Source organism: Epibacterium sp. MM17-32 (assembly GCF_022348205.1).
Lineage (GTDB): Bacteria > Pseudomonadota > Alphaproteobacteria > Rhodobacterales > Rhodobacteraceae > Epibacterium.
In genome coordinates, this window is the sequence record NZ_JAKRFC010000004.1 from 225953 (window position 1) to 339865 (window position 113913).

General features: G+C 62.9%; 110 protein-coding genes and 1 tRNA gene (1 of these 111 running past the window's edge). 42 read left to right on the top strand and 69 right to left on the bottom strand.

Annotated elements, in window-relative coordinates; genetic code table 11:
- Nucleotides 1–6 precede the first annotated feature (6 nt).
- The 7 genes from MHM88_RS09000 to MHM88_RS09030 form a co-directional block, all read right to left on the bottom strand.
- Nucleotides 7–810, bottom strand: coding sequence for an enoyl-CoA hydratase family protein (locus tag MHM88_RS09000; protein ID WP_239363287.1), 804 nt, complete (start codon nucleotides 808–810; stop codon nucleotides 7–9).
- Entirely contained in the window at nucleotides 807–1301 is a 495-nt protein-coding gene (locus MHM88_RS09005) for a MarR family winged helix-turn-helix transcriptional regulator (RefSeq protein ID WP_239363291.1), read from the bottom strand. The genes MHM88_RS09000 and MHM88_RS09005 overlap by 4 nt, the downstream gene beginning before the upstream one ends.
- Nucleotides 1298–2047, bottom strand: coding sequence for an SDR family NAD(P)-dependent oxidoreductase (locus MHM88_RS09010; protein WP_239363292.1), 750 nt, complete (start codon nucleotides 2045–2047; stop codon nucleotides 1298–1300). The genes MHM88_RS09005 and MHM88_RS09010 overlap by 4 nt, the downstream gene beginning before the upstream one ends.
- The gene (locus tag MHM88_RS09015) at nucleotides 2044–4338 is read right to left on the bottom strand and encodes a bifunctional salicylyl-CoA 5-hydroxylase/oxidoreductase (protein ID WP_239363293.1); all 2295 of its coding nucleotides are present in this window, start codon (nucleotides 4336–4338) and stop codon (nucleotides 2044–2046) included. The genes MHM88_RS09010 and MHM88_RS09015 overlap by 4 nt, the downstream gene beginning before the upstream one ends.
- 309 nt (nucleotides 4339–4647) lie before the next feature.
- On the bottom strand, nucleotides 4648–5589 hold the full coding sequence (locus MHM88_RS09020) for a pyridoxamine 5'-phosphate oxidase family protein (protein WP_239363294.1): 942 nt from the start codon (nucleotides 5587–5589) through the stop codon (nucleotides 4648–4650).
- Between the two features lie 11 nt (nucleotides 5590–5600).
- Complete coding sequence (locus tag MHM88_RS09025; RefSeq protein WP_239363296.1) at nucleotides 5601–6254, bottom strand: glutathione S-transferase family protein; 654 nt, start codon at nucleotides 6252–6254, stop codon at nucleotides 5601–5603.
- Nucleotides 6255–6274: 20 nt separating this feature from the next.
- A complete protein-coding gene (locus MHM88_RS09030) occupies nucleotides 6275–6748 on the bottom strand; it encodes a nuclear transport factor 2 family protein (protein WP_239363298.1) in 474 nt (157 codons plus the stop codon).
- A gap of 129 nt (nucleotides 6749–6877) precedes the next feature.
- Here MHM88_RS09030 and MHM88_RS09035 point away from each other — a divergent pair, with 129 nt between their 5' ends.
- Nucleotides 6878–7810 (top strand): LysR family transcriptional regulator, encoded by a 933-nt coding sequence (locus tag MHM88_RS09035; protein ID WP_239363301.1) that lies wholly within the window; start codon nucleotides 6878–6880, stop codon nucleotides 7808–7810.
- Here MHM88_RS09035 and nadC read toward each other — a convergent pair.
- From nadC to nadA, 3 genes are read right to left on the bottom strand one after another with little or no spacing between them, the layout of a single operon-like run.
- Nucleotides 7807–8655: a carboxylating nicotinate-nucleotide diphosphorylase gene (gene nadC, locus MHM88_RS09040; protein ID WP_239363305.1), complete on the bottom strand. Its 849-nt coding sequence runs from the start codon at nucleotides 8653–8655 to the stop codon at nucleotides 7807–7809. The two genes, MHM88_RS09035 and nadC, sit on opposite strands and share 4 nt — an antisense overlap.
- Nucleotides 8652–10247 carry an L-aspartate oxidase gene (locus tag MHM88_RS09045; RefSeq protein WP_239363306.1) on the bottom strand — a complete coding sequence of 532 codons (1596 nt, stop codon included), beginning with the start codon at nucleotides 10245–10247 and terminating at the stop codon, nucleotides 8652–8654. The genes nadC and MHM88_RS09045 overlap by 4 nt, the downstream gene beginning before the upstream one ends.
- 7 nt (nucleotides 10248–10254) lie before the next feature.
- Nucleotides 10255–11310 carry a quinolinate synthase NadA gene (nadA, locus tag MHM88_RS09050; RefSeq protein WP_239363309.1) on the bottom strand — a complete coding sequence of 352 codons (1056 nt, stop codon included), beginning with the start codon at nucleotides 11308–11310 and terminating at the stop codon, nucleotides 10255–10257.
- A 313-nt stretch (nucleotides 11311–11623) separates the two neighbouring features.
- On the opposite strand from nadA, the gene MHM88_RS09055 reads away from it, so the two are divergent.
- The 5 genes from MHM88_RS09055 to MHM88_RS09075 all read left to right on the top strand — a co-directional run bounded on the left by MHM88_RS09055 (nucleotide 11624) and on the right by MHM88_RS09075 (nucleotide 19063).
- The gene (locus tag MHM88_RS09055) at nucleotides 11624–12823 is read left to right on the top strand and encodes an ABC transporter substrate-binding protein (RefSeq protein ID WP_239363311.1); all 1200 of its coding nucleotides are present in this window, start codon (nucleotides 11624–11626) and stop codon (nucleotides 12821–12823) included.
- 23 nt (nucleotides 12824–12846) lie between these two features.
- A complete protein-coding gene (locus MHM88_RS09060) occupies nucleotides 12847–14532 on the top strand; it encodes an ABC transporter permease (protein ID WP_239363313.1) in 1686 nt (561 codons plus the stop codon).
- Nucleotides 14525–15166, top strand: a complete 642-nt coding sequence (locus MHM88_RS09065; RefSeq protein ID WP_239363319.1) for an ATP-binding cassette domain-containing protein — start codon at nucleotides 14525–14527, stop codon at nucleotides 15164–15166. The genes MHM88_RS09060 and MHM88_RS09065 overlap by 8 nt, the downstream gene beginning before the upstream one ends.
- Nucleotides 15167–15283: 117 nt before the next feature.
- Nucleotides 15284–16495 carry an ABC transporter substrate-binding protein gene (locus MHM88_RS09070; RefSeq protein WP_239363325.1) on the top strand — a complete coding sequence of 404 codons (1212 nt, stop codon included), beginning with the start codon at nucleotides 15284–15286 and terminating at the stop codon, nucleotides 16493–16495.
- Nucleotides 16496–19063, top strand: a complete 2568-nt coding sequence (locus tag MHM88_RS09075; protein WP_239363326.1) for a bifunctional diguanylate cyclase/phosphodiesterase — start codon at nucleotides 16496–16498, stop codon at nucleotides 19061–19063.
- A 161-nt stretch (nucleotides 19064–19224) separates the two neighbouring features.
- On the opposite strand, the gene MHM88_RS09080 is transcribed toward MHM88_RS09075, so the two are convergent.
- Together MHM88_RS09080 and MHM88_RS09085 are read right to left on the bottom strand one after the other, a co-directional pair.
- A tRNA-Leu gene (locus MHM88_RS09080) sits at nucleotides 19225–19311 on the bottom strand.
- 153 nt (nucleotides 19312–19464) lie between these two features.
- A complete protein-coding gene (locus tag MHM88_RS09085; RefSeq protein WP_239324696.1) occupies nucleotides 19465–21090 on the bottom strand; it encodes a peptidoglycan-binding domain-containing protein in 1626 nt (541 codons plus the stop codon).
- Nucleotides 21091–21213: 123 nt separating this feature from the next.
- On the opposite strand from MHM88_RS09085, the gene lipB reads away from it, so the two are divergent.
- Complete coding sequence (gene lipB, locus MHM88_RS09090; RefSeq protein WP_239363336.1) at nucleotides 21214–21888, top strand: lipoyl(octanoyl) transferase LipB; 675 nt, start codon at nucleotides 21214–21216, stop codon at nucleotides 21886–21888.
- Nucleotides 21889–21907: 19 nt separating this feature from the next.
- On the opposite strand, the gene MHM88_RS09095 is transcribed toward lipB, so the two are convergent.
- On the bottom strand, nucleotides 21908–22408 hold the full coding sequence (locus MHM88_RS09095) for a DUF2306 domain-containing protein (RefSeq protein WP_239363341.1): 501 nt from the start codon (nucleotides 22406–22408) through the stop codon (nucleotides 21908–21910).
- 141 nt (nucleotides 22409–22549) lie between these two features.
- Between MHM88_RS09095 and MHM88_RS23195 the strand changes: the two genes are divergently transcribed.
- Nucleotides 22550–23338: a LytTR family DNA-binding domain-containing protein gene (locus MHM88_RS23195; RefSeq protein WP_239363345.1), complete on the top strand. Its 789-nt coding sequence runs from the start codon at nucleotides 22550–22552 to the stop codon at nucleotides 23336–23338.
- 98 nt (nucleotides 23339–23436) lie between these two features.
- On the opposite strand, the gene MHM88_RS09105 is transcribed toward MHM88_RS23195, so the two are convergent.
- Nucleotides 23437–23853 (bottom strand): HIT family protein, encoded by a 417-nt coding sequence (locus MHM88_RS09105; RefSeq protein WP_239363348.1) that lies wholly within the window; start codon nucleotides 23851–23853, stop codon nucleotides 23437–23439.
- A gap of 286 nt (nucleotides 23854–24139) precedes the next feature.
- On the opposite strand from MHM88_RS09105, the gene MHM88_RS09110 reads away from it, so the two are divergent.
- Both MHM88_RS09110 and MHM88_RS09115 read left to right on the top strand, forming a co-directional pair.
- Entirely contained in the window at nucleotides 24140–25798 is a 1659-nt protein-coding gene (locus MHM88_RS09110; protein WP_239324706.1) for a cytochrome c oxidase subunit 1, read from the top strand.
- Between the two features lie 144 nt (nucleotides 25799–25942).
- Nucleotides 25943–26452: a DUF2244 domain-containing protein gene (locus tag MHM88_RS09115; protein WP_239363350.1), complete on the top strand. Its 510-nt coding sequence runs from the start codon at nucleotides 25943–25945 to the stop codon at nucleotides 26450–26452.
- 80 nt (nucleotides 26453–26532) lie between these two features.
- Here the strand turns inward: MHM88_RS09115 and MHM88_RS09120 are convergent, their stop codons facing one another.
- Nucleotides 26533–27006 carry a GatB/YqeY domain-containing protein gene (locus MHM88_RS09120; protein ID WP_239324710.1) on the bottom strand — a complete coding sequence of 158 codons (474 nt, stop codon included), beginning with the start codon at nucleotides 27004–27006 and terminating at the stop codon, nucleotides 26533–26535.
- Between the two features lie 186 nt (nucleotides 27007–27192).
- Between MHM88_RS09120 and carA the strand changes: the two genes are divergently transcribed.
- Together carA and MHM88_RS09130 are read left to right on the top strand one after the other, a co-directional pair.
- Nucleotides 27193–28353, top strand: coding sequence for a glutamine-hydrolyzing carbamoyl-phosphate synthase small subunit (gene carA / locus MHM88_RS09125; protein ID WP_239363354.1), 1161 nt, complete (start codon nucleotides 27193–27195; stop codon nucleotides 28351–28353).
- Between the two features lie 152 nt (nucleotides 28354–28505).
- On the top strand, nucleotides 28506–30302 hold the full coding sequence (locus tag MHM88_RS09130; protein WP_239363359.1) for a glycosyltransferase: 1797 nt from the start codon (nucleotides 28506–28508) through the stop codon (nucleotides 30300–30302).
- A gap of 3 nt (nucleotides 30303–30305) precedes the next feature.
- On the opposite strand, the gene MHM88_RS09135 is transcribed toward MHM88_RS09130, so the two are convergent.
- Nucleotides 30306–30956: a GntR family transcriptional regulator gene (locus tag MHM88_RS09135; protein ID WP_239324716.1), complete on the bottom strand. Its 651-nt coding sequence runs from the start codon at nucleotides 30954–30956 to the stop codon at nucleotides 30306–30308.
- A 121-nt stretch (nucleotides 30957–31077) separates the two neighbouring features.
- On the opposite strand from MHM88_RS09135, the gene MHM88_RS09140 reads away from it, so the two are divergent.
- From MHM88_RS09140 to MHM88_RS09150, 3 genes are all read left to right on the top strand, one after another.
- A complete protein-coding gene (locus MHM88_RS09140) occupies nucleotides 31078–31722 on the top strand; it encodes a pyrimidine 5'-nucleotidase (protein WP_239363366.1) in 645 nt (214 codons plus the stop codon).
- 84 nt (nucleotides 31723–31806) lie between these two features.
- Nucleotides 31807–32055 carry a hypothetical protein gene (locus MHM88_RS09145; protein WP_239363369.1) on the top strand — a complete coding sequence of 83 codons (249 nt, stop codon included), beginning with the start codon at nucleotides 31807–31809 and terminating at the stop codon, nucleotides 32053–32055.
- A gap of 83 nt (nucleotides 32056–32138) precedes the next feature.
- Nucleotides 32139–33335: a UbiH/UbiF family hydroxylase gene (locus MHM88_RS09150; RefSeq protein WP_239363372.1), complete on the top strand. Its 1197-nt coding sequence runs from the start codon at nucleotides 32139–32141 to the stop codon at nucleotides 33333–33335.
- 68 nt (nucleotides 33336–33403) lie between these two features.
- On the opposite strand, the gene MHM88_RS09155 is transcribed toward MHM88_RS09150, so the two are convergent.
- From MHM88_RS09155 to MHM88_RS09165, 3 genes are all read right to left on the bottom strand, one after another.
- The gene (locus MHM88_RS09155) at nucleotides 33404–34528 is read right to left on the bottom strand and encodes an aminotransferase class V-fold PLP-dependent enzyme (RefSeq protein WP_239363375.1); all 1125 of its coding nucleotides are present in this window, start codon (nucleotides 34526–34528) and stop codon (nucleotides 33404–33406) included.
- Between the two features lie 121 nt (nucleotides 34529–34649).
- Nucleotides 34650–35108 (bottom strand): Lrp/AsnC family transcriptional regulator, encoded by a 459-nt coding sequence (locus tag MHM88_RS09160; RefSeq protein ID WP_239363377.1) that lies wholly within the window; start codon nucleotides 35106–35108, stop codon nucleotides 34650–34652.
- Entirely contained in the window at nucleotides 35105–35560 is a 456-nt protein-coding gene (locus MHM88_RS09165) for an Lrp/AsnC family transcriptional regulator (protein WP_009176894.1), read from the bottom strand. Before MHM88_RS09165 ends, MHM88_RS09160 begins: the two co-directional genes overlap by 4 nt.
- Nucleotides 35561–35697: 137 nt before the next feature.
- On the opposite strand from MHM88_RS09165, the gene ilvC reads away from it, so the two are divergent.
- Nucleotides 35698–36720 carry a ketol-acid reductoisomerase gene (gene ilvC / locus MHM88_RS09170; RefSeq protein WP_239324727.1) on the top strand — a complete coding sequence of 341 codons (1023 nt, stop codon included), beginning with the start codon at nucleotides 35698–35700 and terminating at the stop codon, nucleotides 36718–36720.
- A gap of 194 nt (nucleotides 36721–36914) precedes the next feature.
- Nucleotides 36915–37814: a DMT family transporter gene (locus MHM88_RS09175; RefSeq protein ID WP_239363379.1), complete on the top strand. Its 900-nt coding sequence runs from the start codon at nucleotides 36915–36917 to the stop codon at nucleotides 37812–37814.
- A gap of 151 nt (nucleotides 37815–37965) precedes the next feature.
- Here MHM88_RS09175 and glmM read toward each other — a convergent pair whose 3' ends face one another.
- The 8 genes from glmM to MHM88_RS09215 all read right to left on the bottom strand — a co-directional run bounded on the left by glmM (nucleotide 37966) and on the right by MHM88_RS09215 (nucleotide 48786).
- Nucleotides 37966–39309, bottom strand: coding sequence for a phosphoglucosamine mutase (gene glmM, locus MHM88_RS09180; RefSeq protein ID WP_239363393.1), 1344 nt, complete (start codon nucleotides 39307–39309; stop codon nucleotides 37966–37968).
- 58 nt (nucleotides 39310–39367) lie between these two features.
- Nucleotides 39368–40363 carry a dihydropteroate synthase gene (folP, locus tag MHM88_RS09185; protein ID WP_239363395.1) on the bottom strand — a complete coding sequence of 332 codons (996 nt, stop codon included), beginning with the start codon at nucleotides 40361–40363 and terminating at the stop codon, nucleotides 39368–39370.
- Nucleotides 40360–41280, bottom strand: coding sequence for a dihydroneopterin aldolase (locus MHM88_RS09190; protein ID WP_239324733.1), 921 nt, complete (start codon nucleotides 41278–41280; stop codon nucleotides 40360–40362). The genes folP and MHM88_RS09190 overlap by 4 nt, the downstream gene beginning before the upstream one ends.
- Nucleotides 41281–41432: 152 nt before the next feature.
- Nucleotides 41433–42077 carry a cell wall hydrolase gene (locus MHM88_RS09195; protein WP_239324735.1) on the bottom strand — a complete coding sequence of 215 codons (645 nt, stop codon included), beginning with the start codon at nucleotides 42075–42077 and terminating at the stop codon, nucleotides 41433–41435.
- A gap of 171 nt (nucleotides 42078–42248) precedes the next feature.
- Nucleotides 42249–44813, bottom strand: a complete 2565-nt coding sequence (locus tag MHM88_RS09200) for a putative PEP-binding protein (protein WP_239363397.1) — start codon at nucleotides 44811–44813, stop codon at nucleotides 42249–42251.
- Between the two features lie 161 nt (nucleotides 44814–44974).
- A complete protein-coding gene (gene glyS, locus MHM88_RS09205) occupies nucleotides 44975–47209 on the bottom strand; it encodes a glycine--tRNA ligase subunit beta (RefSeq protein WP_239363404.1) in 2235 nt (744 codons plus the stop codon).
- A gap of 76 nt (nucleotides 47210–47285) precedes the next feature.
- Nucleotides 47286–47813: a DUF6446 family protein gene (locus tag MHM88_RS09210; RefSeq protein WP_239363407.1), complete on the bottom strand. Its 528-nt coding sequence runs from the start codon at nucleotides 47811–47813 to the stop codon at nucleotides 47286–47288.
- Nucleotides 47814–47835: 22 nt separating this feature from the next.
- Entirely contained in the window at nucleotides 47836–48786 is a 951-nt protein-coding gene (locus tag MHM88_RS09215) for a glycine--tRNA ligase subunit alpha (RefSeq protein ID WP_239363410.1), read from the bottom strand.
- A 297-nt stretch (nucleotides 48787–49083) separates the two neighbouring features.
- On the opposite strand from MHM88_RS09215, the gene MHM88_RS09220 reads away from it, so the two are divergent.
- Complete coding sequence (locus tag MHM88_RS09220; RefSeq protein WP_239363413.1) at nucleotides 49084–50856, top strand: trypsin-like peptidase domain-containing protein; 1773 nt, start codon at nucleotides 49084–49086, stop codon at nucleotides 50854–50856.
- A gap of 110 nt (nucleotides 50857–50966) precedes the next feature.
- Here MHM88_RS09220 and rpiB read toward each other — a convergent pair whose 3' ends face one another.
- The 6 genes from rpiB to MHM88_RS09250 form a co-directional block, all read right to left on the bottom strand.
- Nucleotides 50967–51416: a ribose 5-phosphate isomerase B gene (rpiB, locus tag MHM88_RS09225; RefSeq protein WP_239363416.1), complete on the bottom strand. Its 450-nt coding sequence runs from the start codon at nucleotides 51414–51416 to the stop codon at nucleotides 50967–50969.
- A 126-nt stretch (nucleotides 51417–51542) separates the two neighbouring features.
- Nucleotides 51543–52184 carry an SDR family NAD(P)-dependent oxidoreductase gene (locus MHM88_RS09230; protein ID WP_239324749.1) on the bottom strand — a complete coding sequence of 214 codons (642 nt, stop codon included), beginning with the start codon at nucleotides 52182–52184 and terminating at the stop codon, nucleotides 51543–51545.
- A gap of 79 nt (nucleotides 52185–52263) precedes the next feature.
- A complete protein-coding gene (locus MHM88_RS09235) occupies nucleotides 52264–52752 on the bottom strand; it encodes a DUF1178 family protein (protein WP_239363418.1) in 489 nt (162 codons plus the stop codon).
- 97 nt (nucleotides 52753–52849) lie between these two features.
- Nucleotides 52850–53308 (bottom strand): NUDIX hydrolase, encoded by a 459-nt coding sequence (locus MHM88_RS09240; protein WP_239363421.1) that lies wholly within the window; start codon nucleotides 53306–53308, stop codon nucleotides 52850–52852.
- Between the two features lie 220 nt (nucleotides 53309–53528).
- A complete protein-coding gene (locus tag MHM88_RS09245; RefSeq protein ID WP_239363423.1) occupies nucleotides 53529–54305 on the bottom strand; it encodes an EcsC family protein in 777 nt (258 codons plus the stop codon).
- Between the two features lie 90 nt (nucleotides 54306–54395).
- Complete coding sequence (locus MHM88_RS09250) at nucleotides 54396–54896, bottom strand: GNAT family N-acetyltransferase (RefSeq protein WP_239363425.1); 501 nt, start codon at nucleotides 54894–54896, stop codon at nucleotides 54396–54398.
- Between the two features lie 111 nt (nucleotides 54897–55007).
- Here MHM88_RS09250 and MHM88_RS09255 point away from each other — a divergent pair, with 111 nt between their 5' ends.
- The gene (locus MHM88_RS09255; RefSeq protein WP_239363438.1) at nucleotides 55008–55613 is read left to right on the top strand and encodes a flavin reductase family protein; all 606 of its coding nucleotides are present in this window, start codon (nucleotides 55008–55010) and stop codon (nucleotides 55611–55613) included.
- 1 nt (nucleotide 55614) lies between these two features.
- A complete protein-coding gene (locus MHM88_RS09260; RefSeq protein WP_239363440.1) occupies nucleotides 55615–56256 on the top strand; it encodes a CatB-related O-acetyltransferase in 642 nt (213 codons plus the stop codon).
- A gap of 268 nt (nucleotides 56257–56524) precedes the next feature.
- On the opposite strand, the gene MHM88_RS09265 is transcribed toward MHM88_RS09260, so the two are convergent.
- From MHM88_RS09265 to MHM88_RS09275, 3 genes are all read right to left on the bottom strand, one after another.
- The gene (locus MHM88_RS09265; protein ID WP_239324767.1) at nucleotides 56525–58159 is read right to left on the bottom strand and encodes a SulP family inorganic anion transporter; all 1635 of its coding nucleotides are present in this window, start codon (nucleotides 58157–58159) and stop codon (nucleotides 56525–56527) included.
- A gap of 287 nt (nucleotides 58160–58446) precedes the next feature.
- Nucleotides 58447–58929, bottom strand: a complete 483-nt coding sequence (locus MHM88_RS09270) for a fasciclin domain-containing protein (RefSeq protein ID WP_239363442.1) — start codon at nucleotides 58927–58929, stop codon at nucleotides 58447–58449.
- 215 nt (nucleotides 58930–59144) lie between these two features.
- Nucleotides 59145–59684 (bottom strand): adenine phosphoribosyltransferase, encoded by a 540-nt coding sequence (locus MHM88_RS09275; RefSeq protein WP_239324769.1) that lies wholly within the window; start codon nucleotides 59682–59684, stop codon nucleotides 59145–59147.
- Between the two features lie 394 nt (nucleotides 59685–60078).
- Here MHM88_RS09275 and MHM88_RS09280 point away from each other — a divergent pair, with 394 nt between their 5' ends.
- A complete protein-coding gene (locus MHM88_RS09280; protein WP_239324770.1) occupies nucleotides 60079–60252 on the top strand; it encodes a hypothetical protein in 174 nt (57 codons plus the stop codon).
- Between the two features lie 26 nt (nucleotides 60253–60278).
- Here the strand turns inward: MHM88_RS09280 and MHM88_RS09285 are convergent, their stop codons facing one another.
- The 13 genes from MHM88_RS09285 to coxB all read right to left on the bottom strand — a co-directional run bounded on the left by MHM88_RS09285 (nucleotide 60279) and on the right by coxB (nucleotide 72455).
- Complete coding sequence (locus MHM88_RS09285) at nucleotides 60279–61310, bottom strand: DUF418 domain-containing protein (RefSeq protein ID WP_239363444.1); 1032 nt, start codon at nucleotides 61308–61310, stop codon at nucleotides 60279–60281.
- A 134-nt stretch (nucleotides 61311–61444) separates the two neighbouring features.
- On the bottom strand, nucleotides 61445–62320 hold the full coding sequence (locus tag MHM88_RS09290; protein WP_239363447.1) for an S-methyl-5'-thioadenosine phosphorylase: 876 nt from the start codon (nucleotides 62318–62320) through the stop codon (nucleotides 61445–61447).
- 137 nt (nucleotides 62321–62457) lie between these two features.
- Entirely contained in the window at nucleotides 62458–63873 is a 1416-nt protein-coding gene (locus MHM88_RS09295) for an FAD-binding oxidoreductase (protein ID WP_239363450.1), read from the bottom strand.
- A gap of 49 nt (nucleotides 63874–63922) precedes the next feature.
- Nucleotides 63923–64747 carry an MBL fold metallo-hydrolase gene (locus tag MHM88_RS09300; protein WP_239363672.1) on the bottom strand — a complete coding sequence of 275 codons (825 nt, stop codon included), beginning with the start codon at nucleotides 64745–64747 and terminating at the stop codon, nucleotides 63923–63925.
- A gap of 75 nt (nucleotides 64748–64822) precedes the next feature.
- Nucleotides 64823–65413, bottom strand: coding sequence for a GNAT family N-acetyltransferase (locus MHM88_RS09305; RefSeq protein WP_239324778.1), 591 nt, complete (start codon nucleotides 65411–65413; stop codon nucleotides 64823–64825).
- Nucleotides 65413–66675: a pitrilysin family protein gene (locus MHM88_RS09310; protein WP_168611046.1), complete on the bottom strand. Its 1263-nt coding sequence runs from the start codon at nucleotides 66673–66675 to the stop codon at nucleotides 65413–65415. The genes MHM88_RS09305 and MHM88_RS09310 overlap by 1 nt, the downstream gene beginning before the upstream one ends.
- Complete coding sequence (gene thrC / locus MHM88_RS09315; RefSeq protein ID WP_239363453.1) at nucleotides 66672–68063, bottom strand: threonine synthase; 1392 nt, start codon at nucleotides 68061–68063, stop codon at nucleotides 66672–66674. Before thrC ends, MHM88_RS09310 begins: the two co-directional genes overlap by 4 nt.
- Before the next feature lie 14 nt (nucleotides 68064–68077).
- The gene (locus MHM88_RS09320) at nucleotides 68078–68740 is read right to left on the bottom strand and encodes an SURF1 family protein (protein WP_239363456.1); all 663 of its coding nucleotides are present in this window, start codon (nucleotides 68738–68740) and stop codon (nucleotides 68078–68080) included.
- Nucleotides 68741–68879: 139 nt separating this feature from the next.
- On the bottom strand, nucleotides 68880–69695 hold the full coding sequence (locus tag MHM88_RS09325; protein WP_239363458.1) for a cytochrome c oxidase subunit 3: 816 nt from the start codon (nucleotides 69693–69695) through the stop codon (nucleotides 68880–68882).
- Nucleotides 69696–69720: 25 nt separating this feature from the next.
- Complete coding sequence (locus MHM88_RS09330) at nucleotides 69721–70308, bottom strand: cytochrome c oxidase assembly protein (RefSeq protein ID WP_239363466.1); 588 nt, start codon at nucleotides 70306–70308, stop codon at nucleotides 69721–69723.
- A complete protein-coding gene (locus MHM88_RS09335; protein ID WP_239324788.1) occupies nucleotides 70308–70475 on the bottom strand; it encodes a cytochrome C oxidase assembly protein in 168 nt (55 codons plus the stop codon). The genes MHM88_RS09330 and MHM88_RS09335 overlap by 1 nt, the downstream gene beginning before the upstream one ends.
- A 1-nt stretch (nucleotide 70476) precedes the next feature.
- Entirely contained in the window at nucleotides 70477–71418 is a 942-nt protein-coding gene (gene cyoE / locus MHM88_RS09340) for a heme o synthase (RefSeq protein WP_239363478.1), read from the bottom strand.
- A gap of 116 nt (nucleotides 71419–71534) precedes the next feature.
- Entirely contained in the window at nucleotides 71535–72455 is a 921-nt protein-coding gene (gene coxB / locus MHM88_RS09345) for a cytochrome c oxidase subunit II (RefSeq protein WP_239324790.1), read from the bottom strand.
- Nucleotides 72456–72635: 180 nt separating this feature from the next.
- On the opposite strand from coxB, the gene tldD reads away from it, so the two are divergent.
- From tldD to topA, 3 genes are all read left to right on the top strand, one after another.
- The gene (gene tldD / locus MHM88_RS09350) at nucleotides 72636–74057 is read left to right on the top strand and encodes a metalloprotease TldD (RefSeq protein ID WP_239363485.1); all 1422 of its coding nucleotides are present in this window, start codon (nucleotides 72636–72638) and stop codon (nucleotides 74055–74057) included.
- 341 nt (nucleotides 74058–74398) lie between these two features.
- Nucleotides 74399–75547, top strand: a complete 1149-nt coding sequence (gene dprA / locus MHM88_RS09355; RefSeq protein WP_239363498.1) for a DNA-processing protein DprA — start codon at nucleotides 74399–74401, stop codon at nucleotides 75545–75547.
- Nucleotides 75548–75687: 140 nt separating this feature from the next.
- Complete coding sequence (gene topA, locus MHM88_RS09360) at nucleotides 75688–78357, top strand: type I DNA topoisomerase (RefSeq protein ID WP_239363501.1); 2670 nt, start codon at nucleotides 75688–75690, stop codon at nucleotides 78355–78357.
- Between the two features lie 96 nt (nucleotides 78358–78453).
- On the opposite strand, the gene MHM88_RS09365 is transcribed toward topA, so the two are convergent.
- Nucleotides 78454–79038 carry a TetR/AcrR family transcriptional regulator gene (locus MHM88_RS09365; protein ID WP_239363511.1) on the bottom strand — a complete coding sequence of 195 codons (585 nt, stop codon included), beginning with the start codon at nucleotides 79036–79038 and terminating at the stop codon, nucleotides 78454–78456.
- A 62-nt stretch (nucleotides 79039–79100) separates the two neighbouring features.
- Here MHM88_RS09365 and MHM88_RS09370 point away from each other — a divergent pair, with 62 nt between their 5' ends.
- The 3 genes from MHM88_RS09370 to MHM88_RS09380 all read left to right on the top strand — a co-directional run bounded on the left by MHM88_RS09370 (nucleotide 79101) and on the right by MHM88_RS09380 (nucleotide 81019).
- Nucleotides 79101–79526, top strand: coding sequence for a VOC family protein (locus MHM88_RS09370; RefSeq protein WP_239363519.1), 426 nt, complete (start codon nucleotides 79101–79103; stop codon nucleotides 79524–79526).
- 158 nt (nucleotides 79527–79684) lie between these two features.
- Entirely contained in the window at nucleotides 79685–80389 is a 705-nt protein-coding gene (locus MHM88_RS09375) for a CoA transferase subunit A (protein WP_239363522.1), read from the top strand.
- 3 nt (nucleotides 80390–80392) lie between these two features.
- A complete protein-coding gene (locus MHM88_RS09380; protein WP_239363525.1) occupies nucleotides 80393–81019 on the top strand; it encodes a 3-oxoacid CoA-transferase subunit B in 627 nt (208 codons plus the stop codon).
- Between the two features lie 177 nt (nucleotides 81020–81196).
- Here MHM88_RS09380 and MHM88_RS09385 read toward each other — a convergent pair whose 3' ends face one another.
- Nucleotides 81197–82012: a lytic transglycosylase domain-containing protein gene (locus MHM88_RS09385; RefSeq protein WP_239363532.1), complete on the bottom strand. Its 816-nt coding sequence runs from the start codon at nucleotides 82010–82012 to the stop codon at nucleotides 81197–81199.
- Nucleotides 82013–82374: 362 nt separating this feature from the next.
- Between MHM88_RS09385 and MHM88_RS09390 the strand changes: the two genes are divergently transcribed.
- The 15 genes from MHM88_RS09390 (at nucleotide 82375) to pdeM (ending at nucleotide 97924) form a co-directional block, all read left to right on the top strand.
- The gene (locus tag MHM88_RS09390; protein ID WP_239363535.1) at nucleotides 82375–82557 is read left to right on the top strand and encodes a Flp family type IVb pilin; all 183 of its coding nucleotides are present in this window, start codon (nucleotides 82375–82377) and stop codon (nucleotides 82555–82557) included.
- A gap of 114 nt (nucleotides 82558–82671) precedes the next feature.
- Complete coding sequence (locus MHM88_RS09395; protein ID WP_239363537.1) at nucleotides 82672–82845, top strand: Flp family type IVb pilin; 174 nt, start codon at nucleotides 82672–82674, stop codon at nucleotides 82843–82845.
- Between the two features lie 142 nt (nucleotides 82846–82987).
- The gene (gene cpaB / locus MHM88_RS09400) at nucleotides 82988–83851 is read left to right on the top strand and encodes a Flp pilus assembly protein CpaB (RefSeq protein ID WP_239363540.1); all 864 of its coding nucleotides are present in this window, start codon (nucleotides 82988–82990) and stop codon (nucleotides 83849–83851) included.
- Nucleotides 83852–84068: 217 nt separating this feature from the next.
- On the top strand, nucleotides 84069–85460 hold the full coding sequence (locus MHM88_RS09405; protein WP_239363543.1) for a type II and III secretion system protein family protein: 1392 nt from the start codon (nucleotides 84069–84071) through the stop codon (nucleotides 85458–85460).
- 21 nt (nucleotides 85461–85481) lie between these two features.
- A complete protein-coding gene (locus MHM88_RS09410) occupies nucleotides 85482–86102 on the top strand; it encodes an OmpA family protein (protein ID WP_239324809.1) in 621 nt (206 codons plus the stop codon).
- A 245-nt stretch (nucleotides 86103–86347) separates the two neighbouring features.
- Nucleotides 86348–87595 (top strand): AAA family ATPase, encoded by a 1248-nt coding sequence (locus MHM88_RS09415; protein WP_239363546.1) that lies wholly within the window; start codon nucleotides 86348–86350, stop codon nucleotides 87593–87595.
- Between the two features lie 30 nt (nucleotides 87596–87625).
- Nucleotides 87626–89068, top strand: coding sequence for a CpaF family protein (locus MHM88_RS09420; RefSeq protein ID WP_239324813.1), 1443 nt, complete (start codon nucleotides 87626–87628; stop codon nucleotides 89066–89068).
- Entirely contained in the window at nucleotides 89068–90036 is a 969-nt protein-coding gene (locus MHM88_RS09425; RefSeq protein WP_239324815.1) for a type II secretion system F family protein, read from the top strand. The genes MHM88_RS09420 and MHM88_RS09425 overlap by 1 nt, the downstream gene beginning before the upstream one ends.
- 9 nt (nucleotides 90037–90045) lie before the next feature.
- Entirely contained in the window at nucleotides 90046–91032 is a 987-nt protein-coding gene (locus MHM88_RS09430) for a type II secretion system F family protein (RefSeq protein ID WP_239363550.1), read from the top strand.
- Nucleotides 91033–91042: 10 nt separating this feature from the next.
- Nucleotides 91043–91651 carry a tetratricopeptide repeat protein gene (locus MHM88_RS09435; protein WP_239324828.1) on the top strand — a complete coding sequence of 203 codons (609 nt, stop codon included), beginning with the start codon at nucleotides 91043–91045 and terminating at the stop codon, nucleotides 91649–91651.
- A 36-nt stretch (nucleotides 91652–91687) separates the two neighbouring features.
- Nucleotides 91688–92539, top strand: a complete 852-nt coding sequence (locus MHM88_RS09440) for a lipopolysaccharide assembly protein LapB (RefSeq protein WP_239324830.1) — start codon at nucleotides 91688–91690, stop codon at nucleotides 92537–92539.
- A 13-nt stretch (nucleotides 92540–92552) separates the two neighbouring features.
- Nucleotides 92553–93050, top strand: coding sequence for a prepilin peptidase (locus MHM88_RS09445; RefSeq protein ID WP_239363556.1), 498 nt, complete (start codon nucleotides 92553–92555; stop codon nucleotides 93048–93050).
- Nucleotides 93051–93246: 196 nt separating this feature from the next.
- Nucleotides 93247–94554 (top strand): ATPase, encoded by a 1308-nt coding sequence (locus MHM88_RS09450; RefSeq protein ID WP_239363558.1) that lies wholly within the window; start codon nucleotides 93247–93249, stop codon nucleotides 94552–94554.
- Nucleotides 94555–94823: 269 nt separating this feature from the next.
- On the top strand, nucleotides 94824–97241 hold the full coding sequence (locus MHM88_RS09455; RefSeq protein ID WP_239363561.1) for a ligase-associated DNA damage response DEXH box helicase: 2418 nt from the start codon (nucleotides 94824–94826) through the stop codon (nucleotides 97239–97241).
- Between the two features lie 17 nt (nucleotides 97242–97258).
- Entirely contained in the window at nucleotides 97259–97924 is a 666-nt protein-coding gene (gene pdeM / locus MHM88_RS09460; protein ID WP_239363565.1) for a ligase-associated DNA damage response endonuclease PdeM, read from the top strand.
- Nucleotides 97925–98012: 88 nt separating this feature from the next.
- On the opposite strand, the gene folD is transcribed toward pdeM, so the two are convergent.
- The 18 genes from folD to ruvA all read right to left on the bottom strand — a co-directional run.
- Nucleotides 98013–98915, bottom strand: coding sequence for a bifunctional methylenetetrahydrofolate dehydrogenase/methenyltetrahydrofolate cyclohydrolase FolD (gene folD, locus MHM88_RS09465; protein ID WP_239324840.1), 903 nt, complete (start codon nucleotides 98913–98915; stop codon nucleotides 98013–98015).
- 45 nt (nucleotides 98916–98960) lie between these two features.
- Nucleotides 98961–99266 (bottom strand): chorismate mutase, encoded by a 306-nt coding sequence (locus MHM88_RS09470; protein WP_239324842.1) that lies wholly within the window; start codon nucleotides 99264–99266, stop codon nucleotides 98961–98963.
- Between the two features lie 65 nt (nucleotides 99267–99331).
- Nucleotides 99332–101008: a formate--tetrahydrofolate ligase gene (locus tag MHM88_RS09475; RefSeq protein WP_239363567.1), complete on the bottom strand. Its 1677-nt coding sequence runs from the start codon at nucleotides 101006–101008 to the stop codon at nucleotides 99332–99334.
- A gap of 183 nt (nucleotides 101009–101191) precedes the next feature.
- Nucleotides 101192–101773, bottom strand: a complete 582-nt coding sequence (locus MHM88_RS09480; protein ID WP_239363568.1) for a sulfurase — start codon at nucleotides 101771–101773, stop codon at nucleotides 101192–101194.
- A gap of 66 nt (nucleotides 101774–101839) precedes the next feature.
- Nucleotides 101840–102457 (bottom strand): hypothetical protein, encoded by a 618-nt coding sequence (locus tag MHM88_RS09485; RefSeq protein WP_239363569.1) that lies wholly within the window; start codon nucleotides 102455–102457, stop codon nucleotides 101840–101842.
- 294 nt (nucleotides 102458–102751) lie between these two features.
- Nucleotides 102752–104665 (bottom strand): ATP-dependent zinc metalloprotease FtsH, encoded by a 1914-nt coding sequence (ftsH, locus tag MHM88_RS09490; RefSeq protein ID WP_239324855.1) that lies wholly within the window; start codon nucleotides 104663–104665, stop codon nucleotides 102752–102754.
- An 89-nt stretch (nucleotides 104666–104754) separates the two neighbouring features.
- Nucleotides 104755–106053, bottom strand: a complete 1299-nt coding sequence (tilS, locus tag MHM88_RS09495) for a tRNA lysidine(34) synthetase TilS (protein WP_239363574.1) — start codon at nucleotides 106051–106053, stop codon at nucleotides 104755–104757.
- On the bottom strand, nucleotides 106044–106904 hold the full coding sequence (locus MHM88_RS09500; protein ID WP_239324861.1) for a tetratricopeptide repeat protein: 861 nt from the start codon (nucleotides 106902–106904) through the stop codon (nucleotides 106044–106046). The genes tilS and MHM88_RS09500 overlap by 10 nt, the downstream gene beginning before the upstream one ends.
- Before the next feature lie 5 nt (nucleotides 106905–106909).
- Nucleotides 106910–107413, bottom strand: a complete 504-nt coding sequence (gene pal / locus MHM88_RS09505) for a peptidoglycan-associated lipoprotein Pal (protein ID WP_239363577.1) — start codon at nucleotides 107411–107413, stop codon at nucleotides 106910–106912.
- A gap of 100 nt (nucleotides 107414–107513) precedes the next feature.
- Nucleotides 107514–108839 carry a Tol-Pal system beta propeller repeat protein TolB gene (gene tolB / locus MHM88_RS09510; RefSeq protein WP_239363579.1) on the bottom strand — a complete coding sequence of 442 codons (1326 nt, stop codon included), beginning with the start codon at nucleotides 108837–108839 and terminating at the stop codon, nucleotides 107514–107516.
- A complete protein-coding gene (locus MHM88_RS09515) occupies nucleotides 108836–109981 on the bottom strand; it encodes an energy transducer TonB (protein WP_239363580.1) in 1146 nt (381 codons plus the stop codon). Before MHM88_RS09515 ends, tolB begins: the two co-directional genes overlap by 4 nt.
- Nucleotides 109982–109994: 13 nt before the next feature.
- Nucleotides 109995–110483 carry a protein TolR gene (tolR, locus tag MHM88_RS09520; protein WP_239363581.1) on the bottom strand — a complete coding sequence of 163 codons (489 nt, stop codon included), beginning with the start codon at nucleotides 110481–110483 and terminating at the stop codon, nucleotides 109995–109997.
- Between the two features lie 3 nt (nucleotides 110484–110486).
- Nucleotides 110487–111182 carry a protein TolQ gene (gene tolQ / locus MHM88_RS09525; protein ID WP_239363582.1) on the bottom strand — a complete coding sequence of 232 codons (696 nt, stop codon included), beginning with the start codon at nucleotides 111180–111182 and terminating at the stop codon, nucleotides 110487–110489.
- 114 nt (nucleotides 111183–111296) lie between these two features.
- A complete protein-coding gene (gene ybgC, locus MHM88_RS09530; RefSeq protein ID WP_239363587.1) occupies nucleotides 111297–111683 on the bottom strand; it encodes a tol-pal system-associated acyl-CoA thioesterase in 387 nt (128 codons plus the stop codon).
- A complete protein-coding gene (locus tag MHM88_RS09535; protein WP_239363590.1) occupies nucleotides 111680–112345 on the bottom strand; it encodes a hypothetical protein in 666 nt (221 codons plus the stop codon). Before MHM88_RS09535 ends, ybgC begins: the two co-directional genes overlap by 4 nt.
- A gap of 87 nt (nucleotides 112346–112432) precedes the next feature.
- Entirely contained in the window at nucleotides 112433–112735 is a 303-nt protein-coding gene (locus tag MHM88_RS09540) for a hypothetical protein (RefSeq protein WP_239324879.1), read from the bottom strand.
- 15 nt (nucleotides 112736–112750) lie between these two features.
- Nucleotides 112751–113770: a Holliday junction branch migration DNA helicase RuvB gene (gene ruvB, locus MHM88_RS09545; protein WP_239324881.1), complete on the bottom strand. Its 1020-nt coding sequence runs from the start codon at nucleotides 113768–113770 to the stop codon at nucleotides 112751–112753.
- Between the two features lie 12 nt (nucleotides 113771–113782).
- Nucleotides 113783–113913, bottom strand: the 3' end of a protein-coding gene (gene ruvA, locus MHM88_RS09550) for a Holliday junction branch migration protein RuvA (protein WP_239363593.1). Its footprint extends 559 nt past the window's final position; only the last 131 of its 690 coding nucleotides appear in the window; its start codon lies off the right edge, out of view; the stop codon is at nucleotides 113783–113785.

A 113913-nucleotide genomic window follows, 5' to 3' on the forward strand; every position in this document is an offset into this window, starting at 1 on the left:
GCGCTCTCAGTCGCCTTCAAACACTGGCCGCTCTTTGGCGACAAAGGCCTCATAGGCACGGCGGAAATCATTGCCCTGCATGCAGATCGCCTGCGCCTGCGCCTCGGCCTCGATCGCCTGTTCAAGGCTCATGGACCATTCCTGCGCCAGCATGGTCTTGGTCATGCCATTGGCAAACGTCGGCCCCTGCACGATACGCTCCGCCATCTTCATGGCTTCCGCCTCCAGCGCGTCGCCCGCCACCACGCGGTTGAAAAACCCCCAGCGTTCGCCTTCCTCTGCGCCCAGCGACCGGCCCATATAGAGCAGCTCCGCCGCGCGGCCCTGTCCGATGATGCGCGGCAGCATGGCGCAGGCCCCCATGTCACAGCCCGCCAGCCCCACACGGTTGAACAGAAAGGCCACTTTGGCCTCAGGGGCGGCAATGCGCAGATCGCTGGCCATCGCCATGATCGCACCGGCCCCGGCGCAGATACCATCCACCGCCGCAATCACCGGCTTGGTGCAATTGAGCATCGCCTTCACCAGATCCCCGGTCATGCGGGTGAAGGCCAAAAGCTCCTTCATGTTCATCTTGGTAAGCGGGCCAATGATGTCATGCACATCGCCGCCAGAGGAGAAATTGCCGCCATTGGGCACAATCACCACCGCATGCACCTCGTCCGAGTAGGGCAGCGCCCGGAACCAGTCGCGCAGCTCGGCGTAGCTGTCAAAAGTCAGCGGGTTTTTACGCTCTGGCCGATTGAGCGAGATGCGGGCAATGCCGCCCTCGATGGTGCAGTTGAAATGCGTGGTCTCATGCAGGCTCATGTCGGGGTATCCTTGGAAGTCTCACTGGAGGTCGCGGGCTGGATATGGTCCAGCAGCGCGCTCATCTCATGGATGTCATCGGCGCCGAGGCCGGCCATCATCTCGTCGATCCAGGCCTCATGCTCGGCGGCAAGCCGGGCAAACTCTGCCTCACCCGCAGGGGTCAGTCGCGCCACCTGCGCGCGGCGATCTCCGGGCACCGCAACCCGCAGCGCAAGGCCATCGTCGGTCAGCCGATCCACGATGCCTGTTACATTGCCGTTTGAGACGCGCAGAAACTGCGACAGCTGGCTCATCTTGAGGCCTTCGGGATTGCGCGACAGCGCCGACATCACATCAAAACGCGGCAGCGTGGTATTGTGGCGATCCCGCAAGCGGCGGCGCAGCTCTGCCTCGATGCTGCCAGAGGTCTTCAAGAGTTTCAGCCAGAGGCGCAGACGGGCCTTCGAGGAGGCCTCTGCGGGCAAGGTTTCCGGTTTGGCGCTGCTCATATTTCGCCCCCTGTCAGGGCCAAGGCATGGCCGTTGACCGAGGCAGCGCCGCTCGACGCCAACCACAGCGCCGCATCGGCCACTTCTTCCGGCTGCACAAAACGCCCTTGCGGATTGTCCGCCTTGAGCGCACCCGCAGCGTCCTCGGCACTCATGCCCGTCTTGGCGCGGATATTATCGATACTGCGTTGAAGCATCGGCGTTTCCACAAACCCCGGACAGATTGCATTCACGGTAATGCCGGTACGGGCCAGTTCCTTGGCCAGACCACGGGTCAGACCGACCACCGCGTGTTTTGCCGCGCAATAGGCGCTAACATAGGGGTAGCCTTTAAGCCCGGCGGTCGAGGCCACCGCGATCATGCGCCCGTGTCCTGCTTCCTTCATGCCCGGCAGCACCGCCTGCCAGAGGTTCACCACGCCGTTGAGGTTCACCGCCATCATGGCATTCAGCATCTCTGGCGGCATCTTGGCGAAAGGCACGCTTTCGGCGGCACCCGCATTGGCAAGTGCCACGCTCACCGGCCCGCGCGCAGCCGCCGCGCGCGCCACTGCGGATGTGACGCTCGCCGCGTCGGTCACATCGCAGACCTCATAGGGAAGCCCCTGCTCAACAAGGGTTTTCTCTGTGCGCCCCATCAGAGTAACCGTGGCCCCCGCAGCGGCAAAGGCCTGCGCGCAGGCCGCCCCCACCCCCGTGCCACCGCCGGTAATCAGGACGTGTTCTTGGTTCAGATCTCTGCTCATGCGCGCAAGCTCTCCGCTTCTTTGTCCGCCAGCCGCCAGCTTTGATCACGGCCCGCGTGATAGGGCAGCGGCCAGTCAGGCGCGGCGCGGTCGCCAATCTTGGTGCCCTCACGCAGGGTCCAATAGGGATCGGCCAGATGCGGGCGACCCACGGCCACCAGATCCGCCCGGCCTGCCATCAGGATCGAGTTGGCGTGATCGGCCTCAAAGATATTGCCCACCGCCATGGTGCAGATCCCGGCCTCATTGCGGATCTGGTCCGAGAAGGGCGTCTGGAACATGCGGCCATAAACGGGTTTGGCATCGATGGTGGTCTGACCGGCAGACACGTCGATCAGATCCGCCCCCGCCTCCCAAAAGGCACGGGCGATCTTGACCGCCTCGTCCGGGGTGACGCCATCCTCGCCCACCCAGTCATTGGCCGAGATGCGTACCGACATCGGTTTGCCCTCGGGCCAGACCGCGCGCATGGCGGCAAAGACCTCCAGCGGGTAGCGCAGACGGTTTTCAAGACTGCCGCCGTATTCATCGCCGCGCTGGTTGGAGACCGGCGACAGGAACGAAGAGATCAGATAGCCATGGGCCGCGTGCAGCTCGATCATGTCGAACCCCGCACGATCCGCCATCTCAGCCGCGCTCACGAATTGATCGCGCACCTCGTCCATCTCGGCGCGGGTGATTTCGCGCGGGGTGGCGTTCTGGCCCGACCATGGGATCGCAGAGGCGCTGACGATATCCCAATTGCCCTCTGGCAGCGGCGCGTCCATCTCGTCCCAACCGAGCTGGGTGGAGCCTTTGCGCCCCGAATGACCGATCTGGCAGCAGATCTTGGCATCCGTTTGCGTATGTACGAAATCCGCAATGCGGGACCATGCGGCCTCATGTTCTGGCGCATATAACCCCGGACAGCCCGGGGTGATCCGGCCCTCTGGCGACACACAGGTCATTTCCGTGTAGACCAGCCCGGCACCGCCTTTTGCGCGTTCGCCGTAGTGCACCAGATGCCAGTCGGTGGGGCAGCCATCCTCGGCCTTATACTGCGCCATGGGCGAGACCACGATGCGGCTCTTGAGGTCCATGTCGCGCAGGCGGAAGGGCGCAAACATCGGCGCGCGCAGCGGCGCGTCCTTGGGCGCACCGGCCTGATCCATAAACCAGCGTTCCGCACTCTCAAGCCAGTCCTTGTCGCGTTCGCGCAGGTTTTCATGGCTGATGCGCTGGCTGCGGGTCAGCATCGAGTAATTCAGCTGCACCGGGTCAAGATCAAGATAGCGTTCGACCCGCTCGAACCACTCCATCGAGTTGCGGGCCGCCGATTGCAGGCGCAGCACCTCAAGGCGACGCTGTTCTTCGTAGTCTTCAAAGGCGCTTTGCAGATCGGGCTTTTCATGCAGCAGGTCGGCCAGCGCGATCGCGGATTCCAGCGCCAGTTTCGACCCCGACCCGATGGAGAAATGAGCCGTTGCTGCCGCATCGCCCATCAGCACCACATTTTCATGGCTCCATTTTTCGCACAGAACCCTTGGGAAACGAATCCAGGCCGAGCCGCGAATATGGTTGGCATTGGTCATCAGTGCGTGGCCGCCCAGATGATCCTTAAAGATCTCTTCGCAGACCTTGATGCTCTCCTGCTGGCTCATGGAGCCAAAGCCAAAGGCATCAAAGGTCGCTTGCGTACATTCCACGATGAAGGTCGCGGTGTCGTCATCAAACTGGTAGGCATGCGCCCAGACCCAGCCGTGCTCGGTTTCCTCAAAGATGAAGGTGAACGCATCCTTGAAGGTCTGGTGGGTGCCCAGCCAGACAAAGTTACACAGGCGCGTGTCCACATCAGGTTTGAACGTCTCAGCATAGAGGCTGCGGGTGCGGGAATTGAGCCCATCGCTCGCAACAACCAGATCGTAGTCCTTGCGATAGTCCTCGGCACTTTTTGCTTCGGTCTCGAACTGCAAATCGACGCCCAATTCGCGTGCGCGCTCTTGCAGCAGGATCAACAGTTGCTTGCGTCCAATGCCGCAGAATCCGTGGCCAGAGGACACCTGCCGCGTGCCTTTGAAATGCAGTGCCACGTCGTCCCAATAGGCAAAATGCGCCCGGATCGACTGCGCACTTGTGGCGTCATTGGCGGCGAGATTGTCGAGCGTCTCATCCGACAGCACCACACCCCAGCCAAATGTGTCGTCGGCACGGTTGCGCTCGATCACGGTGACGTCGTGACCGGGATCGCGCAGCTTCATCGAGATCGCGAAATACAGGCCCGCAGGCCCCCCTCCCAAGCATGCTATGCGCATCTGATCCTCATCCCCAACTCAAGTATTGATGAGAAGAGGGTCTGCGTATTTCACAACAATTTCAAGCTTGAAATTTCTATTTTTAAAGTATTAGCTGTGACGCCGCGCGAGATGGGTGGCGTGCCTTATCCTGGCAGGAAGATCGTAAAATACTGAATTTGCGCCTTAATTTTCCGAACCCTCTCGAAAATCACGCTCTCGCGGCTTTGGATCAACGCGCGGCATGCCCGGGAATCTGCGGTATCCGCCAATATTTTGGGCGCGGACCGCATGGCCCGCGCCCATCTGAGTCGCACCGCAGGCCCCGGCCTACCAGGTCCCGGTTTCCGCGAGCATCGGCCACGCATTTACCAGTGGCGCAGGCCCCGGAAGCGCGTGGTCGCAATACCAGATCTCCTCAGGCTGCACGTCCACGATCCTCTCTGCACCCTGAAAGCGCGCCACACGGTCGGGGGTCCAGTCAACCGTGGCCAAACCGGTGACAAAGATCCCGGCCCCGCTGCTGAAATCGGGGATAAACAGCCCCACGCGACCGTCGGCCTCGATATTGCCAAGCGTGTTGAAAAAGCGGTTGCCCGAAAAATCCGGAAACGACAGCGAACCATCGGCGTTGATCGTCAGAAACCCGGGCCGCCCGCCGCGATGCGAGGCATCGATGCCATCGGCTGGATCGTCCGACATCTCCGCCGCGCGCGAGGCGATAAAGAAAGTATCGGCCTGCGCCACCAAGGCGCGGCTGAGCGCGTCCCAATCGGGCAGTGCGGTCGCCACCGGCGCGGGCGGATTGGCGGGCCACAGCAGATCGCGCGTCTGGATATACTGCGGGCAATTGCCAAAGCTCAGGTCCACAGCGATCTCGAACCCCTCGCTATTGACTGCACGGATGGTGCCATTCATCCGGTTGCGACGACGGCTGGACAGCTCCATGCCAACAACCCCCACTTTCGCACCGGGCCGGACATCGAGCCAGAGCGTATCGCCCAGCACCGGCCGCGCGCCCACCGCAAGACGCCGGGGATCGCGCGCACGCAGGAACCCGACCTCGCCCACGGCAGGCGTCGCCCAAACCTGTCCGCGCGCATCCAGCAGGCCGAGGAACAGCACCGGCAGGCTCTCGAAGAAATCACGGTGCTGTTGCGGCATTTCCGAACGGATGGCATGGGCCACCCGCTCTCGATAACTCTCTGCCACACCCGCCCGGCGTTGCAGGATCAGCTCACCTGCGTGAAAGACATGGTTTGCACGGGACATGCGGGCGCTCCTCAGGCGATTTCGGGAATGGGGGAGGCCTGCATCGGCACAAAGCCCTTGATGCCCTGCACCCGGTCGATCCACGCCCGCACCAGAGGATAGTCCGCAAGGCTCACGCCCCCCTCGGGCGCATGGGCGATATAGGCGTAGGCCGCGACATCGGCGATCGTGGGGCTGTCGCCCACAAGGAAGTCCCGCCCCGCGATCATCCCCTCCATCAAACCAAGGAACGCATGGCTGGCCTCGCGGGCTGCACCCGTCTCGGGCGTGTTTCCCGCGCCGATCAATGTCCGCCACCGCGCGCGTGAGGGGCCAGTTGCCACATGCGACACCGTCAGCGACAACCAGCGCTGCACCTCGGCGGCGGGTTTGGGCGCGGTCGGCAACCAATTGGTCCCCGCACCATAGGCCTGCACCAGATAGACAAGGATCGCATTGGAATCCGCAACCAGAGTGCCGTTGTCGTCGATCACCGGCACCTGACCCAACAGGTTGAGTTCAAGAAACTCCGGCGCTTTATGCGCGCCTTTCAGCAGGTCGACCTCAATCAGCTCATACGGCAGGTCCAGGATCGACAGCATCATCTCCACCCGGTGGCAGTGACCAGAGAGCGGGTGGCGGTAGAATTTGATCGGGGCGGCGTTGGCGGGGAAATCGGGATTCATCGTAGTCTCCTTGCAAGAGGTCATAGGCCGAGGTCGCTCAGGCCCGCGTGGTCGTCGGGGCGACGGCCCAGTGGCCAGTGGAATTTGCGATCTGCTTCAGTGATTGGGTGTTCGTTGATGGAGGCATGGCGTTCTTCCATCAGACCGTTCTCGTCAAACTGCCAGTTTTCGTTGCCATAGGCGCGGAACCAATGGCCGCTGTCGTTGCGATATTCATAGGCGTAGCGCACCGCGATCCGGTTGCCGTCATAGGCCCAAAGTTCCTTGATCAGCCGATATTCCAGCTCGCGCGCCCATTTGCGGGTCAGGAAGGCCTCGATCTCGGTCCGGCCCACGGGAAATTCGGCACGGTTGCGCCAGCGGCTATTGGGCGTATAGGCCAGCGTCACCTTGGCCGCGTCCCGGCTGTTCCAGCCGTCCTCAGCAAGGCGCACTTTCTCAATCGCACTTTCACGGGTGAAGGGCGGCAGCGGTGGGCGGGGCGTGAGGGTCATTTTGATCTCCAGTTGTGGCGCGGTGGTCGGCGCCTCTGGTGACAGAGATAAATCACCCCGTTGCGTAAAATAATACAGCATGAAAGAAAGAGATAATTTCAGATTTCGATAGCAATCAGGGCAAAATCCATGGACCGCGTTCAAAGCATGCAGGTGTTTGTCGCCGTGGCAGAGGAAGAGGGCTTTGCCGCCGGAGCCCGCCGGGTGGGCCTGAGTGCGCCATCGGCCACGCGAGCGATCAACGGCCTGGAGGCGCAACTGGGCGCGCGGCTTTTCACCCGCACCACCCGGCGCCTGCATCTGACCGATGTGGGACGGCGCTATCTGGACGACGTGCGCCATATCCTGACCTCCTTGCAGGCCGCCGATGATGCGGCGCGCGGGGCGGCCAGCGCCCCGGTGGGACTATTGCGGCTGACCTGCCCCAACGAGTTCGGGCGGATTTATATCCTGCCGATCCTGCTGGATTATCTGGATGAGTACCCGGAGATGCGGGCCGAACTGGTGCTCTTGGACCGGGTGGTGAATATCGTCGAAGAGGGCTTTGATGTGGCCCTGCGGATCGGGCATCTGCCCTCCTCAACGCTGTCAGCGGTCAAAGTCGGCGCGGTGCGCCGGGTGGTCTGTGCCGCGCCCTCCTATCTGGAGAAATACGGCACGCCAGAGGTTCCGGCAGACCTTGCTGCGCATCGCATCGTTGCGATCAACGCGGTCTCTTCCGCAACAGAGTGGAGGTTTGGCACCGACCAACAAGATACGGTGCGCATTACGCCGCAGCTCTGTGTCAGTACCGTTGCGGCCGGGCTGGACGCTGCGCGCGCGGGCTGGGGCATCTGCCGGATGCTGTCCTATCAGGCCGGACGCGATGTGGCGGCGGGACATCTCGCCTGCCTGCTGGAGGAGTTTGAGCCAGACAGCATGCCAATCCATCTGGTCCATGCAGAGGGGCGGCGCGCACCGGCAAAGGTACGCAGCTTTATCGATTTCGCCCGCGACCGGCTGCGCGCGGACCCCGTGCTTCAGGCATTATCATCCAGCAAGGGCTGTGGGCTGAGCGTTTAAAAATCCAAGCCCAAATCGACTGTGCGCGCCGAATGCGTGAGCGCCCCCGAGGAGATATAATCCACGCCAGTCGCGGCAATTACCGTCACCGTGTCGCGTTTGACGTTGCCGCTGGCCTCCAGCGCCAGACGCCCGGCGTTGATCTGCACTGCCTCGCGCAGCTGATCCGGCGTCATATTGTCCAAGAGCACTACAGAGGCACCGCCGACCTCCAGGACCTCACGCAGCTGATCCAGCGTGTCCACTTCGATTTCCACCGCCATCATATGGCTGGCATGCGCCTTGGTGGCGTCCAGCACCGCGCGGATACCGCCCGCAGCAGCGATATGGTTGTCCTTGATGAGGATCGCATCCGAGAGCGAATAGCGGTGATTAAAGCCACCGCCATGCAGCACTGCGAGCTTTTCCACCATGCGCAGGCCGGGCGTTGTCTTGCGGGTGCAGGTGATGCGCGCATCGGTGCCGCGCGTCTCAGCCACCATCGCCGCTGTCAGAGTTGCAATCCCCGTCAAGCGGCCCGCAAAGTTCAGCGCCACCCGTTCGCCCATCAGGATCGAGGCTGCTTTACCCTCGATCTCCATCAGCACATCGCCGGGCTGACAGGCGGCCCCATCTGCAACGAGGGTGTTCACCCGCAGGTTTGCATCGACCAGCCGGAACGCCAGCGCCGCCACCTGCATGCCAGAGACCACGGCCTCCTCGCGGGCGCGCAAGCGGGCGGAATAAGTCACATCGTCCGGGATCACCGCGCGGGTGGTCACATCGCCATAAGAGCCGAGGTCCTCCATCAGGGCGGATTTGACCAGGGGCTCGAGGATCAGGTCAGGCAGAGTGGCAAAGCTCATGGGGTCTCCGGGTGGGGTAAAGGCGCTTCAAGCAAGCTGTCGCGCAAGGTTTTCGCCGCATCCCACGTCAGGCGGGAGCGGTGCGCGAGCGCGGGCAAGGTTTCGGGGAAGTCGGACCGCTCATGCGCGCCACGGCTTTCTTCGCGCAGCAACGCGGCGGCAGCGATCATGGTGGCGGCGGTGCAGATGTTTTGAAAGCTCTCGCAATTGGGTTGTTTGGCAGCAAGAGCCGCAATCTCGCGCAGCGCTGTGCGCAGCCCATCCGCATTGCGCACAACACCAACATTGCGGGTCATGCATTGGCGCAGGGATGCCACAAGCGCGGGATCAGCGCCCTCGCCGCCGGGCTTCAACTCAAGATGAACCGGCGCGGCCTCTTGGGTTGCACCCTGTGCTCGTGCAATATCCTCCGCCGCGCGACGGGCATAGACCAGCGCCTCTAAGAGACCATTGGAGGCCAGACGATTGGCACCATGCAACCCCGTCGAGGCACATTCGCCACAGGCCCAGAGGCCGGGCAAAGAGCTGCGCCCGTCCAGATCGGTGGCGATGCCGCCCATGTGGTAATGCGCGGCGGCGGCCACCGGGATCGGCTCCTGCGTCGGGTCGATGCCATTGCGCGCGCAGGCACTGCTGACCGCCGGGAACAGCGTGATGATGTCGGCGCCAATTGCAGCCCGCGTGTCCAGAAGCGGGCGCTTGCCCGCCTGCGACTGCGCAAAGATCGCCCGCGCCACCACATCGCGCGGCGCAAGCTCCGCGTCAGGATGTTCGTCCAGCATGAACCGCGCACCGGCGGCATTGACAAGGATCGCGCCTTCACCGCGCAGCGCCTCGGTGGCCAAAGGTGCCGGGTCTTCGCCCACATCCATCGCGGTGGGGTGGAATTGGACGAATTCCGCATCGGCGATCGCGGCACCGGCGCGGGCGGCCATGCCCAGCGCCTGCCCCCGGATGCGAGGCGGGTTGGTGGTGATCGCATAAAGCCCGGCGCTGCCGCCCCCGGCCATCAAAACCGCACTGCCGCGCAGCAACACCGCAGCTGATGCTTCAGGCGCGGAAGAGATGAGCCGCACGCCCGTCACAGTGCCATCGCGGACCTCCAGCCCCTCGGCCAGCACCCCTTCTATCACCTGGATCGAGGGCGTCGCGCGCACCCGTTCGATGAGGGCGCGCATGATCTCGGCCCCGGCCTGATCGCCCTTGACCCGCACCACGCGGGCAAAACTATGTGCCGCCTCGCGCGACATCACATAGCCGCCGTCTTCGGTCCGATCAAAAGGCGCGCCAAGCGTGGTGAGATCAAGGATATGCTCGCGTGCCTCACGGGTGACCAATGCGGCGACCTCGGCATCCACAGTGCCTGCCCCGGCGCGGGTGGTATCAATGGCATGCGCCTCGGGGCTGTCGCTGACGTCCATCGCGGCAGCCACACCGCCCTGCGCCCAAGCTGAACTTGCCCCCCGCCCCAGCGGGTCAGGAGAGATCATCACCACCGGGCGCGGTGCCAGCGTCAACGCCGCATAGAGCGCCCCCAGCCCGGCACCGATGATGACGATGCGGTTGCTGTGGACCGCTTTCAAGCCCGCCATGCGCCTGTCAGATGCCCAGCTTGCGCGACAGGTCGATCATCGCCTGCACCGCGTGACGGGCCTTTGCGGCCATTTCGGCCTCAACCTCGACTTGCCCCTCCATGGAGTGCAGCGACCAGAGCACCTTTTCCAACGTGATCTTCTTCATATAGGGGCACATGTTGCAGGGGCCGACAAACTCGACCTCCGGCAGCTCATCCGCGATGTTGGACGCCATCGAGCATTCGGTAATCAGCAGCGCCTTTTCCGGTTTTTCATCCGTCACATATTTCAGGATACCGCTGGTGGAGCCGGAGAAATCGGCCTCCGCCACCACGTCCGGCGGGCATTCGGGATGCGCGATCAGCCGGGTGCCGGGGTTCCATTCGCGGAAGTCGCGCAGGTCCTTGGCGGTGTATTGCTCGTGCACGATGCAGGAGCCCTCCCACCAGACCACGTTCTTATGCGGCACATCACGGGCCACGTTCTGCGCCAGATACTGGTCCGGCGTCATGATGACCGTGTCGCTCTCCATCGCGCCCACGATCTGCGCCGCGTTGGAGGAGGTGCAGCAAATGTCAGAGGCCGCTTTCACTTCGGCAGTGGTGTTCACATAGGATACCACCGGCGCGCCGGGATACCGGCGGCGCATCTCCTCGACCCCTTCGGCGGTGATCGATTCCGCAAGGCTGCAACCGGCTTCCATATCGGGCATCAGCACCGTTTTGGAAGGGCTCAGGATCTTGGAGGTTTCGGCCATGAAATGCACGCCGCATTGCACGATCACATCCGCCTCGACCTCTGTGGCCTTGATCGCCAGTTGCAGGCTGTCGCCGACAAAATCGGAAATCCCGTGGAAAATCTCGGGCGTCATGTAGTTATGACCCAGGATCACCGCGTTGCGCTCGGCCTTCAGGTCATTGATCGCCTTGACATAAGGCGCGTAGAGCACCCAATCGACGGGCGAGACCACCCGCGACATGCGCTGATAGACATCAGACATGGCCTCGGCAAGCTCAGGGTTCGGAGTGAGGTCGTAGTGCTGGGACAACTCGTTCCGCAGCACCGGAATATCGAGCGACATGGCTGGGTGTTCCCCTCGTCTGGTCGCGGGCCGCCGTCAGATACGGGCGGCACCGAAATAGCTGGCGGCAACTCCGGCAGAAGTCGCACAACCGGTCAATCCTCGCAGATGGCACTGCGAGTGTGCGCGACTGTGCATAGCGGTCGGACCCCATGGGTGCAAGCGTCGTGCCCGGTTGAGGTACACTGCACGTCACATTTTCGTCATGTCCATGGACCTCCCGCCGCGGATCGGCAATCTGGGGCGACTGGTACGCGCAGGACGTCCCTGCCGCACCGCTACGCGTGACATTCCGAACAGGAAAAGGACGATCATGAAACGTTTGTTGTCGCTTGCCCTCGCCTTGGCGCCATTGACCGGCTGGGCGAACCCGGATCCATCAAACTGGGGCGCGGTGCTCCAGGAGGCAGAGGGCCAGACCGTGTACTGGCACGCCTGGGGTGGTTCCACCGCGACCAATGATTTTATCGCCTGGGTGGGCGCGCGTCTGGAAGAAGACCACGACATCACCCTAAATCATGTGAAACTGGAGAACACCGCCGATGCGGTGACGCGGGTGCTGACAGAGAAATCCGCAGGCCAGGACGAGGATGGTGCGGTGGACCTGATCTGGATCAACGGCGCCAATTTTGCCGCGATGAAAGACGCCGACCTGCTGTTTGGCCCTTTCGCCGAGGCGCTGCCGAACTGGCAATATGCGGACACCGAAAACAAGACCCTGCAACATGATTTCACCGTTCCGACCGAGGGTTATGAGTCCCCGTGGGCGATGGCGCAGGTGGTATTCATGCATGACACCGCCGATCTGCCCGCGCGCCTGGGGTCGATGGATGCGCTCCTGGACTGGGCCCGCGAACACCCCGGTCGCTTCACCTATCCGCAGCCGCCCGATTTCCTCGGCACGACCTTCCTGAAACAGGCGCTGGTCGATCTGAGCGATGATCCCGAGGCGCTCGCGGCCCCCGTCAATGAAGACAATTATGTCGAGGTGACGGCGCCGCTCTGGGCATTTCTTGAGGAACTGACGCCGCTGTTGTGGCGCGAGGGGCGCGCCTACCCGCCCACCGGCCCGCGCCAGCTGCAACTGATGAATGATGACGAGATCGATCTGGCGATTTCCTTCAGCCCCGGCGAGGCCAGCACCGCGATCGCCAATTATCAACTACCTGAAAGCGTGCGCACCTTCGTGCTCGACAAGGGCACCATCGGCAATGCGTCCTTCGTGGCGATCCCCTACAATTCAGGGTCCAAGGCTGCCTCCATGGTGGTGGCAAACTTCCTGATGTCGCCCGAGGCCCAGTTGCGCGCCCAGGACCCGGATGTGCTGGGCTATGGCACCGTGCTTGACATGAACGCATTGCCGGTGCACGACCGCGCCGCTTTCCGCACGCTGGACCTGGGGGTTGCAACACTGTCGCCCGAAGAACTGGGCGCCGTGCAACCGGAACCGCATCCGAGCTGGATGACCCGCATTGCCGAAGACTGGGTGGCCCGCTACGGCGTTGGCAATTGACCTCCTTGCCGGTCTGACCCCCGATGCGCCTGCCCCCAGCCCTGCCGGCCCTGACCATCCTTGCCCTGCTTGGGCCGGTGCTGGCGGGGCTGTGGGGCACGCTGAGTGCCGCCCTCGGCCACCTGCCCGCCGCCGGGCTGAACGGCCCGTCGCTGATCGCGTTTCAGGCGCTGTGGGAGTGGCCGGGGCTGGCATCCTCCGTGCGTCTCAGCCTCGGAACCGGGGTGCTGGCGACGGTGATCTCTCTGGTCGTCACCATGCTGCTGCTGGCAGGGTGGTCGGGAACCCGTGCCTTTCGCGCGCTCCTGGGGGTGCTGTCCCCGCTTCTGTCGGTGCCACATGCGGCGGCGGCCTTCGGGCTTCTGTTCCTGATCCAGCCCTCGGGGTGGATCGCCCGCCTGCTCAGCCCCTGGCTCACCGGCTGGCAGCGCCCTCCCGATCTGTTGCTGGTGCAGGACCCCATGGGCGTCGCGATGGTATTGGGGCTGGTGGTAAAGGAAGTGCCGTTTCTGCTGCTGATCAGCCTCGCGGCTCTGGGACAGATCGATGCGTCGCGGCGCCTGCAGGTGGCGCAGGCTCTGGGATACGGGCGTGTTACCGCTTGGATTTACAGCGTATTCCCCGCCCTTTACGCGCGCATTCGGCTGCCGGTTCTGGTGGTTTTGGCCTATTCGATGTCAGTGGTCGATGTGGCCGTCATCCTCGGCCCCAACACGCCGCCGCCACTGTCGGTGCAGATCGTGCGCTGGATGGGTGACCCCGATCTGACGCTGCGCACTGTTGCCTCTGCCGCCGCCATTCTGCAGTTCGGCCTGGTTGTCCTGGCGATTGCCCTCTGGTTCGGCGCGGAACGTCTGCTGGCGCGGACCGGGCTGCGGAGCGCCTATCGCGGCAGACGTGGCAGCCATGACCGCATGGTGCGCGCGGTGGGGTTTGTCTCCGGCGGCGTGATCGTCGGGGCTGTACTTCTTGGGCTCCTTGGTCTGTCGCTCTGGTCGGTCGCGGCGCGGTGGAGCTTTCCGGACGTGCTGCCGGATGGTCTCTCCCTGCGCAGCTGGCAGCGCAATGGCACCGCCTTGTTGCCCCCTCTTGCCACCACATTCACCATCGCCCTCGCGGCCACGGCAGCCGGCTTGCTGCTGACGCTCGGGTGCCTTGAAACCGAACAGCGCCGTCAGCTGACGCTGACACAAAAGGGGCTGTGGCTGCTCTACCTGCCCTTGTTGGTGCCCCAGACCGCGTTCCTGCCGGGCATGCAGACCCTGTTGCTCAACCTGGGTGTTGATCGGTCACTTGGCGCGGTGGTTCTGGCGCATCTGGTGTTTGTGCTGCCCTACCTGCGGCTTGCCCTCGAAGGCCCCTATCGCAACTGGGACCCGCGCCAGGCTGCCGTGGCCGCGACCATGGGCGCCTCGGACAACCGGATTTTCCTCACCCTGCGTCTGCCGATGTTGCTGGCGCCGATCCTCACCGCCTGCGCCGTGGGCATGGCCGTCTCCGTCGGACAATACCTGCCGACCCTGCTTGTGGGCGGTGGCCGGGTGCAAACCCTCACCACCGAAGCCGTCGCCTTGGCAGCCGGCGGCGACAGGCGCGCCATCGGTGCCTATGCGCTGGCCCAAACTGCCGCAGCCCTGCTGCCGTTTGCGCTCGCGCTGGCGGTCCCGATGCTGGTCTGGCGCAACAGAAAAGGGTTGCATCATGCCTGACGGGCTGCGCCTCGATAACCTGACCCTGTGGCGCGACGAGAACGCGCTGCTGTCTCTGGATCTGCTGGTCCGCCCGGGCGAGGTCACCAGTCTCATGGGGCCCTCCGGGGTGGGCAAATCAACCTTGCTCGCTGCGATCACGGGACAACTGCCCCCAGGATTCAGCACCAAAGGCGACATTCGCCTGAACGACCGATCCTTGCTCGGCCGCCCTCCGCAGGCGCGCCGCGTCGGTATCCTGTTTCAGGATCACCTGCTGTTCCCGCACCTGAGCGTTGGAGGCAATCTGGCGTTTGGCCTGGCCCCCACGATCCCGCGCCGAGACCGTCGCGCCCGGATCGAGGCCGCCCTCGACGCCATCGGGCTGACCGGGTTTCACGATCGGGATCCCGAAACGCTCTCCGGCGGGCAAAAGGCGCGTGTCGCCCTGATGCGCATGCTGCTGTCCGCACCCTCCGCCCTGCTGCTGGATGAACCCTTTTCAAGGTTGGATACCGATCTGCGCGACCAGATGCGCAGGCTGGTGTTTTCCCACGCAGCAGAGCGCCGATTGCCGACGCTGTTGGTGACCCACGATGCCGCCGACGCCGACGCAGCGGGAGGGCCCGTTATCCATCTGCCCGCAACACAGTAGCCCGCGCCCGCCGCCACCGCCACTGCACCGGAACTTTCCCTCAGGCGCTTTGCCCTTCCTTAACTTGCCCCGCCTAAGCTCGGCCCTGTACGTCGTGTTGCTGAGTGAGAGTTTGAGATGTTCCGCCGCGCCATAATCTGGCTTGCCTGCCTCCTAGCTGCCGTGTCGACCTCGGCCGCAGAACCGCTGGAAATCTTTATCGACGCGGATTTTTCCAAGAGCACGGCCTCCGCCACCTCGATCACGCTGGGCGTCCGCACCGCGCTTGACGAGGTCGGACATCGGATCGGCGGTCAGGATGTCATCCTCCGATCAATGGATCACCGGGGCAATGTCAAACGGTCCTTCCGCCACATGCAGGATCTTCAGCGCAATGAGAACGCCTTGCTGATGATCGGCGGCATGCAATCGCCGTCGTATCTGACCCACCGTGATTTCATAAACGAAAACAGACTGCTGACCCTCCTTCCCTGGTCTGCCGCCGGGCCGATCACCCGCGCGGCGGAGGGGCGGGAGAACTGGATCTTCCGGCTCTCTGTCGATGACACCAAATCGGGCCGGTTTCTGGCCGACGCCGCGGTGACGGACGCCGGTTGCGAGTCCATTTCCTTGCTGCTGCTGGACACCGGGTGGGGCAAGGCCAATCATGGCCCGCTGGTCGCTGCGCTGGATGCCCAGGGGATCCCCCCGCAATCTGTCAATTTCTTCGCCAACTCGATCGGCGAAGCCGCGGCAGGCACCCTGGCGGAGCGTCTGTCCCGGAATCCGCCGGAATGCATCATCATGCTGTCGAACTGGCAAGGCGGCGCTCTTTTGGTCAATGCCCTCCACCAACATCTGCCCGAGGTTCGCCTGTTCAGTCACTGGGGCATCATGGGCGGTGCCTTCAGCCGGCTTGTGCCGCATGAGGTTCGCAATGCGCATGGCTTGTCTGTGCTGCAAACCTGCGGGTTGCGGCGGGAACAGGCGGGCAATCAAGTCCTGCGGGCGGCGCTCTCGCGCGCCCTCGAAAGCGAAACCGGCAACCTTGCGGACCTGCCCGCCCCGACAGGGTTTGTCCACGGCTACGATCTGACACGCGTGCTGATCGCGGCGGCCGAACAGGCCGCGACAACACCGGGCTGGTCCGGCACCGTTCAGCAAAAGCGCATGGCGCTCAAGACTGCGCTGGAACAACTGCACCACCCCGTCGAGGGGATCCTGAAAACCTACTCCATGCCCTTCGCACCCTATACCGCGCAGACACCGGATGCCCATGAAGCACTGGGTTTGGGGGACATGTGCCTGGCCCGCTTCAACTCCGCCGGCCAACTCGTGGACATGCACTGAATGCCAACCGATCACAAACTCCGATCAGCCACCATCGCACGGCGGTTCTGGCTGCTCAATCTGTTGATCCTGACCCTGACCATGATCAGCTCTGCCCTGGCGGTGCGCTTTGTCGCGCTACCCTTTTTTCGCAGCTATCAACACGAGGCGATCCAGGCCCAGGCCCAGGATTCAGCGGCCCATCTGAACGCATTGCTCATGCACAATCGGTCCATGCTGTCGATGATCGCGCAGGACTCCAACCTGGTGAACATCGCACTGGGGTTCAACAACAACGCGCGCTACCTGCCGGATCTTCTCGACGACTTGCAGATGCCGGAGACGCTGTTGTGGGTGACCTTCTACGACGCGTTCAACGCGCCTCTGTCGCATTACAATGCACCGGGCCATCCGGGTCAGCTGCGGTTTGGTGCACATGAAATCCGCGACCTGCTGAAACAGAGCCAGGAGGCCACGCCGCCTGATCGCTTGCCGGTGCTGCTCAAGGCCAGCGGCACCGAGGCCTTTGTCGTGATGGCGACACCTGTCCTTCACCAGGGGTATGTCGAAGGCGTCCTCGTGAGCGGCTACAGGCTCGCCACGGACCAGATTTTTCCCGCCAACGGAATTGCCACGCGGACCTACCTCGTGCAGCCGCTCAGCGGGATCCTGCAACGCAGCACTGCCCAGGTGCGGGCCCTGAGCGACTTCCGCTTGTCGGTCGCCCTGGTTCCGGACGAGGCTGCCGTGCTGTCAGCCGGACGCGCGGTGATGGCCAACAGCATGACCGCGATCGCGGTGGTTCTGATCGGCGGCTTCGGTCTGTTTGCATTGGTCGGCAAGGCGGTGATCGTTGCCCCCCATCGCAAGCTCGAAGCCAAACAGGCCGAACTGCGCGAACTCGCCGCCATCGCGGAACGCGCCAGCGATTCGATCTCGATCACCGACATCGAAGGCCGGCTGGTCTGGGCCAACCCCTCCTTCGAGAAACTCACCGGCCATCTGGTCGAGGATGTCCGCGGCCTGAAACCCGCAAAATTTCTGCAAGGTCCGGACACGGATCCCTATACCAGAGGCCGGATTCGCAATGCGTTGGAGGCGCGTGAGGCAATCCAGGTTGAGATCCTCAACTACCGTTGCGACGACAGCCCCTACTGGATCAGCCTCAGCATCTCGCCGCTGCAGACGGATCGCGGCACGCACTACGGGTTCATGGCGATTTCAAACGACATCACAGAAGCCCGGGCCCAGCGCGAGGCGATCGTGGCTGCAAAACTGGAAATTGAACATCAGGCCTTGCACGATCCGCTTACCGGGCTGCCCAACCGGCGCGCATTGGACAACGCGCTGCAGGACCGCGCCGATGACAGCACGCAGCATTCGACCATAATCCGCATCGACCTCGATCATTTCAAATACGTGAATGACACCATGGGCCATGATGCGGGTGATTTCATCCTGTGCGAGGTGGCACGGATTCTGCGCGAGGAAACCAAAGCGACGGATATTGCCGCCCGCGTAGGCGGGGACGAATTTGTGCTGCTGCTTTCGCCCGGGGCGACCTCTGAGGAGGGTCGACATCTCGCGCAGCGCATGTTGGATCGGATCAAGATACCCAAGTATTTCGACAGCAAGTCGATCCGCGTTGGCGCAAGCTTTGGCGTCGCCAGCACCCATGAGGATCTGCTAGATCTGGATCAGCTCATCATCGGCGCGGACGCGGCGCTCTACGCGGCCAAGGATGCCGGCCGCAATCGCATCCGTATCTACACCGAGACCCTGCACCACATGGTTCTGGAGCGCCGGACCCTGGCCCGGGAATTGCGCCGCGCGGTGGCACGGCAGGAATTTGTGCCGTTCTTCCAACCACAGTTTGACGCCCACACCCACGAGATCGTCGGTGTCGAAACGCTGGTACGCTGGGACTCACCGGAACTGGGGCTGTTGCCACCGGGCCAATTCCTGCCCGTGGCCGAACAGCTGTCGCTGGTCGAGGACATCGACAACCAGATCTTTGCAAAGGCGATGAAGCAAACCGACAGCCTGCGGCCGCTCGGCATCCAGATCCCCAAGGTGTCCGTCAATGTCACGGTGGAGCGCATCCACAACGACCAGGTGTTCGAACAGATCAGGGCGCAGCGCAAAGACGGCCCAAAAATCGTGTTCGAGATCCTCGAATCCGTATTGGTCGAAGAACAAAGCGACCTGTTCCGCTTTGGGCTGGATCGGCTGCGAGAGGCCGGCGTGCAAATCGAAATCGATGATTTCGGCTCCGGGCACGCTTCGATTGTCGGGCTGATGCATCTGCAACCGGATGCGATGAAGATCGATCAACGGCTGATCCGCCCGATCCTGAATGACCCTATCGCCCTGGGATTGCTGCAACATATCGTGGGGATGGCCAATCTGATGGATCTGAGGATCGTGGCCGAAGGAGTTGAAACCCTGGAACACGCTCAGGTGCTCCGGGATATTGGCTGCCATACGTTGCAAGGCTATGCCTTCTGCAAACCGCTTCCGATCAAGGACCTGAAGGTTTTCATTCTGCAACACGAGGCGCGTCTCCGCCTGCAATCACGCAGCTCCTGACAGGGCTGGCCACCCGCCCCCTAGGCGGCCTAAATCAAGGCAAACACTAGGCCCGTTGCAACACCTTCGCACGGGCATGCGCCTTCTGACAGGCAACAGCCGCAAAGAGGTCAAAAAGACTAATCTGATTGAAAACCCAGTCGCCAAACCTGTTGGCAAGTTGGTGCGGTCGAGAAGACTCGAACTTCCACGGGAGTTACCCCACAGCGACCTCAACGCTGCGCGTCTACCAATTCCGCCACGACCGCACTGTCTGTGACTTGGTGAAGGGGCGTATAGAACACGCGTTCCGGGATGTGAAGAGGGAAAACGAAAATTTCTCGTGTTTTCTGTGGTGCTTGAAAAAACGCCCCGGCCAAACCGGCCGGGGCGCTTCTAAGACTTTGACGGAAAGTCTAAATTCAGTTCCCGTCACCAAAGGTCGGCAACGACGAGGCCCCGCTTGATGCCTGTACCGGCTTGGGCAGCGTCGGCTGGGTCAAGCCTTCGGACGCGGCTTTTACCAACGCGACACGCTCTGGTTGGCCCGGCGCAAATACGGGATCGGACCCGGCCTCCAGCGCGGACACCGCAGTGCCGTACCAGGCCTGGGCGCGGCCATGGTCCACCGCTGCCCCAAAACCCAAGGCCATATGGTGACCAATCAGCTCCGCGTAGGGTTGCTGTCCAAGCCCGACAAGCAGCAGCCCCGCCCCAAGCGCCACGTCCATGTTGTCGCGACGATACCCGGAGAAGAGGCAGATCTCGGCGGTGTTCTGCAACTGCTCGACCGACATATTGGACTGCAGGATGAACTTCTGCACATTGGCCACCACGGAGGCGCTGTCCTTGCTGCCCAACTGCGCCACATGAGGTTGCAACACCGGACCAAACTGGTCGCATTGCGCATCGACCTGCGAAGAGGTCACGCCCTGAAGCCCGGCGACCAGTGTTTCGCCACGATTGATCGCGTAGGACCGGGCCAGACAGAACTGCTCTCCCAGCGCCAGCTCGGGGTCGGTGATGTTGGACACCGTCATATAACCGCCGTTGGAACTGGTCAGCAGGCTCACCTTGCTGCAATGGCTGGTGAGCGATGCAGCCTGCGGTGCGGGCGCGTCAAAGAGCGTGAGGCCACCAAGCCCCCCCTGCGCGCCGCCGGACGCCAGAACGGTGCCATTGCCTTGCGGCGCTGGAGCCGGTGCTGGTGCCACCGCCTGTGGCGCAACACTCGCCACAACCGTGGGCGCTTCGACGCGGTCACATTCGCCGCGCGTACAGGTGAAATCCGCCGTGGTGATGCCGCTGGCGGTGAAATCATTGCGCTCGTAGCCCTGCGGCGTCGAGGCAAACACCATCACCGTGCAGGAGGCACCGCCGTTGCTGCACCAGTAGGGAATACCCGCAGCAGCCGTATCGATGAGATAATCGTTGCGCCCATCCCGGTTCAGATCCGCAAGCTGCATGAAGCCGCTGCGCTGCAACAGCTGTTCTCCCGTGGGGTCGCCTGCGGCAGCGATTTCATCCACCGTGTTCGACACCTCGATCGGCAGGCCTGCGTAGCCATAGCCACCGGCAGAGCCCCCCGCCGGGGCGCCATGCCAGGTTTTCAGCACCGCGCGAATGCCCTGCGGGCTCTGCATTGCCTTGGCGACCTGTGGGCCGCCGACCAGGGCGCGGTTGTAAGATGTCACCAGGAAATCCCGCTCATATTGAGTCAGGTTGCCGGTCTGCGGAAAGCCCATGTGCATCTGGTACTGCCGCGCCGCTTCGCGCGAGCGGCGCCCGAACACACCATCCGGGGTGCCCGCGGGAAACCCGAAATAGTTCAGCGCCGTCTGGGTTTCCCGATTGTGGGCCCGTGTGGCGCTGCTGGATGTGGACCGCACCACCGTGCGCCTTTTGTTCTTGTTGACCTCATTGACGATCACGCCCCCGAGCAGGCCGCCAACCAGGGCCGCGCCGAGGTTATCCGCCGCCACAGGGGCCGCCGCTGTTGTGGTCAAAAGAGACGCCGCCGTTAAAGCTCGAATGAATTTTGTAGACATGGAATAATACCTCGCACTCACCCCACAGGGAACCTATGTGAGAACCAGAATACCACAGACCCCCCTCATTGCGAGTCGGGTCTTCCGGCAAGACGAAGAAAAGATGAATGAGGAGCAGGCGCGATGGTGGAGTGGAAGACCTCTGAGGGGTTGGTCTCTTACGAGGAGGCCACGGCCTTCATGGAGGCGCGCGCCGAGGCGATCGCCCGGGGCGAGGCCGAGGAATGCATCTGGCTGCTGGAGCATCCGCCGCTTTATACCGCCGGCACCTCGGCCCGGGTCGATGACCTGACCGATCCCGACCGTTTTCCGGTCTACACCACCAAGCGCGGCGGCCAGTATACCTATCACGGGCCGGGCCAGCGGGTGATCTATGTGATGCTGAACGTGGCTGAACGCGGCAAGGACGTGCGCTGCTTTGTGCGCCAGCTGGAGCGCTGGGTCATTCTGGCGCTGGAGGAATTCAACGTCACCGGCCACATCCGTGACGGGCGGGTCGGCGTCTGGGTTGAACGGCCGGAAAAGCCACTCACCCCGACCGGAGACGTCACCGAAGACAAGATCGCGGCGATCGGCATCCGCCTGCGCAAATGGGTGAGCTTCCATGGCATCTCGATCAATGTAGAGCCGGATCTGGAGCATTTCACCGGTATCGTGCCCTGCGGCATTACCGAGCACGGCGTCACCAGCCTCGTCGATCTTGGCCTGCCGGTGACGCTGGCGGATGTGGACGTGGCGCTGAAGCGCACGTTCGAGATCGCCTTTGCCGCCGACGCCGCGCCGACCTGCCCCAGCTGACACGGCCCTGCGCCTTTGGTTAGCGCTCCGGGCTGAGCGCGCGTGGATGCGCCCACCAGCGCCGCCACGCGACAATCCCGGCAAATGCAAGCGCCGCCAACATCAGGCCAGCCCATGGGGCGTCGGGAAAGAACGTGTTGGAGAACCGGCGCCCGGGCAGGAAGATCAGCACCATCGGCACCCCAAGCGCATAGGTGGCAAGCCCGCGCAGGGTCGCCTGATGCCGGTGCCGGTCACCGCGCCGGATGGCTCTGATCGCCACCCACAGCCCCCACAGGGTCAGGAACGACAGGGCATGCAACGGGCTCACCGGCCCCATGAGCCCGCTGCCCGATAGCCCGAACGCAGACAGGGCGGTCACCGCCATGGCCGACACCCAGATATAGCCCAGCCCCTTGTGCAGCGCATCGCGGCGTTTGCGCCACAGCACCGCAGGGGTCACGCACACCGCTGTCAGCGCGGCGCAGATATGGATCGAGAGGACGGGCGCGGCGTCCGGGAGCAACGGAAAGCTTGCCAAAACGAAAACCTTTGCTGTTTCACCATCGGATACACTCCGATAGGCTTTGTGACTTGAAACCTGCCGGGACAGGCCCCGCCCTGCCTGCCAAACACCCCGCCCAGCGGGCCATGCCTCCTTCGTAAACGGAGCCAAAACTTCGTGACTATCACCTCCTGGCAACTCGCGAAGCGTGAACTGCATGCCGTTCTGACCAGCCGGAACATCTGGGTCGGTGCGACGGCGGCGGGTCTGGTGCTGGGATTTGCAGCTCCCTTTGGCACCGATGCCTATCTCGGGCTTTTTGCACGGCTGCTCTACTGGACCGCCGTCGTGCAGATCACACTGCTGACCGGGACTTTGATTGCAACCCTGCTCAATCCAACATCGGATCAGCCGCCGCGTCGGCGGTGGGGCGGTGTCACTGCAACGGGGGTGCTGATTGGCGCCTGCGTCAGTGTCGAGGTGCTGATGCTGAACTGGCTGGTCTTCGGCCAATCCCCTTTCGCGCCCGCCTATGCGCTGTCGCTTGCGCTGAACGCGGTTGCGATCTCTGTCATTGTGAACCTGTCGGCATCCTGGTTTGGGGATCGCCCCTCCGCCGCCACCGCAGACAGGACGCAGACCACCGCAGATGACATCGCACCGCCCTTGCTGTCGCGCTTGCCACTCGACAAAAGGGGCAAGCTGATCTCCCTGTCTGTGCAGGACCACTATGTCGAAGTGACCACCACGTCGGGCCGCGATGTCCTGCTGCTGCGCCTGTCGGACGCCATCAGAGAAGCGGGCGACGGGTTTCAGATCCACCGTTCGCACTGGGTGGCCTCGGATGCGATCACCCGCGTGGCGCGCGCGGGTTCCGCCGCGAGGCTGACCACGACCGACGGGCGGGAGCTGCCGGTCTCGCGCACCTATGTGCCGGAGTTACGGCAACGCGGACTGCTGCCGTAACGCGTTCTTGTCAGCCCCAGCCTGACCGGCTCGCATACCTCGGGCGGCATGCTGCTCCAGCCGATCCGATTTGTATCTGACCTCGGACGAGACAGGGATCACAGCGCGGCGCGGATCTTTTCGGCATGCTGCGCGATGGCGTCCATGTCCCCCATCTGACCGGCGGGCCGCAAGGGCACCCCCTCATGGCGCGGCAGCACGTGGAAATGCAGATGGAACACCTCCTGCCCTCCGGCCGCTTCGTTGAACTGCTGAATGGTCACCCCATCCGCGTCGAAGGCGGCCTTGCTGGCCTGCGCCAGCTTCTGCACCGTGCGCATCACCGCCTCCAACTGGGCAGGCGTCGCATCCAGCAGATTGCGGCAGGGTGTTTTGGGGATCACCAGCAGATGCCCGTCGGCACGCGGCATGATGTCCATGAAGGCGAGCGTGTCGTCATCTTCGTAGACCCGCGTCGACGGAATTTCGCCACGCAGGATCTTGGCAAAGATATTGTCGGAATCATAAGCGCTCATCAGTTTCGGTCTCCCCTGTCTCGAACCGTGACCCGAGGTTTTGCAGCCTGCCCGTTCCAGGTCAAGCCGGCACGACCTGCTGCCGCCAGTGACCGGTTTGCCGCATTGCACCGGTGCGCCAGCCGTAAGCGGGGCAAAAAACACAAGGGGGCGCGACAATTAATCTTGATCCAGATCAAACTCGGCCATTGAAGGGCACGAAAGGCCGCTCTAAAACCGAGACGAGACCAGGACCGCCGGGAATCCCCCGTGCGGTCTCTGTGGAGTATAAACAGGAGGCACCCAAATGGCAGACGCAGCCATTCAAGGTCACGGCCACGAGGACGAGCGGAGCTTTTTCACCCGCTGGTTCATGAGCACGAACCACAAGGATATCGGTATCCTTTACCTGATCGTTTCGGCGCTCACCGGCTTCATTTCCGTTGCATTCACCGTCTACATGCGGCTGGAGCTTATGGATCCCGGTGTTCAGTACATGTGTCTGGAAGGTTTTGCCTCCGACCCCTGTACCCCGAACGGTCACCTCTGGAACGTGCTGATTACGGGCCACGGCATCCTGATGATGTTCTTCGTCGTCATCCCGGCCCTGTTCGGCGGTTTCGGCAACTACTTCATGCCGTTGCAGATCGGCGCGCCGGACATGGCGTTCCCGCGGATGAACAACCTTTCGTTCTGGATGTATGTCGCCGGGACCGCACTGGCGGTCTGCTCGGTCTTTGCACCGGGTGGCAACAACCAGCTCGGCTCCGGTGTGGGCTGGGTGCTGTATCCGCCGCTTTCGGTCAAGGAAGGCGGCTTCTCGATGGATCTGGCGATCTTCGCCGTGCACGTCTCCGGTGCCTCCTCGATCCTCGGCGCGATCAACATGATCACCACCTTCCTGAACATGCGTGCCCCCGGCATGACCCTGTTCAAGGTGCCGCTGTTCAGCTGGTCGATCTTTGTCACCTCCTGGCTGATCCTGCTGTCCCTGCCGGTTCTGGCGGGCGCGATCACCATGCTGTTGATGGACCGCAACTTCGGCTTCACCTTCTTTGACCCCGCAGGCGGTGGTGACCCGATCCTCTATCAGCACATCCTGTGGTTCTTCGGCCACCCGGAAGTGTACATCGTGATCCTGCCGGGCTTTGGCATCATCTCTCACGTGATCGCCACCTTCTCGCGCAAGCCCGTCTTCGGCTACCTGCCGATGGTCTGGGCGATCATTGCGATCGGCGTTCTGGGCTTCATCGTCTGGGCGCACCACATGTACACCGTCGGCATGAGCCTCAACCAGCAGGCCTACTTCATGATCGCGACAATGGTGATCGCGGTGCCCACCGGGGTGAAGGTGTTCTCCTGGATCGCGACCATGTGGGGCGGCTCCATCGAGTTCAAGGCACCGATGGTCTTTGCCTTCGGCTTCCTGTTCCTGTTCACCGTTGGTGGTGTGACCGGTGTTGTTCTGTCACAGGCCGCGGTCGACCGCGCCTATCACGACACCTATTACGTGGTGGCACACTTCCACTACGTGATGAGCCTTGGTGCGGTCTTTGCGATCTTCTCGGGGATCTACTTCTACTTCGGCAAGATGACCGGCCGTCAGTATTCCGAGCTGGGCGCGCAGATCCACTTCTGGATGTTCTTCATCGGCGCAAACCTGACGTTCTTCCCGCAGCACTTCCTGGGCCGTCAGGGCATGCCGCGTCGCTACATCGACTATCCGGAAGGCTTTGCATACTGGAACAAGATCTCGTCCTACGGCGCGTTCCTGTCCTTTGCCTCCTTCATCTTCTTCTTCGGTGTGGTGATCTATTCGCTGCTGCGTGGGGCGCGTGTGACCCAGAACAACTACTGGAACGAATACGCCGACACGCTGGAGTGGACCCTGCCCTCTCCGCCGCCGGAGCACACCTTTGAAATCCTGCCCAAGCAGGAAGACTGGGACAAAGGCCACAGCCACTAAGGCGCGCCTGACCTGAAACAAGACGCCCCGGAGCCACAGGCTTCGGGGCGTTTTCTTTTGGCGTGCCGCCTCCCGGGCCACCACACACCGAAATGTGCTGGCCGCGCCCTCGACACCTCTTGCGGACGCGATAGAATACACCTCATGCCCTACGACTGGACACGCCCCCCCAGCGATGCGGATGGAGAGCTGCACCTGTGGCCGCATCAATCGCTCCAACCCGAAGGCTATGTACGCTTTCTGGGGGTGACGGCTGCGTTGATCACGGTGCCCTTGCTGCCACTGATGGGCACGCCGCTGTTCTGGGGGCTGATCCCGTTTCTGACGCTGGCAGTATTCGGGATGAAATACGCCCTCGATCAGAACCGTCGCAATGCGCAGGTGCTCGAAGTGCTGCGCCTCGGCCCTGAAAACGCGGAACTGATCCGCTCCGACGGGCGCGGCGCGGCACAGAGCTGGTGTTGCAACCGGCACTGGACACAGGTCGCCCTGCACCCGGATCGCGGCCCCGTCCCCAATTACGTGACCCTGCGTGGCGCGGGGCGCGAGGTGGAAATCGGCGCATTCCTGTCCGAAGACGAGCGCAAAGCGCTCTATGATGACTTGCGCGTCGCCATTCGTCAGACCTCTGCCACCGCGCCGGCTCCCGACTGAGGCGACCAAAAAGCCCCGGCTCGATGCTCGAACCGGGGCGTCTGTATCCTTATCGGCAGTTTACACCGCAGGTGCCGCGGTCAGCACCCGCCAGCGGAGCAAAGCTGATCCTTGACCATTGGGCCGACTTTGCCGAAATCCATCTGGCCGGTGTATTTCGCCTTGAGCGCGCCCATGACCTTGCCCATGTCGCGAATCGATTCGGCGCCGGTTTCATCCACCGCAGCCTTCACCGCGTTGGACACCTCATCCTCAGACAGCTGCTTGGGCAGGAACTCTTCGATGATGGCGATCTCACCCATCTCGCGCTCCGCGAGATCGAGCCGCCCGCCCTCCTCATAGGCGCGCACGCTTTCCTTGCGCTGCTTGGTCATCTTGCCAAGGATTGCAAGAATTTCCTCGTCGCCGATGCCGCCCTCTTCACCGTCTCCGCGTGCCGCGATTTCGCGGTCCTTGATGGCGGCGTTGATCAGGCGCAGCGTACAGAGGCGGTCCGTCGCCTTGTCCTTCATTGCCTGCTTGAGGGCCTCGTTGACCCGGGTTCGCGTATCCATGTGCTCTCTTCGTCCATGTGGAACAAGAAGGCGCAGTATTAATCAAACTGCGGGGTGGTTTCAAGATCCCCGGCCACGCGCGCCCCCGCGTCCGACCTTGTCAAGCCGGGACACCGTTCAGCGCTTGACCCGACGCGGTCCCGGTCTTATTGATGCGCGAATTTTGCCCGCATGGAGAGTCGAGTCATGGTCGATACCGTTTCGCCGAAGCCAACCGCCTGCCTGGCCCTTGCTGATGGCACCGTGTTCTACGGACACGGGTTTGGCGCCACCGGACGATGCGTGGCCGAGTTGTGCTTCAACACCGCGATGACCGGCTATCAGGAGATCATGACCGATCCCTCCTATGCGGGCCAGGTCGTCACCTTCACCTTCCCCCACATCGGCAACACCGGCGTCACCCCCGAGGATGACGAGACCGCCGACCCCGTCGCCGCTGGCATGGTGGTGAAATGGGACCCGACACTGGCCTCGAACTGGCGCGCCACCGAAGAGCTGAAGTCATGGCTCACCCGCACCGGCCGTATCGCTGTCGGCGGCATCGACACCCGCCGCCTGACCCGCGCCATCCGCCAGCAAGGCGCGCCGCATGTGGCGATGGAGCATAACCCGGACGGGAATTTCGACCTCGAAGCGCTGGTCGCCGCTGCGCGTGCATGGCCCGGCCTTGAGGGCATGGACCTCGCCAAGGACGTGACCTGCGCGCAATCCTACCGCTGGGACGAGATGCGGTGGGCCTGGCCCGATGGCTACAGCCGTCAGGAGGACCCCAAGCACAAGGTGGTCGCCATCGACTATGGCGCCAAACGCAACATCCTGCGCTGCCTTGCGTCCGCCGGATGTGACGTCACCGTGCTGCCCGCCACGGCGACCTCCGAGGAAGTGCTGGCGCACAACCCCGATGGTGTGTTCCTCTCCAACGGTCCCGGCGACCCGGCAGCAACCGGTGAATATGCGGTGCCGATGATCAAGGACATCCTTGATAAAACTGACCTGCCGGTCTTTGGGATCTGTCTTGGCCACCAGATGCTTGCACTGGCGTTGGGCGCAAAGACCAGCAAGATGAACCACGGCCACCACGGGGCCAACCATCCGGTCAAGGAACACGGCACCGGCAAGGTCGAGATCACCTCGATGAACCACGGCTTTGCGGTCGATGCTCAGACCCTGCCCGAGGGCGTCGAGGAAACGCATATCTCACTGTTTGACGGGTCGAACTGCGGCATCCGCATGAAGGACCGTCCGGTGTATTCGGTCCAGCACCACCCCGAAGCCAGCCCCGGCCCGCAGGACAGCTTCTACCTGTTTGAGCGTTTTGCAGACGCCATGAGCGCGCGCAAAGCCTGAACAGCCCGGACGATCCCTCGGCTGAAATCGGGGAACCATGAACTGATCCTTGCCCCCGGCGCTTGATATCGCGCCGGGGGTTTATTGTTGATCCGGGTCCGCTTACGGGCGATTTACTTGGTGCCTTGGCTCCGCGCTGGTAGCCATGACATATGGGCAAGGATCACCCCGATCTGCACCGGAGCAGTCGCGTTCTGTTCCGACGCCCGTCCCGCGTGCCAGCCGGACGGCGGTCCCTCGATGTGTTTGACCTGGACCAGCTGCATCAGGATCATCTGGACAACCTGGCCCGACTCGATGCGATCAGATCCGCCGCCACCCGGATTGCCGCGGCCCACACGCCTCATACAAGCATCCTGTCGCTGCGTCCGCCCGGGTTCTGGCTGCGGCACCGCGCGGCGCCGATCGACAGGCTGGGACGCACGGTGATGATGCTGATGGCCGAGCCCGACCAGCATGCGGAGGTGCAAGCCAGCCTCTCTGATCACTTTGACGAGGTGATCCCGGTGCCTGCCCCCGCCGAGGGGCTCGAAACCAGTCTTGTCCGGCAGCTCAGCCCCCAAATGACCCGTGATGCGGCGCGCTGCGTCCCGGCCCGACTGAGCTGCCGCAGCTTTGACAGCCAGCGCGCCCGCGCCCCGGCGACCCTGGTTGCGGCCTTGCTGGTGATGCTGGGCGTGCTGACCCCGGGCGCGACGCTGGTGGGGCTCGGCGCGCTTGCGCTGGTCACGCTGCTGCTGTTCACCCTGTTGCGCGTGGCTGGCCTGGCCGCCGCCCTGCGCCAGCGTGCGCCCCCGCGCCACCGCGCCCCGACGCCGGCGACACTGCCGATGATTTCGGTGATGGTCCCTTTGTATCGCGAAGCGGAAATCGGCCGTCACCTGCTGCGCCGCCTGTGCCGCCTGACCTATCCGCGTGATCGAATGGAAGTCCTTCTGGTGCTGGAGGAGGCCGACGACGTCACGCGGCAGGCTGTGAACTGCGCCGACCTGCCGGACTGGTTCCGCGTGGTCGAAGTGCCCCGGGACGGCCCCCTGACCACCAAACCGCGCGCAATGAACTATGCGCTCAATTTCTGTCGCGGTGAGATCATCGGCGTCTGGGATGCCGAAGACGCCCCGGAGCCCGACCAGTTGGATGTGGTCGCCCGCACCTTTGACCAGGCGCCGCCGGATGTGGTCTGCCTGCAAGGGGTGCTGGATTTCTACAATCCCACCCGAAACTGGATCTCCCGCTGTTTCACCCTGGAATACGCAGGCTGGTTCCGGGTGCTCCTGCAAGGCATAGCGGGGCTGCGCCTGGTGGTGCCGCTGGGCGGGACCACCCTGTTCATCCGGCGCGCCGCACTGGAACAGCTTGGCGCCTGGGACGCCCACAACGTGACCGAGGATGCCGATCTCGGGGTCCGTCTGGCACGCGCCGGCTACCGGACCGAGATGATGCCCACCGCGACCTACGAGGAAGCCAACAGCCGCATTGTCCCATGGATCAAACAGCGCTCCCGGTGGCTCAAGGGGTTCATGATGACCTACCTGGTCCACATGCGGGCGCCTCGCGATCTGTTCAAGCATCTGGGCTGGCGCCGCTTCCTCGGCTTTCAGGCGTTCTTTCTCGGCACGCTGGGACAATTCCTGCTGGCGCCGGTGGTGTGGAGCTTCTGGCTGGTGGCACTGGGGCTGCCGCACCCTGCGGCCACGGTCATACCGCAACAGGTCGTGCTGATGGCGACCGCCAGTCTGATCCTCTTCGAGGCCCTGAACATCTGCGTCTGGATATTCGGCGCCCGCGCCGCGGGGCGCGCGCGGCTGGCGCTTTGGGCACCGGTGATGCCGATCTATTTCATGCTGGGATGTCTGGCCGCCTACAAGGCGCTTTGGGAGGTGTTTGTCGCGCCCTTCTTTTGGGACAAGACCTCACATGGCGAACACGGCGGCATCAGCGACAGCTGAACCTCACCCCCCGCGGGTGCCGGCGTCCTGCTTCAGACGCGTGGTGAACGCCACCGAGATATGATCCTTCAGCGCCTGCCCCGCAGCCGCCTCATCGCGGTCGGCAATGGCTGCAACGATCTGCTTGTGCTCGGTCTGGGCGATGCGCCCGCGCCCCTCCGCCGCCAGCGAGGTGGTCGCCATCAGCGCCATCGAGCGATGCACCAGATCCAGCTGCTGCACCAGATAGCGGTTGTGCGACGCCAGGTGGATCTGCTGGTGAAAGCGCCGGTTGGCCTTTGCCAGTTCGACCGGATTGTCCACCAGCGCATCATCCGCCGCCACCATGTCGCGCAGGACCTGGATTTCTTCCTCGGTGGCATGCCGCGCCGCCAGCGCCGCCGCCAGCCCTTCGAGTTCGCGCCGTACCACATAGAGCTCGGCCATCTGGTTATGATCGAGCGAGGCCACGATCAGCGAACGGCCATCGCGTTCCAGCAGGCTCTGGGTTTCCAGCCGTTGCAGGGCCTCGCGGATCGGCGTGCGCGACACGCCGAAGCGATCCGCGAGATCGCTTTCCACCAACCGGTCGCCGGGCTTGAACATGCCCACGTCGATCGCGTCGAGGATCAGCCCGTAGGCATCCTTCTGCGTGCTGCTCTTCGTCTGGTTCATTGCGGCTGTGACCTCCCTCGCATCGCATCTGTCTACGCCGCCCCTCGCCCCCGATCAAGCCTGCGGCGTTTCCACCCTTGCCCCATTGCAAATCGGGACATTGCGGCCTAGGTCTCGCGCCATGGTCAAGCAGTCCTTCTCTCATGTCGAACACTGGGTGTTCGATCTCGACAATACGCTCTATCACCCCTCCGCCCGCCTCTTCGATCAGATCGAGGCGAAGATGATCGCCTATGTGATGGACACGCTCGGGGTGGATCATGGCGCGGCGGACAAGCTGCGCGGCGACTATTGGCGCAACCACGGCACCACGCTGGCGGGATTGATGCAGGAGCACAACATCGACCCCGATCCGTTTCTGGTGGCGGTGCATGACATTTCGCTCGACCATCTGGAGCCCGATCAGATGTTGGCAGGCCATATCAAAGCCTTGCCGGGGCGCAAAATCGTCTACACCAATGGCTCTGCCCCCTATGCGGAGCGCGTTCTGGCCGCGCGGGGGCTCTCGGGGCTGTTTGACGGCATCTACGGCGTTGAGCACGCAGATTATCGCCCCAAACCAGAACGCAGCGCCTTTGAACGGGTGTTTGCGCAGGCCGGTGTCGAAACGACCAAGGCGGCGATGTTCGAGGATGACCCGCGCAATCTGACCGCCCCGCATGCGATGGGCATGCGTACGGTGCACGTCGCGCCCGAAGCCTTTGCCGGCGATCATATCCACCATCACACCATGGATCTGACAGAGTTCCTGGGCCAGCTGCGATAGCCTGTCGCAGCGACCAAAATGCACATGTCACAGTCATGTTTCGCACCCTATATCGCCGGTTAAGACGATATCACGGAGCCTGACATGACCGCCTATACCCTGCCACCGAAGCTCACCACCTTTGAGCGCATCATCTTTCGCGTGCCTCTCTTGGGGCGCATCTGGAAAGAGGTGAGCTATGGCGATGAGGGCAATGTCTACTACGCGATTGCCACGTTCATCAGCCTCTGGGGCATCTCCATCATGCTGTTTGGCCTGCCCGGCCTTTATCTGCCTGCGCTCGCTCTGGTCCCGGTGATGTGGATCATTTTGATCCTGATTTCGCGCGGCTGATCCCCTGCGGCACAGAGCCGCTTGTCATTCGTCCGCCCCGCGCCCTATGTCTCCTCCCATAGGAACAGCGCGGGGCCGAGGTGATGAGCGAGACATGTGACATCCTGATTTCCGGGGGCGGGATTGCCGGGCTGACGGCTGCGGCGACGTTTGCAGCGCGCGGATTCTCCGTGATCTGCGTGGACCCGACGGCCCCTGTCACGGCGCGCGAGGATGCGGGCGCGGATCTGCGCACCACGGCGTTTCTGCAACCGGCAAAATCACTGCTGGAAGATGCAGGCCTCTGGGCGCGGTTGGCCCCTTATGCCGCACCTTTGCAGATTATGCGCATCATTGACGCGGGCGGTGCCGAACCCGAACCGCGTGTGGTGCGAGAGTTCAATGCCGCAGAGATTTCCGAACTGCCCTTTGGCTGGAACCTGCCCAACTGGCTGCTGCGCCGCGAAATGCTGTCGCGCATCAACGAGTTGGCCAATGCCGAGTTTCGCCCCGGCGTTGGCACACAAAGCCTGTTCACCCGCACGGGAGAGGCCCGTGTGACCCTGAGTGATGGCGCGCGTGTGCGGTGCAAACTGGTGCTGGCCTGTGATGGGCGCGCGTCCCCCATGCGCGAGGCGGCAGGGATCGACGTGCAGACCACCCGCTACGGACAAAAGGCGCTGGCCTTTGCAGTCACCCATGATCTGCCGCATGAGAATGTGTCGACCGAAATTCACCGCACCGGAGGCCCCTTTACGCTGGTGCCCCTGCCGGATCTGGACGGGCGGCCCTCGTCGGCGATTGTCTGGATGGAAACAAATGCCAACGCCGACCGGCTCGCAGCCCTTGATGAAGCCGCATTTGAAGGCGAGATGAACACCCGCTCCTGCGGGGTTCTGGGGTCGCTGAAACTGGCCTCGCGCCGCACCCTTTGGCCCATCATCAGCCAGCGCGCCGAACGACTGGTGGGCGAGCGTCTGGCATTGATGGCCGAAGCGGCACATGTGGTGCCACCCATTGGGGCACAGGGGCTTAATATGTCGCTGGCGGATTTGCGGGTACTGATGGATCTGGTGGAGGCGCGCCCCGAGGGGTTGGGCGATCAGGCGATGCTGGATGCCTATGAGAAAGCCCGCCACAGCGATATCAAATTGCGGGTCAGCGGCATTGATCTGCTGAATCGCGCGTCGATGATCGAGGCCCGTCCGCTCAGGGATTTGCGGGCTGGTGGGCTGAACGCGCTGTATTCCCTGCCGCAGGTGCGCAAGATGCTGATGCAGATGGGGCTTGGCGTGCGATAGAAAACGGGCCTGTCCTATGGGACAGACCCGTGCCTCCGGCGGAGGTATTTTTGAAAAGATGAAGGGCGTCAGATCACTTGGTCGAGCACGGTCTTCAGCCGCGACAGCGTGCCGTTGACATCATAGAGCTTATCAAGACCAAAGAGGCCAAGGCGGAAGGTCATAAACCCCTCAGGCTCATCGACCGCAAGCGGCACGCCTGCGGCGATCTGCATGCCTTGGTCGGCGAATTTCTTGCCATTCTGGATCTGCGGATCGTCGGTGTAGCTGACCACCACACCCGGCGCGCCAAAGCCTTCGGCCGCGACGGAAGTGACGCCTTTTTTCGCGAGCATTTCACGCACGCCATTGCCCAGTTTCCACTGCGCCTCGCGCAAGCGTTTGAACCCATATTCCTTGGTCTCCGCCATGGTATCACGGAACATGCGCAGCGCATCCGTGGGCATGGTGGCGTGATAGGCATGGCCGCCGTCCTCATAGGCTTGCATGATCGCGCGCCATTTCTTGAGATCGAGGGCGAAACTGTCGGAGGTGGTCTCATCCAGTCGGGCAAGCGCACGTTTGGAGAACATCACCAGCCCCGCCGACGGCGATGCGCTCCAGCCTTTTTGCGGGGCGGAGATCAGCACGTCGACACCGGTGGCCTTCATATCGACCCAAGCGCAACCAGAGGCGATGCAGTCCAGCACCATCAGCGCGCCGACCTCATGGGCGGCCTCCGCCATTTGGGTCAAGTAGTCATCCGGCAGGATCACACCGGCCGCAGTTTCCACATGCGGCGCAAAAACGACGGCGGGTTTCTGGTCGCGGATCGCCTTAACGACCTCATCAATGGGGGCCGGAGCAAAGGGCGATTGCGCAGTACTGCCGGTCTGGCGCGCCTTCATGACACTGGCGGATTTGGTAAGGCCACCTGTTTCAAAAATCTGGCTCCAGCGATAGGAGAACCAGCCATTGCGCACCACCAGCGTGTCCTGATTGCGGGCAAACTGGCGCGCGACGGCCTCCATCGCATAGGTCCCGCCACCGGGCACCAGCGCGGTCGCATCCGCCTTGTAGACCTCTTTCAGCATGGCGTTGATGTCCAGCATCACCTGCTGGAATTCCTTTGACATGTGATTGAGGGACCGGTCGGTGAACACCACCGAGAACTCATCCAGACCATCAGGGTCGACTGTATCCAAGAGGGCCATGAGAAATCTCCTTGCTGCAATAGGGGCGGTTGGGCCGGTTATCCTTGTCATGGCAGAGCCGCCCCACTGGCTCAAGCGCCACGTGGCTACAGCTCTTGTCGCAAAAGCCGTTAAATGCGCATCAGTCCAAGGGGCCGGGGCGGCGTTCTTCGGACAGGAGCACATTGGCGTCCACATTGCCCGCCCCCGGCAAGGTCATGATCCGCCGCCGCAGGACGCGTTCGAAATCGGCAATGTCGCGGGCCACCACCCGCAGGCGATAATCATAAAACCCCAGCACATGCTCCACCGTCTGCACCTCCGGGATGGCTGAGACCGCGCGTTCGAAGTCATCAAGGCTGACACGCCCTTTGGTGGCCAGTTTGACGCCGACAAAAACGGTGACACCAAACCCCAGTTTCTCCAGATCAAGATCTAGCACCCGATGCGACAGAACTCCTGCCTCCTCCAGCCGCTTGATGCGTCGCCATGTGGCGGGCTGGCTGAGGCCAAGCGCGCGGCCAAGTGCGCCTGCGGTCTGGGTTGCGTCCTCCGACAGGGCCCGCAGGAGCGCGAGATCAATTTCATCCAGTTCTGTCATAGCGGCAGCGCCGTCCGTGTGGTGATCCGCGCCACATGCATTAGCGCCTCGATGTCGGTGATATTCGGCAGTTGCAGGATGCGATCCCGATACAGCGCCTGATAATGGGCCATATCGCGCGCAATCACGCTGAGGCGCACATCGACCTGCCCAAGGAAGGTCTGGATCTCCAGCACTTCCGGGATTTCGCGCGCGGCGGGGATGAATTCATCAAACGCGCGTGGGTTGGTCTTATCAAGTGTCACACGCAGTGAGACCTCAACCGCGTAGCCTAGGGCCTGCCAGTCGATGACCGCCCGCGTGCCCTTTACGACACCGCCCTCACGTAACTTCTCCAGCCTGCGTGATAGGCGCGAGGCGGTGAGTCCCAGCCGGTCTGCCAGATCCGGCAGCGATTGGGTCGGGTCCTCCTGAAGATTGCGCAATATGCGCCTGTCGAGATCATCAAGCATGATTACTACGATAATCTACCTTTTCGCGAATAGATACTGCAAAAAACAGTCAACTCGTACACCAATCGCTCTCGCATCTCCCGCCCTGCCGTCTATGATCGCTGTCAGATAGAAACTCAGGTCAAAGGATTGATCCGATGCGTGTGTACTACGACCGCGACTGCGACGTGAACCTCATCAAGGAAAAGAAAGTCGCCATCCTCGGCTATGGCTCGCAAGGTCACGCGCATGCGCTGAACCTGCGTGACTCTGGCGCAAAAAACCTTGTCATCGCGCTGCGCGAAGGCTCCCCCTCCGCCAAGAAGGCCGAAGGCGAAGGCCTGCAAGTGATGGGTATCGCCGAAGCGGCGGCCTGGTGTGACGTGATCATGTTCACCATGCCCGACGAGCTTCAGGCCGAGACCTACAAGAAATACGTCCACGACAACATCAAGCCGGGTGCCGCGATCGCATTCGCCCACGGCCTGAACGTGCACTTCGGCCTGATCGAGCCCAAAGAAGGCGTCGACGTCATCATGATGGCGCCCAAGGGCCCCGGCCACACCGTGCGCGGCGAATACACCAAAGGCGGCGGCGTGCCCTGTCTCGTGGCAGTCGAGAACGACGCATCCGGCTCCGCGCTGGAAACCGCGCTGTCCTATTGCTCCGCCATCGGTGGCGGCCGCTCCGGCATCATCGAGACCAACTTCCGCGAAGAATGCGAAACCGACCTGTTCGGCGAACAAGCTGTTCTCTGCGGCGGTTTGGTTGAACTGATCCGTTGCGGGTTTGAAACCCTCGTTGAGGCCGGCTACGCGCCGGAAATGGCCTATTTCGAGTGCCTGCACGAAGTGAAGCTGATCGTGGACCTGATCTACGAAGGCGGCATTGCAAACATGGATTACTCGATCTCCAACACCGCCGAGTACGGCCAGTATGTCACCGGCCCGCGCATCCTGAAGTACGACGAAACCAAAGCCCGCATGAAAGAAGTCCTCGCCGACATTCAGCAGGGTAAATTCGTGCGCGACTTCATGCTGGAAAACGCCGTGGGTCAGCCGACCATCAAAGCATCCCGTCGTGCCAACGACGAGCACGCGATCGAGGCCACCGGCGCCAAACTGCGTGAAATGATGCCTTGGATCTCTGCCGGCAAGATGGTCGACAAGTCCAAAAACTAAGGACCCCGTTTGCGGAGCTGAGGCTCCGCAGCCCGGACCTCTGCAGGGCGCCTCGGGACACCGGGGCGCCTTTTTCACAGTGTGACACGCGTCGTTCTGCAACGAAGCATGCCGCATTGACCAGTCCTCGCACCAGAGGTCATCTGCCCGCACGGCATCCGAATTCAGCCAGAGCCCATTGTCAGGAGATAATCATGCCGGAAATCGCCCCCCGTTACTGGGCCATGGTGGCCGCATTGGGTCTCACTTGGGGCGGGACCTTCATGGTGGTCGAACTTGCGCTGCGCGGGATCACCCCGTTTTGGCTCGCGTCCGGGAGGATCGGATTTGCGGCGCTGTTGCTGACCGCGATCTGGGGCCTGCGCGATTTTCAACTGTTTAAAGACCGCCCAAATTGGTGGATTGTTATCTTCATTGGCGTCCTGAGCTCCACGCTGCCGTTCATCCTGATCAGCTGGGGCTTGCAGCATGTGACCTCCGGTTTTGCTGGGGTCAGCATGTCGGCCATCCCGCTGATGGTTCTGCCGCTGGCGCATTTCTTCGCCTCAGAACCCCTGACCCTGCGCCGCCTGATCGGTGTGGTCATCGGCTTTTTCGGGGTCGCCCTGCTGATTGGCGGCCAGGCCTTTGAAAGCAATGGCTCCGATCTGGAATGGGCCGGCCGTCTTGCCTGCCTCGGTGCCGCGGCCTGCTATTCGGTCTCTTCGATCTCTGTTCGCCGCCTGCCGGAGGTCGACTCAGTTGGCCTTGCCGCGGTGCTCTTGCTGATCGGCACCCTTGGCATCATCCCCGCCGCCTGGGTGGTCGAAGGCCCGCCGCCCGTCATCTCGTCAGAAACCTGGATGTGGTTGGCAATTCTGGGTCTGATCCCAACCGCCGGAGCAAACCTGTTGCGCGTCCTGGTCATTCGCGGTGCAGGACCGACCTTCATGAGCCTCACCAATTATCTGGTCCCTGTCTGCGCCGTTTTCTTTGGTGCGGTGTTCCTCAGCGAAGCCCTGCCCGGCACGCTGCTGTGGGCCTTGGCCCTGATCCTCGCAGGAGTAGCCCTCAGCCAATACGGCGCCTTAAAACGCCTGTTTGGCCTGACCTGAGGCTAAAGCAGCAAGGCAAAATTCCCACTTATTCAGCTTTTCAGAAATATCTCGGGGGTGAGGGCTTCGCCCGAGGGGGCAGCGCCCCCTCTCGCGCGCCGAGCCAAAGGCTCGGCGCGCGGGTCCGCCCGGGCACCCGGGCGGAAAAACCTCAACGCGTCGCCGCCTCGACAGCCGCGACCACATCATCCACCGCGCGGTTCAGGAGGTCGGGATCCTCACTCTCTGCCATCACCCGGATCAGCGGCTCGGTGCCGGACTTCCGGATCAAGAGACGCCCATGCCCATTGAGCTGCCCTTCTGCTTGCGCAATCGCATCCTGCACCGCATCCGCTTCCAGCGGGACCTGCCCTGCCTCAAAGCGCACGTTTTTCAACAGTTGGGGCACCGGTTCAAACTGCTGTGCCAACTCAGAGGCTTTCTGCTCCCGGCGCACCATCTCAGCAAGGAAATGCAGCCCCGCCATCAGCCCGTCGCCGGTTGTGGCATAGTCGCTCATCACGATGTGGCCGGATTGCTCACCACCGAGGTTAAAACCACCCTGCCGCATCCGCTCCACCACATAGCGGTCACCGACCCCTGTGCGTTCAAGGCCGATGCCACGATCATTCAGGAACCGTTCCAGACCGAGGTTGGACATCACCGTTGCCACCAGCGCGCCGCCGCTCAACCGCCCGTCCGCGGCCCAGGCGGACGCCAGAAGCGCCATCAGCTGATCGCCATCCGCAACGGTGCCGGTTTCGTCGATCACCACCACCCGGTCCGCATCGCCATCAAGGCAGATCCCCACATCGGCACCATGCGCCACCACGGTTTCTGCGGCGACAGCGGGCTTGGTAGAGCCGCAGCCACGGTTGATGTTCTTGCCGTCAGGCGACACACCCACCGGGATCACATCGGCGCCCAGCTCCCACAATATTTCCGGAGCAGCCCGATGAGCCGCGCCATTGGCGCAATCGATCACCACCTTCAACCCGTCCAGACGCATATCACGTGACAGAGAGCTCTTTACCCGCTCGCCATAGCGGAAACGGGCATCATCAATCCGTTTTGCGCGACCGATATTGTGGGACTGTGCAGGCTCAACCCCGGTCTCGATCAGCGCTTCCAGCTCCAGCTCCACCTCATCGGAGAGTTTGTAGCCATCGGGGCCAAAGAATTTGATGCCATTGTCTTCGGCCGGATTGTGGCTCGCGGAGATCATCACCCCCAGATCTGCCCGCATCGACCGAGTCATCAGCCCCACCGCAGGCGTTGGCACCGGCCCCAGGAGCAGCACATTCATCCCCGTCGAGGTCAGCCCCGCCGTCAGCGCGTTTTCAAACATATAGCCCGACAGCCGGGTGTCCTTACCGATCACCACCCGGTGCACGGTATCTGTTTCACGGCGAAAATACCGGCCGACAGCTGCTCCAATACGCAGCGCCATCTCGGCAGTCATGGGATGCAGATTGGCCTTGCCACGCACCCCATCGGTTCCAAAGAGTTTGCGCATCAAAGCTGCTCCTCTGCCCGGCGCACCGCCGGAGGGTCCAACAGCTGCCGTAATCTCGTTATCTCGTGGCTTGCCACAGGCGCAGGGCCTGCGCCGTTTCCGCCACATCATGCACCCGTAGCAATTGCACGCCTTGGGCAAATCCCGCAAGTCCTACGGCAATAGAACCCGGCGCACGCCGTGCAGCTTGCGGTTCTTTGCCAATCGCGCCAATCAATCCCTTGCGCGAGACCCCCAGAAGGATCGGACAGCCAATACCGTGAAACAGGCTCAAATTGCGCAGCAGCGCAAGATTATGCGCCTCGCTCTTGCCAAACCCGATGCCCGGATCAATGACGATCTGTTCACGCAAAACACCGATCGCCTCCAGCTGGTCCACCTGTGCCGCAAGGAAATCATATACGTCGAGCACCACATTCTCGTACTGCGGGTTTTCCTGCATGGTTTGCGGATCCCCTTGCGCATGCATTACGCAGACCGGCACCCCAGCCTGTGCCGCCAGCGGCGCTAACGCGGCATCGAAGGTAAAGCCCGACACGTCATTGATGAGGGACGCGCCCGCCTCCAGTGCTTCCATGCCGACAGTGGCCTTGCGGGTGTCGATGGAAATCGCCACATCGCTCGCCTCGCGGATCGCGGCAATCACCGGCGCGGTTCGGGCGATCTCTTCCATTTCTTCGACTTCAACCGCGCCCGGGCGCGTGCTTTCGCCCCCGACATCGATGATCGAAGCGCCATCTGCTGCCATCTGCAGGGCAGCATCGCGGGCCGCTGCCAATTCGTCGTGTTTGCCACCGTCCGAGAAACTGTCGGGCGTGACATTGAGGATGCCCATGATGTGCGGCTGCGTCATGTCCAGCCCGGCGATGGCGGCGCGGCGGCTCATCAGGCGAAACCGGACCTCTTCCGGCAACAGGCCCGCGGGCACGATCCGCGGCGGGCCGTTGCGATCCAGAACTTCGACCTCGGTAAACCAGAGCGCGCTTCCGGCGAGATGAAGCGCCCCTTCGGGACGTGCTTCACCGTGACGAACCAGGGGGCGGTAGTAACTCACAGGGTTTGTTGCTCCTCAGCATGGGCGCGCAGGGGAACACCGGGGTTTTCCGGCAGATCGGCGCCAATCACGATCATTTCTTCAGCTTCGAAAGTAGACGCGAACCAGGCCGCAAGTGCAACCGCATTCGACGGCGGCTCGCTCGGCCCCTCGACCGCATCCAGCACGATCTTCGACGGCGCCCAGACGCAAATCTGCCCGTTCTTCATCGCCCAGTCCAGCTCGGTGCGGGTGGCGACCACCACGCAGCGGTCATCCCGCGCCGCCAGACGCCAGGCGTTCTGCTCGATCGCGAGCAGATCGATACGGCGCTGGGTCCATTTGTGCCCGGTCTGCGGCAGCGCCAGATCATGCGCCCCGACGCAGAGGATCAGGGGGCGCTCGCGGCATTCCATCTGGTCGATCCAGCCGGTGAGATTGGCACTGTCGATGGCGGTATTCGACAGGAACATCAGTCGGGGATGTGGCCGAATGTCCTCTTCGACGTCATGCGAGATCTGATCGGCGGAGCGCACGATCTCGACACCCAGGGCACCGGGGCCGCGATCCAGCTTCTCGATCCGCACAAAGGCGCGCACCGCCTGCGGCTCCCAGAGGATGCGTTCGGCCACCCGTTCGGCGAGGGTTTCCAGCAGTGCCAGCCGTTCGCGCGCCAGTTCATGCGCGATCGCCTCTGTCACCTTGTCGTAGGAGAGGATGCGATCCACGTCGTCATCAAGATCCGCCGGCAGCGGCGCGATTTCCACCACCACGTTGAAACAGACGCGCTGCGTGGTGCCCCGCTCCTGCTGGAACGCGCCGATCTCGACGTCGACAATGTGGTCCCGCAGCGAGATGCGGTCCAGCGGACCGGGGCGGGCTGTTGCAGCCGACCGTTCGGAGGGATGTGCGAAGGCGAGGTGAATATCGGAACTCATGGGCGTGGCCTTTGGCTGGCTTTGGATCGTAGGCGACCTGTGTCAGGAGTCACAGGTTTATGCGCGTTTTACTCGCATAACAGGCCCAGAGTCGCCGTGCCAGAGACGGAAAGCGGCGCATTTACGCCGCAGACGCACCCCAAAACGGTCTTTTAGTTCGATGCGGTGCGGAACCGCTCGTCCCGGTAGAAAAGATGCACACCGATGCGCGCGGTCTTGGTGAACGAACGCGACCAACGCGGTTTCACCGCCGTGGTGTGATAATACGTCGCCCCCTGGGTCAGTTTCGGGTTCACCCCATCCAGGATCAGCCGCGCCACCTTGGCCACCCGCTCAAAGGCACGCGGCTCGCGGATCACTTCCTTGTGGCCATCGCAGGTATAGGTGAACTGGCACTGGTACTTGCGTCCTGTGCCCTGGTTGATGACACCGCAGACCGTATTGGGGAACTGGGCGCTCTTGACCCGGTTCAGGATCACCTCGGCGACCGCGAACTGCCCCTTCACGGTCTCGCCCCGCGCTTCGAAGTAGAGCGCCTCTGCCAGACAGGCGAATTCGCTACCGCCCGAGGCCTCGGGCCGGCTGTCGAGAAAGGCGCGGGTAAACTGCACCTTGGTCACGTTTTTGGTCCGCGCCTGGCGCTTGCCCCCGAGGAACCGCAGCATGCGTTCCTTCGGTGCCGCCTGAAGCGTGGTTTGCTCCTGCTTGAAAAGCGCATCCAGCCCCACATCCGCAGAGGCCATGCGACCGCCTAGTGCTGCCGCGATCACAGCGACCCACATCAGAGTTCGTTTCATTTCAGGGTACCCCCGGTCCTACAGCGTGCCGCGACCAAACGGCCGCAGACGACGGCACCGCGTAACGGAAATGTATCAAAACGTCCAGTCAGCCGAAGGTATACCCGCTATGCTCCGAGGGTCATGCCAGAGTATCGATCTTCCAAGCGCATTTCAAAGCGCCTGAAATCGTTAGCTTTTTAGGTATGTCGGCGCAATTTGGCCGGTTTTGTCCGAGATCGCCAGCTGCGCTGCAGCAAGCCGTGCAACAGGCACCCGAAACGGGGAACAGGAAACGTAATCAAAGCCCGCCGCGCGACAAAACGCAATCGATTCGGGGTTGCCGCCGTGTTCCCCACAGATCGAGAGGGTGATTTCAGGCTTGGCCATGCGGCCGCGCTGCACGCCGAGCTGCAACAGCTCCCCGACGCCGTCCACGTCAAGCACGTGGAACGGGTCCTCGGGGAACACGCCCTGCTGCACATAGGCCGACATGAACCGCCCAGCGTCGTCCCGCGACAGACCATAGGTCATCTGCGTGAGGTCGTTGGTCCCGAAACTCATGAACGCCGTGTGCACCGCGATCTCATCCGCGCGCAACGCGGCCCGCGGCGTTTCTACCATCACCCCCAGCCGATAGGTGAAATCAACGCCACGCTCGGATTTCACCGCCGCCGCCACCGCATCGATGCGGGTCTTGACCAGTTCTACCTCGCGTTTGGCCGACACCAGCGGGATCATGATTTCCGGCACCACCGGATCGCGTTCATGCGAAGCCTCCAGCGTGGCCTCGAAAATCGCCCGGGCCTGCATGTCGTAGATCTCGGGCACCGTCACCCCCAGGCGCACGCCGCGCAGGCCCAGCATGGGATTATATTCGCCCATTTCCTCGACCCGGCGGGTCACGTCGCTCACCGGCAGCCCCAACGCTTCGGACAGCTCGCGCTGGCCGGCATTGGTGGTGGGCAGGAATTCATGCAACGGCGGATCGAACAGGCGGATGCAGACCGGCATCCCCTCCATGATCCGGAACAGCTCGCGGAAATCCTTGCGCTGCATCGGCAACAGCCGCGCCAAAACCGCCGCCCGGCCGGCAGAGGTCTCGGCAAAGATCATTTCGCGCATCACCGTCAGACGACCGGGATCAAAGAACATATGCTCGGTCCGGCACAGACCAATGCCCTGGGCATTGAAGTTGCGCGCGGTCTGCGCGTCCGCCGGCGTATCGGCATTGGCGCGGATGTCGATGTCGCGCGCCTGGTCGGCCCAGCCCATCAATGTCTGGAACGCATCGTCCTGCGCCGCCTCCAGCATCGCAGGCTCCCCTGCCAGCACCTGACCGGAGGTCCCGTCCACCGTGATCGTATCGCCCGCCTTGAACACGCGCCCATCCGGAGCGGTCAACTGCTTGCGCCGGCTGTCGAACCGCAGGCTGGACGCGCCCACGATACACGGCAGGCCAAGCCCGCGCCCGATCACCGCTGCGTGGCTGGTCATGCCCCCCTTTTCGGTCAGCACCCCCGCCGCCGCATGCATGCCGCGTACATCTTCAGGCGAGGTCTCCCGCCGCGCCAGGATACAGGGCTCACCGCGCGATTTGCTGGCCTGGGCCTCCGCCGCGGTGAACACCAGCCGCCCGGTCGCCGCACCGGGGCTGGCGGCGATCCCGCTGCCGATGACATCGCGTTTTGCCTCCGGGTCCACCTGCCGGTGCAACAGTTCGTTCATCGAATGGGCGTCCACCCGCATCACCGCCTCCTCAGGCGGAATGATGCCATCCTCGGCCAGCTGCACCGCGATCCGAACCGCCGCCCGCGACGACCGCGCCACCCGCACCCCGTCAAGGATATGCACGCGCCCGTTCTCGATCACGAACTCCACCTGCATCTCGGCGCGCAGCTTGACCCGCATCAGCGCCGCATGCGCCTTCAGCTCGGCAAAGGCCTCTGGTGCCAGTTCCTCCAGCGACGGGCCGCGTTCGTCCCGTTCCAGATAGATCGATTCCGCATCGCTGCCCAATGCGTCGCGCCCCTGGCTCTGGCTCAGGTAGCGCCCCGTGATCTGCGGCAGACCGGTTTGCGAGTCCACCAGCTGCAACACGCCGGAGCCGCATTCGCCCTGCCCCAGCCCCGGCACCATTTCCTGCACGATCAGGCCAAGCCCCGCATCCGCCGGCGCCCCCTTGGCCGCCCGCAACAGCCGCGCCGAGGTGCCCTCCCAGGCCCGCGCCATCGTGCGCAGGACCGCCGCCAGCTGCTCGCCCGGGTCCTGCGGGAACGGCTCTTCGGCTTCGGCCTCATAGGCCTGCAACATTTCGCTCAGCGCATCCGGGCCGCCGTCCTCGACATCCTCGAACACATCCGGATCCAGCCGCGCCACATGCACCGCATAGGATTGTACAAACCGCAGATAAAGCGCCGCCGCCGCCTCGGGGCCAAGCGTGTCGCTCAGATCCACATAGCGCGCATCATTCATGCCGATGTTCAGCACCGCACCGGGGCCACCCCAATCGGGATCTTCCGACGACGGGCGCACACAAAGCAGCGCATCGGGGCGCAGATCGGCAAGGATCGCCTTGACGTCGACCATATAGCCTTCGGCGATTTCATGCACCGCGTCAAAGGACAGCGCCACGGTCTGCGGCACCGGCAGGTCCAGCCGCACCAGCCGCTGCAAGCATTTCGCCCGCCCGCCATGGGTCTGATTGGCAATCGGCGCGGTGGCGGTGATCAAAGTGGCCTTCGGGGTAGTATCCATCGGTGCGTCCCCTGTGTGCTTCTGCAATGCAGCAATCCTCCCTGACCCCGAGCATAAGGCGCGCCCACACGCCCGCAAGGGGGAAGCGCGCCGCTGTTGTGACAAAAACGGCCCTCACCAAGACTGGAGAGGGCCGCAAGCTGGCAAAAAGGCGCGGAGGATCAGCCCTCGATACGGCTGAGATCGGCGACCTGACCGCAGACCTTGCGGATCTGGCTCAGCAGGTTCAGCCGGTTGCGGCGCACCACCTGATTGTCGGAGTTCACCTGCACCGCCTCGAAAAACGCATCCACCGGCGCGCGCAGTGCGGCCATGCCGCCCATGGCGGCCGCGAAATCCTCGGCCTCGATGGCCGAGGAGATCGCCCCCTCGCCCGCTGCAAGCGCATCAAACAGGGCGGCCTCCGCCGCATCCTCGATGAATTTCTTGTCGGCCCCGTAGGAATATTCGACCCCGTCTTTTTCCTCGGCCTGCGACAGGATGTTGTTGGCGCGCTTGAACCCTTGCAGCAGGTTCTCGCCATCCTCCGACGACATGAACGCCTCCAGCGCTCGGGCGCGTTTCACCAGCAGCGTCAGGTCGTCATTGCCCTCCATCGCAATGCAGGCGTCGATCACATCGTGACGAATGCCCTGATCGCGCAGGAAGACTTTTAGACGGTCGTGGAAGAAGGAGAGAAGGTTATTCAAAAGCTCCTGGATACTGCCATCAATTGAAAGCGTTTCAGTAGGATTATTTTCCAGAGTAGACGCGTCTACTCCCGAATCCACATCGACACCAAACCTTCTTGCGATCTCTTCAAATTTTACTCCAGAAATCCCGCCTATTCCATCTCCACCTGCAACTTTGAATGCCGACATTCCATTGAGAGCATTTCCAAGATCAAAGATAGGCAACAATGCCAGCCTTGGCCCATTCTCAAGCACCAGCCGGATCACACCCAGTGCGGCACGACGCAGCGCATAGGGGTCTTTGGACCCGGTGGGTTTTTCATCAATCGCCCAGAACCCCGTGAGCGTGTCGATCTTGTCGGCCAGCGCCACGGCAACCGACACTGGCTCTGTCGGCACCTCATCGCTGGGGCCCAGCGGCGAATAATGCAGCTGACAGGCATTGGCGACGTCTTGCGGCAGCCCTGCGGCCTGAGCGTAATAGCGCCCCATCAGGCCCTGAAGCTCGGGGAACTCATAGACCATCTCGGAGCTGAGGTCCGCCTTGGCGACCTTCGCCGCCTGTTCCGCCAGATCCGCATCCGCGCCCACGACAGGGGCGATTTCGCGCGCCAGCGCCGCGATCCGGTCGATCCGTGCCGCCTGAGTGCCGAGCTTGTTGTGGAAGGTCACATTGCCAAGGCTCTCCAGCCAGCCTTCCATGCCGACCTCGGATTTCGCGATGCGCAGGTCGTTCTCCCAGAAGAACTTCGCATCTGCCAGACGCGCGCTCAGCACCTTTTGGTTGCCCGCCAGAATGGTGGCGCCATTGTCGGCGGTTTCGCGGTTGGCCACGGTAATGAACTTCTCGATCCGCCCGGTCTTGGGGTTCTTTACCGAGAAAAACTTCTGATGTTCCTTCATCGAGGTTTGCAGCACCTCCGGCGGCAGGTCGAGGAACTCTGCATCAATCGAGCCCATCAGCACCACCGGCCATTCCACAAGACCCGCAACCTCGGCCAGAAGGCCCTTGTCATCGACGACCTCAAGGCCCGAGGCAAAGGCCTGATTGGTGGCATCCTGCCAGATCGCCGCCTCGCGCTCCTTGGGGTCCAGCACCACAAAGGCGCGTTTCAGCTTGGTGGCGTAGTCCTCAAATCCGGTGACCGAAATCCGCGCGGGCGCCATGAAGCGATGGCCGCAAGTCGTATCGCCGGATGTGATGCCGTCGATATCCAGCGGCACCACCTCGCTGCCGTCTTCGCGCGTCAACACGCACAGGATCGAATGCAGGGGCCGTACCCAGCGCAACGACCCAGCACCCCAGCGCATGGATTTGGGCCAGGGGAAGTTGCGGATGGTGTTTTCCAGCACCTCGGCAATGATCTCTGCTGCCGGGCGCCCCGGTTTCTCGATGATTGCGAAATAGACCGCCCCTTTGGGGGTGTCGCGCTCCTCAAGCTGATCGCGGCTCAGACCTGCACCGCGCAAAAAGCCCTCGATCGCCTTGTCGGGCGCGCCTACTTTGGGGCCTTTGCGCTCTTCGCGCACGGTGGGGGAATGATCCAAGAGCCCCTCAATGGCCAGCGTCAGGCGGCGCGGCGTGGTCAGCGCATGTGCGCCGGCATAGGTCAGACCCGCCTCGACCAGACCGTCGGTCATCCGCTTCTTCAAATCTTCGCCCGCGCGCGCCTGCATGCGGGCGGGGATTTCCTCGGAGAAAAGTTCGATCAGAAGATCAGCCATTACGAGTCCTCAACGGTTCGGATCTGCCGTGCGTTCACGGCAATAAGGGATGTGGCAACAGACGCGCCTGCGCCCGTCAGTTGGTTTGCGGCCGCTTGGGGCATTCCTCGCCCACAATGGTGCCGTCATAGGCCTTTTCGCCACAGTTGTTCAGTTCGTGCCAGACGTAACCCCGGCCATCCTCGGTGATGGCCACGATCCGGTCGACACCAAATTCGATGTTCTTTTCAGAGATAAACGCCTGCGCGCGCCCGTCTTTCAGGGCCGCGCCGATCTCTGCGGCATCAAAACAGTCAAACCAGCCCGGCGCATTGCGCGGATCCTGCGCTTCCGACAGCTGATAGAGCTGCGCCACCTCTGCCGGTTTCAGCGGCGTGGTGAAACAGGCGCGATAGCGGATCGGGGAACTGTCGGCGTCAATGGCCTGGAAATCGCCATAGGCGATAGGCTCCGGGGTTTCGCCGCCGAGAGGCATCAACACAACGTCCTGCCCGGGCTGCGCGGCGACCTTGTCGTAGTAGCCGTAGACTTGCAGATAATACATCGCGATCCCCGCCACGAGGCCAGAGACCACGAGGATGATCGACAGGATCTTTCCGGTCATGTCAGATGCTCCCTTGCGCCGCTCAGGCCGCTGTTTCGCCCGCAGTCTCGCCGGCATGTCCGCCCGCCTCGGTCAGCACAAAGGCATCGGCGCATTGCTTTGCCAGCGTGCGCACGCGCCCGATGTAGGCCTGACGCTCGGTCACGGAGATCACACCGCGCGCATCCAACAGGTTAAAGATATGCGAAGCCTTGATGCATTGGTCATAGGCCGGATGCGCCATGATGATACGCTTGCCGGTTTTGGGGTCCATATGCTCCTGTGCGAGGATCGCGGCACATTCGGCCTCGGCTTCCTCGAAATGACGCAAGAGCACCTCGGTATTGGCCACGTCAAAGTTCCAGCGGGCGTATTCTTCTTCGGTCTGCTTGAAGATATCGCCATAGCTCAGCGGTTGTGGCGACTGCGGATCGTTGAAGGGCATGTCCATCACGTGATCAATGCCGAGGATATACATAGCCAGACGTTCCAGACCGTAGGTCAGCTCGCCCGAGACCGGGTGGCAATCATGGCCGCCAACCTGCTGGAAATAGGTAAACTGGCTGACTTCCATACCGTCGCACCAGACTTCCCAGCCCAGCCCCCAGGCCCCCAGCGTCGGGCTTTCCCAGTCGTCCTCGACAAAGCGGATGTCGTGCAGCTCCATATCGACGCCGATGGCCTCCAGCGAGCCGAGATAGAGCTCCTGCAAGTCCGGCGGGCTGGGTTTGATCAGCACCTGATACTGGTAGTAATGCTGCAAGCGGTTCGGGTTTTCACCGTAGCGCCCGTCCGTGGGGCGGCGCGAGGGCTGTACGTAGGCGGCGGCCCATGCGTTGGAGCCGAGCGAGCGCAGCGTGGTTGCCGGGTGAAAGGTGCCCGCGCCCACCTCCATATCGTAGGGTTGCAGGATGGCGCAGCCCTTGGAGGCCCAATAGGTCTGCAAACGCAGGATGATCTCCTGAAACGAACGCGGGGCGGTGGTCTGGGTCATGTCTCTTCCCCTCTAGGGCATCGGCGCGCCCGCCCTGGCCGAGCCTCGGGGGCCCCGCATGGACGGTGCAATGTTCGACCGTCTTCCTATGCAAGCCCCCCGGCGGGGTCAACGGCCCCGTGCGCCGCAGGGCACTGTGGCCACCATGACACGGGGAAAAATCCCGGGGATGTGTCGAAGATGAGAAACATTTACACTTTACACGTCAATGTGCGGATCATCGCCGTTCCCTTTGGGGTCACAAAGTGGTTACCTGCGCGGCGAACAAAATCCGTTTCTTCGTACAGAGGTTGAGCAATGAAGAACCTAATTGCCTCGGTGTTGTGGGCATTGACCATGTGCCTCGCAGCACTTCCGGGCGTTTCGCAGGCCCAACAGTCGGGCGCTGGCGGCGTCTGGATCCAGGTGGCCGCGCGCCCCTCGCTCCAGGAAGCGCAGGAAGAGGCCCGCGATTTCGCTTCTCGCCTGCCCGATGTGTCGGGATATGCGCTCGGTGGCGGCTGGTACGGCATCGTCATCGGCCCCTATGCCCGCCCCGACGCCGAACAGGTGCTGCGCGTCTACCGCGCCGAAGGCCAGATCCCGCGTGACAGTTTCATCACCTTTTCGGGCAATCTGCGCACCCGCTTCTACCCGGTCGGGGCCGAGGCGGACGTGCCGTCTACCGCGCCGCTGACCGCAACCGGGACCGAGGAAGAGGTCGCCCCTGTTGCCGAGGCTGCGCCCGTGGACACCACGGTGCCGGATGAAACCCCGGCACAGGCCCGCCAGAGCGAACGTGCCCTCACCCGTGACGAACGGATGGATCTGCAAATCGCGCTGAAGGCCGCAGGCTTCTACACTGCGGGCATCGACGGTGCCTTTGGCCGTGGCACCCGGGCCTCCATGTCCGACTGGCAGGCTGCGCGCGGCTATGAGCCCACCGGCGTGCTCACCACCGGGCAGCGCCAGGCGCTCATGGATGAATACAATGCGCCGCTGATCTCCACCGGGATGGCGCGCCACACCGACGCGCGCGCCGGCATCGCACTGGACCTGCCCCTGGGCGAGGTTGCTTTCAGCCGCTACGAGCCGCCCTTTGCGCATTTCGAACCCGCCGGAGACCTCGGCGTGCAGGTTCTGCTGATATCCCAACCGGGCAACCGCCGTACGCTCTATGGTCTTTATGACATCATGCAGACGCTGGAAATCGTGCCGCTGGACGGTCCGCGCGAACGCTCCGGTGATCGCTTCACCCTAGAGGGGCGCAACGACGAGATCGTCTCTTATACCGAGGCGCGTCTGGACAATGGCGAGATCAAGGGCTTCACCCTGGTCTGGCCCGCCGGAGACGAGGCACGCCGCACCCGGGTGCTGTCGGCCATGCAACAGAGCTTTACCCGGCTGGACAATGTTCTCGACCCGGCCGCCGGCATGGATGACGCGCAGTCGATCGACCTCGTCTCCGGCCTGGAGGTGCGCAAGCCGCGCCTGTCGCGCTCCGGGTTCTTCGTGACCGCAAACGGGATCGCCGTCACCACGGCAGACGTCGTGAACGGATGTGGCCGCGTCACCATCGACCGCGACGTGACTGCCGATGTGCTGCTAGCGGATGCCGAGGCGGGCATCGCAGTCCTGAAGCCGCAGCAGGCGCTGACGCCGATGGCCACGGCCCCGCTTGCAGCCACGGCCCCGCGCCTGCGCAGCGCGCTTGCGGTATCGGGCTACTCCTACGGTGGTGTGCTTGGTGCTCCAAGCCTGACCTGGGGCGCGCTCAGCGACCTCAGCGGCCTTCAGGGCGAGAGCCACCTGGCCCGTCTGGAACTGACCGCTCAGCCCGGTGATGCCGGCGGGCCGCTGCTGGACAAGGACGGGACCGTGCATGGCATGCTGCTGCCCGAAGCCACGGACGGGCCGACCCTGCCCGAGGGCGTGCGCTTTGCGCTCAAGGGCGAGGTGATCCGCATGGCGCTCGACAAGGCCGGCGTCGGCATGCCGGCCACCCAGGCCGCAGCCACCGGCGAGCTGCCGATGTCGTTGCTGCAAAAAGAGGCCACCGGCCTCACCACCCTGGTGAGCTGCTGGGACTGACCCCACACACTAAAAAACAAAAAGAGGCTCCCGAAGCGATCTTCGGGAGCCTCTTTTTTATGCACGGTCACCGGAAAGACCGGGGGCAGCCCCGGCCCTTATGGCCGCGCTCAACCTTCGATGGCGGTAATCATGTCGACACGGGTGCCGTGGCGGCCGCCTTCGAACTCGGCATCGACAAAGGCGTCGACGATCTCAAGCGCCACGCCTTCGCCAACGACGCGTGCGCCGATCGACAGCATGTTGGCATTGTTGTGGGCACGGATCATCTGCGCGGAGAATGTGTCACAGCAGACACCGCAGCGGATGCCCTTGACCTTGTTTGCGGCCATCATGATGCCCTGACCGGTGCCACAGAGGACAATTCCGAGGTCGCTCTCGCCTGCGGCCACATGACGTGCGGCGGCCTCGCCATGGGTCGGGTAATGGGTGCTTTCCGGAGAGCTCGGCCCGAGGTCGGTCACGCTGAAGCCACGCGCCTCCAGATGTTTGGCGATGGTTTGGCGCAGCGCAATGGCGGCGTGATCACTGGAAAGTACGATGCGGTTGCTGGCAGTCATGATGCGGTCATCCCATGGTCCAGAGCCGATCCCGGCCCCGGTTTAGGTGGATCAGGTGGGGTTCACCCGTCCCTTACCCGGATTCAACACAGGGGCAAAGCCCCCAATCCGCCGCGACACGCCCGATCAGTAGGCATGGACGCGCCCGTCCCAAGTGTGGAAACACCCCGTTGTATCAAGCGACAGCACGTCGAATTCACGGATCAGCCCCACCGCGCTCTCCTGCGCCGTGATCTCGCCGTCCTGCCCGCCCATATCGGTACGCACCCAGCCCGGGTGATAGATGCCCACGGCGATGCCTTCGGGTTTCAGGTCGGTGGCAAGATTGCGCCCGATATTGAGCGCCGCCGCCTTTGACGCGCGATAGGCGTAGGATCCCCCCGGTGCGCGGGCGTGGCTGGCCATCTGCGACGAGATGATCGCGATCTTCGGCGCCTCTGCCAGCTTCAGGTTCGGCAGCATCGCCTGCACGGTCAGGAACACGCCGGTCACATTGACCGCCAGGGATTTTGCCCAGACTTCGGCAGTATAGTCATTCAACGCCATGGATTTATCGAGATAGACCCCCGCGTTGCAGATCAGCAGGTCGACCGGATCGCCCTTGATCTGCGCCGCAAAGCGCGCCTGCTGACCGGGATCGCTCACATCGAGCCGCGTGCCCGAGGAATGATCCCGCGAGGTCCCGGTCACCCGGTCGCCGCGGGCGGCCAGCCTTGTTTTCAGCTCGCGTCCGATGCCGCGGCTGCTGCCTGTCACGACCACATGCATTGGCGGTCTCCTTCCTGTCTGCTCTGCCTGTATACACCGGCCAGCGATCGGGTCCACCAATCTGCGGGACGGAGATGCCTCAATTTGTCTTGCGTGTCGGGGCGAAGGGCAACGGCAGCACCGGCACCCCGTCTTCGATCAGGGCTTTGGCCTCTTCGGGTTTTGCCTCGCCATGGATCGAGCGTTTCGGCGTCTCGCCCAGATACATGTCACGCGCCTGTTTGGCAAAATCGGTGCCCACATAGTCTGAATTCGCCTCGACCTGCTTTTTCAGCTCGGTGATCGCGGCCTCCAGCTCGTTTGCGGGCGCGGCAAGCGACGTCGGCGCGGGCGGCGCCGTTCCCGCCACCGCCGGCTGCGTCTCGCCCGGCTCTTCGGGGGTGGCGACGGTGGTGGCCGCGCGGCCAGGGCGCACTCTGGGCGCCATCAGAGCCTTCTCGACGCTGGTCGAACCACATTCGGTGCAGGCAACCAGACCCGCGCCGCGCAGTTTTTCGTAGGCCTCGGCGGACTGGAACCAGCTCTCGAACCCATGCCCTTCGGCGCATTTCAGTGCGTAACGTATCATGTTCTGTCTCGTCCTCAGAGGCGCCGATTAAATACGGCTGAGCGCCGTTTGCAAGGCCCCCTGCCATCCGCCCCGACTTCTGCCACCGCAGGTGACGTCACGGCCCCGGTGGCGCGAAGGATGTCAGCAGCGCGGCAAGCTCCGGTTCGGCCACCTGTTTCGCCGCACGCCGCAGCGACATCCATGCCCGCCTGCGCTCCCCCCGCTCTGGGAACTGCGTCGCCAGACCGCGCACGCGGAGCGGAAAAACATCAACCCGGCAGGCCAGTGCGGTCGCGTTCTCGCGCGTTTTGACATAGCTGAACCTGCCGATCCGCCCGTCCAGCGCCTGCCCACGCACGCCAGCCTCTTCCCAGGCTTCGATCGTGGCCGCTTCGGCGGCAGTTTTGCCGTCCATCGGCCAGCCCTTGGGGATGATCCAGCGGCCGGTCCGCCGCGAGGTCACCAGCAGCACCTTGACCCGCCCCTTGGCGGTGATCCGATAGCACAATGCCCCCACCTGCGGGTGCAGCTTCCGGTCGTCCTGCGGATCACTCACATCCAAGACCAACGCCATGGCGGGTCCCATCCTCTCTCGCCCTGCGGCACCGGCGGAGCGGTGTCAGCCCGGCGCGCCCAAATCCCGGGCCGCAGCCAGAGCGTGCCTGGCATTGGTTAACAATTCTTTTACCACCACTCCGGTCGAGGCGCATGGCGACATGCCGGTGGCATGTTTCGCCCGCTCTGACAGCCCTGTATGACATCGGGATGACACCAGCGGGCCCGGGGCGCGCGGATCACGGCGACAGCCTCTGCCGCAGCCGGTTCACTATGTCGGGATAAGGCACATCCGCCTCGATCGCCAACCGGCGCAGCGCGAAATGTACATGCGCCATTTCCTGATAATACCCGGAATAGACGTAGTTGACGCTGCCCCCCGCCACGGCCCCAAGCACCGGCACCATCTGTGCTGCAAGCTTGGGCCCAAGCGCCACCGCCAGACGCGGGGCAACCACTGCGATCAACTGCGACAGCCCGGCCCCCGACAGCCCCAGCCGCAGGGTCAGGAACCCGGTGTCCGCGCCATCGTCATGGGCCATCGGACCGGCGGCGGCAAAGACCTCGACCGCGTCGAACCGCACGCTTTTGGCATCGGGATCAAAGCCGTATTCCTCTGCGACGCCTTGAATGCTGCGCATCAAAAATGTCGTGGTCGCGGGCAATTCCACCAGCGCCCCCGGCAGCCCGGCCGCGCCGCCCACCAGACCCATCGTGGTACTGACCCAGCGATTGGTCTGGGCCGGCTGGTCCGGCACCATCCGCCGACTGAGCGCCGCCCCGCGCACCGACAGATGCAGCGCCTGCAACACCGCGCCTTCCACCGCGCCCCGCATGGGGCCCGGCAGTCGACGCATCAGGTCTTCGCCCTGCCCGCCCAGCGCATTCAACAGCCGCATGCCAAAACTGCCCGCCGCCCGGTAGCGCGCGGCAATTGCAGTCAGCTCGGCCTCGACGTCCCGTACCGTCAGGCTGCGCCCGCTCTGTTCCAGAATTTCACCCGGCAGTTCGCCCATGTGCGACCTCGTCCCCATTGCGCCTGCTACAAGAGATCAGCAGCCCAGGGCACGGTTTCAAGGTCTGGCCATCGCAGCCGGACACAAGCGTTACCCCTGCACCGCACCGTGCCAGCGGGTGACCGGCCCCTGCACCCCGTGCCACCCCGCCTCCGAGAGGCTGAGCCCCAGCACCCGTTCCAGGTTGGTCGGAGGCGGCATTACAACGCCTTCGAGCCGCTCAAAACCGAACCGGCGGTAATAGGGCGCATCGCCAACCAGGATTACTCGCTGCCAATGGCTGTGCTCCGCCTTCCACAGGCTGTCGCGGATCAACGAGGCACCGATGCCCTCGCCCTGCCGGGTCGGATGGACCGCCACCGGCCCCAACAGCAGCGCGTCACGATCCCCCACATGCACCGGCCAGAACCGGATCGCGCCTGCCAGAATGCCATCGCTGTCGCGCGCCACCTGACTGAGCGCGCGCACCGGGGCGACGTCGTCGCGCAACCGATAGGACGACAAGGCCGTCCGCCCCGGCGCAAAGCACAGGTCATAGAGGGCTTCCACCTCCCAGGAATCCTCCGGCATCTCCGGCGCGATGGTGATCACGTGTCTCTGGCTCCGTCAGCTGCGCTCTGCGACCAAGGGGCCAACTCGACGCGGGGGTGGATTTCGCCCTAGCACGGGCGTAAGTCTGGGGCAAACACTTGGAGACATAGAATGTTCTACCGCCCCGAGGATGGCCACGGCCTGCCCCACAATCCGTTTAACGCCGTCGTGACCCCCCGCCCCATCGGCTGGATCTCCACCCGCTCCGGCGCAGGCGTCAACAATCTCGCGCCCTATTCCTTTTTCAATGCCGTTGCCTATGTGCCGCCGCAGGTGATGTTTGCCTCCACCTCGACCAAGGCGGATCAGGACGGCACCAAGGATTCCATGGCCAATATCCGCGAGACTGGCGTCTTTTGCGTCAATATCGTTGAATATGCCATGCGCGATCAGATGAACAAATCCTCCGCAGCGCTTGATAAGGGCGTCGACGAGTTTGCCCATGCGGGGCTTGAGGCGGTCGCGTGCGAAACGATCAATTGCGCCCGTGTCGCAGGCGTGCCCGCTGCACTGGAGTGCAAGCTCACCCAGATCATCGACCTGCCCGGCGAGGCCAACAAAGTGGCCTTTGGCGAGGTGGTTGGCGTGCATTTGCGCGATGATTGCCTTGTGGACGGGATCTTTGACGTGACCAAATACCAGCCGCTCTCGCGCCTTGGGTATCGTGACTATGCCAAGGTCAACGACCTGTTCTCCCTGTCGCGCCCGGACGACTGAGATGCCGCTTCCTGATCCCAAACAACGCCATCCGATTGTGCTGCCGGACGGGACACCCCATGCAGGGACCGTGCAGCTGGCACAGGCGGTCGACAACCCGAATTTCATTGTCGGCGATTACACCTATGCGTCGGATTTCGACCCACCCCGCGACTGGGGCAGCCACCTCGCTCCCTATCTGTTTGCCGGCGCGCGCGAGCGGCTCAAGATCGGCCGGTTCTGCCAGATCGCCCATGGGGTGAAGTTCATCACCGCCTCGGCCAATCACGCGCAGGAGGGCCTCAGCTGTTACCCCTTCCCGGTCTTTGATCCGGCGCAGATGGCCGGGTTTCAGCCGGACACCCGCGACACGGTGATCGGCAATGATGTCTGGATCGGCTACGGCGCGTTGATCCTGCCCGGCGCGCGCATCGGCGACGGGGCCATCATCGGCGCCGGTGCCGTGGTGCGCGGCACGGTTCCCCCCTACGCGATCATGACAGGCAATCCGGCCAGCATTGCCCGCCATCGGTTCCCCAAGCCCCAGATTGCACGGCTCCTGGCGCTGAAATGGTGGGACTGGCCGGCCGAGCTGATCCTGCGCGCAGAACCGGCCATCACCTCCGGCGATCTCGACATGCTGGAGGCGCTCGCCCCCGATTGAAAGCTGCTGCTTCGGAGCCACCCTCGCCTGATCCCGAACGGATGGGCCGGGGCGCGGCGTGCAAGGCAAATTGCCGAGGCTCCGCGCCCGCACGGGCGGGGATACGGCCATTTTCCTTGTCGCGATGGGGCACGGTCCGTCAGGCCGGAGTCAGGCGAGGATGGCTGCGCAGACTGCTGCTTTGGTGAATCCGAGCCGCATCCCAAACACAAAAAAGCCGCGGTCCCGCATGGGACCGCGACCGCTTAACTGACCTGACGCCCCACGCTCAGTGGCCGCCGAGGATACCTGTCTTCACCGAGTAGTCGACCGCCAGACCGTATTCCGGGTCATCGTCACTGTCGATCATCAGATGGCCGGCCTTGGACAGCAATTCGTGGCAATCCCGGCTCAGATGGCGCAGCTGCAAGGTCTTGCCAGCCGCGGCATAGCGCCCGGCCACCGCCTCGATCGCCTGGAGCGCGGACTGGTCGACAACACGCGAGGCGGCGAAATCCACGATCACCACATCCGGGTCGCCTTGCACGTCGAACAGCTCGATGAACCCATCCGTCGACCCGAAAAACAGTGGCCCCTGGATTTCATAAACCTTGGCCCCCGCTTCGCTGACACTGTCGCGGGTGATGGCGTGAATGCGGCGGGCGTTGTTCCAGGCATAGGCCAGCGCCGACACGATGACCCCGACCACAACCGCGATCGCCAGGTCGGTCATGACGGTCACAACCGTTACCAGCACGATCACAAAGGCGTCCATCAGCGGCACCTTGGTCATGATCTTGAAGCTGTTCCAGGCAAAGGTCCCGATCACCACCATGAACATCACCCCGACCAGGGCGGCCAGCGGGATCTGCTCGATCAGGGGCGAGGCGACAACGATGAACGCCAGCAGGAACAAGGCCGCCGCGATCGCCGCGATCCGGGTGCGCCCGCCGGAGTTCACATTGATCATCGACTGACCGATCATCGCACAACCGCCCATGCCGCCAAAGAAGCCGGTCACGATGTTGGAGGTCCCTTGTGCAATGCACTCCTGGCTTGCGCCGCCGCGCTTGCCGGTGATTTCGCCCACCAGGTTCAGGGTCAGGAGGCTCTCGATCAGACCGATCGCCGCCAGGATCACCGCATAGGGCAGGATGATCTGCAAGGTTTCCCAGGTCAACGGCACCATCGGGATGTGGAACATCGGCAGCCCGCCCTCGATCGAGGCCAGATCGCCGACCCGCGGCACATCAAGACCAAAGGCGATCACGATCACCGCGGTGATGCCGATGCCTGCCAGCGGTGCCGGAATGATCTTGGTCAGTCGCGGCATTACCCAGATGATCGCCATGGTCAGCGCCACCAGCGCCAGCATAGTCGCCAGTTGCGGACCGGCCAGCCATGCGCCGCCACCGGCGCCATGGCCGGTGTTTTCCACGCTCCCGGGCACCTTGAACTGATTGAGCTGCGCCAGGAAGATCACGATCGCCAGACCGTTCACAAAGCCCAGCATCACCGGATGCGGCACCAGGCGGATGAACTTGCCCCAATGCATCACACCGGCAATCACCTGGAAGATGCCCATCAGCACCACCGCGGCAAACAGATATTCAACGCCGTGATCGGCCACCAGCGCCACCATCACCACCGCAAGCGCGCCGGTCGCACCAGAGATCATGCCCGGCCGCCCCCCGATCAGCGCCGTAATCAGCCCCACCAGGAACGCCGCATAAAGCCCCACCAACGGGTGCACATCGGCAACAAAGGCAAAGGCGACCGCTTCCGGCACCAGCGCCAGCGCCACGGTCAGCCCTGACAGAAGCTCGGTGCGCACGCGAGCCACGGTAAAGCCCTCGTCCTGCATGATGGAAAGATTGGGAGGAGAGATATTCTTGGCCAATAGGCCCAGTATGCCGCGTGTCATGCCACCAATACCTGTAAATTTGGGAAGGAAGATTTGTGCGCCTGTTAGCGCCAATGCCCCTGCGACACAAGAGATGGCCAGAAATCACCCCCCGAAACCGCGTTACCTGCGCAGTTCAGTGGCACCAGGGTGCGGATCCGTCGGTGAAACCGCCAGCGCTGCGTCCGAGCCGAACCTCCTCTCCCACACCCGGCTCACATGCCCGCTCCGCCGCAAAAAAACGGGGAGCCCGAAGGCTCCCCGATGCCGTGAGTGAGTGGCATGATAGGAAAACGGTGGGCGCGCTGTTAGCTGCCCGGCATGATGACCTTGTCGATCACGTGGATGATGCCGTTCTCGGCCTCGATGTCGGCCTGGATGACCTTGGCCTCATCCACCATCGCGCCGCCGTCGATGTCGACGGTGATCTCAGCGCCTTGCACCGTGGCGGCCTTCATGCCGTCGGTCAGGTCGGAGGACATCACCTTGCCCGGCACCACGTGGTAGGTCAGCACGGAGATCAGCTGCTCCTTGTTTTCGGGCTTCAGCAGTTCCTCGACGGTGCCCTCCGGCAGGGCCTCAAAGGCAGCATCGGTCGGCGCAAAGACGGTGAAGGGGCCGTCGCCCTTGAGCGTATCGACCAGATCAGCGGCGGTCACGGCCGCGACGAGGGTGTCGAAGTTGTCGTTGCCCGACGCGATATCGACGATGTCCTTGGAATGACCGCCCGCAAAGGCGGCAGTGGCGACGGCAAAGCTGGCAACGGTACCGAGTGCAAACTTGCGGAACATGGTGGAACTCCTCTTGTCTCTGTCACAATGGACGTCGCGACCGCGACATCTGTAGAGCACAACGAAACAAGCTCCGATCTGGATCTGGCGGATCTTTGCCACCGCCCGTTTGACACAAGGGAAAAGCCCCCTAAGCCGGGGGCTGTTCAGAAATCCAGTCACACCTGCGTGTGAAGCTGTGATCGCCTGTGAGTGATCCGGGGGCGTTGCGGGCGTCAGAGCCCTTCGAACTCGCAGAGCACATGCACGTCCATCCCGAGGTTTTCGAGATGCGTGCGCCCACCAAGTTCCGGCAGATCGATGATAAAGGAACAGGAGATGATCTCGCCGCCGAGCTTCTCGATCAGCTTGATCCCTGCACCGGCTGTACCACCGGTGGCCAGCAGGTCATCCACCACGAGAATTTTCTCGCCGGGCTGAATGGCGTCCTTGTGCAGCTCGACCACTGCCTCGCCATACTCCAGCTTGTATTCCTGCGAGATGGTCGCGCCGGGCAGTTTGCCCTTCTTGCGCACGGGCACAAACCCGGTGCCCAACTGATGCGCGATGGCCCCGCCGAGGATAAAACCGCGGGCTTCGAGCCCCACCACCTTGTCGATGCGCTGACCGGCATAGGGGTGCAGCATCTGGTCCACCGCCATGCGGAACCCGCGCGGGTCGGCAAACAGGGTGGTCACATCGCGAAACATGATCCCTTCGTGCGGGAAATCGACGATGGTGCGGATGTAGTCCTTGACGGTTTTCGACGTGCTCATGGGGCGGTGGTCCCTGACTTGGCTTCCTGGATCGGTTCACATCCGACCTGGGACTGCGCCTCAAACCGCCGGACCTGTGCGGTGTGACCGAAGCACGCCCGCCGTGCAAGCGTCAACGCCCCTCAAGGGCCCGTGCGTGTCCGCGTTTGTGGCACAGCTGCCTATTTCCGCTTGGTCAGGTAGGTCCGGTACAGGCCTTCGGGCAGCCAAGACAGGTGACGCCGCAGCCAGTCGTGGCGGCGAGTGGTCAGCAAATTTCGGGCTACATGCAGGTTCATTGTTGAACTCTCCTTATCGTTTACAAATACTCATGCTCGGATATGCAGTGCAAAGCTGCATATGCAATGTATATACAGCTCCTTGCCATCTTTCAAGGACAAGCCCCAGGACGACCGTGAACAAGAAGTCAAAAGAGAAGCCGTCGAAGAAGGACAGCCAGCTGGTTCTGCGGCTGGACAAGGCCGAGCGCGACGCGTTTGTGGAACTGTGCAAAGCGCTGGATACCTCGGCCGCGCGCGAGATCCGTCATTTCATGCGGGACTTCGTGAAGAAGAACAAAAAGGGCTAGCGGAGCGTCAGGCCCCGCACCAGTGGTCAGGCGGGACGCCGGCGATCCGTGCTCCACCGCATCAACGCCTCCAGGGGGCCATGGCGAAAGGCCAGCGCCCAGACCCGCGCATAGATCGCCGACAAGACACAGAACCCGAGGCTGTAGATCAGGATCTCCGTCGTCGTCAGGCTGCCCCCCAAGAGGCCCAGCGCCTCCAGTAGTCCCATCCCGAACAGGATGTGAAAGATATAGAGGCTGAGCGCCTGCCGTCCCGGTGCCGTGAGCCATGCGCCCAGCCCGGCGCGCTCCAGCATGGGCGCACATAGAAGCACCGCCCCAAGCGCGGCTGCCGCGCTGCCGCTGGCCGCGACAAGATAGGTCGGGCCCGGCGGTATCATTGCGGTGTCGAACAGCGGCAGCAGCTCCGGATCGGAGACCAGTTGCCCCGGGATCGCGCCCAGGCCAGCTGCCAGAAGGCCAAGACCCAGCATGCGCAGCTGCACCCGCCGGTCGGCCAGATCCAGACGACCCAGCCAGAGACCAAAGAGAAGGAACGCCAGCCAGGGGAGTACCGGATGCCAACCGTTGAAGAAGGAATGCATCAGGAATCCGGGGAAGGTCCAGAACCCGGTGTACTCCAGACTGTCCCAATCCCAGTTCTGGTCGTAGTCAAGCCCGGCGTGGATGGCCACGCTTGCGATCAGCAGGGCAACGATCACGCCCCAGATCACCGGCCCGGACGCGCGCAGGAAGGGCAGCGCACAGAGGAAATAGAGCGCGTAGAAATGCAGGATGTCGGCCTCGAAAATCAACAGGTTCAACAGGCCTGCCCCCATCAGGAAGGCCGCCCGTTTCACCATGGTGACCGCATCCGGACGCCCAAGCGCCAATCCGACGCCCGCCAGCACCACAAACAGGGCCGCCGCGCGCCCTTCCAGCGCGTTGGTGATCAGCGAGGGAAAGTCCGCGGCGGGCTGAACTTCGGCCGCCAGTCGGAAATTCACCAGCACCATGCCGCAATAGGCCAGGAACCGTGCCATATCGATCCCGGTCAATCGCGCACCTGTGCGGGTCATTCCGACGCCCTCCCTGCGTTTGGAAACAGTTCCACCTGTCCTTAACAAAGGAACGAGGGGCGTGGAATGAAAGATGGGCACGGAAATTTTTCCTGCCCACCCGGGATCTTGAGCGATACTGTTGCCCGTTGGCGTCAGCCCAGTACGCGTCCGGCAACCGCGTCGAGCTTGGCCAGCAGCGCCGGGTCGCGCTTGTCCGGTGCCGTCATGATGGCATACTCCAGCGCCCGGTCACAGCCGTGCGGACAGGGGGCGCGGTCGGCCCCAAGGCGTGCGGGCAGCCCCTTGACCAGCGCCCGGCCCTTGTCGGAGTTGCCTTGCAAGGTGGCGATGATCTCGGTGATGTCCACGGCGCCATGATCCGGGTGCCAGCTGTCATAGTCGGTGACCATGGCGATCGAGGCATAGCAAAGCTCCGCCTCGCGGGCGAGCTTGGCCTCGGGCATATTGGTCATGCCGATCACATCGGCGCCCCAGACATCGCGGTACATCTTCGATTCCGCCATCGAGGAGAACTGCGGCCCCTCCATCGCCAGATAGGTGCCGCCCCGATGCACGGTGATTCCGGCGGCGCGGGCCGCGTCCTCGCAGGCATCCCCCAGCCGGGGACAGGTTGGATGCGCCACCGAAACATGGGCGACACAGCCGGAGGAGAAGAAGCTTTTGTCACGCGCGAACGTCCGGTCGATGAACTGGTCCACGATCACAAAATCCCCCGGCGCCATCGTCTCGCGGAAGGACCCGCAGGCGGAGACCGAGATCACGTCGGTTGCACCGATCCGCTTGAGCGCGTCGATATTGGCACGGTAAGGCACATCGGTCGGCGCATGCACGTGACCGCGCCCGTGTCGCGGCAAAAAGGCCATTTTCACGCCGTCGAAGCGTCCGGTCAGGATATCATCCGAAGCGGTGCCCCAGGGGCTGTCGACGCGACGCCATTCGGCCCCCTCCAGCCCGTCGATATCATAGATGCCGGAGCCGCCGATCACGGCGATCATGGTCTCTGTCATTTGGATCTCTCCTGCCGGTGTTTGTCGACCTATGGCCGAGCGGGGCGCGGTTTGGCAAGCGGCTGTTGCACCGAGCAAGGGATTTTACCGCAGGTGCCCGGCCCGCAGGCGGGGCACCGCTACGCGGCTGTCTTGCGCTAGGCGACCACCGCGCCGGGGTTCATGATCCCATGCGGGTCCAGCGCCGTTTTGATGGCGCGCATGGCGGCCAGCTTTACCGGGTCGCCATACCGTTCCAGATCCGCGACCTTGAGGCGCCCGATCCCGTGTTCCGCGCTCATGGAGCCGCCATAGTCATGCACAAGATCATGAATGATGCGTTTGACCTCTGCGCGCAGGGGCTCGTATTCCGCACGCGACCGCCCTGCCCCCGGAAAGACGTTGTAATGCAGGTTGCCATCCCCCAGATGACCAAAACAGTTGATCCGGAGCGAGGCATCCAGTTCTGCAATGGCCGTCCAGCCGGCGGGGATGAAATCCGGGATACGCGAGATCGGCACGGAGATGTCATGGCTCGACACCGAACCGATCAGCCGGTTGGCCTCGGGGATATGCTCACGCAGGGCCCAGAGCGCCTGACGCTGCGCTTCTGACTGCGCGATGACGCCATCCGTGGCAAGGCCCGCCTCCATCGCGAGACCAAAGAGATCGGCCAGCGCGTCCTCGGCGTTCTGCCCCTTGCCGAGGCCAAGCTCGATCAGCACGCACCAGTCCGGGCGGGGATCGAACGGCTGGCGCAAATCCGGCAGTTTCTCGGCCAGAAAATCCAGCCCCTGACGATGGATCAGCTCAAAGGCGCTCACCGCCTCGCCCACGGCATCCCGCGCCAGCGCCAGCAGCGCCACCGCCGCAGAGGGGTCCGGCACGGTGAAAATCGCCGTGCCGGCATTGGCGGGAATGGGCGAGAGCTTCAGCGCCGCAGCGGTAATCACACCCAGTGTGCCCTCCGCTCCGATCAGCAGATTGCGCAGATCATAGCCGGTGTTGTCTTTCCTCAGCCGTGACAGGCCATGCCAGATCTCGCCCGTGGGCAGGACCGCCTCCAGCCCGAGGCAAAGATCGCGCGCATTGCCGTAGCGCAACACGTTGACGCCGCCCGCATTCGTCGCAAGGTTGCCACCGATCTGGGCCGTGCCTTCGGCCGCAAGCGACAGGGGGAACAGCCGCCCCGCGTCGGAGGCCGCCGCCTGCACCTCCGCCAGCACCGAGCCCGCCTCGGCGATGAGCGCGTTTTCCTCCGGATAGACCGCGCGAATGCTCCGCATCCGTTCGAGCGACAACAGCAGCGGCGCGGGCCCCTCGGGCATCACCTGCCCGCCAACCAATCCGGTGCCGCCGCCATAGGGCACCACCCCGACATGCGCGTCATGCGCGGCGCGGATGATCTCTGCCACCTCCTGCGTGGTGCGTGGCAAGGCCACCGCCGTCGCTTGCCCCGTGTAGCGGCCACGCGGCTCCTCAAGGTAGCGCGCCTCCGGTCGGCGGAGCGTATCCGCAGGTAGACGGGCAGACAGGGCATCAAGAAAGTCGGGATCGGCAGGGTTCAATGTCATAGCCACTGCATCCGAAATCCGCACAGCAAAGGCAAGTCTCTTGGACGGATCACGGCGCGGCAGCCAGAAACGCGGGCCGCAGAACATAGACCGTGGGCCGGTCCGGCAGGCTGCGCAGGGAGACCACAAGCTCCGGGCCCTTCACGCGTTCGATCGCATAGCTTTCTCCGATGCGGCTGAGAAAGCGTTCCAGCGTGACCTCGCCAAACCAATGCATCGGGATCACCACCGAGGACCGCAGCCGCCCCAGCACCTCGAGCATATCTGGCAATGGCAGCGTGGTGCCGCCATCGACCGCCGCCATCACCACATCAAGCCGCCCGAGAGCCGCAAACTGCGCCGGTGTGGGCACGTGATGCAGATGTCCAAGATGGCCGATGCACAGGCCCGCAACCTCGAACACAAAGATGGAATTGCCATTGGGCTCCACCCCGCTACCGGACCGGATGTCGGTGGAGACATTGCGGATCAGCATCTCGTCGAGGTCCAGATGGTGGTCGATGCCCTCGCCAAAGGCGCCCCAGCCCCTCAGCACATGCGGGATCGCAGGGTCCGGAAATTCGGTCCAATGGGTTCCATGGGCGTGGTTCATGGTAACAACATCGGGGATTAGCGGCGCGGTCCCGAGAAAGCCCGTGAAGTCGGTGACGACATTCAGCCCACCGGCGGTCTGGATCAGAAAGGACGCATGGTCGATGTAGTGGATCCGCACGGAGGCGCTATCGGGCAGCGGATCCTGCCAGCTCGCCTGATGCAGATATTCTATCCCGGGCGCGGCTTCCGCCAGCGCAATACAATGGCTGGCACGACGCTCCTGAGCGGAGACCGCACCAGCCAGGACGGCCAGGCCAGCCGTGAGCACACACCAAAACATCACTCGCATTCTTCTGGTTTAGGTCGATTGCGCTCCGGGTCACGCAAAAAACGTGCTGTGCGGGTCTAAAAGCCCTCAGGCCTGCCCCACCATGGTCTTGCCGCGGCGATCATTGCGCAGCGCGGCATAGAGCACATGGGTGCGCCAGCGCCCGTTGATCTGGAGATAGGACTGCGCCACACCTTCGTATTTGAAACCGGAGCGTTCCAGGAGCCCGCGAGAGGCGGCGTTTTCCGGCAGGCAGGCGGCCTCGATCCGGCTCAGGTCCAGGCGGGTAAAGGCATGGTGGACCACCGCGCCGATGGCCTCGCGCATGTAGCCCCGGCGGGAAAACTGCGTGCCGGTCCAATAGCCGATGGTGCCTGCCATAGCCGGACCGCGCCGGATATTATCCAGCGTGATGGCCCCGACCAAATGGTCATCCTCGCGCCGGATCAGGAACAGCGGCAGGGCCGACCCCTGTGCAATGGACCGCTTGGCCCAGTAGACCCGGTTGGTAAAGGATTTGCGGCTGAGGTGATCGGGCGACCAGGCTGGTTCCCACGGAACCAGATGATCTTTGCTCTGCTGACGCAGAAAGGCCCAGTACCGGAAATCCGCGTGCACCGGCGGGCGAAGCGTCAGACGCTCCGTCTCCAGTTTCACCGTCCGACGGGCCAGAAGCATCAGGCAGCGCGCCTCCGGGCGATCTCCTCAAGGCTCGGCGCATCTGCGACCGGACCATAAAGAGCAAGGGCCGCAGGCGCTTCGCGCGCGATCTGTGCCGCCATGGCGCGTACGTCCGCAGTGGTCACCGCGTCGATTTTCTCGACTGTGGCCTCAAGGCTGGGCACGCGGTCCCAGATCTGCACAAGTCGTGCCAGACGTTCGGCGCGGTTCGAAGGGCTTTCCAGCCCCATCAGCATGCCCGCCTTCATCTGCGCACGTGCGCGCTCGACCTCGGCATCGGACATATCGTCGGCGGCGCGTTTCAGCTCGTCCACGGTGATGCCCACAAGATCGGCGACCTGTTCGCCCGCCGTGCCGGCATAGATGGTCATCATGCCCGTGTCCTCATAGGCGCCCGCCTGAGAGAAAATCGTGTAGCACAGGCCCCGCTTTTCGCGCACTTCCTGAAACAGCCGCGAGGACATGCCGCCACCAAGGGCCGCCGCATAGATCTGCGCGATATAGATGTCGTCGGCGCGGTAGCTGGGGCTTTCAAAGGCCAGCGCCACATGAGCTTGCTCCAGCGCCTTGTCGCGCCGGGCCTCACCGCCGACAAAGCTGGCGGTCTCCACCACGTCCTGCTGTTTGGGCTCGAGATCGCCAAACATCTCTGTCGCGGCTTTGACCAGCCGGTCGTGGTCAACCGCACCGGCCGCCGACAGGATCATCTGGCCGGGGCCGTAGTGTTCGGCCACAAAACGGCGCAGGTCTTCCTTGGTAAAGCTGCGCACCCGTTCGGCCGGACCGAGGATCGAGCGGCCAATGGCCTGATCCCGGTAGCTTTCTTCCTGTAGCCAGTCAAAGATGATGTCGTCCGGTGTATCCAGCGCCTGACCGATCTCTTGCAGGATGACGCCGCGCTCGACCTCGATCTCGCGCTCGTCAAAGACCGAGTTCAGAACGATGTCCCCGATCACGTCGAGCGCGAGGTCCACATCGTCCTTCAGCACGCGCGCATAATAGGCCGTGACCTCGCGACTGGTGTAGGCGTTGATATAGCCGCCCACGTCCTCGATGGCCTCGGCAATCTGCAGTGCGGTGCGCCGCTTCGTGCCCTTGAACGCCATATGTTCAAGGAAATGGGCCACCCCATTCTGTTCGAGCCGCTCATGGCGGCCCCCTGCCGAAACCCAGATGCCAAGGGCTGCGGATTGCAGCCCCGGCATATACTCAGTGACGATACGAAACCCGTTTGGCAGGGTGTCTTGTTTAACGGTCAATTGGCGATGTGCTTTCTGATGTGATCTTCGATGGTGCCAAGATCATTGGCGATCCGGGTCACCCGTTCCGACCTTTCATACAGATCTGCCATGCGAGGGGGAAGAGGCGGATGCACGCCAGAGGCATCTTCGACCGCTGCCGGGAATTTCGCCGGATGCGCCGTGGCGAGCGTGACCATGGGCACGCCATCCTGAAGGTGCTCATTGGCGACCTTCACGCCAACCGCACCATGGGGACACAACAGCTCGCCCGACGCGGCCAGTTCCGATTTGATGGTCGCGGAGGTTTCTTCCTCGGAAGCGCGACCCGAGGTATAGATCTCGCTCAGCGCCTGCATTGCGCCCTGGCTCACGTTGAAGCCACCGCCGGTTTTCAGCTCTTCCATCAGCTGCGCCACGGCCGCACCGTCCTGATCGTAGGCGTAGAACAAGGCCCGCTCAAAGTTCGAAGACACCTGAATATCCATCGAGGGCGAAATCGACGGGATGGTTTCGCCTTTGAAATACCCCTCGCCCGAGAGGCAGCGATGCAGGATGTCGTTCTGATTGGTGGCCACCACGAGCTGCTCGATCGGCAGGCCCATCTGACGCGCAATGAAGCCTGCAAAAATGTCACCGAAGTTGCCGGTGGGCACGGTGAAGGACACCTTGCGATGCGGCGCACCAAGCGCCACGGCGGCGGTGAAGTAGTAGACCACCTGCGCCAGCACGCGGGCAAAGTTGATCGAGTTCACGCCCGCCAGATGCACCGAATCGCGGAAATCGAAATCGTTGAACATGTCTTTGACCGCAGCCTGACAATCGTCGAAATCGCCATCCACGGCGAGTGCGTGGACATTGGCGTCATCCGGCGTGGTCATCTGGCGGCGCTGCACTTCCGACACCCGGCCATGCGGGTACATGATAAAGACGTTGACCGCATCCAGACCCCGAAAGGCCTCGATCGCCGCCGAGCCTGTATCGCCAGAGGTGGCCCCGACGATGGTCACGCTGTCGCCCCGGCGTTTGAGCGCGACCTGAAACAGCTGACCAATGAGCTGCATGGCGAAATCCTTGAACGCCAGCGTCGGGCCGTGGAACAGCTCCAGCAGGAAGTGGTTCGGGGCCATCTGTTTCAGCGGCGCGCGGGCGGCATGTTCAAACCCTGCATAGGCGCGGGCGATGATGCCCTTGAACTCGTCTTCGGTGAAAGAGCCGGACACATAGGGCCACATCACGCGATAGGCGACCTCCTCGTAGGGAAGCCCTGCAAACCCCGCGATCTCCTCAGCCGAGAGCGTTGGGATCTCTGCCGGGACATAGAGCCCGCCGTCACGGGCAAGTCCCGTCAGCATCGCTTCTTCGAAGGTGAGTTCAGGCGCTTGGCCGCGGGTGGAGATATATTTCATGGCGTCAGTTCCTGTCAGGTTTTGGCGCGCGTACGCAAGAGAAAGGCGGCGGTCATGGCCGCCCAGATCAGGGCGAGCGAGAACCATGTGATGACATATTGCAGGTGGTTGTTCGGGATGCCTTCGGTAGAAACCGGCAGCGGTGTGGGATTTTCGGCCCCCGCACGCACCACGACCAACAGCGGTTCGGTGTTCAGACGGTCGGACATATACGCGATGTCGCGGGCATAGAGGATATTGGTATCCTCTTCCGGCGGCGGGGTGGTCCAGTCGCCCTCATCCGGCCAGAGCAGGTTCCCAGTGAGGGTCGCGGCCCCTGCGGGGCGTGTGTCGTCCTTATCCTTGGCCCGGATGTAGCCGCGATCCACAAGGATACGGCGGCCGGTGTCGGTCACGAAAGGCGAAATCACGCGGTAGCCCGCCCCCTGCGCTTCGGTGACCCAAAAGACATGCAGCTCTTCGGGCTCGATCTCGCCCGAGATCGTCACGGCGCGATACCGGTCCGCCTCGATCGTGGGGGCATCCGGCAAGGGCACCGGCGCGGCGGTGATGCGCGTCTCGATGGTGGAGAGGATGTTCTCTTTCCACGTCAGCCGCTGCATCTGCCAGATACCCAGCGACACAAGCGCCACGAGGCCCAAGCCCCCGACCACTGCGAGAAAGATCACGCGCCGCATCAAACGACCCCTCCTGACCCGATTGCCATCATCGCCCCTGAGATATGCAAGAGGCGCGCGAGGTGATCCCCGCGCGCCCCGTTAGATACGTGCTGATTGCCGAAAGGAAAACCGCAATCATGTACCCGCTACATTGTGATCAGTGCGCCAGACCGGCGGTGCCCCAGATGTAGACGGCCACAAAGAGGAACAGCCAGACAACGTCAACAAAGTGCCAGTACCAGGCGGCCATCTCGAAACCCGCGTGTTGCTTCGGGGTGAAATCACCCTTCATCGCACGGATCAGGCAGACGGTGAGGAAGATGGTACCGATGATGACGTGGAAGCCGTGGAAGCCGGTCGCCATGAAGAAGTTCGAATAGAACTCGTCACCGCCGAACTCCCAGCCCTCGTGCAGCAGATGCGCATACTCGTAGCCCTGCAGGAAGGTGAAGAACACGCCAAGCGCAATACCGATGGCGAGACCGTTCACCAGGCCCTTGCGGTCATTCTCATGCACCAGCGCGTGGTGCGCCCATGTGACGGCACAACCGGACAGCAGCAGCACCAGCGTGTTGATGAGCGGCAGGTGGAACGCGTCGACGGGGTAGATGTCCGGCGCGACGTACTCGGTGCCGACATACTGTTCCATCGGGTACATGGCGTGTTTGAAGAACGACCAGAACCAGGCGAAGAAGAACATCACTTCGGACATCACAAACAGGATGAAGCCGTAGCGCAGGCCGATCAGAACCACCGGCGTGTGGTCGCCTGCCTTATTTTCGGTGATGGTTTCACCCCACCAGCAAAAGGCGGAATAGCAGACGGCGACGAGACCGGCCCAGAACAGCCAGGCCGTGATGTCTTTCATCCAGAGCACAGCGCCAAACAGCATGACGAAGGTGCCAACACTGCTCAGCAGCGGCCAGATCGACGGCGGCAGGATGTGGAAGTCGTGATTTTTTGCATGCGCCATTTAAGTGTCCCTCACCAAAGCGGCCTTAATTCAGTTCCGTCTCTGCCCCGGATGTACCTCCGGTGTCGAGGGCGGCATAGCCCTCGGGCAGATCGATCTCGTGAAATGTATACGACAAGGTGATCGTATGCACATATTTTGCCTCCGGGTCCTCGACGATCTCGGGGTCCACGAAGAAGGTCACGGGCATCATCACCCGCTCCCCTGGTTGCAGCACCTGCTCGTTAAAGCAGAAACACTGAATTTTTTCAAAGTAGTAGCCCGCCGAATACGGCGCAACATTGTACGAGGCCTGCCCTGCGACCGGACGGTCTGTCGGGTTGTAGGCCTCGTAGAAGGCAAGACCGGTCTCGCCGATCTTCAGCTCCATGATGCGCTCGACGGGCTTGAACTCCCACGGCATGCCGCGGTCCTTGGAGGCGTCAAAGCGCACCTTGATGGTGTCTTCCAGCACCTTGTCGGATCCGGCGTCCGCCACCTGGGTCACGCCGCCAAAGCCGGTCACCCGGCAGAACCAGTCGTAGAACGGCACCGACGCCCAAGCGAGGCCGCCCATGACGACAACCACGCCAACCAGCTGGATCACCGTTTTCTGCGGTCCGCTCATTGCCATCAGTTCTGCGCTCCAGTGTCGATTTCCGGGAAAGTGAAACCTGCCGAGGTCACCTTGACCATGGTCAGTGCCAGCACCAGCACGACAAAACCGGCTAGGAGCAGGCCCACACCGAGGTTGCGCCCCTTGCGGCGATTGTGGAGTTCGTGTTCCTTGCGCAGGCTCATATTACCAGCCTCCCAGTCCGTAGGGTTTCAGGAGCGCCTCCATCAGGATCGCGCCGAAGTGCAGGAACAGATAGAGCAGCGACAGCTTGAAGAAAGAGCGTTCGACCTGGAAGTTGTCCGCTTCACAGGACTCTTCGTCGCGGCGCCAGATCTGGACCGCGCCCTTGAGGAACAGCAGGTTCAGCACCAATGCAACCGCCAGATAGATCGGCCCGCCCACGCCGGTAAAGGCGGTGGCCAGCGCAAAGAGCGCCAGAATCACCGTGTAGACGAGAATATGGTTGCGGGTGGATCGGCGCCCGTGGGTCACGGTCAGCATCGGCACATCCGCCATGTCGTAGTCATTGCGCATGAACAGCGCCAGCGCCCAGAAATGCGGCGGCGTCCACAGGAAGGTCAGCGCGAACATCAGCCAGGGCTCGATCGCCATGGAGCCGGTCGCGGCAATCCAGCCGATCACCGGCGGAAAGGCCCCGGCCGCACCACCGATGACGATGTTCTGCGGCGTCGCCCGTTTCAGCCACATGGTGTAGATCACCACGTAGAAAAAGATGGTGAAGGCCAGGAACGCACCCGCAAACACATTGGTGGCCAGCGCCAGCATGATGACCGAAAGGCCCGACAATCCAAGACCGAGGCTGAGGGCCTCGCCCTTGTCGACCTTGCCCGCGGGAATGGGGCGCGACTTGGTGCGTTTCATCACCTGGTCGATGTCGGCGTCCCACCACATGTTGAGCGCACCGGAGGCGCCACCGCCGATGGCAATGAACAGGATGGCGCAGAAGCCGACAACCGGGTGCACGCCGATGGGCGCGGCAATCAGACCCACAAAGGCGGTAAACACCACCAACGACATCACGCGCGGCTTCAGCAGCGCAAAGTAGTCGCCAAAGGAGGCGTCATCTTCGCGGGTCATGCTTGCGTTAATGCTGGCGTCGCTCATGCTCGGGCTCTTCTTTGGAAACGGCGGTCACGCCCGGGGCGTGGCCAGCCAATTTGTGACGAAGTCGACGACCCTGCCCCCTGTTTCTCGTGCGAGGGGGCAGGTGTCAGGCGGTCTTAGTTGGATGCGACTTGATAGGCGCGCGGCGTGCCGGCATCGGCGTATTCGTCGATCGCGCCTTGCAGCCATTCCTCATAGGCTTCCTCGCTGACCACTTTGACGGTGATCGGCATATAGGCGTGGTCCTTGCCGCAGAGTTCGGAGCACTGACCGAAGTAGATGCCTTCCTGGGTGGGCTTGAACCACAGCTCTGCCAGACGCCCCGGGACACCATCCTGCTTCACGCCAAAGGCCGGCAGCGCCCAGGAGTGGATCACGTCAGCCGCGGTCACCTGCATCACGATGGTCTTGTTCACGGGAACAACCACGGCAGTGTTGGTGGCCAGCAGGAATTCGTCCCCTGCATAGCCTGCATCTTCGAGCTTCAGCTTCATCGCCTCGTCATAGACGAAGGGGGTCACATCCGCATCGGCGGGACGCGCGCTTTCGTCCAGGGTGGCCGGGTGGCCGATCAGGTAGCTGTCGAATGCAAACTCATGGTCCACATACTCATAGCCCCAGTACCACTGGTAGCCGGTGACCTTGATGGTCACGTCGCCCTCTGGGATTTCCTGCTGCCGCAGCAGTTCCGGCAGGGAGAAGGAGCCGATGACGATCAGGATCACGATCGGAATCACCGTCCACGCGATCTCGACCGGGGTGTTGTGGGTAAAACTTGCCGCTTCGGGGTTGGAGCGACGGTTGAACCGCAGGATTGCATAGAGCAGCAGACCGCCCACGAACACGCAGATCGCGGTGATGATGATGAGAATCATGTGGTCCAACTGGTGAATGCCTTCCGCCAGTTCGGAGGCCGCCGGCTGGAAGCCAAGGTTGCCGTCGGTCGGCTTACCAATGGTTTCCAGACCTTCTTGCGCCATTGCTGGAAGGCTCGAGAGAGCGGCGATAAAGCCCGAAAGCGTCAAAGCATTCTTCATGTCGTTTCCTGATCGCTTGATCGTTGCATGGGGCGGGTTCGCGGAATCGATTGGAAAATCGTACTGCGCCCGTTGTCTTTGGTGCCGTTAAAAATCATATTCTTGAGAGGTTATAAAGAGGGTTGCTCGCGTCATAGCGTCGCTTTCTTGACTTAGATCAAAAAAATCGAGGCCCATTTGATGGATACAACAGCGTTTCGCCCCTTTGAGACCACCCTTCCCGAGGATGAGGCCCTGCCGGTTCTGCGCGCGGCGCTTGCCGGAGCCGACGATGGCGAGATCTTTGCAGAGCGCACCAAATCCGAAGCTTTGGTGTTTGATGACGGCCGACTGCGGACCGCCAGTTACGACGCCGCAGAGGGATTTGGCCTGCGCGCGGTGCGCGGAGAGGTTGCCGGATACGCCCACTCCACCACCATGTCGGTCTCGGCCCTGAAACGGGCGGCAGAAACCGCACGGCTGGCGGTCGGCGATGGCGGCGGGACGATGGCCCCTGCCCCGCAAGCCACCAATCAGAAGCTCTATCACGATCTCGACCCGATCGCGGCGCAGGCCTTTCCGGTCAAGGTGGAGACGCTGCGCGAGATCGACAGTTTTGCCCGTGAGATGGACCCGCGCGTGGTACAGGTGTCGGCGACGCTGGCTGCCTCCTTGCAGGAAATCGAGATTCTGCGGGCCGATGGCACCCGGGTGCGGGATGTGCGCCCGATGACACGGGTGAATGTCTCGATCATCGTCGAGGATGGCGGCCGGCGCGAAAGCGGCACCGCCGGTGGTGGCGGGCGCGTCGGCCTCGACGGGCTGATCGCACCGCAAGACTGGCAGGCCAAAGCGCGCGAGGCGCTGCGTATTGCATTGGTCAACCTGGAGGCCGAACCCGCCCCCGCAGGTGAAATGGACGTGGTCCTCGGCCCCGGCTGGCCGGGCATCCTGCTGCATGAGGCGATCGGCCACGGGCTGGAGGGCGATTTCAACCGCAAGGGCTCCTCGGCCTTTGCCGGGCTGATGGGCCAGCGCATCGCCGCCCCGGGTGTGACCGTGCTCGATGACGGCACACTTCCCGACCGGCGCGGCTCCATCAGTGTGGATGACGAGGGCACCCCCAGCCAGAAGACGACGCTGATCGAGGATGGTATCCTCGTGGGCTACATGCAGGACCGCCAGAATGCGCGCCTGATGGGTGTGGAGCCCACCGGCAACGGGCGGCGGCAGAGCTACGCCCATGCGCCGATGCCGCGCATGACCAACACCTATATGCTGGGCGGCAACGCCGCGCCCGAGGATCTGGTCAAGGACATGAAGGACGGCATCTGGGCGGTGGGCTTTGGCGGCGGTCAGGTGGACATCACCAACGGCAAGTTCGTCTTCTCCTGCACCGAGGCCTATCGGGTGAAGGATGGCAAGATCGGCGCGCCGGTGAAGGGCGCGACCCTGATCGGCGATGGTGCCACCGCGTTGCAGAAGATCCGCGGCCTCGGCAACGACATGGCGCTGGATCCGGGCATGGGCAATTGTGGCAAGCAGGGCCAATGGGTGCCGGTGGGCGTTGGCCAGCCCAGCGTCTTGATGGGCGGATTGACCGTCGGTGGTTCGGCAACCTGATCGCGGGCCCCTCCTGCAAAAGGTGGCTCGCGCCAGATGCGCGAGTCGCCTGCCCTCTCAGCCGTCGAGGTGACGCAAGGGAACCCTCAGCCCTCATCTTTGTTTAACAGTCCAGGCTTTTTGCGCGCCAAACAGCCGCAATATCGACCCGCGTTTACCACAAATCTTGCCCAATCCTCAGACCCGAAGCAGGGGCGCTATGCTCACGGTGGATTCACACCCCTTTGTTTTCAAGGACATAGCGAAAAGTACCGAAAAATCTCGATAAACTGTCTCGATGTTCACCACCTGTTAACCTCCGCAGCCGTAAACCTAGTCTTGCAACAAGGCGAGGCGAGGGCATGACCGGAGAAGCAAATTCTTCCACTCACCCCCCACTCCCACCCACCACGGAAGATCAAAGGTATTCCTGGCTTCGTCTGTTGCGCTCCCGTGGAATCGGGACAGTGACCTTCTACCGGCTTCTGGCCGAGTATGGTTCAGCACAGAACGTGCTTGAAATGCTGCCTGAAGTGGCAGCGACCACAGGCGTCAAAGGGTATAAAACATACTCAAAAGATGCACTGGACGCCGAGTTCACCTCAGCAAAAGCCGCCAATGCGCGGCTTTTGTGCTTTGGTGATGCGGATTACCCCGCCGTTCTGGCCAATATCTCCCACCCGCCGCCGGCCCTCTGGATGATCGGCAATCCGGACCTGCTCGCGCGACCGGCCATATCCATCGTGGGGGCGCGCAATGCCTCCTCCCTGGGGCGGCGCATGGCCTACGGCCTAGCGCGGGACCTGGGGGATGCGGGATATGTGGTGATCTCCGGCCTTGCCCGCGGGATCGACGCCAGCGCCCATGAGGGCGCGCTCAGCGCCGGGACCATCGCTGTTCAGGGCGGCGGCGTGGACATTATATACCCGGCAGAAAATGCGCGTCTCGCGGCGGCAATTGTAGAAAACGGCCTGCGTCTGTCTGAGCAGCCGATGGGATTGCAACCACAGGCCCGCCACTTTCCGCCTCGCAACCGCATCATCGCAGGCCTCGGCCTTGCCACGGTTGTGGTCGAGGCCGCCGTGAAATCCGGCAGCCTCATTACAGCACGGGATGCGCTGGATCTGGGGCGCGACGTGATGGCAGTGCCCGGCCACCCCTGCGATGGCCGCGCAAGCGGCGGCAACCTGCTGATCCGGGATGGCGCAACGCTGGTCCGCGACGCCCGCGACGTGATCGATGCGCTGCCCCCGTTGCAGGTGGAGCGCCCCCGCCCCCGCGTCGCGACGCGGGACCTGCCGCCACCGCCCCCCGAAAAGCGGACCCTGCGGCAAACCGCTGCACTCCACCAGCAGATCCTCGACCGGCTTGCTGCCGCGCCCACCCCCGAGGGCCAGCTGATCGACGATCTCGACAGCCCGGCACGCAAGGTGCGCACTGTTCTGACCGACCTTGAACTCTCTGGCGAAATCGGTCGCGGACCGGGTGGGGTGATCATCAAAAAACGCTGAATCCCTGCCCTCGAAACACCCGCGCCGACCAGTGTTTTGCGGGCTGTTTTCTTCGCGTGGATTGACATTCTCCCCTTGCGCGACACATTTTGCCCCGCCATAGAGCGCGATTGAACCCGTATGGAAAGGTGCCCAATTTTATGCCAGTCGTCGTCGTCGAATCCCCGGCCAAAGCCAAAACGATCAATAAATATCTGGGCTCCGACTACACCGTTCTGGCATCCTACGGCCATGTGCGCGACCTGCCGGCCAAGAACGGATCGGTCGAACCGGATGAAGATTTTGCCATGACCTGGGAGGTCGGCAACGACTCCAAGAAACATGTGCGCGCCATTGCCGAGGCCCTCAAGGAAGACAACGCACTGATCCTCGCGACTGACCCTGATCGCGAAGGCGAAGCAATCAGCTGGCACCTGCAAGAGGCGCTGACCAAGCGCCGGTCGATCAAGAAGGACACCGATGTCAAACGCGTGACCTTCAACGCGATCACCAAGGATGCGGTCGCCGAGGCGATGAAAAATCCGCGCGATGTGGATATGCCGCTGGTGGAGGCCTACCTTGCCCGCCGGGCGCTGGACTACCTTGTGGGTTTCAACCTGTCGCCCGTACTGTGGCGCAAACTGCCCGGCGCGCGCTCGGCCGGGCGCGTGCAATCGGTTTGCCTCCGCCTCATCGTGGAACGCGAGATGGAGATCGAGGCGTTCAACCCGCAGGAATATTGGTCGGTGCGTGCAAATCTGGCCACCCCGCGCGGTCAGTCTTTTGAGGCGCGCCTGACGGTGCTCGGCGGCGAGAAGCTCGACAAATTCAGCCTCGCCAATTCTACCGCAGCTGAGCTGGCGGTACAGGCGGTCAGCAGCCGCAAGCTGTCGGTGCTGTCGGTCGAGGCCAAACCGGCGGCGCGCAACCCCTCTGCGCCGTTCATGACCTCGACTCTGCAACAGGAAGCCAGCCGCAAGTTCGGCATGGGCGCCAAACAGTGCATGAATGCCGCGCAGCGTCTCTATGAGGCCGGGCTTATCACCTATATGCGGACCGATGGGATCGACATGGCCCCCGAGGCCGTCTCTGCCGCGCGTGACGAGATCGCCAAGCGTTATGGCCAGGAATATGTGCCCGGCGAGCCGCGGATCTACAAGAACAAGGCCAAGAACGCCCAAGAGGCACACGAATGTATCCGCCCCACCGACATGAGCCGCGACGCGGCAAGCCTGAAGGTAACCGAGGACGATCAGCGCAAGCTCTATGATCTGATCTGGAAACGCACGCTGGCCTGCCAGATGGCGGGTGCCCGGTTGGAGCGCACCACGGTCGATATCGGATCCGAGGACAAGCAGGTGGTGCTGCGCGCCACCGGTCAGGTCGTCATGTTTGATGGCTTCATGCGCGTCTATGAAGAAGGCCGCGACGATGTGGTGGACGAGGACGACAAGCGCCTGCCCCAGATCATGCAGGGCGAGGCCCTGAAATTTGCAGGCTCTCTTGCGGCGCAGGCTGAAAAAGCCGGCAAGGACGGTTCTGTCCTGTCGCAGGATGGCGCAACGCTGGCGCTGCAGCACCACACCCAGCCCCCGCCGCGCTACACCGAGGCCACGCTGGTCAAGCGCATGGAAGAATTGGGCATCGGCCGCCCCTCGACCTATGCCAGCGTCATCACCACGATCCAGGACCGCGAATATGTCCGCAAGGACAAGAACCGCCTGTTCCCCGAGGACAAGGGACGGATTGTGACCATCTTTTTGCTGAACTTCTTCAAGCGCTACGTGGAATACGACTTCACCGCGGCGCTGGAAAACCAGCTTGATGATGTGAGTGCAGGCGGCAAGGACTATAAGGAACTTCTGGACAGCTTCTGGCGCGACTTCTCGGCGGCGATTTCCGAGACATCCGATCTGCGGATTTCCGAGGTGCTCGATGTGCTGGACGAAGCACTTGCCCCCCAACTTTATCCGCCGCGCGAAGACGGCGGCGACCCGCGCCTCTGCCCGAAATGTGGCGCCGGGCAGCTGCACCTGAAAACCTCCCGCACCGGCGGCTTTGTCGGCTGTGGCAACTACCCCGAGTGCAACTACACCCGCCCGATCTCTGGTGAAGGCGCCGAAGGTTACGAGCGCGTTCTGGGCGAGGATGACGGTGATGAGATCCACCTGAAATCCGGTCGCTTCGGCCCCTATGTGCAGCGTGGCGAGGCGACGCCCGAAAACAAGAAACCGCCGCGCTCTTCGCTGCCGAAACAGGGCAAGGAGTACCTGCCGGGCTGGGGGCCAAACGATATCACGCTGGAGCAGGCGGTGACCCTGCTGACGCTGCCGCGCGAAATCGGCGCACATCCGGACGGGGGCGTCGTGTCCTCGAACCTCGGTCGTTTTGGTCCCTACATCATGCATCAGCGCCCGGACGAGGAAAAACCCGTCTATGTGAATCTCAAGGAAACACTCGACGTCTTTGAAATCGGCATGAACCGCGCGGTGGAAATGCTGGCGGAAAAACGCGCCAATCCGGGTCGGGGCCGATCTGCCGCGGCCAAACCGCTGCGCGAGTTGGGCGAGCATCCCGACGACAAGGCGCCGGTGAACATCATGGATGGGCGCTACGGGCCCTATGTCAAATGGGGCAAGGTGAACGCCACATTGCCCAAGGACACCGAGGCCAAGGATGTGACCATGGACATGGCGGTCGAGCTGTTGAACGAGAAGGCTGCCAAATCCGGCAAGAAGAAAGCCCCGGCGAAAAAAGCGGCGACCAAGACGACCGCTGCGAAGAAAAAAGCGCCCGCGAAAAAGAAAGCGGCCAAGGCTTCCGGCGAGTAACAGCGAGGCGGGGGCGCTCCCGCCCGTCGCACCTGCATGGGTATGCAGGCCCTCCCGTTGGGCCCGGCGCCGCGCTGACGCGCGGCGTTTGGCGTTCTACATCAGAACAGTGCGCAAGAGCGCAGACATCGCGTCCTCAAAGATATCCGCGCGCCCCTGCCCCTGTGCGATCGCAAGAGCGGCGCGGTCAAATGCTGCAGAGAGAACCAGTGCGCGGGCCTCCAGCTCCGGCTCGGACAGTGAGGGCTGTGCCGCGGCAAGCCCCGCCCGCAAGGCCGCCCTGCCACCGCCGGCATCAATCCTGTCCATTTCCCTCGCCCCCAGCACCGCCGGACCATCGATCAGCAAAAGCTGAGCGCGCCCCTCGCTTTGCATCGCGGCAAAGAACGCGCGGCTCCCCGCAGCCAATGCCTGTTCTTCATCCGCCAGTTTCCCAGCGCTGTCTATGGCGGTGCCGACGGCCTCTGCCTCGGCTTCCACCACCGCCTGGAACAGGGCCTGCTTGTCCTCAAAGTGGTGATAGAGCGCGCCGCGCGTTGCCCCGGCCGCACGCACGATTTCTGGTGTGCTGGCCTCGGCATAGCCTTTTTCCACAAAAAGCGCGCGCGCCGCCGCCATCAAACGCGCCCGCATCTGCGCGCGGCGTTCCGCATTCGGGGTGGATTTACTTTTCTCTTGCATACATGCAGCCTGTTTATTTATTAAAAACATACTGATTGTATGTTACTCGCGGAGAGAGACAGATGAAACCCACTCAATTCTACCCGGTCATCCAGACGCGGAACGTCGCGGCCACGGCGCAATTTTACCAACAGCACTTTGGCTTCTCGCCCGCCTTTACGTCGGACTGGTATGTCCATCTGCAATGCGATGCCGATCCAAGCGTGAACCTCGCCATCCTCGACGGCGGGCATGAGACAATACCCGAAACCGGGCGGGGCCTGACCAGCCATATGTTGCTGAATTTCGAGGTCGAGGATGCACGCGCGGAGTACACCCGCCTGACGGGCCACGGCCTGGAGGTGGTGAAACCGCTCTGCGACGAGGACTTTGGCCAGCGTCATTTCATCGTCAAAGATCCCAATGGCGTTCTGATCGATGTCATAACGCCCATCGCCCCCAGCCCCGCGTTCGCCGCACAATACAGTGCCGAAGCCCTCCCCGGCTGATCCCTTCACCTTTTTGCCAAATACCTCCGCCGGAGGCACGGGGCCACCCGGCCCCGTTTCACCATCGGTAGAAATACGCAGAACCTTCCGTATTCGTTGACTCGACAGCGCGACTGGGGCGATTAGCTTGACCCAGAGGAAATGGAAGGGAGAGTTCCATGAAAAAGATATACGGCTCTGCCGCCGAGGCCCTGGACGGGGTGCTGTTCGACGGCATGACCATCGCGGCCGGCGGCTTTGGCCTCTGCGGCATTCCCGAACTGCTGCTTGAGGCGATCAAACAAGCGGGCACCAAGGATCTGACCTTTGCGTCCAACAATGCGGGCGTCGATGACTTTGGCATTGGCATCCTGCTGCAGACCAAACAGGTCAAGAAGATGATGTCGTCCTACGTGGGCGAGAACGCGGAATTCATGCGTCAGTACCTGTCTGGCGAGTTGGAACTGGAGTTCAACCCGCAAGGCACCCTGGCCGAACGCATGCGTGCTGGAGGCTGCGGTATCCCCGGTTTTTATACAAAGACCGGCGTTGGCACTCAGATTGCCGAAGGCAAAGAGGTAAAGGTATTCGACGGCGAGGAATACATCCTTGAGCGCGGTATCTTTGCGGATCTGTCGATTGTGAAGGCCTGGAAGGCCGATGAGACCGGCAACCTCGTGTTCCGCAAGACCGCCCGCAACTTCAACCCGCCTGCGGCCATGTGCGGCAAGGTCTGCGTGGTCGAGGTAGAAGAGATCGTGCCCACTGGCAGCCTGGACCCCGATCACATCCACCTGCCCGGCGTTTACGTGCACCGCCTGATTCAAGGCGAGCATGAAAAGCGCATCGAAAAAGTGACCACCCGCCCGCGTGAGGAGGCTTGATCCATGGCTTGGGACCGCAACCAGATGGCCGCACGCGCGGCACAGGAACTCGAAGACGGCATGTATGTGAACCTCGGCATCGGTATCCCGACGCTGGTGGCCAACTACGTCGGCGACAAGGACATCACGCTCCAATCGGAGAACGGCATGCTGGGCATGGGCCCCTTCCCCATTGAGGGCGAAGAAGACCCGGACCTGATCAACGCCGGCAAGCAGACCATCACCGAGCTGCGCCGTACGGCGTATTTCGACAGTGCGACCTCCTTTGGCATGATCCGCGGTGGCAAGATCGCCGCCGCGATCCTGGGCGCGATGGAAGTGGCCGAAAACGGCGATCTTGCCAACTGGATGATCCCCGGCAAGCTGATCAAAGGCATGGGTGGCGCGATGGATCTGGTGGCCGGTGTCGGCCGCGTGGTGGTGGTCATGGATCACACCAACAAGCATGGCGACTCCAAACTGCTGAAGGAATGCACCCTGCCCCTGACGGGCAAGGGCGTGGTGGACCGCATCATCACCAACCTCGGCGTTCTGGATGTTGTCGAAGGCGGGCTGAAAATTGTTGAGGTCGCAGAGGGCGTCACTGAGGGCGAGTTGCGTGCCGCGACCGAGGCAACACTCGTCAACTAAACGTGCTCCCTCCAACTGCGGAGGGGTGGGCGGGGGCGCGGAGGGCAAATGCCCTCCGCGCCCCCGCCCCGGTCGGATCGCTCTGCGATCCGATCCGGTCACCTCAGTGACCGAGGATCACGCGACCTGCCGGTTGCATGCTCAGGCCGTGAAAGAGCGCTGCCGCGGAACCTGCCTCTAGTTCATGCTCTCAAAGACACAGCCGTCCGAAATCAGGATCGGAGGGGTCGCGCACAGGTTTCGCGTCAATTGATAGGCCGCAAGAACCTTGGGCACATAATCTCGGGTTTCCGCAAACGGCGGGACACCAGAATGGGCCCGAACGGCCCCGGCCCCGGCATTATACCCCGCCAACACCAGAACCGGGTCCCCCGAAAACTCATCCATCAGCTGATCCAGAAATGCGACTCCGCCCCGGATGTTGTCCTGAGCGTCAAAAGCATCAGCCACACCGAACTGGGCAGCGGTTTCCGGCATCAACTGCATCAACCCCTGAGCGCCCACCGTGCTCACCGCCTCCGGCTCTCCTCCGGATTCGACCACAAGAACCGCCAGGGCCAAAGCCGGCGAAACGTCCGTCCCGATTGTCGCTGTCAGCAAGGGCACGCCGTACTCCGCGATCAGATCCTGCAAATCCTGCAATCGCGGCGCCGGCACCTCGACGCGCCCTTCCAGTGCCAGCAACCCGTCCTCCAGCCGTCCGGGCGAAGCATGCTCAAGATCCGAGCCGACCTCATCCCAGAACCATGCAAACCTTGGCGTTTGAGCGTTTGGCGCAATGGATCCATCGGGCTCGGCCACTGGCGTTTCATCCGACACGGCCGCCGCCGCCGTGGGATCGATCTGCACCGTTATCCGTTTCTCTGTCCCCGGTGACGGCGGTCGGACGCGCTTGGCCTGGAAATCTGCAAATGGCTCCGGAGCGCCCTGCTCCTGCGCCCAGATCGTGCTTGCGACCACAAGGCCACAGCATGCTGCCAGCACCCGCTTCATTCGATTTCCGCTCGCTTTCTACCTCTTGCCAGAGAGAATCCTGTGCCAAAGCCCGGCAGAAATCCAGCCCCGCGGCAGGGATTGGGACGGTTTTGCCACATTTGCTCCTTATTCGCGGCACGCAGACAGGTCCCCCCCCGGGAAAGCAGAGCAAATACACCATAGAATTAAACACTTACCCAATTCGCTAAGATTTTTTTAACCTAAGGGGCTTGTTTCCGGAATTCGGCCCAATTCCTGCCACGCTGACTGGAGATAACAATCACATCCAAAGCGGGACGTCATCTGAAGGTGAGAGAGCAGATGACATGAAGCGCCCCACAGGATGCCAACATTCTATCGATCCTCAGGAGGGACGAACCATGATCAAATTCTTCAAAAACTTCCGCAAAGACGAATCCGGCGCCGTGACCGTGGACTGGGTTGTGCTCTGTGCCGCCGTTGTGCTGCTGGCCGGCGTTGTCATCAGCAACCTGAAAACCGGCACCGACGCGCTGGCGACCAACACCGCGACCTATCTGTCCGATATCACCGTCGGCGAATAAGCCGAAGGTCGATTTATTCCTCTGAACTCCAGAGGATAGGCAACGATTCGGGCCGCGCGACAGTCGCCGCGCCGGCCCGAATGACATAGGGGGCACCGGATTGTGAGGCTTGTGATGAAGCAGTTGAAGAACTTTCTGGTCCTTGAAGACGGTGCGGTTACCGTTGATTGGGTCGTACTGGTCGCACTTGTCGTGGGGTTTGTGATCGTCACCTTCTCAAACATCTCGGATGCCAGCGAAACCTTCGCAGGGCATATCGCGACCTATCTGACCAACTGGACATTCTGAAAACGAGTGCCCGCCTGATCGCCCAATACGCACCATTGCCGTCTTCCTGCACGGCCCCAAGCATACCAACCTCTTCGGCCCACGGCACCTAGGTTCCGGCTGAAACGGCACAGTCGTGGTTGCGCGACAGAAAGGGACTACCATGCGAGCGGTTTTCGGACTTGTTCTTATCGTGGGTGTCGCCCTCGCCGGCGGCGCCGTCATGATGGCCAAAAACTATATCGAAGCCCACCAGATCGCCCTGGCTCGCGAGCGCGCCAAGGGAGAGCAGTCAGTACCGACCGTTCCGGTCTATGTGGCCAACGAGAAACTCACCTATGGTCAAAAGCTGACCAAGGAGAACGTGCGCCAGATCAATTGGCCGGAAAACGCTCTCCCCGAGGGCGTATTCTCTGAAGAGACGGATCTGTTTCCCTCCGACGCCCTGAAGGATGCACGCTACGTGTTGCGGACGATGGAAAAGAATGAACCGCTGTTGGCGGTCAAGGTCACCGACCCGGGCGAGGATGCCGGCATCACATCGCGCCTGGAGCGTGGCATGCGTGCCTTTGCCATCCGTGTGGATGTCGCCAGTGGTGTGTCCGGGTTCTTGCGACCGGGCGACCGTGTGGACGTCTACTGGAGCGGGGAACCGCCGCGCCGCCGTGGCGAGGATCGCCGCGGAGAGGTCACCCGCCTGATCCAGACAAATATCGAACTGATCGCAGTGGACCAATCCGCCGGCGGCGAGGTCAATGGCGCGGTGATCGCCAGAACCGTAACGGTGACCGCGCGCCCCGAACAGGTTGCAACCCTGGCGCAGGCGCAATCCACCGGCCGCTTGTCGCTCGCCCTGGTTGGCGCGGAGGATGACACCATCGCCTCCCTCGTCGAAGTCGACCAGCGCGCCCTATTGGGATTGGGGGAACTGGAAGCCCCGCAGCAGGCCGAAGAAGAGAAAGTCTGCACCATCCGAACCCGCCGTGGTGCCGAGGTTGTGGAAATCCCGATCCCCTGCAGCAACTAAAAGCCTGCGTTTTATTTCAGACGGTTACCAGCCTCCGCTCCCCGTTGCCCGGGGCGCGGAGGTTTGCCGTTGTGACCACGATCCAACAACGACCCTCGGTTAAAAACCACTGCGAAGTCATTGATTCTTGCAATGAAAGACGACTTGGCGCAGATTGGGTGCAAAATCGGGGCGACAAGACCCCGCATTCTGAGGCGTGATCGGAAAGGCAGGTCACATGTCAATTGGACGATTTTTTGCGGCGGCCCTGACCGGGCTGACCCTTTTCTGTGCATCCCTCCCCGACGCCAGCATGGCGCAGGGAGTAAAAGTCGTTAAGAAGGGCACCAACGCCACGCTTGATGTACCGATGAACCGGGCAGTCGTGGTCGAGGCGGATGTCCCCTTTGCGGAGCTGAGCATCGCCAATCCGGGGATCGCCGATATTTCATCGCTTTCGGATCGCACGATCTATGTGCTGGGAAAATCGCCCGGCCTGACCACATTGACGCTTCTGGACGGCTCTGGCCGTCTGATTACCAATGTGGACGTGCGGGTCGCGGCCGATGTGAGCGAATTCAAACAACGCCTGAAACAGATCCTGCCGAACGAAAAGATCGAGGTGCGCACCGCCAATGACGGCATTGTGCTCTCGGGCAACGTCTCCAGCTCTCAGCGCCTGCAGCGCGCCCTCGACCTGGCGGAGCGCTATGCGCCGGACCGGGTCAGCAACCTGATGACCGTGGGCGGTGTCCAGCAAGTGATGCTCAAGGTCCGCTTTGCCGAGATGGAGCGCTCGGTGTCCAAGTCGCTGGGCTCTTCCGTGGCATTTGGTGCAACCGATGTGCTTGGCGAAACCGGCACCTGGCTTCAGGGCGAAAACGGCCTGGCCAACCCGGAAATCGGCACGCGGGACGGTATCGCCGGGGCAACCTTCATCGGCTTTGACATCGGATCGGTGGAGTTTGGTGTCCTGCTCGAAGCACTGGAAGAAAAAGGCCTGGTTCGCACCCTGGCAGAACCCAACCTCTCCGCGCTGTCCGGGCAGGAGGCCAGCTTTCTCGCCGGTGGCGAATACCCTGTGCCGGTGTCCCAACGCGAAGGTGTCGTGACCATCGAGTTCAAACCCTTCGGGATCGAACTGAATTTCATTCCCCGCGTGGTGGATGGCGATCTCATCAATCTGGAACTCAAGGCCGCGGTTTCGGCGATCGACCCAACCAATTCGATCACGCTGGAGGGGCTGGTTATCAACGCCTTCACCCGCCGCGAAACCTCCACGACCGTGGAAATGCGCGATGGCGAGAGCTTTGCAATTGCCGGCTTGATCGAAGACGAGTTCCTCGACAACGCCGCGCAGGTTCCGTGGCTCGGTGACGTGCCCATTCTCGGCACGCTGTTCCGCAGCGCCGACTACACCCGCAACCAGAGCGAATTGGTCATCATCGTCTCGGCCCATCTGGTCACCCCGACCCGTGGCGAGGCCTTCTCTCTGCCCACGGATCGCATCAAGCCACCAAGCGAGCGCAACCTGTTCCTGCTTGGTCGCACGGAACGCACGCAGTCGGGCGCAGCCGGCGAAGTGGCAAACCAGGACTTTGATGGCTCTTACGGCTATCTCCTCGACTAACGCATAGGAACGGTGGCGCAGATGTTGAAACACGCGGCAATGATTGGACTGGCTCTGGCAACGAGCGCCTGCGCCTACAAGGAAGCCGGCGCCCCGCTGGACCAAACCTATTTCGGCTCGGCCAACGTCAACAATACCGCCGTCCAGTCCGGCGATCGCAGCTACCGCGTGCAACTGGCCAAGCGCTTTGCGTCGGAAGTGCCAAGCACGATCAACTTCGATTTCGACAGCGCCCGTCTCGATGGGGCGGCGCGTCAGGTTCTGGACCGTCAGGCGGACTGGATTCGCCAGTTCCCCGAAGTCCGGTTCCGGGTCTATGGCCACACCGATGCGGTTGGCAGCCAGGGCTACAATAAATCGCTGGGCTTGCGCCGCGCGCGCGCCGCGGTGAACTATCTGGTGGCCCGCGGGATCAGCCGCAAGCGTCTGGAGGCCGTGGTCTCCTACGGGGAAACCCAACCCCTGGTGCTGACCGACCAGCGCGAGCGCCGAAATCGCCGGACGGTGACCGAAGTCAGCGGCTTTGTCGCGGCCCGCGTCAATCAGCTGGATGGCAAATACGCGCAAATCGTATATCGCGATTATGTGGCAAGCGGCGTCTCCGAAACCACGCTGAGGGCCGACTCGCGACTGGACGAGTAAGACCGTTCAGGCGGCCTGATCCCGACCTGTCCGGTCCCGGGCGGGCACATCACAGGCAAAGCCCCGTCGCGGTAAACTCTTTGTTAGGCATGATTAACATTCCCTACAATCGGAGTTTTTTGGCCCCAATATCGCCCAGATTGAGAACGACAGTGATCCCATAGGCGCCGTGTACCTTGTGGTGGGGGCGGCGTCGGTCCACCATCGGCATTGAGCCGGGACCGAACAATGTGGGGATACTGGCGATGACGAGTGAGAATTCGCAAAGCGAGGCTGCGCCGATCGCAGCCTGTACAATCAGCCGTGACGTCCAGAACTTCGATCTGCTGATCGAGGACATGGAAACCGTCATGGGCGAAGCCTGGGGGGACCTTGGCTTTACCGAAGCGCTTGCCTTCTTCTACCAGCCCGAAGCAGAAGCCGTGGAGTTCGTGGCCCTCGCCATGGATGCCGAGGACGAGAGCAACCTGCCGCTGATGGGAGAGATCATCACCCAGGCCAAGTCGCGCGGCATCAAGGTCATCCTGGTCGCCGAGGATGTGACCCCGGCCGCATTGCACAAGCTGCTGCGCCAGGGCGCGGACGAGTTCATCCCCTACCCGCTCCCTGAACAGGAGCTGGCAGCGGCGGTTGAACGCCTGCGTGTGCCGGAACAGCCTGTCGCGCAAACGCCCGCGGCACCGGCCCGCGCGCACAAGCTGCATGCCGACAGCCAGCGCGAAGGCGCCGTCATCGTGTGTCATGGTCTGGCCGGCGGCTCTGGCGCGTCGACATTTGCCGTCAACCTCGCCTGGGAGCTGGCGGAACTGACACCATCGGAACGCCCCAGCGTCTGCCTTCTGGATCTTGATCTGCAAACCGGCTCGGTCTCGACCTATCTCGACCTGCCGCGCCGCGAGGCGGTGATGGAGATGCTGAGCGAAACCGAAGCCATGGACGAGGACATCTTTGGCCAGTCGCTGGTGTCCTTTCAGGACAAGCTTCAGGTGCTGACCGCGCCTGCGGACATGGTGCCGCTGGAGTTCATCACGCCGGAGGACATTCTGCGCGTGGTGGAAATGGCGCGCAGCCATTTTGACTTTGTCGTCATCGACATGCCCCACACGCTGGTGCAATGGACCGAAACCGTGCTCACCCTCTCGCATGTCTATTTTGCGATGATCGAGCTGGACATGCGGTCCGCCCAGAACGCCCTGCGGGTCAAGCGGGCGTTGCAATCGGAGGACCTGCCCTTTGAAAAGCTGCGCTTCCTGCTGAACCGGGGTCCGAAATTCACCGACCTGAATGGCAAAAGCCGGGTCAAACGACTGGCAGAAAGCCTCGGTATTTCCATTGACGTCCAGCTGCCGGACGGTGGGAAAACCATTCTTCATAGCTGCGATCACGGCCAGCCGCTGGCGATCTCCGCACCAAAGAACCCTCTGCGCAAGGAAATCGCCAAACTGGCAAAGAGCCTGCATGAGCTGGGGCGGTCGGACGCGGAAGCGGCCTGAAAGGGCACGTGAACACCTGGGGGTATCAAGATGTTTTCCAAGTACAAGAAACCGGCCGCAGCACCCGTGGCCGCTGCGCCAAAGCCCGCAGCGGCCCCCGTTGAGGCGCCGGTCGAAGGCGTCAAGACCATGCTGCGACGTCCCGCCCAGCGCAAGACCGCCGAGGCGGCCCCCCAGGATCGCGAGCGCAAGCGCAAGGAACGCCTGGGCGAGATCAAGATCGAGCTGCATCGTGAATTGCTCGAAAACCTGAACCTTGCCGCGCTGGAGAAGGCCTCCGAGGCGGACCTGCGCAACGAGATCGCCTCGATTTCAAGCGAAGTGCTCCAGGACAAGAATATCGTCCTCAACCGCGAGGACCGGCAGCAACTCAACAAGGAGCTGTATGACGAGGTCACCGGCCTCGGGCCGCTGGAAACGCTGCTGAAGGATGACAGCGTGTCGGATATCCTGGTCAACGGACCGCAGCAGATCTTTATCGAGCGTGGCGGCAAGCTGGAACTCTCCGACGTCACCTTCAAGGACGAGCGTCACCTGATGCGGATCATCGACAAGATCGTCTCTGCTGTGGGGCGGCGCGTGGATGAATCAAACCCCTATGTGGACGCCCGTCTTGCCGATGGCTCGCGCTTTAACGCCATGGTGCCGCCGATCGCCGTCGACGGATCGTTGGTTTCGATCCGGAAGTTCAAAAAAGACAAGCTGGGCATCGACGATCTGGTGAATTTCGGCGCTTTCACAGAGGAAATGGCTGCATATCTGCAAGCGGCGGTTTCCACCAGACTGAACGTGATCGTCTCGGGCGGCACAGGTTCGGGCAAGACAACAACCCTGAACGCGCTGTCGAGCTTCATCGACAATTCCGAACGTATCCTCACCATCGAGGATACGGCGGAATTGCAGCTGCAGCAGACCCATGTGGGCCGGATGGAAAGCCGCCCGCCCAACGTCGAGGGCAAGGGCGAGGTGTCGCCGCGCGACTGTCTCAAGAACGCCCTGCGGATGCGTCCCGACCGCATCATCGTCGGCGAGACCCGCGGCGCCGAGGTGATCGACATGCTGCAAGCGATGAACACCGGCCACGATGGGTCGATGACCACGATCCACGCCAACTCCGCCCGCGACGGGATTTCGCGTCTTGAGAACATGATCGCCATGGCCGGCATCGAAATGCCGATCAAGGCGGTACGCAGCCAGATCGCCTCCGCTGTCAATCTGATCGTACAGGCCTCACGCCTGCAGGACGGGTCCCGCCGGATGACTTCGATCACCGAGGTGACCGGAATGGAGGGTGATGTGATCTCCATGCAGGAGATCTTTCGCTTCCAGCGCGTGGGCCTGACGCCCGACAACAAGATCATCGGCCATTTCACCGCAACCGGTGTGCGCAGCCACTTCTCCGAACGCTTCCGTCTCTGGGGATATGACCTGCCGCCTTCGATCTATGAACCAACCGTGATGGAGACCCGCTGATGCAGATCGGGATTGAACCACTTATCTACGGGCTGATCTTTGTCGGGGTTCTGGTCCTGGTCGAAGGGCTCTATCTTGTCACCTTCGGTAAATCGATCAGCCTGAACAGCCGCGTCAACCGACGGCTGGAAATGCTGGAAAAGGGCGCCAACCGCGAGCAGGTTCTGGAACAGCTCCGCAAGGAGATGCGACAGCATCTGAAATCGCAGTCGATCCCGCTCTATTCCCTGCTGGCCGAACGCGCCCAGAAAGCGGCCATTGCCTTCACGCCGCAGCAGCTGATCCTCATCATGGTCGCATTGGGCGGGATTGCCTTTGTCGGCCTCAGCATCGGCACGCAGGCGGATACCTCCGTGCGTGCCCTCGCCTCTGTCGTGATCGGCGTTGGCGCGGTCTTCGTCTGGGTGAACTCCAAGGCCAAGAAACGCATGGCCGTGCTGGAAGAACAGCTCCCCGACGGTGTTGAACTGATGGTGCGCAGCCTGCGCGTGGGGCATCCGTTCTCCTCTGCCATTCAGATGGTCGCCAAGGAGGTCGAGGACCCGCTGGCGACCGAATTTGGCATCATCGCCGATGAATGCGCCTATGGGCGCGACGTCGGCGAGGCGCTGAAGGAGATGGCCGAACGCCTCGACATGCAGGATTTGCGGTTCTTGTCCGTCGCCGTCACCATCCAGCAGCAGTCCGGCGGCAACCTGGCCGAGGTTCTGGCCGGCTTGGCCAAGGTGATCCGGGCGCGCTTCCGGCTGTTTCGCCGGGTGAAGGCGATCACCGCCGAGGCGCAGTGGTCCGGCAAGTTCCTCTCGGGCTTTCCGCTGTTCTGTCTCGTGTTCACCCTGTTCAACGATCCCCACTACTACGACAACGTGCTGGACCATCCCTGGTTCATTCCCGCCTGTTTCGTGGTCGGGGTGATGCTGACCGCCAATATCTTTGTGATGCGCATGCTCACCAACATCAAAGTCTGAGGATCGACCATGAACCCGCTGACCGCCGCGCAGGATATGCTGATCAACCAGTTCGGAGAACTCGGGCCATTGCTGGCGCTGGGATGCCTTGGCATTCTGCTGGTTGCGGTGGCGGTGGGGCTGATCCTCAATCAGCCGGAAGACCCGCTGAAGAAACTTCAGCGCAGCCTGTCCGAAACGCAATCCTCAGCGCCGCAAAAGGACCGCCTGCGCCAGGCCAACCGCAACGAGCAATTGCAGAAGTTCGCCAACTTCCTCGAACCACAGAACGAGGAAGAGCTCTCCGCGATGGAACTCAAGCTGCGCCAGGCGGGCTATCAGTCCAAGGACGCAGTGCGGCTGTTTCACTTTGCGCAATTTGCCCTGGGCCTGACCGGGCTCGGGCTTGGCCTGTTCTATGTCTACGGGCTGAACGCCGATATGGAATACACCTCGCAGGATATGATCCTGCGGATCGCCGGCCCGGCGGGGGCCAGCTATTTCCTGCCGCGCTATTGGGTGAACCGCCGGATCGACCAGCGCAAGCAGGCCATCACCCGCGCCTTTCCCGATGCGCTCGATATGATGCTGGTCTGTGTGGAGGCCGGCCAGTCCCTGGACCAGGCGATCGTCCGCGTCGGCAATGAGCTGCGCGCCTCCTACCCCGAACTGGCGGAAGAATTCGAAATCGTCGCCTATGAAATGAAGGCCGGCAAGGAGAAGGACAAGGTACTGCGTGACATGGCCACCCGTTGCGGCGTGCAGGACGTGTCATCCTTTGTGACGGTGATGATCCAGTCCGCAACCTTCGGCACATCGATCGCCGATGCGCTTCGGGTCTATGCGGCGGAAATGCGCGACAAACGCGTGATGCGCGCCGAAGAGGCCGCAAACAAGTTGCCAACAAAAATGACCCTTGCCACAATGGGCCTGACCGTACCACCGCTGCTGATCATCCTGGTTGGACCCTCCGTCGAGGGGATCTCGAACCTGGGGAAACAAGGCACCTTGCCGTGACAAGAACACCATGACCACCCGGACCAGACGCACCCGCCTATTTCGTCTGATCCCACCTGCGACCGTCACCTGCGCTCTTGCGCTGGTGGCGGCTTGCGTATCAGCACCTGCGCGCAACAGCCTGTCCCTGACGGACGATCAAGGCGTTTGGGCCCCGGGCGTAAACCCGACAAAAGACGCCGTGAACGGGCTGGATGTGGGCCACCGCCTGATGGCCGCCGGGCAATACGAACTGGCCATCGACGCCTTCAACAGAGCGGCGCTGAACGAGGGGCTGACCCCCGAGGTGCTGTCCAGCCTTGGCACGGCGAACCTCGGTCTCGGCCGTCTGGGCCAGGCCGAAGACCTGCTGCGCCGCGCGGTCCGGGACGCGCCGGAATGGCCCGAGGCGCTGAACAACCTTGGCGTGGTCCTAATGGAACAGGGCAAACATGCCGAGGCCGAACAGATCCTGCGGCGCGCCTATGCGCTGGACAATGGCGAAAGTGACGCAATCCGCGATAATTTGCGGCTGGCCCTCGAAAATCTTGACAACCCCGGGCATACTGCCGCCACCGGCGAGGAGTTTAAACTGGTGCGCAGGGGGGGCGGCGTCTACCGCATCCAGACGACACCGTGACATCGCCAGAGGCAGAGCAGAAAAGGACGCAGCAAAATGCGCCATATGGGTCTATTGTCCGCAGGGCTGGTCGGGGCACTGTTCCTGTCCGCCTGTAGCAAGGAAATCGATAAGGAAGCCGTGGAGCGCGCGCTTCAGGACGTCAATGTCATCGACGAAAGCAACCTCAACAGCGTCATCCTGAACAGCTCCGATCCGAATGAAGCGGTGTCCTATTTCCAGCGCGGCGTCGCCGAAAACCCGGATCGTATCGACATGCACCGCGGTCTTGCCACGTCGCTGATCCGTGCCAAACGCTACACCGAAGCCGCCGCCGCCTGGCAACGCGTGGCAGGGCTGCCCGATGCCACCGATGAGGATCGCGTGAACCTCGCCGATGCGCTGATCCGCACCAACGAATGGGATCAGGCCCGCAAGACCCTCGATACCGTGCCGCCGACGCATGAGACCTACAAGCGCTACCGGCTGGAAGCGATGATTGCCGACAGCGAAGAGAACTGGAAAGCCGCCGACAGTTTCTATGAAACCGCGATCGGGCTGACCACGACCCCTGCCGGCGTGTTCAACAACTGGGGTTATTCGAAACTCACGCGCGGTGATTTCACCGGCGCCGAGCGCCTGTTTGGCGAGGCCCTGCGTCAGGATCCCAACCTGTTCACTGCCAAGAACAATCTGGTTCTGGCCCGCGGCGCCCAGCGCAACTACAGCCTGCCGGTGATCTCGATGACCCAGGTCGAGCGGGCGCAACTGTTGCACACTATGGCCCTGTCGGCCGTGAAACAGGGCGACGTGAATACCGGCGAGGGTTTGCTGCGCGAAGCGATCGAAACCCACCCGCAGCATTTCGAAGCCGCCTCACGCGCGCTCGAAGCGCTGGAAAACGGCTGATCGGAGCCCCACGATGCAATTCCCGGCCCAGGCTGCCCTGTGGTTTCTGCCTTTCGTAGCGCCGCTGTGCTTTATCGTTGCGCTGACCGACCTGCGCGAAATGCGCATTCCCAACTGGACGGTGGACTCTCTGGCCGCGCTCTATGTCCTGTTGGGCATGCTGGTGATGCCAAGCTGGACAGAATACGGCTGGCAGTTGCTGCACCTGCCGGTCGGGCTGGCCATCGGGTTCCTGATCTATGCTGCAGGTCTGGTGGGCGCCGGTGATGCAAAATTCGCCGGCGCGGCGGCACCCTATGTCGCGCTGGCAGATCTCCCAGATGTTGCGGTGATCTTTGCCTTCACCCTCCTGAGCGGTTTTCTCGCCCATCGGATTGCCCGCCATACCCCCCTGCGCCGCTTTGCACCGAGCTGGAAGAGCTGGGATGCGGGCAGCAAGTTTCCCATGGGCCTGTGCCTGGGCGCGACGCTTGCGATCTATCTTTGCCTGGCGGCCTTTTACACCGGCTGACAGGGCGACACCCGCGGAGCTCCCAAACACGCCGGATCTTGCGCACAATCGGCCTCGCTCTTCGTGGAAATGATGCAGCGATGCCGTGGTCTTGCCACAGTGTTGAATATTCTGTTTTGCAATCGCCGCGGCCCGGGGAACGCATGCCCCACGGGCCAGGATGGGACCGTCATTGCAACAGAGGAACCGCCGCAAGATGAACATGCAGAACCTGACCGTCATGGCGCCCCCCGCCCCCAAGGGCCTGGCCGAAATGCGGCTGCCGCTGGTGATGATGCGGGACATCCTGCTGAAGACCATGTTCCGCAAGACCCTCGATACGGTCACCGAACTGTCGGAGGCGATCTGCCTGCCCACATCGGTGACGCAGGAGCTAATCGACATCGCCCGCGAACAGAAGCTGCTGGAGGCCACCGGGACGCTCAATGCGAACTCCGGCAACGAAATGGGCTATCAGCTGACCGACGCGGGCAAGTCCCGGGCGCTGGATGCCCTGGCGCAGTCGGAATATTTCGGTGCGATGCCGGTACCGCTGGAGACCTACCGCGAACAGGTCAAGCGTCAGTCGATCCGCAATATCATGGTGACACGGCAGCAGCTCACTGCCGCCATGGGGCACCTGATCCTGCCGGACACGCTGCTGGACCACCTTGGTCCTGCTGTCAGTGCCGGGCGCTCGATCCTAATGTATGGCCCGCCGGGGAACGGCAAATCGTCGATCTCGAACGGGATTCGCGATGCGCTTGGGGATCGCGTGTTTGTACCCCGCGCGATCGAATATGCCGGTCAGGTCATCACCGTCTACGACCCGATCGTCCATAACGCCGTTGCACCGGAAGAAGACGATCCCAATGCGCTGCGCAAGCGGCGGCGGTTCGACGAGCGTTATGTCTGCTGCGAACGCCCGACCGTCGTCACCGGTGGTGAGCTGTCCCTGTCGATGCTGGACCTCGTCTACAACCCGACCGCGCGCACCTACCAGGCGCCGTTGCAGCTGAAATCCACCGGCGGCATATTTATCGTCGACGACCTCGGGCGCCAGGCAGAGAGTCCCCAGGCGCTGGTCAACCGCTGGATTGTGCCACTGGAAGAGAGCAAGGATATCCTCGCCCTGCAGTCCGGCGAGAAATTCGAGGTCCCCTTTGACACGCTGGTGATCTTCTCCACCAACTTTCACCCCAACGAGATCTTCGACCAGGCGGCCTTGCGGCGGATCTTCTTCAAGATCAAGATCGACGGGCCGGATCAGGAGAACTTCCTCAAGATCTTTGCCCTGGTGGCCCGCAAAAAGGGTGTTCCCCTCGACGAAGCGGCGCTGGTCCATCTGCTGAAGAACAAATACCCCACGATCAACAATGTCTATGCCAACTATCAGCCGGTGTTCCTGATCGACCAGATGATCTCGATCTGCGAGTTTGAGGGCATCCCCTACCAGATGTCGCCAGAGCTGATTGATCGTGCCTGGGCCAATATGTTCGTCAAGGACGAAGAGATCGTCAAATAACCCCAAAACCACCAGTCCGACCCGCTGCACCGACGCCGCGAAGGGGGGGCTCCCGCCCGTCGCCGGATCAGTACTGATCCGCTCCCGTTGGGCCCGGCACCGTGCCACGGCACGGTGCCGCAGTCTGCCCGGGGGGCAGGCTGCATGGGAGACGCCGTTACTGCCATTTACCCCCTGTCAGGTTCCTGCCTGGGCCTTCGCTGTCGCAGCATATTCCCATGGTCCAAATAACCTTTGGTCGCGGCACCGATCCGGACTAAATGGGGAACATGGAAACGCTACCCCCCCAGATTATGTCCTGGTTTTCGAGTCGTGGCTGGAGTGTACATCCGCATCAGCAGGACATGCTGCGCCGCAAGGATGATCCCGCGACGCTGCTGATCGCTCCCACCGGCGGCGGCAAGACCATGGCCGGGTTTCTGCCGACCTTGTGCGAACTGGCCGATGGCAGGCATGACGGCCTGCATACGCTCTATGTCTCGCCACTGAAGGCGCTGGCCACCGACATCAAGCGCAACCTCACCGGCCCGGTCGCCGAGATGGGCTTGCCTATTCGGATCGAGGACCGCACCGGCGACACCTCCTCCACGCGCAAGCGCCGCCAGCGGGCCGACCCACCGCATATCCTGCTGACCACGCCGGAAAGTCTTGCCCTGATGGTGTCATATGAGGATGCCGCGCGCACCTTCAAAGGACTACAGAGGGTGATTGTGGACGAGGTACATGCGTTGGCCGAAAGCAAACGCGGCGATCAGCTGATGCTGGCGCTGAGCCGTCTGCAGGCGCTCCGCCCCGATCTGCGCCGCGTCGGGCTGTCGGCGACGGTGGATGACCCGGCCGCGATTGCAAACCGGTTGGCACGCCATCCCGATCCCTGCCCGATCTACATGGCGGACCCGGGGCCAGCCCCGAACATTCGCATGCTGGACGTGGCTGAGGCGCCACCCTGGGCTGGCGGCGGTGCGGCCTATTCCATTCCCGCCGTGCTCGAACAGATCCGCGCACACCGCACGACGCTGATCTTTCACAACACCCGTGCGCAGGCGGAAATCTTCTTTCACAACCTGTGGCTTGCCAACGACGAGGGGCTGCCCATCGGCATTCACCACGGTTCGCTCGACCGGGTGCAGCGCGAACGGGTCGAGGGCGCCATGGTGCGCGGTGAACTGCGTGCGGTGGTCTGTACCGGCTCGCTCGATCTCGGGATCGACTGGGGGGATGTGGACCTGGTGATCCAGATTGGCGCCCCGAAGAACGTCAAGCGTCTGGTGCAGCGGATCGGGCGCGCCAACCACCGCTACAACGCGCCCTCCAAGGCGCTGTTGGTGCCCGCGAACCGCTTTGAGGTGGTCGAATGCCGCGCCGCGCTCGAAGCTGCCCGCGCGGGCGATCTCGATGGTGATCCCCTGCCCCCGGGCCCGCGGGATGTTCTGTGCCAGCACATCCTGATCGCCGCCTGCGCCGGAGCGTTTGCCGCCGATGATCTGTATGCCGAGATCACCAGCGCCGGGGCCTATGCAGGGCTCACCCGTCCCGAATTCGATGCCTGCCTCGATTTCTGCGCCACCGGCGGCTATGCCCTGCGCGCCTACGACCAATGGCAGCGGCTGGTGCAGCACCCGGACGGGCGCTGGCAGTTGCGCGATCCGCGCGCGGCGGCGCGCATCCGGATGAACCTCGGCACCATTCAGGACACCGACACGCTGAAAGTCCGCCTGCGCCGCAGCAGGGGCGGCAAACCACTCGGCGAAATCGAAGAGGGATTTGCCGCCACCCTCACCCCCGGCGATACCTTCCTGATCGCCGGCCAGATCGTGCGCTATGAGGGGCTGCGGGACATGACTGTCGAGGTCACCCGCAATGCCGCCAGAAAACCCAAGGTCGCCACCTTCAACGGCACCAAATTTGCAACCTCCACGCAGCTGTCCGAGCGCATTCTGCGCATTCTGAACCAGGATCACTGGCCGGATCTACCTGACCACACCGCCGAATGGCTGACGCTCCATCGCGAGGTCTCGCAGATGCCGCGCGCAGGGCGCCTGCTGGTGGAGAGTTTCCCCCATGACGGGCGCGAATATATCTGTGCCTACGGGTTCGCAGGACGCAACGCGCAGCAAACTCTGGGTCTGCTGCTGACAAAGCGGATGGAAGAGCTTGGCCTTGATCCGCTTGGCTTTGTCGCCTCTGACTATGCCACGCTGATCTGGGGGCTGGAACCGGTGCAGGATGCCGACGCGCTCCTGGATCGCACCGCCCTGCGCGAGGGACTGGAGGGCTGGTTGGCCGAGAACGCCGTCATGAAACGCGCCTTTCGCAGCGCTGCCACCATCGCCGGGCTGATCGAGCGCAACCTGCCGGGGCAACGCAAGTCCGGCCGGCAGGCGACGTTTTCCTCCGACATCCTCTATGACACCCTGCGCAAATACGATCCCGACCATCTGCTGCTCGACATCACCCGCGAGGAGGCGTTGCGCGGGCTGGTGGATTTTGGACGAATCGAGGACATGATGGATCGCGTGGGCGACCGGATCGATCTGCTGCGCCTGCATCGGATCTCTCCTCTTGCAGCGCCGCTGTTGCTGGAGGTGGGAAAGATCCCGATCAAGGGCGCCGGTGTCGAACGGTTGATGGCTCAGGAGGCGGAAACCCTGATGCGCGCGTCCGGGCTTGCGGATCTGGCCCAATAACGCCATTCCCTGCGCGCATGAACACGACATCATCTACCGGCTATGCCTTTTCGTTTCATGGCGCCGCACTTTGTGCGCTGGGTGCACGTGCGCTCTGGTGGCCGCAAGAAACGACATTGATCGCCTCCGACCTGCATCTTGGCAAATCCGAGCGGGTCGCACGCCGGACGGGGGTGTCGCTGCCCCCCTATGAGACACGCGATACGCTGCACCGGCTGGAGGGGCTGATTGCGGAACTGTCACCCAAACGGGTGATCTGTCTCGGCGATAGCTTTGACGATGATCGCGCGGCCAACAGCCTTGGCCCCCAGGACAAGGCCCGCCTGTCGGCGCTGATGCAGGGGCGACACTGGATATGGGTGGAGGGAAACCACGACCCCACGCCGCCGCCGCTGGGCGGCGAGGCCGTGGCGCAATTCAGCCTCGGGTCATTGATCTTTCGACATATCGCAACCCCGCAGGGCGTCGGTGAAATCAGTGGCCACTACCACCCCAAGGCCAGCCTGCGCGGGCAATCACGCCCGGCCTTCCTCATGGATCGCAACCGAATGATCCTGCCAGCCTTCGGCACCTATACCGGCGGGCTGCGCAGCACCGACCCGGCACTCACCGCGCTGATGGAGAAGCAGGCTCTGGCCATTCTGACCGGCGCGCGCGCCCTGCCCTGTCCGATGCCCCGATAACGCAAGAACGGCGCGCCTGATGGGGCACGCCGGTCCTTCATCTTTTTACAAATACCTCCGCCGGAGGCCGCGACGCATTTGCGTCGCTTCAGGCGGTCAGCCCTTCGGGCTCGGCCAGGTTATTGGCCCGGCAGCAGGCGGTGACGGTGTTTGCCAGCAGGCAGGCAATGGTCATCGGCCCCACGCCACCGGGCACCGGCGTGATCGCGCCGGCGCGTGCCGCTGCGCTCTCATAATGCACATCCCCGACCAGACGGGTCTTGCCTTCGCCCTTCTCCGGTGCGTCGATCCGGTTGATACCCACGTCGATGACGGTGGCGCCTTCCTTGATCCAGTCCCCGGGCACCATTTCGGGGCGGCCCACGGCGGCCACGACGATATCGGCGCGGCGCACCACGTCCGGCAGATCCTTGGTGCGCGAATGGGCGATGGTCACGGTGCAGCTGTCACCCAGCAAAAGCTGCGCCATCGGCTTGCCCACGATGTTGGAACGTCCGACCACAACCGCATCCAGGCCGGACAGAGACCCGTGATGGTCCCGCAGCATCATCAGACAGCCAAGCGGGGTGCAGGGCACCATGGATTTCTGTCCCGTGCCCAGCAGACCCACGTTAGAGATGTGAAACCCGTCGACATCCTTTTCCGGCGCGATGGAGTTGATAACCAGATCCTCGTCCAGATGTTTCGGCAGCGGCAGCTGAACCAGAATGCCGTGCACCGCCGGATCGGTGTTGAGCTGGTCGATCAGCGCCAGCAGATCCGCCTCGGAGGTCTCCGCATCGAGTTTGTGCTCGAAGGAGTTCATGCCGACCTCGACGGTCTGCTTGCCCTTGGAGCGCACATAGACCTGCGACGCAGGATCTTCGCCCACCAGCACCACGGCGAGCCCAGGGGTGATGTCGTGCTCTTCCTTCAGGCGGGAGACATGCTCTGCCACCTGACCGCGGACCTTGGCCGCAAAGGCCTTACCGTCAATGATTTCTGCTGCCATCGTTTTGTTCCTTGTCACGGTGCAGACCCTTCGTTCGGGCGCTGCTCAAGTCTCCGGGATGTCCCGCGCCTCGCGCGAAATCGACCAATCCACCATATCGCGCCAGATGCGCTCTACCAGACGCGGATCAAGACCCTCGGCCTCGGCCACCCGGCACGCGTTGGCGACAACCTCCTCCACCCGGGACTGGATGCGTGCCGGCCATCCATTGGCCTGCTTCAGTGTCACAGCGCGATCAATATAGTCGGCACGATCCCGAAGCAGCTTCACCAGTTCCACGTCGATGGCATCGATCGCCTGACGCAGTTCGGACATGTCGGCACAGTCTTGCGGCGGTTTGCGGTGGGTCATCTCTCTTTCAAAACTCCTACGGCCCGAGGCATATGCCCCGGGCCGCAGATTGCCCATTTCGAGCCTTAGAACAAGCCTTCGATCAGACCTTCTTCGTTCAGGCGGATGCTTTCCGCCGCCGGGGTGCGTGGCAGACCCGGCATGGTCATGATCTCACCGCAGACAACCACGATGAAGCCAGCACCTGCCGAAAGACGTACCTCACGCACCGGCACCGAGTGACCGGTGGGCGCACCGCGCAGGTTCGGATCGGTCGAGAAGGAATACTGGGTCTTAGCCATGCAGACCGGCAGATGGCCATAGCCCGCGTCTTCCCACTCTTTCAGCTGGTTGCGGATCTTCGCATCGGCCAGAACCTCGTCGGCGCGGTAGATGCGCTTGGCGATGGTTTCGATCTTCTCGAAGAGCGGCATTTCGTCCGGATAGAGCGGACCGAAGTTGGCGGAGCCGCCTTCGACCAGTTCCACGACCTTTTCGGCCAGCGGCGCGGAGCCTTCGGAGCCCAGTTCCCAATGGCGGGACAGAACCGCCTCGACACCGTGGGAGGCTACATATTCCTTCACCGCGTCGATTTCCGCATCGGTGTCGGTGACGAAGTGGTTGATCGCGACAACCGCCGGCACACCGAAGGATTTCACGTTCTCGATGTGACGGCCGAGGTTGGCGCAGCCGTTCTGAACCGCTTCGACGTTCTCGGCACCGAGATCCGCCTTGGCAACGCCGCCGTTCATCTTCATCGCGCGCACGGTGGCCACGATCACCACCGCGGAGGGGGCGATACCGGCCTTGCGGCACTTGATGTTCATGAACTTCTCTGCGCCGAGGTCAGCGCCGAAACCGGCTTCGGTCACCACGTAGTCCGCCACTTTCAGTGCGGTTTTGGTGGCGATGACGGAGTTACAGCCGTGCGCGATGTTGGCGAACGGGCCGCCGTGCACAAACGCCGGGTTGTTTTCCAGGGTCTGCACCAGGTTCGGCTGCATCGCGTCCTTCAGGAGAACGGTCATTGCGCCTTCGGCCTTGATGTCACGGCAGTAGACCGGGGTCTTGTCGCGGCGGTAGGCGACGATGATGTCGCCGAGACGCTTTTCCAGATCCTTCAGGTCGTTTGCGAGGCAAAGGATCGCCATGACCTCGGAGGCCACGGTGATGTCAAACCCGGTTTCACGCGGGAAGCCGTTGGACACGCCACCGAGGGAGGCGGTGATCTGGCGCAGGGCGCGGTCGTTCATGTCGACCACACGCCGCCATGCAACGCGGCGGATGTCGATTTCCTGCTCGTTGCCCCAGTAGATGTGGTTGTCGATCATGGCCGACAGCAGCGAGTGAGCGGAGGTGATCGCGTGGAAGTCGCCGGTGAAGTGGAGGTTCATTTCCTCCATCGGAACGACCTGCGCGTTGCCGCCACCAGCTGCGCCGCCCTTCATGCCGAAGTTCGGGCCGAGGGACGCTTCGCGGATGCAGATCATCGCGTTCTTGCCGATGCGGTTCAGGCCGTCACCCAGGCCGACGGTGGTGGTGGTCTTGCCTTCACCCGCCGGAGTCGGGTTGATCGCGGTCACCAGGACCAGCTTGCCGTCTTCCTTGCCCTGCACGGAGTCGATGAACTCCTGGCTCACCTTGGCCTTGTCGTGGCCATAGGGCAGAAGGTCTTCGTTTTTCATGCCCAGTTTGGCGCCGATCTCCTGGATCGGGAGCTTGTTCGCCGCGCGGGCGATTTCAATGTCACTCTTGTAGCTCATGGCCTGGTTCCTAAGTGTCGAGTTGGCAGGGGCCGGCCACTGGGACCGGCGACTGCCCTACGCTTAGCCCTTCACAAAAAAACCGCGCCATTGGTTTCCGACATAATTGCGCTTCAGAGCGTCTTTGATCGGTTTCGAACCGCCCCGGACCCGAGGCCGTGGGACATATTCTTCCCCGTGGGATCAGGAACCAGCGCTCCAGGCCCGTTGATCCGGCACGAACAGCCGCAGAGTGTCTCCCAGCTTGAGCCGCCCCGGACGCTCCACCCACGCGGTGATTCCCCGCCGGCCCCGGGCTGCCGCCTTGAACTTGGGACCAAAGCCGGCATGGTCCTTTTCGATCTCGCGACCGGGAAGCACACAGGGGCGGTTCTCGATATCTGTGGTCAGGGTGACGCCATCCGGCCCCTGCAAACGCGAGCTGGGGGGCACATGGGTGAAATCCGGAATGCCCCGGACAACCAATGTCGCACCGAGATAGCGCGGATCGAGCTGGCCAAGACCCATGTCCGCGGCAATCTGCGTCAGCTCTTCTTCCGAGAGAATGGTCACCTGGCGGGTGTTCCGGATCTCGGTTCCCGGCGCATAGAGATTTTTCACCCGCACGCAGGACGGGCGCTGCGCGCCCGCGTGCCGTTCGCCGGTGAGGCCGTGAAATCCGAATTCCAGATCATCGCGCATATCGGCCTGAATGCCGCCATCTGCCGGGACAATCCCCATCCAGGTGACCTCTGCGCTGAATTCGGTTTCGCGTAAAACGGGCATGGTGATGTCTTTCTGCTCTGAAAATCTGGCGCAAGTCTAGCCAAGCGCCGCGCCGCCACAAGGGGGTCAGCCCACGCGTGCCCGCCGCAGTTGCGTTTCCAGAAGACAAATCGACCACGCGATCAGGGCTGCCGCGAGCAGCTCCAGCAATTCTTCGTAGATCATTGCCGTTTCGATGACCGCCGGATCGAGGGTCAGCCCAATTTCCCCAAGCTTGCGCCCGATCCCGTCGATGCTCTTGGCGACGATGACAAATCCGACAGCACAGGCCCCGCACCAGGCCCAGGGGCGAAAGTGGCGCAGCCCCGACACGAACCCGGGCGCATTCAGTCGAAGCAATCGCAACAGTATCGTCAGCACCAGGAGCACAACCATCAGGCCCACTGCTTTTTCCCAGATCGGAGCGTCCCCGGAATAGAGCCGCAGTTGCAGGATGCCCTCGCTCAGGAACCGCTTGTCAAAATCGAGTTCCCGACTGCTCAGCACTAGAAACAACGCCCAGACTTGCCACTGGGGTCCCAGGACCCGCGAGCGCGAGAAATAGATCACCATGACGGCACACAAGCCCCAGAGGGCTGCGGACACCTTTTCGACCGGACCATCCTCGTGCAGGCCTGCGCTGAACGGGCTGTAATAGGTTGCGGACGCCCAGATGGCGACGCAGGCACAGACAGTCACCAGCACCGCAAATACAACCGGCGCGGGAAGAAATGGATTTGATGTGGACCGCTCTTGCGTCGCTGGTCGGGCAGAATGATCTGTAAAAGGGATGCGCACAATAGCTCCGGTCGCTTGCAAAGGACCCCTGATATTTGGGTGCGGAGCGCGGGGGTCAAGCACCTTGTAACGATTTTGTGACGCTATTTACGTAACGGATGGTCTCCTGTCCTGGAAAACAAAAAAAGAGCCGCGAAGGATCGCGGCTCTTTCAGAAATGTCCAGACCCTCCGGGTCGCAGCCCGGCGGCGGGCCGTTGCGCTAGGTCGAAGGCTCCGGCTCCATATCGCCTTCCGGCGGGGATTTCTTGGGCTTTGCCTTCGGGATCGCGGTCACGGAGGTGGCCCCGGTATCCGCGTCGTCGTCGGCGTCATCATCTGCCTGCGGCGGTTCGCCGTTCATCACGCGCTTGATCTCTTCACCGGTGAGGGTTTCATATTCCAGAAGACCCTGCGCCAGACGCTCCCACCCTTCCTTGTGCTCTTCCAGGATCTTGTAGGCGCGCTGATAGGCCTCCTCGATGAAGCGGCGCACCTCTTCCTCGATCAGCTCCTTGGTATTGGCAGAGACGGAGAACCCGGCAGTGTTGCCAGAGTAGCCCTCATGCGCTTCGGCGTAGTCGATATTGCCGACCTTGTCGGACATGCCCCAGCGCAGCACCATCGCACGGGCCAACTGGCTGGCCTGCTGGATGTCGCCTGCAGGGCCGTTGGAGACGTGGCCTTCGCCGTATTTGATGATCTCGGCAGCCTTGCCCGCCATGGTCATCGCCAGCTTCTGCTCACACTCGTCCTTGTGCCAGTTCAGACGGTCCATCTCCGGCAGGCTCACCACCATGCCAAGCGCACCGCCACGGGGAATGATGGTCGCCTTATAGACCGGATCGCACTCGGGCAGCATCAGCCCGACCACGGCATGCCCCGCCTCGTGATAGGCGGTCTTTTCCTTCTGGTCGGCCGTGAGCACCATCGAGCGGCGCTCCGCGCCCATCATCACCTTGTCCTTGGCGTTCTCGAAGTCTTCCATGGTGACAAAGCGGCGACCGACGCGCGCGGCCATCAGCGCGGCCTCATTGACCAGATTCGCCAGATCCGCACCGGAGAAACCGGGGGTACCACGGGCAATGATGCGCAGATCCACGTCAGCGCCCAGCGGTGTCTTGCGAGCGTGTACGCCGAGGATCTTCTCACGGCCTTTGATGTCGGGGTTGCCGACGGTCACGTTGCGGTCAAAACGACCAGGACGCAGCAAGGCCGGATCGAGCACATCCTTGCGGTTGGTCGCTGCCAGAATGATCACGCCCTCGTTGGCCTCAAACCCGTCCATTTCAACCAGCAGCTGGTTGAGGGTCTGTTCGCGCTCGTCATTGCCGCCGCCATAACCGGCACCACGATGGCGGCCCACGGCGTCGATCTCGTCGATAAAGACGATACAGGGCGCGTTCTTCTTGGCCTGCTCGAACATGTCGCGCACGCGGCTTGCACCAACACCCACGAACATTTCGACAAAGTCGGACCCGGAGATGGTGAAGAACGGCACACCGGCCTCACCCGCGATCGCGCGCGCCAGCAGCGTCTTACCCGTCCCCGGAGGGCCCACCAGCAGCGCGCCTTTGGGGATCTTGCCGCCGAGACGAGAGAATTTCTGCGGATTGCGCAGGAATTCCACGATCTCTTCCAGCTCTTCCTTGGCCTCGTCGATGCCCGCGACGTCGTCAAAGGTGACGCGACCGTGCTTTTCGGTCAGCATCTTGGCCTTAGACTTGCCAAAGCCCATGGCACCGCCTTTGCCGCCGCCCTGCATGCGGTTCATGAAATAGATCCAGACACCGATCAGCAGCAGGAACGGCAGAAGCGTCAGCAGGAAGGACTGGAACGTCGACTGCTGCTGCTTTTCCGCGCGCACGGGGATGTTGTTGTCGATCAGCATCTGGGTGACCTCGGCGTCTCCCGGCTTGATCGTCGTGTAGCTCTGGCCGTCGGAGGTCGTGTAGCGCACCTGTTCGCCATCCAGCGTCACGGTGCTGACATTTCCGCCTTCAACGGAGGTCACGAATTCCGAATAAGTCTTCTCGCGGCTCTGAAGTGTGCTGCCGGATCCGCTGAACAGGTTGAACAGGGTCACGACGAGCAGGAACAGAACTACCCAGAAGGCGATATTGCGTGCGTTGCCCAAAATGGCTCTCCCAAGAATTCCAAGGACGCCACGGCCCTAGCACGCGACGACCATCAGTTGTACCTAAAATAAGGATGATTTGGTCAGGTTCAATGCGATAAAGCAGGCTGCGCCCATGTCTCGGGTCGTCGGATTGCCGCAGCCGACCAGGTTTCGCTCGACTGGAGCGGCGGAACGGCCACCAGCACATCGCCACGCCAGACCGCTGGCAAGGTCATCAGCACCTCACGCGGGGCCCCGTGCCCGCGCCAATCCTCCAGCTGCGCCAAGCCGTCCGCCCCCAGAGCGCGGACCTCGAAACCGGCTCCCGTATCAGGCACAGGTCCTGAAATACGCCAGGTCTCATCCCAACAGAGAGCCGCCGCCTCTGCCGGGGCCTCCGTCCCGGTCCAGGGCTGGCACAGATCGCGCACCGCCTGATACTCGCGGCAGATCCAGATATGATCGGTTTTCACCAGGATCTGACAGCCCTGCAACGTCGCCCCCCTGCCCCGGCCCAGCGCGCGCAGCGCGTCCATCAGGGGCACGCGTCGCGGCGGGTAGCCCAGCCCGGTCACATAAGAAACCGCGCCCACCAGCAGGCGGCGGGCGATCTCCTCCGCCAGGGCATTAAACCCTGACCGATCAAGCACTACCGCGCCCAAGCGGACCTGCCCCAGCGCCTGTGCGGCCTCTGCCACCTGATGATCCAGCGCCGCATCCGCCATGCGCATGTTGTCGGCCACAGCGGCAAGCGCCTCCACCGTCAATCCGAGCGGCTCCAGCGCTTTCATCGCATCACGCACGCGCACCCGTTCGAATCGCAGGTCCTGATTGGAGGGATCGTCGATCCAGTCCAGCCCCCGCGCCTTGAGGTAGGCCCGCAAATCGTCACGGCGCAGCCCCAGCATGGGCCGCAGGATCGCGGTCCCGTCACGGGAATGTCGTCGCGGCATCGCAGAGAGCCCCGTGACCCCGGAGGCGCGGCGCAGGCGCATCAACACGGTTTCCGCCTGATCGTCGGCTGTATGACCTACCGCCACCGCCGGGATGCCGCGGGATTGGGCCCAATCCGTCAGCAACCTGTATCGAGCATCGCGAGCCTCACCCTGCAGGTTGCCGCGGCGCGTATCATCAGGCTGCCAGCTGAGAATGTCGTGAGAGAGGCCCAGCGCCTTGGCATGGGCCGCCACCTGCTCCGCCTCGGCCCGTGATTCGGCGCGCAGCCCGTGATCCACGGTCACCACATGCAGCTGGGTCCCTTCCTCACGAGCGATGATTGCCAACAGGTAGAGGAGTGCAAGGGAATCGCTGCCGCCCGACACCGCCACGCCCAGAGATCCGGGCACCGCCCCCAAGCCAGCCCGCACCTCGGCCAACAGAGCGTCTTCGGTGGGCGTCAAGAGCACGCCAGTTTGGATCGTTCCTCTTCCGCCGCGGTCACAGCCGGATCGTTGGGGAAGCGGACAGATACCTCCGCAAGGGTGATGCAGGCCTGGTCCACCTGCCCGAGCCGGCCCAAGGCCGCGCCCAGCTCATAGAGGGCTTCGGGAGCGATGGCGCCCGAGGTGTCACCGGTGAAGGCCGCCAGATAGGCGCGTGCCGCCTCGCGGGTATCGCCCAGACCGTCAAGCGCCTTGCCGCGCCCGAAATCCACCTTTGCCGTCAACGGGCTGCCCGGATAGGCCTCCTTGAAGGTCGCCAGCTTGTCGGCAGCCATCTGGTAGTTCTCTGCCTCGAGGTCGGTCATCGCGGCCTGATAGTCCGCTTCCTCGCCCACGGCGAGCTCACCTGTCCCCGGTTCGGCGGTCTCGGCCGTGCCCGGTGCAATCACCGCCGTTTCGCCCAGTCCGGGAGCGCCCTCGCCCTCGACGGAGCCGCCCAGGGTCGTGGTTTCACCGAGTTGCGACAGGTCGCCCCCCTCAAGTTCCACGAGACGGAACTCCAGATCCCCGATCCGATTGGTGCCATCCTCGACGATACGCTGAATGCGATACTGCAGCTGCTCCGTCTGCGCGGTCAGCCGTTGCAGTTCCGCCTCGATCGCCGTTACCCGATCCAGCACCGAAGTGCCCGCCAGCGAGGCCGACGGGGCACCGGTTGTGGACAACTCCCGGTTCAGGCGCTGCACTTCCACGTGCAGGACCGTCAGCTCCTGACGGATGTCCGCAAGGGTCTGCTCGCGGTCCTGCGCGAAAGAGGGCATGGCGCTGGCCGCAACCAGTGCCGTTGAAAGGAGGATCTGTCGCAAACCACGCATCGGGGTCAGCTCACCGCGCCGCCGGCCAGCACGGTCACCGCGCGGCGGTTCTGGGCATAGCAGCTCTCGGCAGAACAGATCTCGATCGGACGTTCCTTGCCGTAGGACACGGTTTGAATACGGCTGGAGGCGACCCCTTGCGAGATCAGATATTCACGCGCCGAATTGGCCCGACGGGCGCCCAGCGCCAGGTTGTACTCGCGGGTGCCCTGCTCGTCCGCATGGCCTTCGATGGTCACGACATAGTCCGGGTTGGCATTGAGCCAACGCGCCTGCCCGTCCAGCACCGAACGCGCCGAAACAGAGATGCTGGACTGATCGACCTCGAACAGGACACGGTCCCCGATCGCCTCGCGGAAGTAGGCCGGGCTGGAGGGGTCCGCGGTGCTGCCATCCGCACCCAGCCCCGTGCCACCTGCGCCGGCAGTGGTGTCATCCCAACGTGCGTCGGAACAGGCCGCGAGGGCCAGACCGGCCACCAGAAGAATTGCTTTGTCGATACTGCTCATTTGAAATCGCCTCATGTCATCGGACATTTCTTGTCGAAGTGTTAGCATAGTCTGTCTGGCCACGCCACGGGCTTGCACCACGGCGTGGCCAGACGGTTCATCAATCCTGCAACGGTGACCAGGACGGGTCGGAGGCGCCGTCCGGCGTCTTGACCGGTTTCAGGTTGCGCCCGGAAATATCCACTGAATAGAGCCGCGCCTGCCCGCTTGCCCCCTGCGTTTCGCGGGTGAACATGATCACGCGCCCGTTGGGTGACCAGGTCGGTCCCTCATCAAGGAAGGACGCGGTCAGCAGGCGTTCCTCGCTGCCATCGGTGCGCATCACGCCAATGTGAAACCGCCCCGCGTTCTGTTTGGTGAAGGCGATGTAATCCCCGCGCGGCGACCAGACAGGTGTGCCGTAGCGCCCCTGGCCAAAGCTGATCCGCTTCGCCTCGCCGCCGCTGGCCGGCATCACATAGAGCTGCGAGGCCCCGGACCGGTCGCTTTCGAACACGACCTGGCTGCCATCCGGCGAGAACGACGGCGCAGTCTCGATCGACGGGGCACTGGTCAGGCGCTGGGTGCGGCCGGAGTTGATGTCCATGGAATAGAGGTCGGTGTTGCCACCTTCAGACTGCGAATAGACAACGGTCTGACCGTTGGGCGCAAATCGAGGTGCAAAGCTCATGGTGCCGCTGCCTGCCGACAGCACCCGGCGCTGCACCCGCCCCACATCAAGCACGTGGATCTGTGGGAAACCGCTCTCGTAGCTGGTGTAGAGCACCCTGTCCCCGGTGGGCGAGAATCGTGGCGCCAGCACGATCGACTCGGAGTTGGTCAGATACTGCACGTTGGCGCCGTCGTAATCCATGATCGCCAGCCGTTTCTTGCGGTCATTCTTCGGCCCGGTTTCAGAGACGAACACCACGCGGCTGTCGAAGTAGCCCCCCTCGCCCGTCAGGCGCGAATAGATCGTATCCGCCACCTTGTGGGCGATGCGGCGCCACCCGTCGGTGGTACCGGAGAGTTGCAGACCGGACCCCAGTTCCTGCCCCGCAAACACATCATAGGCGCGAAACCGAACGGTCAGGCGATCACCAGAGATGCTGACGGCGCCGGTGATCAAGGCCTGCGCATTGATCGCCTTCCAGTCGGTAAAGTTCACTGCCGCGTCAAAATCGCTGTAGGGCGAGATATAGGCGACCTTGGGGATCTCGCGAAACAGGCCGGAGCCGGTCAGATCGGCGGCAATCACCCGCGCGATATCTGCCGCATACTGCGAGGCTGCAGGCGTGTCGGCGATGAAATCCGGCACCGCAAAGGGCAGCGGTTCGATCACGCCGTCGGTAATCTCGATCCTGAGCGGCCCGTCCTGTGCCTGCGCCGCCCCCACGGGCAGCAGCATCGCAAGGCCAAGGAGTAGTATCGCTATCGCGTTTCTCATCTGATCCGCATTCCTTCGGGATTGAATGTCATCTCAATATCACGCCACTGCGCGTATTTGTCAGCCGGGAGATCAAATCCTTTTGATCCACAGCGGATGATTGCGCGGCGCGCGGCCTCATAGGCCTGTCTGGCCGAACTGTCGGAGCCGCCGGAACTGGACCGCATTCGGATCGACCCAATGTCGGGCACCCCGTCGCGCGACAGCTCCACGCTGACCACAACGGTGGTGCGCAGCGCCTCGCTGGACAGCGAGCCGACGTTCCAGCAGCGCGATACCGCAACCCGCAGTGCATCCTTTTCCCCCCGCGTCATCGGTGGGCCGGAGGGTTCCGGCGCCTCGACCTCGCCCGTCCCGGCCAGCGCCTCTGCAAGCGCATCATCCACGGCGGAACTCTCGACCTCGGGGTTTGGTTCCGCCACCGGGTCGGAATTTTCCGGCGCTGTTGCAGTCTCGACCTGCTCCGGCTCCGGTGCGGCGGTCGGACGTTCGGGACGCAGACGCGGTCGGACACTGGCCAGCGGCGCGGTCGGTTCGGCATCATCCGCCTCCGCCTCGGTCACGATGCGATCACTGGCGGCCTCCGGGGCGGTGGCCTCCTGCACCGGCTGATTGGCCTCGGCGCCCGCATCGGGTGCGACCTCTTCCCGGGCCACATCATCGACCTGGGTGTCCGGTTCCGGTGGTTGCACCGGCTCCGGCGCGACCCGATCCGTCGGCTGCGCGGTCTCCGGCTCTGCGGTCTGCGGCAGATCGGTCACGATGTCGGGCACATCCGGCGCGTCCGGCACCACTGTCGGCACCTCCGGTGTCGGCTCCGGCGCGGGCGGTTCCGGCTCCGCTTCGACTGCGGGCGCCTCGATCGGCTCGGGCTGTGCGGTGGGCGGTTCCGGCTCGGGCTGCGGCCGCTCGGGGATCGCGGGTGCGGTCTCGGCCACACTGGGCGTGACCGGCGCAACCGGGTCCTCGGCCACCTCCGGCGCGGCCTGCTGCTCGCTCAGCCGCGCAAATTCGTCGGCGGAGATAATGGAGACGTCCTGACTCTGGAACGGCAGCGGGTCGGAGTGGAACCACCCGCCCACAAGCGCCCATGTGATCAGGATCCCATGGCCTGCTACAGAGATCTTCGTGCCGGTCTGCACATCATCACCCGTATCACTCGTCCGGTGCGGCAGGCCGCCCGTCGAGTGCTGGTCCGCCGGTGTCGGTCACCAGGCCCACATTGGCAAAGCCCCCGGCATTGAGCGCCCCCATCACCTGCATCACATCGCTGTAAGCAATGGTGCCATCCGCGCGCAGATAGACACGGTCCGAGGTGCGTTCCGCCGCGATCGCACGCAGGCGCGCGACCAGATCATCACGCGCGACCGGCGTGGTCTGGATCTGGATCTCGCCCGCAGCGGTCATGGTCACGGTCAGGGGTTCTTCGTCCTCGCCGGGCAAGGCGCCGGCAGCGGTTTTCGGCAATTCGACCGGGACGCCGACCGTCATCAGCGGCGCTGCCACCATGAAGATGATCAGCAGCACCAGCATCACGTCGACAAAGGGCGTCACGTTGATTTCCGCCATCGGCCGCGACCGCGACCGCCGCCGACCACGTCGCCGCCCGCCGCCTGCGTCCTTCTGTTGTACGGCTGCACCCATGGCTCAGCTGTCCAACTGACGCGAGAAGATGGTGGCGAACTCATCGGCGAAGGCCTCGTAGCCGCCGATGATCCGGTCGGCATCCGCCGAGAGCTTATTGTAGAAGATCACTGCCGGAATTGCCGCCAAAAGCCCGAGCCCGGTGGCCAGAAGCGCTTCGGCGATGCCCGGCGCCACGACGGCAAGATTGGTGTTCTGCTGTTCTGCAATCTCGATAAAGGCATTCATGATGCCCCACACGGTCCCGAACAGGCCGATAAAGGGCGCTGTGGAGCCGACGGTTGCCAGGATCTGCAAGCCGCTTTGCAATCCCTCGCTCTCCTTGGAGATCGCCACATCCATCGACCGGTCGATGCGGGCCTGCGCGCCGGGGATCAGAGCCCCATCGGTGCGGTGACTGCGGCGCCACTCGGTCATGCCGGCAGCAAAGATACGCTCGGAATGGCCAGAGGGGTCGGGACCGATGTCCTCGTACAGCTCATCCAGCGGGTTGCCGGACCAGAAGGCGCGTTCGAACACCTGCGCCTCGCGACGGGCGGACCTGTAGGTGATGAGTTTCTGGATGATGATCGACCACGACCAAATCGAGGCGACGATCAGCATGATCATCACGAATTTCACGGTCAGCGTCGCGCGCGCGAACAGCCCCCACATGGAGAAATCAATCTCCTGCGCCAGTGCCAGAGTTTCTGCTTCCATCTGCCTGCTCTATAGCCAGTTGCCACGTCGTTGTGCTTGCGCGGCCTAATTGGGGCGGACGCTAGCGCAAAACAAGCGACATTGCCAAGCAAACAGGGGCATTGCCGCCGATTGTTACAGGGATGCGCGAACTTCTGCCGGAAGCCGCACCGGTTTGCCGCTGTGCATATCCATGCAGACGGCGGTCACCCGGGCACGAAACAACTCGCGCCCGTCGCGCCGGACCACCTGCGACATGGTCAGCCGGGCGGAGGTCAGTTTCTCGGGGGCGGTTTCCACGGTGAGTTCATCCTCGAACCGTGCAGGCGACAGGTAATCGGCCTCGATCCGCGTCACCACCCAGACAATGCCGGCGTCGCGCATGGCGTTTTGATCAACACCCAACCGGCGGACATAGTCGCTGCGGGCGCGCTCGATGAACCGCAGGAAATTGGCGTGATAGACCACACCGCCCATATCGGTGTCTTCGTAATATACCGTGATCGGGAACTGGTGCGTCATGCCTCATCGCCCCGGATATCCGACGGCGGCGCTTGTAGCCGCGCATAGAGTCGCAGCGCATGACTCGCATCCTGCGCCGCCACGGGCATCATCCGATCATAGGCGGCCGCAATCACCCCCGCGATCTCGGGGCGCAGGATCGTGTTGCCATTTTCCGGCAAGACCGCCAGCGGCGACACCTCCGCAAAGGCCTGCTCTCCCCACAGGAGCATCACCTGCACCGCCTGTGTCAGCGCAAGCGTCTCTGCCGGAACTTCTGCCATCGCGCCTTTCATACGCAGAAAGACAAAGGCGGCCTGAATGGCGCCCTGATCGTCAAAGCGAAACGCGCGATACTGGCTTGCATCCTCTTTCGCGAGGCGGTTCACCAGTGGCGCCAGCCCGGGGATCACCCGATCAAGGTCTGGGACCTCCAGCAGTTCTTCCCACTCCCGGAAGAAAAAGAACATGAGGTTCGCGCCAAGCTCCGGATCGGTTTCCGCCATCTGATGCCCCGCCAGCGTGGCCATGGCCTCGACCGCACCTTTCACGGTGACAAGTGTCTCGTCCGTAACGCCAAAGACGATGGGCGCGATCGGACGCCCCCAGCGCGCAAAGGCATAGGTGCCGTCCTCGCGGGTGAAAAGCGCTTCGATTTCCTCTGGCAGCAGGAGTGCGGACATGCGCGGCCTCGTCATTTCATTCGCTCGTCGGGCGTTTGTACGGACCTGTCCTAGGCGGAGCAAGGGGAGAAGTCCCGTGCCGCTCCGTCACGCCTCCTGCGCGAGATAAGCGCCCCATTTGCGCTCAAACGCCGCGCCGGCATCAATGCCCTGCCAATCGGCAAACAACAGCAGAAACCCGAGGAGGTCGGCGACCTCGTTCTCCAGATCGGTTTTGCTGCCGTCCTTGCGTGTCTGCCCCGCAAGGCTCAGATAGGCAGAGGCCACCTCGCCCAGCTCTTCGGTCATCTTGCCCAGATACCAGGCGGCATCCCGCTCGATCCCGAAGCGCTGCGCGTAAAGCACACTCACCCGATTGGCGACGGCGGTCAGTTCACCAAGATCCTGCATCGCGCGCTCCTGTTCTCAGCCAAAGAGATCGCTGTGCGACTTGGGAGGCGCAAGGCCCAGATGCTGCCACGCCTTTTGCGCCAGCATCCGTCCGCGCGGCGTGCGCTGGATCAGCCCTTGTTGCAGAAGATAGGGCTCGATCACCTCCTCCAGCGCGTCGCGGCTTTCGCTCAGCGCGGCGGACATGGTCTCGATCCCGACGGGACCACCGCCATAGTTCTCGGCCACCAGACGCAGATACCGTCGGTCCGCGCCATCAAGACCCAGCTGATCCACCCCGAGCCGCGTCAGCGCGCCATCGGCCAGTTCCTGGGTGATCGTTCCATCGCCCTCGACAACCGCAAAGTCCACCACGCGGCGCAAGAGCCGCCCGGCGATCCTTGGGGTGCCGCGGGCGCGCCGCGCGATCTCCCGCGCCCCGGCGTCATCAGCAGGGGCTCCCAGCTTGCGCGCGTTCCGGCTGACGATCTCAAAGAGCTCATCCACGGTGTAGAACTGCAGCCGCGTCGGAATGCCAAACCGATCTCGCAGCGGCGTGGTCAAAAGCCCCATGCGCGTCGTTGCCCCCACCAGTGTGAAAGGCTGCAACTCGATCCGAACCGTCCGTGCCGCAGGCCCCTCGCCGATCACCAGATCCAGTTCGAAATCCTCCATCGCCGGATAGAGCACTTCCTCAACGGCCGGGTTCAGGCGGTGGATTTCATCGATGAACAACACATCGCGCGCCTCAAGATTGGTGAGGATCGCGGCCAGATCGCCCGCCTTTGCAAGCACCGGCCCGGAGGTCATGCGAAAGTTCACGCCCAGCTCGCGCGCCACAATCTGCGCAAGCGTCGTTTTGCCAAGCCCCGGCGGGCCATGAAACAGGGTGTGATCCATCGCCTCGCCGCGCCGGCGGGCAGATTCGATAAACACCCGCAGGTTGGCGCGGGCCTCCGCCTGGCCGATGAATTCGCCAAGCCCCTGCGGACGCAGGGCGCGGTCGTTGTCTTCGGGCAGCGGCTCGGGGCGCAGGGTGGGGTCCGCGTCAATCATTCACTCATCCCCTCAGCCTTTGGGCGCCAGCAGGCGCAGCGCCGCGCGGATCAGCTCTGCCTCGCCTGCTTCCGGGTTATCGGCAGCCGCCTCAGCCACCGCACTTGCAGCGTCAGAGGGTCCATAGCCGAGGTTGCCCAATG

Coding starts and splice junctions, on each gene's coding strand:
- MHM88_RS09000 (WP_239363287.1), bottom strand. CDS start 810: ATGAGCCTGCATGAGACCACGCATTTCAACTGCACCATCGAGGGCGGC.
- MHM88_RS09005 (WP_239363291.1), bottom strand. CDS start 1,301: ATGAGCAGCGCCAAACCGGAAACCTTGCCCGCAGAGGCCTCCTCGAAG.
- MHM88_RS09010 (WP_239363292.1), bottom strand. CDS start 2,047: ATGAGCAGAGATCTGAACCAAGAACACGTCCTGATTACCGGCGGTGGC.
- MHM88_RS09015 (WP_239363293.1), bottom strand. CDS start 4,338: ATGCGCATAGCATGCTTGGGAGGGGGGCCTGCGGGCCTGTATTTCGCG.
- MHM88_RS09020 (WP_239363294.1), bottom strand. CDS start 5,589: ATGTCCCGTGCAAACCATGTCTTTCACGCAGGTGAGCTGATCCTGCAA.
- MHM88_RS09025 (WP_239363296.1), bottom strand. CDS start 6,254: ATGAATCCCGATTTCCCCGCCAACGCCGCCCCGATCAAATTCTACCGC.
- MHM88_RS09030 (WP_239363298.1), bottom strand. CDS start 6,748: ATGACCCTCACGCCCCGCCCACCGCTGCCGCCCTTCACCCGTGAAAGT.
- MHM88_RS09035 (WP_239363301.1), top strand. CDS start 6,878: ATGGACCGCGTTCAAAGCATGCAGGTGTTTGTCGCCGTGGCAGAGGAA.
- nadC (WP_239363305.1), bottom strand. CDS start 8,655: ATGAGCTTTGCCACTCTGCCTGACCTGATCCTCGAGCCCCTGGTCAAA.
- MHM88_RS09045 (WP_239363306.1), bottom strand. CDS start 10,247: ATGGCGGGCTTGAAAGCGGTCCACAGCAACCGCATCGTCATCATCGGT.
- nadA (WP_239363309.1), bottom strand. CDS start 11,310: ATGTCGCTCGATATTCCGGTGCTGCGGAACGAGTTGTCCCAGCACTAC.
- MHM88_RS09055 (WP_239363311.1), top strand. CDS start 11,624: ATGAAACGTTTGTTGTCGCTTGCCCTCGCCTTGGCGCCATTGACCGGC.
- MHM88_RS09060 (WP_239363313.1), top strand. CDS start 12,847: ATGCGCCTGCCCCCAGCCCTGCCGGCCCTGACCATCCTTGCCCTGCTT.
- MHM88_RS09065 (WP_239363319.1), top strand. CDS start 14,525: ATGCCTGACGGGCTGCGCCTCGATAACCTGACCCTGTGGCGCGACGAG.
- MHM88_RS09070 (WP_239363325.1), top strand. CDS start 15,284: ATGTTCCGCCGCGCCATAATCTGGCTTGCCTGCCTCCTAGCTGCCGTG.
- MHM88_RS09075 (WP_239363326.1), top strand. CDS start 16,496: ATGCCAACCGATCACAAACTCCGATCAGCCACCATCGCACGGCGGTTC.
- MHM88_RS09085 (WP_239324696.1), bottom strand. CDS start 21,090: ATGTCTACAAAATTCATTCGAGCTTTAACGGCGGCGTCTCTTTTGACC.
- lipB (WP_239363336.1), top strand. CDS start 21,214: ATGGTGGAGTGGAAGACCTCTGAGGGGTTGGTCTCTTACGAGGAGGCC.
- MHM88_RS09105 (WP_239363348.1), bottom strand. CDS start 23,853: ATGAGCGCTTATGATTCCGACAATATCTTTGCCAAGATCCTGCGTGGC.
- MHM88_RS09110 (WP_239324706.1), top strand. CDS start 24,140: ATGGCAGACGCAGCCATTCAAGGTCACGGCCACGAGGACGAGCGGAGC.
- MHM88_RS09115 (WP_239363350.1), top strand. CDS start 25,943: ATGCCCTACGACTGGACACGCCCCCCCAGCGATGCGGATGGAGAGCTG.
- MHM88_RS09120 (WP_239324710.1), bottom strand. CDS start 27,006: ATGGATACGCGAACCCGGGTCAACGAGGCCCTCAAGCAGGCAATGAAG.
- carA (WP_239363354.1), top strand. CDS start 27,193: ATGGTCGATACCGTTTCGCCGAAGCCAACCGCCTGCCTGGCCCTTGCT.
- MHM88_RS09130 (WP_239363359.1), top strand. CDS start 28,506: ATGGGCAAGGATCACCCCGATCTGCACCGGAGCAGTCGCGTTCTGTTC.
- MHM88_RS09135 (WP_239324716.1), bottom strand. CDS start 30,956: ATGAACCAGACGAAGAGCAGCACGCAGAAGGATGCCTACGGGCTGATC.
- MHM88_RS09140 (WP_239363366.1), top strand. CDS start 31,078: ATGGTCAAGCAGTCCTTCTCTCATGTCGAACACTGGGTGTTCGATCTC.
- MHM88_RS09145 (WP_239363369.1), top strand. CDS start 31,807: ATGACCGCCTATACCCTGCCACCGAAGCTCACCACCTTTGAGCGCATC.
- MHM88_RS09150 (WP_239363372.1), top strand. CDS start 32,139: ATGAGCGAGACATGTGACATCCTGATTTCCGGGGGCGGGATTGCCGGG.
- MHM88_RS09155 (WP_239363375.1), bottom strand. CDS start 34,528: ATGGCCCTCTTGGATACAGTCGACCCTGATGGTCTGGATGAGTTCTCG.
- MHM88_RS09160 (WP_239363377.1), bottom strand. CDS start 35,108: ATGACAGAACTGGATGAAATTGATCTCGCGCTCCTGCGGGCCCTGTCG.
- MHM88_RS09165 (WP_009176894.1), bottom strand. CDS start 35,560: ATGCTTGATGATCTCGACAGGCGCATATTGCGCAATCTTCAGGAGGAC.
- ilvC (WP_239324727.1), top strand. CDS start 35,698: ATGCGTGTGTACTACGACCGCGACTGCGACGTGAACCTCATCAAGGAA.
- MHM88_RS09175 (WP_239363379.1), top strand. CDS start 36,915: ATGCCGGAAATCGCCCCCCGTTACTGGGCCATGGTGGCCGCATTGGGT.
- glmM (WP_239363393.1), bottom strand. CDS start 39,309: ATGCGCAAACTCTTTGGAACCGATGGGGTGCGTGGCAAGGCCAATCTG.
- MHM88_RS09190 (WP_239324733.1), bottom strand. CDS start 41,280: ATGAGTTCCGATATTCACCTCGCCTTCGCACATCCCTCCGAACGGTCG.
- MHM88_RS09195 (WP_239324735.1), bottom strand. CDS start 42,077: ATGAAACGAACTCTGATGTGGGTCGCTGTGATCGCGGCAGCACTAGGC.
- MHM88_RS09200 (WP_239363397.1), bottom strand. CDS start 44,813: ATGGATACTACCCCGAAGGCCACTTTGATCACCGCCACCGCGCCGATT.
- glyS (WP_239363404.1), bottom strand. CDS start 47,209: ATGGCTGATCTTCTGATCGAACTTTTCTCCGAGGAAATCCCCGCCCGC.
- MHM88_RS09210 (WP_239363407.1), bottom strand. CDS start 47,813: ATGACCGGAAAGATCCTGTCGATCATCCTCGTGGTCTCTGGCCTCGTG.
- MHM88_RS09215 (WP_239363410.1), bottom strand. CDS start 48,786: ATGACCCAGACCACCGCCCCGCGTTCGTTTCAGGAGATCATCCTGCGT.
- MHM88_RS09220 (WP_239363413.1), top strand. CDS start 49,084: ATGAAGAACCTAATTGCCTCGGTGTTGTGGGCATTGACCATGTGCCTC.
- rpiB (WP_239363416.1), bottom strand. CDS start 51,416: ATGACTGCCAGCAACCGCATCGTACTTTCCAGTGATCACGCCGCCATT.
- MHM88_RS09230 (WP_239324749.1), bottom strand. CDS start 52,184: ATGCATGTGGTCGTGACAGGCAGCAGCCGCGGCATCGGACGCGAGCTG.
- MHM88_RS09235 (WP_239363418.1), bottom strand. CDS start 52,752: ATGATACGTTACGCACTGAAATGCGCCGAAGGGCATGGGTTCGAGAGC.
- MHM88_RS09240 (WP_239363421.1), bottom strand. CDS start 53,308: ATGGCGTTGGTCTTGGATGTGAGTGATCCGCAGGACGACCGGAAGCTG.
- MHM88_RS09245 (WP_239363423.1), bottom strand. CDS start 54,305: ATGGGCGAACTGCCGGGTGAAATTCTGGAACAGAGCGGGCGCAGCCTG.
- MHM88_RS09255 (WP_239363438.1), top strand. CDS start 55,008: ATGTTCTACCGCCCCGAGGATGGCCACGGCCTGCCCCACAATCCGTTT.
- MHM88_RS09260 (WP_239363440.1), top strand. CDS start 55,615: ATGCCGCTTCCTGATCCCAAACAACGCCATCCGATTGTGCTGCCGGAC.
- MHM88_RS09265 (WP_239324767.1), bottom strand. CDS start 58,159: ATGACACGCGGCATACTGGGCCTATTGGCCAAGAATATCTCTCCTCCC.
- MHM88_RS09270 (WP_239363442.1), bottom strand. CDS start 58,929: ATGTTCCGCAAGTTTGCACTCGGTACCGTTGCCAGCTTTGCCGTCGCC.
- MHM88_RS09275 (WP_239324769.1), bottom strand. CDS start 59,684: ATGAGCACGTCGAAAACCGTCAAGGACTACATCCGCACCATCGTCGAT.
- MHM88_RS09285 (WP_239363444.1), bottom strand. CDS start 61,310: ATGACCCGCACAGGTGCGCGATTGACCGGGATCGATATGGCACGGTTC.
- MHM88_RS09290 (WP_239363447.1), bottom strand. CDS start 62,320: ATGACAGAGACCATGATCGCCGTGATCGGCGGCTCCGGCATCTATGAT.
- MHM88_RS09295 (WP_239363450.1), bottom strand. CDS start 63,873: ATGACATTGAACCCTGCCGATCCCGACTTTCTTGATGCCCTGTCTGCC.
- MHM88_RS09300 (WP_239363672.1), bottom strand. CDS start 64,747: ATGTTTTGGTGTGTGCTCACGGCTGGCCTGGCCGTCCTGGCTGGTGCG.
- MHM88_RS09305 (WP_239324778.1), bottom strand. CDS start 65,413: ATGCTTCTGGCCCGTCGGACGGTGAAACTGGAGACGGAGCGTCTGACG.
- thrC (WP_239363453.1), bottom strand. CDS start 68,063: ATGAAATATATCTCCACCCGCGGCCAAGCGCCTGAACTCACCTTCGAA.
- MHM88_RS09320 (WP_239363456.1), bottom strand. CDS start 68,740: ATGCGGCGCGTGATCTTTCTCGCAGTGGTCGGGGGCTTGGGCCTCGTG.
- MHM88_RS09325 (WP_239363458.1), bottom strand. CDS start 69,695: ATGGCGCATGCAAAAAATCACGACTTCCACATCCTGCCGCCGTCGATC.
- MHM88_RS09330 (WP_239363466.1), bottom strand. CDS start 70,308: ATGGCAATGAGCGGACCGCAGAAAACGGTGATCCAGCTGGTTGGCGTG.
- MHM88_RS09335 (WP_239324788.1), bottom strand. CDS start 70,475: ATGAGCCTGCGCAAGGAACACGAACTCCACAATCGCCGCAAGGGGCGC.
- cyoE (WP_239363478.1), bottom strand. CDS start 71,418: ATGAGCGACGCCAGCATTAACGCAAGCATGACCCGCGAAGATGACGCC.
- coxB (WP_239324790.1), bottom strand. CDS start 72,455: ATGAAGAATGCTTTGACGCTTTCGGGCTTTATCGCCGCTCTCTCGAGC.
- tldD (WP_239363485.1), top strand. CDS start 72,636: ATGGATACAACAGCGTTTCGCCCCTTTGAGACCACCCTTCCCGAGGAT.
- dprA (WP_239363498.1), top strand. CDS start 74,399: ATGACCGGAGAAGCAAATTCTTCCACTCACCCCCCACTCCCACCCACC.
- topA (WP_239363501.1), top strand. CDS start 75,688: ATGCCAGTCGTCGTCGTCGAATCCCCGGCCAAAGCCAAAACGATCAAT.
- MHM88_RS09365 (WP_239363511.1), bottom strand. CDS start 79,038: ATGCAAGAGAAAAGTAAATCCACCCCGAATGCGGAACGCCGCGCGCAG.
- MHM88_RS09370 (WP_239363519.1), top strand. CDS start 79,101: ATGAAACCCACTCAATTCTACCCGGTCATCCAGACGCGGAACGTCGCG.
- MHM88_RS09375 (WP_239363522.1), top strand. CDS start 79,685: ATGAAAAAGATATACGGCTCTGCCGCCGAGGCCCTGGACGGGGTGCTG.
- MHM88_RS09380 (WP_239363525.1), top strand. CDS start 80,393: ATGGCTTGGGACCGCAACCAGATGGCCGCACGCGCGGCACAGGAACTC.
- MHM88_RS09385 (WP_239363532.1), bottom strand. CDS start 82,012: ATGAAGCGGGTGCTGGCAGCATGCTGTGGCCTTGTGGTCGCAAGCACG.
- MHM88_RS09390 (WP_239363535.1), top strand. CDS start 82,375: ATGATCAAATTCTTCAAAAACTTCCGCAAAGACGAATCCGGCGCCGTG.
- MHM88_RS09395 (WP_239363537.1), top strand. CDS start 82,672: ATGAAGCAGTTGAAGAACTTTCTGGTCCTTGAAGACGGTGCGGTTACC.
- cpaB (WP_239363540.1), top strand. CDS start 82,988: ATGCGAGCGGTTTTCGGACTTGTTCTTATCGTGGGTGTCGCCCTCGCC.
- MHM88_RS09405 (WP_239363543.1), top strand. CDS start 84,069: ATGTCAATTGGACGATTTTTTGCGGCGGCCCTGACCGGGCTGACCCTT.
- MHM88_RS09410 (WP_239324809.1), top strand. CDS start 85,482: ATGTTGAAACACGCGGCAATGATTGGACTGGCTCTGGCAACGAGCGCC.
- MHM88_RS09415 (WP_239363546.1), top strand. CDS start 86,348: ATGACGAGTGAGAATTCGCAAAGCGAGGCTGCGCCGATCGCAGCCTGT.
- MHM88_RS09420 (WP_239324813.1), top strand. CDS start 87,626: ATGTTTTCCAAGTACAAGAAACCGGCCGCAGCACCCGTGGCCGCTGCG.
- MHM88_RS09425 (WP_239324815.1), top strand. CDS start 89,068: ATGCAGATCGGGATTGAACCACTTATCTACGGGCTGATCTTTGTCGGG.
- MHM88_RS09430 (WP_239363550.1), top strand. CDS start 90,046: ATGAACCCGCTGACCGCCGCGCAGGATATGCTGATCAACCAGTTCGGA.
- MHM88_RS09435 (WP_239324828.1), top strand. CDS start 91,043: ATGACCACCCGGACCAGACGCACCCGCCTATTTCGTCTGATCCCACCT.
- MHM88_RS09440 (WP_239324830.1), top strand. CDS start 91,688: ATGCGCCATATGGGTCTATTGTCCGCAGGGCTGGTCGGGGCACTGTTC.
- MHM88_RS09445 (WP_239363556.1), top strand. CDS start 92,553: ATGCAATTCCCGGCCCAGGCTGCCCTGTGGTTTCTGCCTTTCGTAGCG.
- MHM88_RS09450 (WP_239363558.1), top strand. CDS start 93,247: ATGAACATGCAGAACCTGACCGTCATGGCGCCCCCCGCCCCCAAGGGC.
- MHM88_RS09455 (WP_239363561.1), top strand. CDS start 94,824: ATGGAAACGCTACCCCCCCAGATTATGTCCTGGTTTTCGAGTCGTGGC.
- pdeM (WP_239363565.1), top strand. CDS start 97,259: ATGAACACGACATCATCTACCGGCTATGCCTTTTCGTTTCATGGCGCC.
- folD (WP_239324840.1), bottom strand. CDS start 98,915: ATGGCAGCAGAAATCATTGACGGTAAGGCCTTTGCGGCCAAGGTCCGC.
- MHM88_RS09470 (WP_239324842.1), bottom strand. CDS start 99,266: ATGACCCACCGCAAACCGCCGCAAGACTGTGCCGACATGTCCGAACTG.
- MHM88_RS09475 (WP_239363567.1), bottom strand. CDS start 101,008: ATGAGCTACAAGAGTGACATTGAAATCGCCCGCGCGGCGAACAAGCTC.
- MHM88_RS09480 (WP_239363568.1), bottom strand. CDS start 101,773: ATGCCCGTTTTACGCGAAACCGAATTCAGCGCAGAGGTCACCTGGATG.
- MHM88_RS09500 (WP_239324861.1), bottom strand. CDS start 106,904: ATGCGTGGTTTGCGACAGATCCTCCTTTCAACGGCACTGGTTGCGGCC.
- pal (WP_239363577.1), bottom strand. CDS start 107,413: ATGAGCAGTATCGACAAAGCAATTCTTCTGGTGGCCGGTCTGGCCCTC.
- tolB (WP_239363579.1), bottom strand. CDS start 108,839: ATGAGAAACGCGATAGCGATACTACTCCTTGGCCTTGCGATGCTGCTG.
- tolR (WP_239363581.1), bottom strand. CDS start 110,483: ATGGGTGCAGCCGTACAACAGAAGGACGCAGGCGGCGGGCGGCGACGT.
- tolQ (WP_239363582.1), bottom strand. CDS start 111,182: ATGGAAGCAGAAACTCTGGCACTGGCGCAGGAGATTGATTTCTCCATG.
- ybgC (WP_239363587.1), bottom strand. CDS start 111,683: ATGACGCACCAGTTCCCGATCACGGTATATTACGAAGACACCGATATG.
- MHM88_RS09535 (WP_239363590.1), bottom strand. CDS start 112,345: ATGTCCGCACTCCTGCTGCCAGAGGAAATCGAAGCGCTTTTCACCCGC.
- MHM88_RS09540 (WP_239324879.1), bottom strand. CDS start 112,735: ATGCAGGATCTTGGTGAACTGACCGCCGTCGCCAATCGGGTGAGTGTG.
- ruvB (WP_239324881.1), bottom strand. CDS start 113,770: ATGATTGACGCGGACCCCACCCTGCGCCCCGAGCCGCTGCCCGAAGAC.